The sequence below is a fragment of the Rhizobium sp. NZLR1b genome (assembly GCF_019685155.1).
GTDB lineage: Bacteria > Pseudomonadota > Alphaproteobacteria > Rhizobiales > Rhizobiaceae > Rhizobium.
On sequence record NZ_JABDWC010000020.1, the window covers coordinates 1 to 110,516 of the forward strand.

Annotated in this window: 110 protein-coding genes and 2 pseudogenes (1 of these 112 running past the window's edge); 50 read left to right on the forward strand and 62 right to left on the reverse strand. The window is 61.2% G+C overall.

What is annotated here, in order from left to right:
- From HJB84_RS24145 to HJB84_RS24165, 5 genes and pseudogenes are all read left to right on the forward strand, one after another.
- A pseudogene (locus HJB84_RS24145) lies at positions 1-107 on the forward strand (IS110 family transposase); the annotation flags it as partial.
- Positions 108-370: 263 nt separating this feature from the next.
- Positions 371-1,780, forward strand: coding sequence for an MFS transporter (locus HJB84_RS24150; RefSeq protein ID WP_405049004.1), 1,410 nt, complete (start codon positions 371-373; stop codon positions 1,778-1,780).
- A 223-nt stretch (positions 1,781-2,003) separates the two neighbouring features.
- Entirely contained in the window at positions 2,004-3,896 is a 1,893-nt protein-coding gene (locus HJB84_RS24155; protein ID WP_221117120.1) for a HAMP domain-containing methyl-accepting chemotaxis protein, read from the forward strand.
- A 61-nt stretch (positions 3,897-3,957) separates the two neighbouring features.
- Positions 3,958-4,539 (forward strand): hypothetical protein, encoded by a 582-nt coding sequence (locus HJB84_RS24160; RefSeq protein ID WP_207580687.1) that lies wholly within the window; start codon positions 3,958-3,960, stop codon positions 4,537-4,539.
- A 343-nt stretch (positions 4,540-4,882) separates the two neighbouring features.
- The gene (locus tag HJB84_RS24165) at positions 4,883-5,944 is read left to right on the forward strand and encodes a 3-deoxy-7-phosphoheptulonate synthase (RefSeq protein WP_207580688.1); all 1,062 of its coding nucleotides are present in this window, start codon (positions 4,883-4,885) and stop codon (positions 5,942-5,944) included.
- Here the strand turns inward: HJB84_RS24165 and HJB84_RS24170 are convergent.
- Both HJB84_RS24170 and HJB84_RS24175 read right to left on the reverse strand, forming a co-directional pair.
- Positions 5,941-6,768: a hypothetical protein gene (locus tag HJB84_RS24170; RefSeq protein WP_221117121.1), complete on the reverse strand. Its 828-nt coding sequence runs from the start codon at positions 6,766-6,768 to the stop codon at positions 5,941-5,943. The two genes, HJB84_RS24165 and HJB84_RS24170, sit on opposite strands and share 4 nt — an antisense overlap.
- Positions 6,769-6,818: 50 nt before the next feature.
- Positions 6,819-8,498, reverse strand: coding sequence for an NAD+ synthase (locus HJB84_RS24175; RefSeq protein ID WP_207580690.1), 1,680 nt, complete (start codon positions 8,496-8,498; stop codon positions 6,819-6,821).
- Positions 8,499-8,688: 190 nt separating this feature from the next.
- Here HJB84_RS24175 and HJB84_RS24180 point away from each other — a divergent pair, with 190 nt between their 5' ends.
- Complete coding sequence (locus HJB84_RS24180) at positions 8,689-9,219, forward strand: DUF1003 domain-containing protein (protein WP_207580691.1); 531 nt, start codon at positions 8,689-8,691, stop codon at positions 9,217-9,219.
- A 97-nt stretch (positions 9,220-9,316) separates the two neighbouring features.
- Here the strand turns inward: HJB84_RS24180 and HJB84_RS24185 are convergent, their stop codons facing one another.
- Positions 9,317-9,715: a GFA family protein gene (locus HJB84_RS24185; protein WP_221117122.1), complete on the reverse strand. Its 399-nt coding sequence runs from the start codon at positions 9,713-9,715 to the stop codon at positions 9,317-9,319.
- A 295-nt stretch (positions 9,716-10,010) separates the two neighbouring features.
- Here HJB84_RS24185 and HJB84_RS24190 point away from each other — a divergent pair, with 295 nt between their 5' ends.
- Positions 10,011-11,843 (forward strand): ABC transporter ATP-binding protein, encoded by a 1,833-nt coding sequence (locus HJB84_RS24190; RefSeq protein WP_221117123.1) that lies wholly within the window; start codon positions 10,011-10,013, stop codon positions 11,841-11,843.
- Between the two features lie 72 nt (positions 11,844-11,915).
- Here the strand turns inward: HJB84_RS24190 and HJB84_RS24195 are convergent, their stop codons facing one another.
- Positions 11,916-13,289, reverse strand: coding sequence for a class II 3-deoxy-7-phosphoheptulonate synthase (locus HJB84_RS24195; RefSeq protein WP_207580694.1), 1,374 nt, complete (start codon positions 13,287-13,289; stop codon positions 11,916-11,918).
- A 14-nt stretch (positions 13,290-13,303) separates the two neighbouring features.
- Positions 13,304-13,477 (reverse strand): hypothetical protein, encoded by a 174-nt coding sequence (locus HJB84_RS24200; RefSeq protein ID WP_246762666.1) that lies wholly within the window; start codon positions 13,475-13,477, stop codon positions 13,304-13,306.
- Between the two features lie 67 nt (positions 13,478-13,544).
- On the opposite strand from HJB84_RS24200, the gene HJB84_RS24205 reads away from it, so the two are divergent.
- Entirely contained in the window at positions 13,545-14,834 is a 1,290-nt protein-coding gene (locus HJB84_RS24205; protein ID WP_207580695.1) for a vWA domain-containing protein, read from the forward strand.
- Positions 14,835-14,846: 12 nt separating this feature from the next.
- Here HJB84_RS24205 and gor read toward each other — a convergent pair whose 3' ends face one another.
- On the reverse strand, positions 14,847-16,232 hold the full coding sequence (gene gor, locus HJB84_RS24210) for a glutathione-disulfide reductase (protein ID WP_221117124.1): 1,386 nt from the start codon (positions 16,230-16,232) through the stop codon (positions 14,847-14,849).
- Between the two features lie 182 nt (positions 16,233-16,414).
- Here gor and HJB84_RS24215 point away from each other — a divergent pair, with 182 nt between their 5' ends.
- Positions 16,415-16,627: a hypothetical protein gene (locus HJB84_RS24215; RefSeq protein WP_246762667.1), complete on the forward strand. Its 213-nt coding sequence runs from the start codon at positions 16,415-16,417 to the stop codon at positions 16,625-16,627.
- 99 nt (positions 16,628-16,726) lie between these two features.
- Here the strand turns inward: HJB84_RS24215 and HJB84_RS24220 are convergent, their stop codons facing one another.
- From HJB84_RS24220 to rpiA, 3 genes are all read right to left on the reverse strand, one after another.
- Positions 16,727-17,044 carry an acylphosphatase gene (locus tag HJB84_RS24220; protein ID WP_221117125.1) on the reverse strand — a complete coding sequence of 106 codons (318 nt, stop codon included), beginning with the start codon at positions 17,042-17,044 and terminating at the stop codon, positions 16,727-16,729.
- Positions 17,045-17,107: 63 nt separating this feature from the next.
- Positions 17,108-17,683, reverse strand: a complete 576-nt coding sequence (locus HJB84_RS24225) for a DUF2059 domain-containing protein (RefSeq protein WP_207580699.1) — start codon at positions 17,681-17,683, stop codon at positions 17,108-17,110.
- 15 nt (positions 17,684-17,698) lie between these two features.
- Positions 17,699-18,397: a ribose-5-phosphate isomerase RpiA gene (rpiA, locus tag HJB84_RS24230; protein WP_164015129.1), complete on the reverse strand. Its 699-nt coding sequence runs from the start codon at positions 18,395-18,397 to the stop codon at positions 17,699-17,701.
- Positions 18,398-18,692: 295 nt separating this feature from the next.
- On the opposite strand from rpiA, the gene HJB84_RS24235 reads away from it, so the two are divergent.
- Entirely contained in the window at positions 18,693-19,403 is a 711-nt protein-coding gene (locus tag HJB84_RS24235) for an HAD family hydrolase (RefSeq protein WP_221117126.1), read from the forward strand.
- A gap of 168 nt (positions 19,404-19,571) precedes the next feature.
- On the opposite strand, the gene HJB84_RS24240 is transcribed toward HJB84_RS24235, so the two are convergent.
- The gene (locus tag HJB84_RS24240; RefSeq protein ID WP_207580701.1) at positions 19,572-21,482 is read right to left on the reverse strand and encodes a murein L,D-transpeptidase; all 1,911 of its coding nucleotides are present in this window, start codon (positions 21,480-21,482) and stop codon (positions 19,572-19,574) included.
- 94 nt (positions 21,483-21,576) lie between these two features.
- A complete protein-coding gene (locus HJB84_RS24245) occupies positions 21,577-21,813 on the reverse strand; it encodes a hypothetical protein (protein WP_207584404.1) in 237 nt (78 codons plus the stop codon).
- Positions 21,814-21,904: 91 nt separating this feature from the next.
- Between HJB84_RS24245 and fumC the strand changes: the two genes are divergently transcribed.
- Positions 21,905-23,296: a class II fumarate hydratase gene (fumC, locus tag HJB84_RS24250; protein WP_221117127.1), complete on the forward strand. Its 1,392-nt coding sequence runs from the start codon at positions 21,905-21,907 to the stop codon at positions 23,294-23,296.
- Positions 23,297-23,356: 60 nt separating this feature from the next.
- Here fumC and HJB84_RS24255 read toward each other — a convergent pair whose 3' ends face one another.
- Positions 23,357-24,184, reverse strand: a complete 828-nt coding sequence (locus HJB84_RS24255) for an Ig-like domain-containing protein (protein WP_221117128.1) — start codon at positions 24,182-24,184, stop codon at positions 23,357-23,359.
- 182 nt (positions 24,185-24,366) lie between these two features.
- Between HJB84_RS24255 and HJB84_RS24260 the strand changes: the two genes are divergently transcribed.
- Together HJB84_RS24260 and HJB84_RS24265 are read left to right on the forward strand one after the other, a co-directional pair.
- On the forward strand, positions 24,367-25,974 hold the full coding sequence (locus tag HJB84_RS24260) for a fumarate hydratase (RefSeq protein ID WP_221117129.1): 1,608 nt from the start codon (positions 24,367-24,369) through the stop codon (positions 25,972-25,974).
- Positions 25,975-26,367: 393 nt separating this feature from the next.
- The gene (locus HJB84_RS24265) at positions 26,368-27,435 is read left to right on the forward strand and encodes a GGDEF domain-containing protein (RefSeq protein ID WP_221117130.1); all 1,068 of its coding nucleotides are present in this window, start codon (positions 26,368-26,370) and stop codon (positions 27,433-27,435) included.
- A gap of 50 nt (positions 27,436-27,485) precedes the next feature.
- On the opposite strand, the gene HJB84_RS24270 is transcribed toward HJB84_RS24265, so the two are convergent.
- Together HJB84_RS24270 and HJB84_RS24275 are read right to left on the reverse strand one after the other, a co-directional pair.
- Positions 27,486-28,097 carry a pyridoxamine 5'-phosphate oxidase family protein gene (locus tag HJB84_RS24270; protein ID WP_207580705.1) on the reverse strand — a complete coding sequence of 204 codons (612 nt, stop codon included), beginning with the start codon at positions 28,095-28,097 and terminating at the stop codon, positions 27,486-27,488.
- 36 nt (positions 28,098-28,133) lie between these two features.
- The gene (locus tag HJB84_RS24275) at positions 28,134-29,114 is read right to left on the reverse strand and encodes an alpha/beta hydrolase (protein ID WP_207580706.1); all 981 of its coding nucleotides are present in this window, start codon (positions 29,112-29,114) and stop codon (positions 28,134-28,136) included.
- 47 nt (positions 29,115-29,161) lie between these two features.
- Between HJB84_RS24275 and HJB84_RS24280 the strand changes: the two genes are divergently transcribed.
- On the forward strand, positions 29,162-29,629 hold the full coding sequence (locus HJB84_RS24280) for a MarR family winged helix-turn-helix transcriptional regulator (protein ID WP_221117131.1): 468 nt from the start codon (positions 29,162-29,164) through the stop codon (positions 29,627-29,629).
- 3 nt (positions 29,630-29,632) lie between these two features.
- Here HJB84_RS24280 and HJB84_RS24285 read toward each other — a convergent pair whose 3' ends face one another.
- Positions 29,633-30,823 carry a low temperature requirement protein A gene (locus HJB84_RS24285; protein WP_221117132.1) on the reverse strand — a complete coding sequence of 397 codons (1,191 nt, stop codon included), beginning with the start codon at positions 30,821-30,823 and terminating at the stop codon, positions 29,633-29,635.
- Positions 30,824-30,845: 22 nt separating this feature from the next.
- Positions 30,846-31,220 (reverse strand): gamma-butyrobetaine hydroxylase-like domain-containing protein, encoded by a 375-nt coding sequence (locus HJB84_RS24290; RefSeq protein ID WP_221117133.1) that lies wholly within the window; start codon positions 31,218-31,220, stop codon positions 30,846-30,848.
- 183 nt (positions 31,221-31,403) lie between these two features.
- On the opposite strand from HJB84_RS24290, the gene moaA reads away from it, so the two are divergent.
- On the forward strand, positions 31,404-32,450 hold the full coding sequence (moaA, locus tag HJB84_RS24295; RefSeq protein ID WP_221117134.1) for a GTP 3',8-cyclase MoaA: 1,047 nt from the start codon (positions 31,404-31,406) through the stop codon (positions 32,448-32,450).
- A gap of 268 nt (positions 32,451-32,718) precedes the next feature.
- Here the strand turns inward: moaA and HJB84_RS24300 are convergent, their stop codons facing one another.
- Complete coding sequence (locus HJB84_RS24300) at positions 32,719-33,495, reverse strand: class I SAM-dependent methyltransferase (RefSeq protein WP_221117135.1); 777 nt, start codon at positions 33,493-33,495, stop codon at positions 32,719-32,721.
- Between the two features lie 124 nt (positions 33,496-33,619).
- On the opposite strand from HJB84_RS24300, the gene HJB84_RS24305 reads away from it, so the two are divergent.
- The 3 genes from HJB84_RS24305 to HJB84_RS24315 are packed head-to-tail and all read left to right on the forward strand — an operon-like array spanning position 33,620 to position 36,579.
- The gene (locus tag HJB84_RS24305) at positions 33,620-34,756 is read left to right on the forward strand and encodes an ABC transporter substrate-binding protein (protein ID WP_221117136.1); all 1,137 of its coding nucleotides are present in this window, start codon (positions 33,620-33,622) and stop codon (positions 34,754-34,756) included.
- Positions 34,757-34,762: 6 nt separating this feature from the next.
- Positions 34,763-35,833, forward strand: a complete 1,071-nt coding sequence (locus HJB84_RS24310) for an iron ABC transporter permease (RefSeq protein ID WP_207580713.1) — start codon at positions 34,763-34,765, stop codon at positions 35,831-35,833.
- On the forward strand, positions 35,827-36,579 hold the full coding sequence (locus HJB84_RS24315; RefSeq protein WP_207580714.1) for an ABC transporter ATP-binding protein: 753 nt from the start codon (positions 35,827-35,829) through the stop codon (positions 36,577-36,579). The genes HJB84_RS24310 and HJB84_RS24315 overlap by 7 nt, the downstream gene beginning before the upstream one ends.
- Positions 36,580-36,601: 22 nt before the next feature.
- Here HJB84_RS24315 and HJB84_RS24320 read toward each other — a convergent pair whose 3' ends face one another.
- From HJB84_RS24320 to HJB84_RS24335, 4 genes are all read right to left on the reverse strand, one after another.
- Positions 36,602-37,552: a sugar-binding transcriptional regulator gene (locus tag HJB84_RS24320; RefSeq protein ID WP_207580715.1), complete on the reverse strand. Its 951-nt coding sequence runs from the start codon at positions 37,550-37,552 to the stop codon at positions 36,602-36,604.
- A 21-nt stretch (positions 37,553-37,573) separates the two neighbouring features.
- Positions 37,574-39,040 carry an FGGY family carbohydrate kinase gene (locus HJB84_RS24325; RefSeq protein ID WP_221117137.1) on the reverse strand — a complete coding sequence of 489 codons (1,467 nt, stop codon included), beginning with the start codon at positions 39,038-39,040 and terminating at the stop codon, positions 37,574-37,576.
- A gap of 67 nt (positions 39,041-39,107) precedes the next feature.
- Positions 39,108-40,064 carry a transketolase family protein gene (locus tag HJB84_RS24330; RefSeq protein ID WP_221117138.1) on the reverse strand — a complete coding sequence of 319 codons (957 nt, stop codon included), beginning with the start codon at positions 40,062-40,064 and terminating at the stop codon, positions 39,108-39,110.
- Positions 40,064-40,873, reverse strand: a complete 810-nt coding sequence (locus tag HJB84_RS24335; protein WP_221117139.1) for a transketolase — start codon at positions 40,871-40,873, stop codon at positions 40,064-40,066. Before HJB84_RS24335 ends, HJB84_RS24330 begins: the two co-directional genes overlap by 1 nt.
- Before the next feature lie 203 nt (positions 40,874-41,076).
- Here HJB84_RS24335 and HJB84_RS24340 point away from each other — a divergent pair, with 203 nt between their 5' ends.
- From HJB84_RS24340 to HJB84_RS24360, 5 genes are all read left to right on the forward strand, one after another.
- The gene (locus HJB84_RS24340) at positions 41,077-42,057 is read left to right on the forward strand and encodes an ABC transporter permease (protein WP_221117140.1); all 981 of its coding nucleotides are present in this window, start codon (positions 41,077-41,079) and stop codon (positions 42,055-42,057) included.
- Positions 42,058-42,175: 118 nt separating this feature from the next.
- A complete protein-coding gene (locus tag HJB84_RS24345; protein ID WP_020050236.1) occupies positions 42,176-43,105 on the forward strand; it encodes a sugar ABC transporter substrate-binding protein in 930 nt (309 codons plus the stop codon).
- Positions 43,106-43,236: 131 nt separating this feature from the next.
- Positions 43,237-44,715: a sugar ABC transporter ATP-binding protein gene (locus tag HJB84_RS24350; RefSeq protein WP_221117141.1), complete on the forward strand. Its 1,479-nt coding sequence runs from the start codon at positions 43,237-43,239 to the stop codon at positions 44,713-44,715.
- Between the two features lie 78 nt (positions 44,716-44,793).
- A complete protein-coding gene (locus HJB84_RS24355) occupies positions 44,794-45,582 on the forward strand; it encodes an SDR family oxidoreductase (protein ID WP_221117142.1) in 789 nt (262 codons plus the stop codon).
- 290 nt (positions 45,583-45,872) lie between these two features.
- The gene (locus tag HJB84_RS24360; protein ID WP_221117143.1) at positions 45,873-46,655 is read left to right on the forward strand and encodes a glucose 1-dehydrogenase; all 783 of its coding nucleotides are present in this window, start codon (positions 45,873-45,875) and stop codon (positions 46,653-46,655) included.
- Positions 46,656-47,034: 379 nt separating this feature from the next.
- Here HJB84_RS24360 and HJB84_RS24365 read toward each other — a convergent pair whose 3' ends face one another.
- Positions 47,035-47,802 carry an SDR family oxidoreductase gene (locus HJB84_RS24365; RefSeq protein ID WP_207580724.1) on the reverse strand — a complete coding sequence of 256 codons (768 nt, stop codon included), beginning with the start codon at positions 47,800-47,802 and terminating at the stop codon, positions 47,035-47,037.
- 337 nt (positions 47,803-48,139) lie between these two features.
- On the opposite strand from HJB84_RS24365, the gene HJB84_RS24370 reads away from it, so the two are divergent.
- The 3 genes from HJB84_RS24370 to mobB are packed head-to-tail and all read left to right on the forward strand — an operon-like array spanning position 48,140 to position 50,214.
- Positions 48,140-49,048 (forward strand): DMT family transporter, encoded by a 909-nt coding sequence (locus HJB84_RS24370; RefSeq protein WP_221117144.1) that lies wholly within the window; start codon positions 48,140-48,142, stop codon positions 49,046-49,048.
- Positions 49,049-49,069: 21 nt separating this feature from the next.
- A complete protein-coding gene (mobA, locus tag HJB84_RS24375; RefSeq protein ID WP_221117145.1) occupies positions 49,070-49,699 on the forward strand; it encodes a molybdenum cofactor guanylyltransferase MobA in 630 nt (209 codons plus the stop codon).
- Complete coding sequence (mobB, locus tag HJB84_RS24380) at positions 49,696-50,214, forward strand: molybdopterin-guanine dinucleotide biosynthesis protein B (protein WP_207580727.1); 519 nt, start codon at positions 49,696-49,698, stop codon at positions 50,212-50,214. The genes mobA and mobB overlap by 4 nt, the downstream gene beginning before the upstream one ends.
- On the opposite strand, the gene HJB84_RS24385 is transcribed toward mobB, so the two are convergent.
- The 3 genes from HJB84_RS24385 to HJB84_RS24395 form a co-directional block, all read right to left on the reverse strand.
- Complete coding sequence (locus HJB84_RS24385; protein WP_311045001.1) at positions 50,149-52,290, reverse strand: ATP-binding protein; 2,142 nt, start codon at positions 52,288-52,290, stop codon at positions 50,149-50,151. The genes mobB and HJB84_RS24385 overlap by 66 nt on opposite strands.
- Positions 52,283-53,794 carry an ATPase domain-containing protein gene (locus HJB84_RS24390; protein WP_207580728.1) on the reverse strand — a complete coding sequence of 504 codons (1,512 nt, stop codon included), beginning with the start codon at positions 53,792-53,794 and terminating at the stop codon, positions 52,283-52,285. Before HJB84_RS24390 ends, HJB84_RS24385 begins: the two co-directional genes overlap by 8 nt.
- Positions 53,795-53,955: 161 nt before the next feature.
- Positions 53,956-54,849, reverse strand: coding sequence for a LysR family transcriptional regulator (locus HJB84_RS24395; protein WP_221117146.1), 894 nt, complete (start codon positions 54,847-54,849; stop codon positions 53,956-53,958).
- 139 nt (positions 54,850-54,988) lie between these two features.
- Here HJB84_RS24395 and HJB84_RS24400 point away from each other — a divergent pair, with 139 nt between their 5' ends.
- Positions 54,989-55,384, forward strand: a complete 396-nt coding sequence (locus tag HJB84_RS24400) for a cupin domain-containing protein (RefSeq protein ID WP_207580730.1) — start codon at positions 54,989-54,991, stop codon at positions 55,382-55,384.
- 14 nt (positions 55,385-55,398) lie between these two features.
- Positions 55,399-56,388, forward strand: coding sequence for an aldo/keto reductase (locus tag HJB84_RS24405; RefSeq protein WP_221117147.1), 990 nt, complete (start codon positions 55,399-55,401; stop codon positions 56,386-56,388).
- A gap of 207 nt (positions 56,389-56,595) precedes the next feature.
- Here the strand turns inward: HJB84_RS24405 and maiA are convergent, their stop codons facing one another.
- The 6 genes from maiA to HJB84_RS24435 form a co-directional block, all read right to left on the reverse strand.
- Positions 56,596-57,231: a maleylacetoacetate isomerase gene (gene maiA, locus HJB84_RS24410; protein WP_207580732.1), complete on the reverse strand. Its 636-nt coding sequence runs from the start codon at positions 57,229-57,231 to the stop codon at positions 56,596-56,598.
- Entirely contained in the window at positions 57,228-57,380 is a 153-nt protein-coding gene (locus HJB84_RS24415) for a hypothetical protein (protein ID WP_207580733.1), read from the reverse strand. The genes maiA and HJB84_RS24415 overlap by 4 nt, the downstream gene beginning before the upstream one ends.
- 99 nt (positions 57,381-57,479) lie before the next feature.
- Positions 57,480-57,896 (reverse strand): organic hydroperoxide resistance protein, encoded by a 417-nt coding sequence (locus HJB84_RS24420; protein WP_207580734.1) that lies wholly within the window; start codon positions 57,894-57,896, stop codon positions 57,480-57,482.
- Positions 57,897-58,087: 191 nt separating this feature from the next.
- Positions 58,088-59,410, reverse strand: coding sequence for a HAMP domain-containing sensor histidine kinase (locus tag HJB84_RS24425; protein ID WP_221117148.1), 1,323 nt, complete (start codon positions 59,408-59,410; stop codon positions 58,088-58,090).
- Positions 59,407-60,147, reverse strand: coding sequence for a response regulator (locus HJB84_RS24430; protein ID WP_221117149.1), 741 nt, complete (start codon positions 60,145-60,147; stop codon positions 59,407-59,409). The genes HJB84_RS24425 and HJB84_RS24430 overlap by 4 nt, the downstream gene beginning before the upstream one ends.
- A gap of 115 nt (positions 60,148-60,262) precedes the next feature.
- Positions 60,263-61,306 carry an alpha/beta fold hydrolase gene (locus HJB84_RS24435; protein WP_207580736.1) on the reverse strand — a complete coding sequence of 348 codons (1,044 nt, stop codon included), beginning with the start codon at positions 61,304-61,306 and terminating at the stop codon, positions 60,263-60,265.
- Positions 61,307-61,648: 342 nt separating this feature from the next.
- Here HJB84_RS24435 and HJB84_RS24440 point away from each other — a divergent pair, with 342 nt between their 5' ends.
- Positions 61,649-63,421 (forward strand): cytochrome c biogenesis protein DipZ, encoded by a 1,773-nt coding sequence (locus HJB84_RS24440; protein WP_207580737.1) that lies wholly within the window; start codon positions 61,649-61,651, stop codon positions 63,419-63,421.
- Positions 63,422-63,456: 35 nt separating this feature from the next.
- A complete protein-coding gene (locus HJB84_RS24445; RefSeq protein WP_207580738.1) occupies positions 63,457-64,215 on the forward strand; it encodes an alpha/beta hydrolase in 759 nt (252 codons plus the stop codon).
- A 101-nt stretch (positions 64,216-64,316) separates the two neighbouring features.
- Here the strand turns inward: HJB84_RS24445 and HJB84_RS24450 are convergent, their stop codons facing one another.
- Positions 64,317-66,533 carry an OmpA family protein gene (locus tag HJB84_RS24450; protein ID WP_221117150.1) on the reverse strand — a complete coding sequence of 739 codons (2,217 nt, stop codon included), beginning with the start codon at positions 66,531-66,533 and terminating at the stop codon, positions 64,317-64,319.
- A gap of 330 nt (positions 66,534-66,863) precedes the next feature.
- Here HJB84_RS24450 and HJB84_RS24455 point away from each other — a divergent pair, with 330 nt between their 5' ends.
- The 4 genes from HJB84_RS24455 to HJB84_RS24470 all read left to right on the forward strand — a co-directional run bounded on the left by HJB84_RS24455 (position 66,864) and on the right by HJB84_RS24470 (position 69,870).
- Positions 66,864-67,637 (forward strand): transporter substrate-binding domain-containing protein, encoded by a 774-nt coding sequence (locus HJB84_RS24455; protein WP_207580740.1) that lies wholly within the window; start codon positions 66,864-66,866, stop codon positions 67,635-67,637.
- Between the two features lie 113 nt (positions 67,638-67,750).
- The gene (locus HJB84_RS24460; RefSeq protein WP_221117151.1) at positions 67,751-68,557 is read left to right on the forward strand and encodes an ABC transporter permease; all 807 of its coding nucleotides are present in this window, start codon (positions 67,751-67,753) and stop codon (positions 68,555-68,557) included.
- Positions 68,554-69,384 carry an ABC transporter permease gene (locus HJB84_RS24465; protein ID WP_207580742.1) on the forward strand — a complete coding sequence of 277 codons (831 nt, stop codon included), beginning with the start codon at positions 68,554-68,556 and terminating at the stop codon, positions 69,382-69,384. The genes HJB84_RS24460 and HJB84_RS24465 overlap by 4 nt, the downstream gene beginning before the upstream one ends.
- Positions 69,385-69,603: 219 nt before the next feature.
- Positions 69,604-69,870, forward strand: a complete 267-nt coding sequence (locus HJB84_RS24470; RefSeq protein ID WP_164015171.1) for an usg protein — start codon at positions 69,604-69,606, stop codon at positions 69,868-69,870.
- A gap of 18 nt (positions 69,871-69,888) precedes the next feature.
- On the opposite strand, the gene HJB84_RS24475 is transcribed toward HJB84_RS24470, so the two are convergent.
- The gene (locus HJB84_RS24475; protein WP_207580743.1) at positions 69,889-70,614 is read right to left on the reverse strand and encodes a DUF2270 domain-containing protein; all 726 of its coding nucleotides are present in this window, start codon (positions 70,612-70,614) and stop codon (positions 69,889-69,891) included.
- A 114-nt stretch (positions 70,615-70,728) separates the two neighbouring features.
- Here HJB84_RS24475 and HJB84_RS24480 point away from each other — a divergent pair, with 114 nt between their 5' ends.
- The 4 genes from HJB84_RS24480 to HJB84_RS24495 all read left to right on the forward strand — a co-directional run bounded on the left by HJB84_RS24480 (position 70,729) and on the right by HJB84_RS24495 (position 73,146).
- Entirely contained in the window at positions 70,729-71,547 is an 819-nt protein-coding gene (locus HJB84_RS24480) for a class I SAM-dependent methyltransferase (RefSeq protein WP_207580744.1), read from the forward strand.
- A 101-nt stretch (positions 71,548-71,648) separates the two neighbouring features.
- A complete protein-coding gene (locus HJB84_RS24485; RefSeq protein WP_207580745.1) occupies positions 71,649-72,335 on the forward strand; it encodes a glutathione S-transferase family protein in 687 nt (228 codons plus the stop codon).
- Positions 72,332-72,673, forward strand: a complete 342-nt coding sequence (locus HJB84_RS24490) for a helix-turn-helix transcriptional regulator (protein ID WP_007629523.1) — start codon at positions 72,332-72,334, stop codon at positions 72,671-72,673. Before HJB84_RS24485 ends, HJB84_RS24490 begins: the two co-directional genes overlap by 4 nt.
- Positions 72,670-73,146, forward strand: a complete 477-nt coding sequence (locus HJB84_RS24495; RefSeq protein ID WP_221117152.1) for an SRPBCC family protein — start codon at positions 72,670-72,672, stop codon at positions 73,144-73,146. The genes HJB84_RS24490 and HJB84_RS24495 overlap by 4 nt, the downstream gene beginning before the upstream one ends.
- Before the next feature lie 110 nt (positions 73,147-73,256).
- Here the strand turns inward: HJB84_RS24495 and HJB84_RS24500 are convergent, their stop codons facing one another.
- From HJB84_RS24500 to HJB84_RS24530, 7 genes and pseudogenes are all read right to left on the reverse strand, one after another.
- Positions 73,257-73,712, reverse strand: coding sequence for a DUF1801 domain-containing protein (locus HJB84_RS24500; RefSeq protein ID WP_207580747.1), 456 nt, complete (start codon positions 73,710-73,712; stop codon positions 73,257-73,259).
- A gap of 34 nt (positions 73,713-73,746) precedes the next feature.
- The gene (locus HJB84_RS24505; RefSeq protein ID WP_221117153.1) at positions 73,747-74,217 is read right to left on the reverse strand and encodes a DUF1801 domain-containing protein; all 471 of its coding nucleotides are present in this window, start codon (positions 74,215-74,217) and stop codon (positions 73,747-73,749) included.
- A 1-nt stretch (position 74,218) separates the two neighbouring features.
- Positions 74,219-74,435, reverse strand: a pseudogene (locus tag HJB84_RS24510) (hypothetical protein); the annotation flags it as partial.
- 43 nt (positions 74,436-74,478) lie between these two features.
- Positions 74,479-74,889 (reverse strand): SRPBCC domain-containing protein, encoded by a 411-nt coding sequence (locus tag HJB84_RS24515; RefSeq protein ID WP_207580750.1) that lies wholly within the window; start codon positions 74,887-74,889, stop codon positions 74,479-74,481.
- Positions 74,886-75,209, reverse strand: a complete 324-nt coding sequence (locus HJB84_RS24520) for a helix-turn-helix transcriptional regulator (protein ID WP_207580751.1) — start codon at positions 75,207-75,209, stop codon at positions 74,886-74,888. The genes HJB84_RS24515 and HJB84_RS24520 overlap by 4 nt, the downstream gene beginning before the upstream one ends.
- Positions 75,210-75,575: 366 nt before the next feature.
- Positions 75,576-76,751: an FMNH2-dependent alkanesulfonate monooxygenase gene (ssuD, locus tag HJB84_RS24525; RefSeq protein ID WP_207580752.1), complete on the reverse strand. Its 1,176-nt coding sequence runs from the start codon at positions 76,749-76,751 to the stop codon at positions 75,576-75,578.
- A gap of 351 nt (positions 76,752-77,102) precedes the next feature.
- Positions 77,103-77,474: a hypothetical protein gene (locus HJB84_RS24530; protein WP_207580753.1), complete on the reverse strand. Its 372-nt coding sequence runs from the start codon at positions 77,472-77,474 to the stop codon at positions 77,103-77,105.
- A 163-nt stretch (positions 77,475-77,637) separates the two neighbouring features.
- Between HJB84_RS24530 and HJB84_RS24535 the strand changes: the two genes are divergently transcribed.
- Together HJB84_RS24535 and HJB84_RS24540 are read left to right on the forward strand one after the other, a co-directional pair.
- Positions 77,638-78,537 carry an NAD(P)-dependent oxidoreductase gene (locus tag HJB84_RS24535; RefSeq protein ID WP_207580754.1) on the forward strand — a complete coding sequence of 300 codons (900 nt, stop codon included), beginning with the start codon at positions 77,638-77,640 and terminating at the stop codon, positions 78,535-78,537.
- A 76-nt stretch (positions 78,538-78,613) separates the two neighbouring features.
- Positions 78,614-79,297: a DNA alkylation repair protein gene (locus tag HJB84_RS24540; protein ID WP_207580755.1), complete on the forward strand. Its 684-nt coding sequence runs from the start codon at positions 78,614-78,616 to the stop codon at positions 79,295-79,297.
- Between the two features lie 51 nt (positions 79,298-79,348).
- Here HJB84_RS24540 and HJB84_RS24545 read toward each other — a convergent pair whose 3' ends face one another.
- The 5 genes from HJB84_RS24545 to HJB84_RS24565 form a co-directional block, all read right to left on the reverse strand.
- Entirely contained in the window at positions 79,349-80,245 is an 897-nt protein-coding gene (locus tag HJB84_RS24545) for a LysR substrate-binding domain-containing protein (RefSeq protein ID WP_207580756.1), read from the reverse strand.
- A 448-nt stretch (positions 80,246-80,693) separates the two neighbouring features.
- Positions 80,694-81,716: a porin gene (locus HJB84_RS24550; protein WP_221117154.1), complete on the reverse strand. Its 1,023-nt coding sequence runs from the start codon at positions 81,714-81,716 to the stop codon at positions 80,694-80,696.
- A 771-nt stretch (positions 81,717-82,487) separates the two neighbouring features.
- On the reverse strand, positions 82,488-82,976 hold the full coding sequence (locus tag HJB84_RS24555; RefSeq protein ID WP_007629545.1) for an Lrp/AsnC family transcriptional regulator: 489 nt from the start codon (positions 82,974-82,976) through the stop codon (positions 82,488-82,490).
- Positions 82,977-83,045: 69 nt separating this feature from the next.
- Complete coding sequence (locus HJB84_RS24560) at positions 83,046-83,678, reverse strand: uracil-DNA glycosylase family protein (RefSeq protein WP_207580758.1); 633 nt, start codon at positions 83,676-83,678, stop codon at positions 83,046-83,048.
- A 4-nt stretch (positions 83,679-83,682) separates the two neighbouring features.
- Positions 83,683-84,240, reverse strand: a complete 558-nt coding sequence (locus HJB84_RS24565) for a thermonuclease family protein (RefSeq protein ID WP_207580759.1) — start codon at positions 84,238-84,240, stop codon at positions 83,683-83,685.
- A gap of 106 nt (positions 84,241-84,346) precedes the next feature.
- On the opposite strand from HJB84_RS24565, the gene HJB84_RS24570 reads away from it, so the two are divergent.
- Positions 84,347-85,882 (forward strand): HAMP domain-containing sensor histidine kinase, encoded by a 1,536-nt coding sequence (locus HJB84_RS24570; RefSeq protein WP_221117155.1) that lies wholly within the window; start codon positions 84,347-84,349, stop codon positions 85,880-85,882.
- A gap of 50 nt (positions 85,883-85,932) precedes the next feature.
- Here the strand turns inward: HJB84_RS24570 and HJB84_RS24575 are convergent, their stop codons facing one another.
- Positions 85,933-86,322, reverse strand: a complete 390-nt coding sequence (locus HJB84_RS24575; RefSeq protein ID WP_221117156.1) for a diacylglycerol kinase — start codon at positions 86,320-86,322, stop codon at positions 85,933-85,935.
- Positions 86,323-86,547: 225 nt separating this feature from the next.
- The gene (cobT, locus tag HJB84_RS24580) at positions 86,548-87,564 is read right to left on the reverse strand and encodes a nicotinate-nucleotide--dimethylbenzimidazole phosphoribosyltransferase (RefSeq protein WP_164011876.1); all 1,017 of its coding nucleotides are present in this window, start codon (positions 87,562-87,564) and stop codon (positions 86,548-86,550) included.
- A gap of 156 nt (positions 87,565-87,720) precedes the next feature.
- Between cobT and HJB84_RS24585 the strand changes: the two genes are divergently transcribed.
- The 5 genes from HJB84_RS24585 to HJB84_RS24605 all read left to right on the forward strand — a co-directional run bounded on the left by HJB84_RS24585 (position 87,721) and on the right by HJB84_RS24605 (position 90,609).
- Complete coding sequence (locus tag HJB84_RS24585; RefSeq protein WP_221117157.1) at positions 87,721-88,503, forward strand: adenosylcobinamide-GDP ribazoletransferase; 783 nt, start codon at positions 87,721-87,723, stop codon at positions 88,501-88,503.
- A gap of 18 nt (positions 88,504-88,521) precedes the next feature.
- On the forward strand, positions 88,522-88,740 hold the full coding sequence (locus tag HJB84_RS24590; RefSeq protein ID WP_207580763.1) for a DUF1289 domain-containing protein: 219 nt from the start codon (positions 88,522-88,524) through the stop codon (positions 88,738-88,740).
- Positions 88,737-89,438, forward strand: coding sequence for a TIGR02281 family clan AA aspartic protease (locus HJB84_RS24595; RefSeq protein WP_207580764.1), 702 nt, complete (start codon positions 88,737-88,739; stop codon positions 89,436-89,438). The genes HJB84_RS24590 and HJB84_RS24595 overlap by 4 nt, the downstream gene beginning before the upstream one ends.
- A 66-nt stretch (positions 89,439-89,504) precedes the next feature.
- On the forward strand, positions 89,505-89,684 hold the full coding sequence (locus HJB84_RS24600) for a hypothetical protein (protein WP_221117158.1): 180 nt from the start codon (positions 89,505-89,507) through the stop codon (positions 89,682-89,684).
- Between the two features lies 1 nt (position 89,685).
- Entirely contained in the window at positions 89,686-90,609 is a 924-nt protein-coding gene (locus HJB84_RS24605) for a LysR family transcriptional regulator (RefSeq protein WP_221117159.1), read from the forward strand.
- Here HJB84_RS24605 and HJB84_RS24610 read toward each other — a convergent pair.
- The 8 genes from HJB84_RS24610 to HJB84_RS24645 all read right to left on the reverse strand — a co-directional run bounded on the left by HJB84_RS24610 (position 90,572) and on the right by HJB84_RS24645 (position 101,112).
- On the reverse strand, positions 90,572-91,309 hold the full coding sequence (locus tag HJB84_RS24610; protein WP_207580768.1) for an SDR family oxidoreductase: 738 nt from the start codon (positions 91,307-91,309) through the stop codon (positions 90,572-90,574). The genes HJB84_RS24605 and HJB84_RS24610 overlap by 38 nt on opposite strands.
- Before the next feature lie 110 nt (positions 91,310-91,419).
- Positions 91,420-92,181: an ABC transporter permease gene (locus HJB84_RS24615; RefSeq protein WP_207580769.1), complete on the reverse strand. Its 762-nt coding sequence runs from the start codon at positions 92,179-92,181 to the stop codon at positions 91,420-91,422.
- A complete protein-coding gene (locus tag HJB84_RS24620) occupies positions 92,178-93,104 on the reverse strand; it encodes an ABC transporter ATP-binding protein (RefSeq protein WP_207580770.1) in 927 nt (308 codons plus the stop codon). Before HJB84_RS24620 ends, HJB84_RS24615 begins: the two co-directional genes overlap by 4 nt.
- Before the next feature lie 503 nt (positions 93,105-93,607).
- A complete protein-coding gene (locus tag HJB84_RS24625; protein ID WP_207580771.1) occupies positions 93,608-95,221 on the reverse strand; it encodes a glycoside hydrolase family 43 protein in 1,614 nt (537 codons plus the stop codon).
- Between the two features lie 255 nt (positions 95,222-95,476).
- On the reverse strand, positions 95,477-96,508 hold the full coding sequence (gene mgrA / locus HJB84_RS24630; protein WP_207580772.1) for an L-glyceraldehyde 3-phosphate reductase: 1,032 nt from the start codon (positions 96,506-96,508) through the stop codon (positions 95,477-95,479).
- A gap of 202 nt (positions 96,509-96,710) precedes the next feature.
- Positions 96,711-97,844 carry a Gfo/Idh/MocA family protein gene (locus tag HJB84_RS24635; protein ID WP_207580773.1) on the reverse strand — a complete coding sequence of 378 codons (1,134 nt, stop codon included), beginning with the start codon at positions 97,842-97,844 and terminating at the stop codon, positions 96,711-96,713.
- An 8-nt stretch (positions 97,845-97,852) separates the two neighbouring features.
- Positions 97,853-98,614, reverse strand: coding sequence for a sugar phosphate isomerase/epimerase (locus HJB84_RS24640; protein ID WP_221117160.1), 762 nt, complete (start codon positions 98,612-98,614; stop codon positions 97,853-97,855).
- Positions 98,615-98,652: 38 nt separating this feature from the next.
- Complete coding sequence (locus HJB84_RS24645; protein WP_221117161.1) at positions 98,653-101,112, reverse strand: glycosyl hydrolase 2 galactose-binding domain-containing protein; 2,460 nt, start codon at positions 101,110-101,112, stop codon at positions 98,653-98,655.
- 69 nt (positions 101,113-101,181) lie between these two features.
- On the opposite strand from HJB84_RS24645, the gene HJB84_RS24650 reads away from it, so the two are divergent.
- Positions 101,182-101,334, forward strand: coding sequence for a hypothetical protein (locus tag HJB84_RS24650; protein ID WP_207580776.1), 153 nt, complete (start codon positions 101,182-101,184; stop codon positions 101,332-101,334).
- Between the two features lie 83 nt (positions 101,335-101,417).
- Here the strand turns inward: HJB84_RS24650 and HJB84_RS24655 are convergent, their stop codons facing one another.
- From HJB84_RS24655 to HJB84_RS24670, 4 genes are all read right to left on the reverse strand, one after another.
- Positions 101,418-102,524, reverse strand: coding sequence for an ABC transporter ATP-binding protein (locus tag HJB84_RS24655; RefSeq protein WP_207580777.1), 1,107 nt, complete (start codon positions 102,522-102,524; stop codon positions 101,418-101,420).
- A 4-nt stretch (positions 102,525-102,528) separates the two neighbouring features.
- Positions 102,529-103,473 carry a carbohydrate ABC transporter permease gene (locus HJB84_RS24660; RefSeq protein WP_207580778.1) on the reverse strand — a complete coding sequence of 315 codons (945 nt, stop codon included), beginning with the start codon at positions 103,471-103,473 and terminating at the stop codon, positions 102,529-102,531.
- A complete protein-coding gene (locus HJB84_RS24665; protein WP_007629571.1) occupies positions 103,466-104,371 on the reverse strand; it encodes a carbohydrate ABC transporter permease in 906 nt (301 codons plus the stop codon). The genes HJB84_RS24660 and HJB84_RS24665 overlap by 8 nt, the downstream gene beginning before the upstream one ends.
- A 177-nt stretch (positions 104,372-104,548) precedes the next feature.
- Positions 104,549-105,784, reverse strand: coding sequence for an ABC transporter substrate-binding protein (locus HJB84_RS24670; protein ID WP_207580779.1), 1,236 nt, complete (start codon positions 105,782-105,784; stop codon positions 104,549-104,551).
- 453 nt (positions 105,785-106,237) lie between these two features.
- Here HJB84_RS24670 and HJB84_RS24675 point away from each other — a divergent pair, with 453 nt between their 5' ends.
- From HJB84_RS24675 to HJB84_RS24685, 3 genes are all read left to right on the forward strand, one after another.
- Positions 106,238-107,281, forward strand: coding sequence for a LacI family transcriptional regulator (locus HJB84_RS24675; RefSeq protein ID WP_221117162.1), 1,044 nt, complete (start codon positions 106,238-106,240; stop codon positions 107,279-107,281).
- A 198-nt stretch (positions 107,282-107,479) separates the two neighbouring features.
- Entirely contained in the window at positions 107,480-108,094 is a 615-nt protein-coding gene (locus tag HJB84_RS24680) for a C39 family peptidase (protein ID WP_207580781.1), read from the forward strand.
- 33 nt (positions 108,095-108,127) lie between these two features.
- The gene (locus HJB84_RS24685; RefSeq protein ID WP_221117163.1) at positions 108,128-109,204 is read left to right on the forward strand and encodes a D-alanine--D-alanine ligase family protein; all 1,077 of its coding nucleotides are present in this window, start codon (positions 108,128-108,130) and stop codon (positions 109,202-109,204) included.
- A gap of 36 nt (positions 109,205-109,240) precedes the next feature.
- Here the strand turns inward: HJB84_RS24685 and HJB84_RS24690 are convergent, their stop codons facing one another.
- The 3 genes from HJB84_RS24690 to HJB84_RS24700 all read right to left on the reverse strand — a co-directional run.
- Entirely contained in the window at positions 109,241-109,858 is a 618-nt protein-coding gene (locus HJB84_RS24690) for a class I SAM-dependent methyltransferase (protein WP_207580783.1), read from the reverse strand.
- Between the two features lie 96 nt (positions 109,859-109,954).
- Entirely contained in the window at positions 109,955-110,446 is a 492-nt protein-coding gene (locus HJB84_RS24695; protein WP_221117164.1) for a GNAT family N-acetyltransferase, read from the reverse strand.
- Between the two features lie 52 nt (positions 110,447-110,498).
- Positions 110,499-110,516, reverse strand: the 3' end of a protein-coding gene (locus tag HJB84_RS24700) for a GNAT family N-acetyltransferase (protein ID WP_221117174.1). The gene runs 477 nt beyond the window's last position; only the last 18 of its 495 coding nucleotides appear in the window; its start codon lies off the right edge, out of view; it ends in the stop codon at positions 110,499-110,501.

The following is a 110,516-nucleotide window of genomic DNA, read 5'->3' on the forward strand; positions in this document are numbered from 1 at the left end:
AGGGCAAACCGAAAATGGTCATCCGCATCGCGCTCGCCCGAAAACTCCTGGTCATTCTCAATGCAAAAGCACGAGATGCGCGAAGAGAATTCGAACATGCAACTTGACAGCCCAGATAGTCGCTCATCCGACCCTGCGGGCCACCTTCTCCCCGCCGGGGAGAAGAGGGAGATGACCAAGTCTCGATCCGACCTCAACCCTCTCCTAAACAGCAAGAAACGGACACCCATCTGATTTGATCACCCGCGTCGGTTTGAAGCGGCTCGGCAGGCCGCAGCGTCGATTGTTTCTATATCCTAGCCGCTGGCGAAGGCGTATGGCTGAACAATCCACACCAGCATCCCGGTTGCCCGTGCCCCGCTTCAGCCCGATGATCCTTGCGGTCGCCCTGTTCATGGAACAGATGGATTCGACCGTCATAGCCACCAGCCTGCCGGCGATCGCGGCCGATATCGGCACCTCGCCGATTGCGCTGAAGCTCGCCGTCACCAGCTATCTCGTGGCGCTGGCGATCTTCATCCCGATCAGCGGCTGGATGTCGGATCGGTTCGGCGCGCGTAACATCTTCCGTTTGGCGATCTTCGTTTTCATGATCGGCTCGGTCGCCTGCGCCTTTTCAAACTCGATCGCGGCCTTCGTCGTCGCGCGGCTGATCCAGGGCGCCGGCGGCTCGATGATGACGCCGGTCAGCCGCCTGCTGCTGGTCAGGGGAACGCCGCGCCACGAACTCGTCGATGCCATGGCCTGGCTGACCATTCCCGCGCTGATCGGCCCGATGATGGGCCCGCCGATCGGCGGTTTCCTCACCACCTATCTCAGCTGGCACTGGATCTTCTGGATCAACGTGCCGATCGGCGTGCTCGGCATCATCCTCGTCACGCGTTTCCTGCCGGCGGTCGGGCGGCGCAGCCCGCGGCCGATGGATTTTCCGGGCTTCTTCCTCTGCGGCATCGGCTTTTCCGGCTTCGTCTTCGGCCTGTCGGTGATCAGCCTGCCGGCCGTGCCCGTGATCTACGGGTATGTCACGGTGGCTATTGGCATCCTTGCCGGCCTCCTCTATCTCCTCCATGCCCGCCGCGCGCCCTATCCGCTTCTCGATCCGAAGATGTTCCGCTACCCGATGTTCCGAGCAGCGATCCTCGGCGCCTCGAATTTCCGCATGGGGCTCGGCGCTCTGCCTTTCCTGATGCCGCTGATGCTGCAGCTCGGCTTCGGCCTGACGCCGCTGCAATCAGGCTCGGTCACTTTCGTCAGCGCGCTCGGCTCCATGGGCTCGAAATTCGCCGCTTCGCGCACCTTCAATGCCTTCGGCTTCCGCACCGTGATATCGATCACCACCTTGCTGGCGGCGATCTTCCTCGGCATCAACGGCCTCTTTACCGTCGAAACGCCGCTGTATTTGATCATGGCCTGTCTGCTGATCGGCGGCCTGTTCCGCTCGATGGCCTTCTCGGGCGTCAACGCCATGGCCTTCGGCGATGTCGATGACGCCGACAGCAGCCAGGCAACCGCAATCAACGCCGTTGCCCAGCGGATCTCCATGGCCATGGGTGTGGCGATTGCCGGAGGCATCCTCGAAATTTCGAGCAGCTTCCACGGCGGCAGGCTGCTGGTATCGGATTTCCACATCGCCTTTTTCAGCGTCTCGGCGATTTCGGCGCTGGCCTGCATCACCTTCCTGCGCCTGCCGCGCGATGCCGGCGCCGAACTGACGACGCGCCGCCGCAAACGCCGCCAGCCCGAGCCCGAGCCCGAAGAGGCAATCGCGGAAAACAGCTGAGCAAGCCAAATCCCCGGCGGGCGCAATGGCGGATACGTGTGCTCCGGCATCCCTTTCCACTTTATGATTTATTCACACATCAAAGACACACTGCGTTTGCGCGTTTTGGGTTGCTATCAGACATGGGCATGAGTGCTCGTGATGTAACCGTCAGCGGCGATGCCCGTGTTGATACGCCGGTCGGGAACATCGCCGACCGAGCCGCAATTCCAGGCCCCGCGGAATGTTCCAATTTTTGAAAACGATGCCTCTGACAGCCAAGCTGGCGGCGATTATCGTTGCCGTCAATCTTTGCGGCATTTCCGCCTTCGCCACCTACACCTGGATGTACGAAACCAAGGCGTTAATCGACGGCGCCAAGGCAAACTGGTCCAAGGATGCGGAGCAGTTTGCGTCGCTGGCCGCGGGCGGCGTGAAATGGGGCAAGGCCAACGCCGTGCGTGAGGCCTATTCGCTTTACCGCGACGATCCATCACTCGATCTTGTGCAGTTTGCCGCCTTCAACGCCGAACCTTCGGCCGTCGATACCTGGACACGCGACGGCATCAGCGGCTTGCCCGCACCGGCCGATCTGGCAAAGAGCCTGAGCGCGAAGCCTGAGAAAACCACGATCGACGACAGCGGAATATCTGCCGGCGTTGTGACGATCATCGCGCCGCTTCCGTTGGATAAATCGGGCAAGGCGACCGGTTATGTCGTTACGAACTGGTCTGTCGAAAAAATCGCTGCCGAAGTCAGGCAGAAGGTTCTGATTTCGCTGCTGACGCAGTTCATGATCACCGCCATGGCCGTTGTCGCTTTCCTTCTCGCTATGCGCAGCCTCGTCGGCCGGCCGATCCGGATCATCAGCGAACGGATCAGCGCCTTGCAGAAAGGCGATCTGGCCTCTCCCGTCACCTACAGGGAAAATGGCGATGAGATCGGGTTCCTGGCACGTGCCTTGGAAGTCTTCCGTAACGAGGCAATTGCCAAGGTCGAGAGAGAGCAAGCCGCTGCCGAGCAGAGCGCCTCGTTCGATGTCGAACGGGCACGCAACGCATCGTTGACGGAAGAGGCCAACAACGCTCAGCGGCTGGTCATGAACGCGCTCGCCAATGAATTGGAAAAGCTTGCCGCCGGTGACTTCTCGATACACTTGGCCGATCTCGGCCCCGAATTCGATAAACTGCGGCAGGATTTCAACCGCATGGTCGAAGCGGTCGCGGCAGCACTGACCGAGATCAAGACCGCTTCCGTTGCGGTTGAAGGTGGGTCAAGCGAAATAGCCTTCTCCGCCGATCAGCTCGCCAAGCGAACCGAGCAACAGGCCGCAGCCTTGGAACAGACCGCCGCCGCACTGGATGAGGTGACCACCACGGTCAGAGCATCGTCGCAACGGGCCGAAAATGCCGGAAAGCTTGTCGAGGAGACAAAGCGCAGCGCTCATGTCTCAGCGACCGTGGTTCGTGACGCGATCGGAGCGATGGACCGGATTCAGACCTCGTCGAGCCAGATCGGCCGGATCATCGGCGTCATCGATGAAATCGCCTTCCAGACGAACCTGCTGGCGCTGAATGCCGGCGTCGAGGCGGCGCGCGCCGGCGAAGCCGGCAAAGGGTTTGCGGTCGTGGCGCAGGAAGTGCGGGAACTCGCCCAACGGTCTGCCAATGCGGCAAAGGAAATCAAGAACCTCATCAATGTCTCCGGTCAGGAGGTTGCAGCAGGCGTCGGGCTGGTGAATGAAACCGGCGATGCCCTGTTGAAGATCGAGGAGCAGATCAACCGCATCAGCGACAGTATCGCTTCCATCGTTCAGTCCTATCGCGAACAGGCGACGGGTCTGCAGGAAATCAACGGCGCGATCAACCAGATGGATCAGGCGACACAGCAGAACGCGGCGATGGTCGAGGAAACCAACGCGGCCTGCCAGGAGCTGCTGACCCAGGGACGCCTTCTGCAGGACTCAGCCGGCAGGTTCACTGTTGGCACCTCTGCCGCCAGCCCGCCCAAAACCGCTCAGCCGAGCATTCGTCAATCTCGCCCCGAGCTCAGGGCCCCCGAGCCCAGGGCCTTTGTGCAGCGGCACGCAGGAAATGCCGCCGTCGCCGCTGCTCCCGGTGCCTGGGAAGAGTTCTGACCTCACCTTCGTTCAATGCGCTTTTATTCCACAGCATCCCATAATCAGGAAGGGAACAGTTATGAAGAAAGTCGTCTCCGCATTTCTTTTGGCCTGCACCGCAATTGCAGCGTCGACCGGCGTATCCATGGCGCTGGATGCGAAGCTCGCCCCGATCTCCGACTACGTGACGAGTGACGTAAAGCCCTGGCTGAACGATCCGGTCGTCATCGAGGCTATCAAGGCGCAGAACGCCGCAAACGCCAGTTTGGGCCAGGGCGATATCGACGCCCTCGACAAGAAGTGGCGCGCCGAGGTCGATGGCTCAGACCATTCGATGATCGACGGCGTGCTCGGCAATGCGCTGTCAAAATTCCTTCAGGAGAAGAAGGCTGCTTCAAACGGCAAGATTGCCGAGGTCTTCGTCATGGATGCAAAGGGGCTGAATGTCGGTCAAAGCGATCCCACGTCGGATTACTGGCAGGGTGACGAGGGCAAGTTCCAGAAGTCCTTCGGAGCCGGCAAGGACGCTGTTTTCGTCGACGATATCGAAAAGGACGAATCGACCCAGGCACTGCAGTCGCAGGCAAGCGTCACGATTTCCGACGACAAGGGAACGCCGATCGGCGCCATCACCGTCGGCGTGAACGTTGACGCCCTATGATCTCGGGATCTGCATTTAATTTGTCACCGTAATCCAGACCCAACATCGCCCAGCAGCATGCGCTGTTGGGCGATTGTTTAAGCCTCCTGCAGCGGCAATTGTGCCACAGCTGAGCGCCCGGCTTTTGCGCCGCAAATTCTGCGTGACAACGCACGGCCGCGACGCTACATACGCCTTATGTCGACCACTTCGATCTACGCCTCGCGATTTTATTGGTACCGCTGCTCCCAGCGGACGCGGGTCCATGCGTAACTGAAATCGACGCAACGACAACCCGAACAGCCGCTAGTCTACCTGGCGGCTTTTTTTGTTCCGCACGGTATGACCAAACAGGAGCCTTGCCGTGTCTGATACCATTGATGATCTGCGAATCCTCGAGATCACCCCACTGACCAAACCCGCCGATATCATCGCCGAAATCCACCGCAATGCCGCCGTCACGGCAACCGTGACCAGCAATCGTGATGCGATCCATAAGATTCTACATGGCGACGACGATCGCCTGATTGTCGTGATCGGCCCCTGCTCGATCCACGACCCCATTGCCGCCCGGGAATATGCCGCGCGGCTGGAGGAGCAGCGACGGCGCTTCACCGGCGATCTCGAGATCGTCATGCGCGTCTATTTCGAAAAACCCCGCACCACCGTCGGCTGGAAGGGCCTGATCAACGACCCGCATCTCGACGGCAGCTACCGCATCGAGGAAGGGCTGAGGATCGCCAGACGACTGTTGCTCGATATCAATGCGACAGGGCTTCCCGCCGGCGTCGAATTCCTCGACACGATCACGCCGCAATACATTGCCGACCTAGTCAGCTGGGGGGCGATCGGCGCGCGCACGACCGAAAGCCAGATCCACCGGCAGCTTGCCTCCGGCCTTTCCTGTCCGATCGGTTTCAAGAACGGCACCGACGGCGGCGCACGTGTGGCGCTCGACGCCATCCTTGCCGCTTCGCAGCCGCATCACTTCCCTGCCGTCACCAAGGACGGACAGGCTGGCATCGCCTCGACGACCGGCAATGAGGACTGCCACATCATTCTGCGCGGCGGCAAACAGCCGAACTACGAAGCGACCGATGTCGAAGCGGTCACGGCCGAGGCCGTCAAGCTCGGCCTGACCCCGCGCATCCTCATCGACGCCAGCCATGCCAATAGCGGCAAGGATCCGATGAACCAGCCGCGCGTCGTCAGATCCGTGGCCGCGCAGATCGCCGCCGGAAACCGCCACATCAAGGGCATGATGATCGAGAGCAACCTCGTCGCCGGCCGCCAGGATCTCGTTCCCGGCAAGCCGCTGGTCTACGGCCAGTCCATCACCGATGGCTGCATCGACTGGGATATGTCGGTGACGACGCTGGAAGACCTGGCGCAATCCGCCCGCGTCCGGCGCAAGGCCGCTGTTTAAGCTTCCGGAAAATAACGCACATAGGCGAACTCTTCGCCATCAGGAGACCAGCAGGGCACGTTGATCGTGCCCTGCCCGCCGAAGAGCTCGAACAGCGTCTTCAGATTGCCGCCATCCATGTCCATCAACCGCAGCCGCACGTCGAGATCCCGTGGGTGATCGAATACCGAGGGGTCGTAGGACAGGATCAACACCTTGTCATTCTTAGGCGACGGATGGGCGAACCAGTTGCCCTGATTGTCCGAGGTCACCTGCTCCAGCCCGGTGCCGTCGGGATGGATGCGCCAGATCTGCATCAGCCCGGTGCGGCTGGAGTTGAAGTAGATCCATTGCCCGTCGGCGGAATAATCCGGTCCGTCATTGCGGCCCTCGCCATGCGTCAGTCGCGTCTCGGCGCCGCCTTCGACCGAGATCGTATAGATGTCGAAGAGGTCGTCGCGGATGCCGCAATAGGCGAGTTCGCGGCCATCAGGCGACCAGCCGTGCCAGTAGGACGGCGCGTTCTGGGTGACGAGCCGCGGCGCGCCGCCCCCGATCGGCAGGACATAGATCGTCGACTTGCCGAATTCGGTCTTGTCGGAAATGACGATCTCAGTGCCGTCGGGCGAGATGCCGTGATCATTGTTGCAGTTGACGGCAAAGCCGGTATCGAGCTTGGTGACTTCACCGCGACCGAGCGGCAGCCGGTAGAGCCGCCCGTCGCCGTTCAGCAGCAGGTAGGAACCGTCAGGCGAGAAGTTCGGAGCCTCCACCAGTCTGTCCGTCTGCCAGACTTCGCGAGCCCTGCCCGTCCTGACATTATAGATCTCGACCGAGCTGCGCATGCTTCCTCCCCCGCATTTCTATAACAACTGCGCCAGCGATCTCGATCGCGCTAGCGATCCCGGAACCGGTTGGTGATGGGATACCGCCGGTCGCGTCCGAAATTCTTCTTGGTAATCTTCACGCCCGGCGCCGATTGCCGGCGCTTATATTCGGCGAGATAGAGCAGGTGCTCGATGCGATGGACGGTCGCCACGTCATGGCCGCGCGCGACGATCTCCTCGACCGCCATCTCCTTCTCCACCAGGCATTCGAGAATATCGTCGAGGGCGGGATAAGGCGGCAGCGAATCCTGGTCCTTCTGGTCGGGACGCAGTTCGGCCGAGGGCGCCTTGTCGATGATATTTTTCGGGATCACCTCGCCTGACGGCCCCAGCGCACCCGGCGGCACATTCTCGTTGCGCCAGCGGGCCAACGCATAGACCTGCATCTTGTAGAGGTCCTTGATCGGATTGAAGCCGCCGTTCATGTCGCCGTAGAGCGTGGCGTAACCGACCGACATTTCCGACTTGTTGCCCGTCGTCACCACCATTGAGCCGAACTTGTTGGAGATCGCCATCAGGATGACGCCGCGCGCCCGGCTCTGCAGGTTTTCCTCGGTGATACCACTGTTCGTTCCCGCGAAGAGATCAGACAGCGCGCTGCTGAAGCCCGTCACCGGTTGCTCGATCGGCACGATGTCGTAGCGGCAGCCGAGCGCCTTGGCGCAATCGGCCGCATCCTTCAAAGAATCTTCCGATGTGTAGCGGTAGGGCAGCATGACGGTGCGCACCCGCTCCTCGCCCAGCGCATCGACGGCGATTGCCGTGCAGATCGCCGAGTCGATGCCGCCGGAAAGGCCGAGCACCACCGTCTTGAAGCCGTTCTTGTTGACGTAGTCGCGAAAGCCGAGCAGGCAGGCGCGGTAGTCGGCTTCCTCGCCTTCGGGAATATGGGCCATCGGTCCTTCGGCGCAGTGCCAGCCAGACCCACCGCGCTTCCACGTCGTCACCGCCAGCGCCGTCTCGAACTGGCTCATCTGGAAGGCGAGCGATTTGTCGGCATTGAAAGCGAAGCTGGCGCCGTCGAAGACCAGTTCGTCCTGGCCGCCGAGTTGTGCGGCATAGACCAGCGGCAGACCGGTCTCGATCACCTGCTTCAGCACCACCTGATGGCGGATATCGACCTTGCCACGATAATAGGGCGAGCCGTTCGGCGACAGTAGAATCTCGGCCCCGCTTTCGGCCAACGTCTCACAGACGCCAAGATCGCCCCAGATGTCTTCGCAGATCGGAATGCCGATGCGCACGCCGCGGAAATTCACCGGACCCGGCATGGAGCCCTGGTCGAAGACACGCTTCTCGTCGAATTCGCCATAGTTTGGCAGATCGATCTTGTCGCGCACCGCAATCACCTTGCCGCCGTCGAGCACGGCGACGGAATTATAGCGCCCCGTTTCGTCCTGCCGGGGAAAACCGATGACGACACCCGGCCCGCCATCGGCGGTATCGGCAGCCAGGCTCTCCACCGCTTTCCAGCAGGCGCGAATGAAGGCCGGCTTCAATACCAGATCTTCAGGCGGATAACCGGAAATGAAAAGTTCGGTCAGGACGAGCAGATGCGCGCCTTCCCGAGCCGCATCGGCGCGCGCTTCGCGTGCCTTGGCGAGATTGCCGGCGACATCGCCGACTGTCGGATTGAGCTGACCGATGGCGATGCGGAAGATATCAGAAAGAGCGTTTTCCTGTGTCATGTCATTTATTTAGCCTGCACCTTCCGGGACCGCAACATGTCCGCAGCAAAAGCCGCACCTTGCTGTGACGAAATTTTTGTGAACGGACGCGCCGCGACCTCGCGGCATAGACACGCATTGCAATTTGCCGGCGGACCGGAATACTGGCGCGCAAATCAACAGCGTCGATAACGGGCACCGGAAACAGGCCATGTCTAATCTTTCGAACTTCATGCACCATCATTTCGACAAGCCGGCCGACGAACTCGGCGATATCGAAAAACGCGTGCTGGCGAAGGCGCACGAGCGCAAGGTCATCTCGACCGATGTCAACGCCGCTCTTTCCGCCGAGGCCTCGTTCGGCGAGCGCATCGCCGACAGCATCGCCCGCATCGGCGGTTCCTGGTCGTTCATCATCGCCTTCTTCGTTTTCCTCCTCGCCTGGACGGTGATCAACACCATCATTCTGGTGAGCGGTGCCTTCGACCCCTATCCCTTCGTCTTCCTGAACCTGATCCTGTCGATGCTCGCCGCCATCCAGGCGCCGATCATCATGATGTCGCAGAACCGCCAGGCCGAGCGCGACCGCTTCGAGGCCGCCAAAGACTACGAAGTCAATCTCAAGGCCGAACTCGAAGTGCTCTCCCTGCACCAGAAGATCGATATGCGCGTGCTGACCGAATTGACGGCGTTGCGCGAGGACGTGGCGCGTCTCACCGCCGAGCTTTCCGCTAAGGGTTAATGCATGTCGCCCGGAAGTGCAGCGGTTCCGGGACAACGACATGCATAAAACAAAGGGCTAAAGTGCGTCGCATGCATCAAATGTGATGCGACGCGCTTTAGACAGGGTTCACCGCATATTGCGGCAGGCCATCCGATATGTCGTAGAAATCGCCCTTGTCGGCGCAATAAATGTGATGGCCAAAGGCCAGGCCGCTCGGCTCGTCGAAGGACCCGGCCAAAACCGAAATCTCCAGCGATTGGTCGCCCTGCCAGAACAGCGCGGAGCCGCAAGTCGAACAGAACCCGCGCTGCGCTTGTTCGCTCGACCGGTACCAGCGGACCGCTTCCGTGTCTTCCACCGAAAGAGCCGCCCGCGGCACGTTGACGGCCGCATAGTAAAACCCCGTCTGCCGGCGGCATTGCGAGCAATGACAGCCAACAACAGGTCCGGGCTTCGCCGCAATTGAAAATCGCACGGCGCCGCAAAGACAGCCGCCTGTATGTCGTTCAGTCATGGTCATCCCCTGTTCCTAAGAGACGTTGCCGCCGATCTTGTCCGGCGTCAAATCCGGTTTTCTGAATGAGCCATCAGGAATCTTGAAAGCCGCCTGGCCTTGTGCGCTCTCGGCTGACGCGTTATCGCTGTTGCATCTCGACAACATCCGCCAACCTCATCCCGTCCCGGCATTGAATCGGCCGCTATTGTCGGCGATACTCAAGGTCAAATTTCATTTAATCCCCGGGAGACTGACATGAGAACGACCCTGTCCAAACAGAAAGGAAACATGGCCCACAAGGACATTCTGCCTCATGAACATTCGGTTCTCCCGCGCGAGGAAAAGCTCGCGACGCCATAACGGCTTCCCCAAATTTTTCCAGAACGATCCCGCCGACCGCGGCCGACGCTGGTCGCGCATGCGAAAATTCGTTTCCTACTATCGCCCGCACCTGCCTTTGCTGCTGGCGGATCTGTTGTGCGCCATGCTCGTCGCCGGCACGGCGCTCGCCCTGCCGCTCTGCGCCAATGTCGTCACCAGCCGGCTTCTGGTTCTGCCCGATGCCCCGCAGGCCTTCGCTCAAATCCTCGGCATGGGCGGCGTCATGCTGGCCGTTCTGGCGGTCCAGATCGCCGCGATCTTCTTCGTCGATTATCGCGGCCATGTGATGGGGGCTCGCATTGAGGCGACGGTCCGGCAGGAACTCTTCGAGCACTGCCAGAAACTCTCGTTCAGCTTCTACGACCGCCAGCGCACCGGCCAGCTGATGAGCCGCATCACCAATGACAGCCTGTGGCTGGGCGAACTCTTTCACCACGGTCCCGAGGATCTTTCCATCGCCCTGCTGAAATTTGGCGGCGCCATGCTGGTGCTGTTCTACATCGATCCGCCATTGGCAGGCCTCATCCTGCTGCTCACCCCTGTGGCGTTGGTTTATGCGCTGTATTTCAACCGGCGCATGAACCGCGCGCTCGAAGCCAGCAAGCACCAGATCGCCGCGGTTAACGAGCGCGTCGAGGATGCTCTGGCCGGCATCCGTGTCGTCCAGTCCTTCGCCAACGAGGCGCTGGAACGGGAGCGTTTCGCCGAGCAGAACCGACGCTTCCTTGAAAGCCGCGCCGACGGCTACCGCAGCGAGGCGTGGTTTTCGGTCGGCACCGAAACCTTCGCCCAGCTCGTCACCATATTGGTGATCATCGTCGGCGGCCTGCGTATCCTGGCAGCGGAACTGACCGTCCCGGATATGCTCACCTTCCTGCTTTGCGTTGCCGTGCTGGTCGATCCGGTGCAGCGGCTGGCCAATTTCGTGCGCCTCTGGCAGGAGGGCTACACCGGCTTCATCAGAGCCATGGAGATCCTGGAGATCGATCCCGATATCATCGACCGGCCGGCCGCTCATCCGATGCCGGCGCCAAGGGGCGAGATCAGTTTCTCCGACGTCGCCTTCGGCTACGAGGCCGATGGCCCGCGCGTGCTCGAGCGGCTGTCGCTCACCATCGCTCCCGGGGAGTTCGTTGCCCTGGTCGGTCCTTCCGGGGTCGGCAAGAGCACGCTTTGTGCGCTGATACCACGCTTCTACGATGTTGAGGCCGGGTCGATCCGCATCGACGGCACCGATATCCGCGACGTGACGCTGGCCTCGCTCCGGCGCCATGTGGGCGTGGTGCAGCAGGACGTCTATCTTTTTGCCGGCACCGTGGCGGAAAACCTGCGCTATGGCAGGCCCGGCGCCGGCGATGCCGAGCTGGAGGCAGCCGCCCGCGCCGCCAACGCGCACCATTTCATCATGGCCCTGCCCCAGGGTTATGACACCGATATCGGCCAGCGCGGCGTCAAACTCTCGGGCGGCCAGCGTCAGCGCATCACCATCGCCCGGGCCTTCCTCAAGAATCCGGAGATCCTGATCTTCGACGAAGCAACCAGCGCGCTCGACAACGAAAGCGAACGGGCGGTGCAGCAGGCGTTGCTCAGCCTGGCAAATGGCCGAACCACCCTGGTCATCGCCCATCGTCTCTCGACCGTCCGCCATGCCGACAGAATCCTGGTGCTGACGGCCGACGGCATCGTCGAACAGGGCACCCATGACGCGCTCATGGCGAAAGACGGCGTCTACGCCAACTTGCATAGCGTTCAGGCCAGCATCTGATCGCCTGCTCCATCCTGAGACAAAAAAACCCGGCATCAAGCCGGGTTTTTCCGCATCCGTCTGGGGCTGCTATCAGCCGTTGACGACCATGCGCTTCTCGTCGCGACCGCCCTTCATGCGCTCGGCAAGCAGGAAGGCGAGCTCCAGCGCCTGGTCGGAGTTGAGGCGCGGGTCGCAATGCGTGTGGTAGCGATCCTGCAGGTCGTCGGCGGTAACGGCGCGGGCGCCGCCGGTGCATTCCGTCACGTCCTTGCCGGTCATCTCGATATGGATGCCACCGGGATGCGTGCCTTCGGCGCGGTGGATCTGGAAGAAGCTTTCGACTTCCGACAGGATCCGCTCGAAGGGACGGGTCTTGTAGTTGTTGAGCGTGATCGTGTTGCCGTGCATCGGGTCGCAGGACCAGACAACCTTGCGGCCTTCACGCTCGACGGCACGAATAAGGCGCGGCAGGTTCTCTGCGACCTTGTCGTGGCCGAAGCGGCAGATCAGTGTCAGGCGCCCGGCTTCGTTGGCCGGGTTCAAGATGTCGATCAGCTGCAGCAGATCGTCGGCCTGCAGCGACGGGCCGCATTTCAGGCCGATCGGGTTCTTGATGCCGCGGCAATATTCGACATGCGCATGATCGACCTGGCGCGTGCGGTCGCCGATCCAGATCATGTGGCCTGAGGTGGCATACCAGTCGCCGGAAGTGGAATCGACGCGGGTCAGCGCCTCTTCGTAGCCAAGCAGCAGCGCCTCATGGCTGGTGAAGAAATCGGTTTCCCGCAAGGCCGGCTGGTTTTCCGAGGTGATGCCGATCGCCTTCATGAAATCCATGGTTTCGCTGATGCGGTCGGCCAGCTTGCGGTAGCGCTCGCCTTGCGGGCTGTCCTTGACGAAGCCCAGCATCCACTGGTGCACGTTTTCGAGATTGGCGTAACCGCCCATCGCGAAGGCGCGCAGAAGGTTCAGCGTCGCGGCCGACTGCCGGTAGGCCATCGCCTGACGTTCCGGGTTCGGAATGCGCGACTCCTCGGTGAACTCGATGCCGTTGATGATGTCGCCGCGATAAGCCGGCAGCGTCACGTCGCCCTGCTTCTCGACATTCGACGAACGCGGCTTAGCGAATTGGCCGGCGATGCGACCGACTTTAACGACCGGCAGCTGCGCGCCAAAAGTCAGCACGACCGCCATCTGCAGGAAGGCGCGGAAAAAGTCGCGGATATTGTCGGCGCCGTGTTCGGCGAAGCTCTCGGCACAGTCGCCGCCCTGCAGCAGGAAGCCATTGCCTTCGGCGACATTGGCGAGGTGCTTCTTCAGACGGCGCGCTTCGCCGGCGAAGACGAGGGGCGGATAGCTGGCGAGCTGAGCTTCCGTTGCAGCCAAAGCGGCTGCGTCGGGATAATCGGGAACCTGCAGGATCGGTTTTTGCCGCCAACTGCTCGGGGTCCAGTTCTCTGCCATCTCACTCACCTCACTCACACCCATCCCTGGGATGCCCGTATCTTTGATTGCGGCGGCTTATAGACCTTTAGATCGGGCTTGCAAAGACCAATCGCCCAAAGCTCGAATGCCGTACCGGCGCCATCGGGCAGAGCTCGCATATAGGTGGCAGAAATCTCGGATTCCATCGTTAAACCGGCATATACCATGTCAATTTCCCGATATTTTAGACTTCCAATGTAGAACCACGGATGATTTCAACATTGGGGACATGGCATGGCGATCCTTCCGCTCAGCTTCATATCGGATCGTTCGGGCAATTTCGGCATCATGACGGCGTTGCTGATGGTGCCGCTCCTCGGTACGGCAGGCATGGCGGTGGATTTCGGCCACGCGCTCAGCCTGAGGACGCAGCTTTACGCGGCAGCCGATGCCGCCGCCGTCGGCTCGATCGCCGAAAAATCCGGCGCAGTCGCAGCCGCCATGACGATGAGCGGCAACGGCACGATCTCGCTCGGCAAGACCGATGCCCGCAGCATCTTCATGTCTCAGATGTCCGGGGAGCTGGCCGACGTTCAGGTCGATCTCGGCATCGACGTCACCAAAGCCGCCAACAAACTGAACTCGCAAGTCTCTTTCAGCGCGACCGTGCCGACGACCTTTATGCGTGTTCTGGGGAAGGATTCGATCACAATCTCGGGCACGGCGACGGCCGAATATCAGACCGCCTCCTTCATGGATTTCTACATCCTGCTCGACAACACTCCTTCGATGGGCGTCGGCGCCACCGCGACCGACGTGGCGACGATGGAAAAGAACACCAGCGATACCTGCGCCTTCGCCTGCCACGAAACCCAGAACAACAACAACTACTACAATCTCGCCAAAAAGCTCGGCGTCAGCATGCGCATCGACGTCGTGCGCCAGGCGACCAAGGAGCTGACGCTGACCGCGAAGTCCACGCGTGTTTCCGATAATCAGTTCCGCATGGGCGTCTATACCTTCGGCACCAAGGCTGAGGATGCCAATCTGACCACTATATCCGACCCGACGGACGATCTCGATAAAGTACGCAGCTATACCGACGCCGTCGATCTGATGACCATCCCGTATCAGGGTTATAACAACGACCAGCAGACGAGCTTCGACAGCGCGCTGACACAGATGAAAACCATCATCACCACCCCCGGCGACGGCGGCACCGCTACCACCCCGCAAAAGATCCTGTTCTTCGTCTCGGACGGCGTCGGCGACAGTGCAAAACCGAAAGGCTGCACCAAGAAACTGACCGGCGACCGCTGCCAGGAGCCGATCGATACTTCTTTCTGCCAACCGCTGAAGGACAAGGGCATCAGGATCGCGGTGCTCTACACCACTTATCTGCCGCTGCCGAAAAACAACTGGTACAATACGTGGATCAAGCCCTTCCAGAGCGAAATCCCGACGAAAATGCAGGCATGCGCCTCGCCCGGCCTCTATTTCGAGGTGACGCCGACCGACGGTATCGCCGATGCGATGAAGGCGCTCTTCCTCAAGGTCATCCGCGCGCCGCGCATCACCAGCTGAGGATACCGCTGCTTAGATTCTTTTGCCGTCTCGGATCCGGTAGCTTGGCGCATACATGGTGACCAGCTCCTCGGCCGCTGTCGGATGCAGCGCCATCGTCCGGTCGAAATCGTCCTTGGTGCAGCCGGCCTTCAGCGTGATGCCGAGCAGCTGCGCCATCTCGCCGGCATCGTGGCCGAGAATATGGGCGCCCACCACCTTGCCGCTCGCGGCATCGACGATCAGCTTCATGATCATCCGCTCGGCCCGCCCGGAAAGCGTCGCCTTCAGCGGCCGGAATTGGGCGCGGTAGACTTCGAGCTCGCAGTAACGCTTGCCCGCCTCCTCTTCCGAGAGCCCGACGGTGCCGATCTCCGGCTGCGAGAAGACGGCGGTCGGGATCAGCTCGTAATCCGGCCGGGTTGGATTGTTCTTGTATTCGGTCTCGATGAAGCACATCGCCTCGTGGATCGCTGCCGGCGTCAGCTGTACCCGATTGGTGACATCGCCGAGCGCATAAATGTTTTCGACATTGGTGCGGGAATAATCGTCGACGATAATGGCGCCACGCTCATCGACGGCGACGCCCGCAGCCTCGAGGCCGAGACCTTCGGTGTTCGGATCGCGCCCGAGCGCCAGCATGACAACGCCGGCCTGCAGCGTGCCGCTGTTCAGCGTTTCCAGAACGAGGCAGTCATCGCCCTTCGAAACCTTTTGCAGCGTGTCGTGGCAAAGGATGCGGATGCCCTTGGCGACCATCGCCTCGTGCAGCCCGCGCCGCAGATCCTCGTCGAAGCGCGACAGGATCTCGGCGCCGCGATAGATCAGCGTCGTCTCGACGCCGAGGCCATGAAAGATATTGGCGAACTCGACGGCGATATAGCCACCGCCTGATATCACGATCGATTTCGGCAGCTCTTCGAGATGAAAAGCCTCGTTGGAGGAAATGCATAATTCATGGCCGGGAAGGGCTGCATGCGGGTTCGGCCGTCCGCCGGTGGCGATCACGATCGTCGTTGCCGTCACCGTCTGCCCCGTCTTCGTGAGCCGCACAGTATGAGCATCGACGAGTTCGGCGCGCGTTTCGAGGATCTCGGCATTGGCGCCGGCGAGCCCCTTCTTGTAGAGGCCTTCCAGCCGGGCGATCTCGGCATCCTTGGCGGCTACTAGCTTCTTCCAGTCGAAGCTGCTTTCGCCGACCGTCCAGCCGAAACCCGCCGCATCCTCGAAATGCTCGTGGAACTGCGAGGCATAGACGAAAAGCTTCTTCGGCACGCAACCGCGGATGACGCAGGTGCCGCCATAGCGGTACTCTTCGGCGATCGCCACCTTTTTGCCGAGCGAGGCGGCGACACGCGCACCGCGCACGCCTCCGGAACCACCGCCGATGACGAAGAGGTCGTAGTCGTAGGAAGACATGAGGAGCTCCGGAAGGGAATCGCAGGAAGGATGTTGCTGATATAGGGGCGATCGCCCTGAAAACAAAAGCCCGCTCCTGCATCATCCCGTACGCATCGCCGAATCTTCCCGGCAAACGGTTGACCCGGTCGCCTGAGGCTGGCAGGGCAATCCAGGGATAGAAAACGATGCCGGAGCAAAAGATGGATCAAACTCTCTTCGCCAATCTGTGCAAGGCTGGCAAATTCAAGGAAGCGCTCGGCCTCGCGACTGAGGGTCACGAGGACGAAAAATATACGCCGAGCCGCTTCTCGATCGACAAGAAGACGAGACTGCCGATCTTCTATCGCGGCAACAAGCGCGTGGAACCGGATGAGGAAGGTGTGTGGCAACTTGCAAAGAACCCGAACCCCTGATGCATGTCACCAGGAGGTGTGCAGCGGTCCCAGGAAACGACATGCATAAAAGCGAAGAGCTGGCTTCCCCGCATGTTCGATGCATAGTGATTGCTGCTGTCAGCGGGTGATCCCGAAATCCGTCGGCATTTTCTCAAGCTGGGCTGCTTCCGTCTCGACGCCCGCAACCGACGACCCCGCAGGCCCGCGGCTGAAACGTTCGATCATTATCGAGATGGCGGTATCGGTTCCTGCGATCAAAGCGACGACGGCCCCGTCCCTTTCATTGCGAACCCAGCCCGTCAAACCGAGCCGTACCGCCTCATTGCGCGTCCACATGCGAAAGCCGACACCCTGGACCTTGCCTGATATCCGCACTCGGACAGCGTTGTAACGATCGGGTATATCTGCAGTCACCTGAAGCCTCGCCGGCGGCATTTGCCGCATCATAACAAAAAAGCCCGGACGATGCCGGGCTTTCGCAATTTGATGGTGGAGGCCTTACTGCTGGGTAGCCGGAGCGGGAGCGGGAGCGGCAGCCGGAGCAGCCGGGCTTTCGGTTGCCGGCGGCGGCGCCTTGATGACCTTGGAAAGCTCGGTATTGCTCTGCTTTTCCAGGTCGCGGGAAATGCCCTGCGCCCAGATGTCGGCAGCCTTCGCCGTCTCGCGAGAGGCGACCGGGCCGTCGCGCAGCAGCTTCTTGCCGACGTCGGAATTATAGAAGTCGGCGATCGCCTTCAGTTCCGCGGCGGTGAAGGTCTTGGCATAGGTGAGTGCCGCCTCCTTCTCGAGATCGCCGCGGCGCGGCGCCAGCGCTAGCGCCTGCGCGTCGACCGTCGACGAAATGATGTCCTGGTAGTTTGGCGAATCCTGGATCAGGCCGGCCTTCAGGCGCTCGGCGAGACCGGGCAGGATGTTGTCGAACTGGGCAGTGGCGCCGATGGCGTCGATCGCGGCGCGAGACGCCTTCAACTGGTCCTCGGAGACCTCCTGCGCCTTGACGGCGGAGCCGAAGGCAAGCCCGGAAAGAACGACGGTCGCAGCGGCGAGACGGCCAAGACCTGCAATGTTCATCATGAGTGTATGCTCCTGTTATCTGTTTGTCTGCAGTGTGCGCACACCCGCAGGACCGGCAATGATCGCAAGTGCCGCCATATTGATAAAGAGCCCGTGTTCGACGACGCCGGGTATGGAATTCAGCTCGCTCGAAAGCGCCTCTGCATCAGGAATGCGGCCAAAAGATGCATCGATAATGTGATGACCGCCATCCGTGGTAAACTCTCCGTCACCGGACTGGCGCAAAGCCAGTTCACCGGAAAGACCGAGCCGGGCCGCGACCTTCTCGATCGCGATCCGTGTCGAGACGAGCCCGAACGGATTGACTTCGATCGGCAGCGCGAAGGCGCCGAGCATATCGACCAGCTTGCTCTCGTCTGCAATGACGATCATTCGTTCGGAGGCGGCCGCGACGATCTTTTCGCGCAGCAGCGCACCGCCGCCGCCCTTGATCAGCCGGAGCCCAGCATCGAGTTCGTCGGCGCCATCGATCGTCAGATCGAGTGCCGGCAGCTCGTCCAGCGATTTCAGCGGCACACCGAGTTCGACGCAAAGCCGCGCCGTTCTTTCAGACGTAGGAACGCCTTCGACCCTGAAGCCGCCAGCGACCTTCTCGGCCAACAGGCGAACGAATTCTTCCGCCGTGCTGCCGGTGCCAATCCCGAGACGCATCCCGCTTTCGACATGGGCGAGTGCGGCCGCGGCGGCCTTGATCTTCATTTCGCGGGCATCCATGCGCCGCCAGCTCCAATTATTGCGTTGGATGTGCTGTTTACACGGCTCGCCTGGCAAACGAAAGTCAAAATCATCACGGAAAATGAAAAGCCGAAACAGATGCCTGCGGCCTCCCCCGGCGATCTTCAGGCCGTTGCTTTCCGCGGCATGATCGCCTACCTCAGAGGCGATCCATCGTCCTCAGGGGCGATCCCTCGTCCCCAGGGGACGATCCGTCATTCCCAGAGGCGATCTGTCGTTCGCGGAGGCGGCTCGTCACCTCAAAGGACGATCCATCGCTTAAAGAGGCAAGCCCTTGATCCCCTCCTCCGTCCGCCCGGCGCTCGTCGTCTTCGATCTCGATGGCACCCTTCTCGACACCCATACGGACTTGGTCGAGAGCCTGAACCATACGATTGCGGCCCTTAGCCTCGAACCGGTCAGCTATGACGACCTCACCCATCTCGTCGGCCACGGCGCCCGCGTGATGATCGAACGCGCCTGCCGGCTGCGCGGCCATCTGCTTACTCAGGAAGCCCTGCCGCCCCTGGTCGAGCGTTTCATCGCCCATTATGCCGGCAACATGCCCGGCCGCACCGAGCCCTATCCCGGCCTGGTCGCCGCGATGGATCGGCTAAAATCACAGGGTTACCGCCTCGCCGTCTGCACCAACAAGATGGAAAGCCTGGCGCTCGGCCTGCTGGACAAGCTCGATCTCGCCAGCTATTTCGCCGCCATCACCGGCGGCGACACCTTCGACGTGCGCAAGCCCGACGCCCGCCACCTCACCGGCACCATCGAACGCGCCGGCGGCGACCGGTCCCGCACCGTGATGATCGGCGACAGCATCAACGACATCGCCGTCGCCAGGAATGCCGGCGTCCCGTCGATCGCCGTGCCCTTTGGTTATTCCGACGTGCCAGTCTCAAGCCTCGATCCGGATGTGATCATCACCCATTACGATGAGCTGACCCCGGAACTGGTGGAGAGGCTGTTGCGGGAGTTTGCAGCGAAGGTCGCCGTCTGAGGCTCTCGCCCAGTTCTGATCCTTCCTTTGCCGGCGTACCGTGTGAGCCGCCCTCTCCTTCGTATTTCCTACCTTGGACTAAGCCCAGAACGAAGGCGTTCGAATCCCGCACAAAAACAAAACGGGCGGCCCAAAGACCGCCCGCTCCGTAATCTAATAAAATCAGCGTCAGATCTGCGCCCCACGCGCCTTGGTCGTCGCGTCGAATGCCTTGTCGACATAGCCGTCGCGGCCATAAACGTCGTCGAAATATTCCACCACGCCGTCCTTGTTCGGCCAGGCTGTGAAATAGGACACGTAAACGGGAATCCTCTGCGGCACCTTGACCGCATGGTTCTGCCCCGTGGCGATCTGCTTGGCAACGTCGTCGACCGTCGTTCCGAGCACTGCAGCTGCCATCGCACGCGGATCGGCAAGGCGCACGCAACCGTGGCTCAGCGCCCGCATGTCGCGCTTGAAGAAGCTCTTCGACGGCGTGTCGTGCATATAGATCGCGTGGCTGTTCGGGAACAGGATCTTCAGTTCGCCGAGCGCATTGTCACTGCTTGGCGGCTGGCGCACCGAGACGTTGTCGGTCGAGCCGTACCAGTCGACGCTCGACGAGGCGACCGCGTGGCCGTTCACCTCAACCTCATAACCGAGCTGGTCGAGATAGTTCGGATCCGAGCGCAGCTTCGGCAACATCTCGTTGATGATGATCGACTGCGGCACGCCCCAGAAAGGGTTGAACTCCACCGTCTCGATCTCGTCGTCGAAGAAATAGGTCTGGTTGTTCTTGCCGCCGACCACAACGCGCATCGACAGCTGTTCCTTGCCGCCATTGTGGTAATAGACCATGAAGGCCGGCTGGTTGATCATCACGTAACGGGAACCGAGATCTTCGGGCAGCCAGCGCGCCTGTTCCATGGCGACGACGAGCTTGTCGATCTTCGAGGCATTGCTATCGCCGCCGGTCATGGCGCGCACCGTAGCCTGGCCGATGACGCCATCGGCCTTCAGTCCGCGCTCCTTCTGGAAATCCTCGACCAGCGAGACGATCTCAGGCGAATAGTCGCTGCTGCCTGCGTAAGCAGCAAGCGTTGCCGCGTGATCGGTCCTCAGCGTTTCGGAACCGTGCTTGCCGATCGCCTTGACGATATTGGCGATCTCGGGCGAGCTTTCGCCGGGCTTCAGCAGCGTATCGAGCGAAACGACGATTCGCTCCTCATTGCCGCCGTCGGCTGCGCGAAGCTTGGCGAGTTCCGCCTTCAACGCCTGGAACTGTGGACTATCGGGTGAGCGGTTGGCGATGTAAGCGCCGACATCGGGGCTCATGCGGGCAAGCTTCAGCACCGGCGCCAGATTGACCACCTTGCGCTGGAAGTCGTGATAGCCGGAGATCTTGTTCGGATCGATGCGACCGCGCGCGGTGTCCTGCACGAAGGCCAGCACCTTGGCGGAGAGTTCGAGCTCGAATTGCGTCAGCGCCCGATCGCGGAAGGCTGGATCGGGATTGGCCGGGTCGATATCAGGCGTCTGGATGGCGTAATCTGCCGGGTCGAGGCCGACGGAGGCCGCATCGGCAAGCACCAGCATCGCCGACTTGGCACCATCGTTGATCTGATTGCCATCGACCCAGACGAGCGGGTTGCGGCTATCGCCATAATAGGCTTCGAGCGCCTTTGCGACGTCGGCATTGGCACGCACCTTGGCCTGCGCCAGGAAACGGCGCTGCACGGCGGGTTCGGCGCTGGCATCGCCGCTCGCCGATACATCGGCGACCGCGCCGGTGACGACAGGATCGGCAAACTTGCCGGTATCGACCAACTGCAGCGTTTCGGTTTTATAGGTGTAGTAACGCGGGCCGCTCACCTTCGGCAACGGCGCTTCCGGATCAAGCCCGCCGAGCGAGCCGCCGACGGCGCCGCGCGGCACCGGACGGCCCGGCGCCTGATCCATGAAGATGGTGCTCTGGTTCCGCTGCCTGTCGCCGCGCAGCATCTCCATCAATGTATAAGCATGCGCAGGTGCGGCATTCATAACCGCTACGCCGCAGGAAATTGCCAATGCGGATGCCGCGCTTTTCAAAACGAACGTCATATATCTTCCAGTCCCGGTGTCATGCTGTTCTTGTCACGAGCGCAAGGCTCAATATCTTATCCCGCGAAACTCATGCAGCGTAAGGCCTCATTGATCAGAAACCGGCCTGCGCCGCCAGCGCCGGCGGACTCAATTTTGTGTGACGGAGATCCTGCACGGCGCCGCGCAGAAGTTCACACAAAATTATGAAATTATTAGTTAATTTTTTACCCAATTTTTGCCGCCAGACCAATGTGGCGAAAACGCCCAGACGCATAAAATTTCGAAAGTGGCCTAAAAGGCACGCCGCACAAGCCTCGCAAACATGACTTCCGACTTCAATATTTCGCATGGCGTCCGGTTTTCTTGTCGAACGTTCCCACCTATAAGACCTGATCTTTCGAAGACGACCGAAAACAGCATTTAAAGGGAAGGCAAGGCTGATGACCGCAACCCGTACCGAAACCGATACTTTTGGGCCCATCGACGTTGCCGCCGACCGATATTGGGGCGCCCAGGCCGAGCGTTCGCTCGGCAATTTCAAGATCGGCTGGGAAAAGCAGCCGCTGTCGATCGTGCGTGCGCTCGGCATCGTCAAGCAGGCGGCGGCCCGCGCCAACATGTCGCTCGGCCAGCTTGATCCTGGCCTCGGACAGGCCATCGTCGATGCCGCCCAGGAAGTGGTCGAGGGCAAACTCGACGACCATTTTCCGCTGGTCGTCTGGCAGACCGGTTCAGGCACGCAGTCCAACATGAATGCCAATGAAGTGATCTCCAATCGTGCTATAGAAATGCTCGGCGGCGTCATGGGTTCCAAGAAGCCGGTGCATCCGAACGATCACGTCAATATGAGCCAGTCGTCGAACGACACCTACCCGACGGCGATGCACATCGCCTGCGCCGAACGGATCGCCCATCACCTGCTGCCGTCCCTGAAGCACCTCCATGCCGCCCTCGACATGAAGGTCACCGAATTCAGCCACATCATCAAGATCGGCCGCACCCACACCCAGGATGCGACGCCGCTGACGCTCGGCCAGGAATTTTCGGGTTATGCCGCCCAGGTCGGCTCCGCCATCAAGCGTATCGAAATGACACTGCCCGGCCTCTGCGAACTCGCCCAGGGTGGGACGGCCGTCGGTACCGGCCTCAATGCGCCGGTGGGCTTCGCCGAAAAGGTCGCCGAAGAGATCGCCGCCATAACAGCCATGCCCTTCGTCACCGCGCCGAACAAGTTCGAGGCGCTCGCCTCGCATGACGGCATGGTCTTTTCCCATGGCGCCATCAATGCGGCCGCTGCCGCCCTCTTCAAGATCGCCAACGATATCCGCCTGCTCGGCTCCGGCCCGCGCGCCGGTCTCGGCGAACTGGCGCTGCCGGAAAACGAGCCAGGCTCCTCGATCATGCCCGGCAAGGTCAACCCGACCCAGTGCGAGGCGCTGACGCAGGTCTGCATCCACATCTTCGGCAATCACGCCGCGCTGACCTTTGCCGACAGCCAGGGTCATTTCGAGCTCAATGTCTACAATCCGATGATGGCCTATAACTTCCTGCAATCGGCGCAGCTGCTGGCGGATGCCGCCATCTCGTTCACCGACAATTGTGTCGTCGGCATCGAGGCGCGCGAGGACAACATCAAGGCCGGCCTCGAACGCTCGCTGATGCTGGTGACCGCGCTTGCCCCGAAGATCGGTTACGACGCAGCCGCCAAGATCGCCAAGACCGCCCACAAAAATGGCACGACGCTGAAGGAAGAAGCCCTCGCCAGCGGCCTGGTCTCGGCAAAAGACTACGATACGATCGTCCGCCCTGAAACAATGATCGGCCCAAAGTAGTAACGCCATGAAGCTTCAGCCTTCTCCCCCGCTTGCGGCGGAGAAGGCGATCGGTTGCGATCAGACCAACAGCGAAAAATTGTCCATCACGACCGAATTGCCCATGAAATCGAAACTGATTTCATCGATGTCTTCAATCTCGACCAGAAGATCGGGATCGGCGACCTCAAGTTCCTGCTGATAGACGATCTGGCCGTCGTTCATCGCCGTCAGCGTCAGATGAAAGGGCGAGGCCGACAATTCGGCAATCGAAACGCCCTGAAAGGTGAAGTCGCCGCCATCGACCATTTTCAGGGTCACCGGCGCCGAACCCGGCGATAGAACCGTATCGCTGAAACCGTCCTCGGTGATGGCGTCGACGCCCGGCACCGTGTCATAGACAATACCGTTCAGGAGCGTCAGGTCGTGACTGCCGTTCACGGAAAGCGCGAAGCCCCGGTAATTCGGCAGAGAAAAGTCATCCGCGCGCGATGTGACACCCAGGTCGTCGAAATCCAGGACTTCATGATACTTGTCCTCTTCATTGACGCCGTCGATCGCCAGCGTCAGAACCCCGACATCCGTTCCCCCCACGCCATCGGAGATCTTGTAGCGGATCTCTTCGATCAACTGGTCGTGCGCCCGCAAGTTCTTCACCACGTCGAGCGAGTAATCCAGCTCGTAGGTGAAGTGACCATCGGGCCGCACGGTGAAGGTCCCATAATCGCCTTTGATGATCGTTTCCTGTGTCAGTCCCTGTTTCGCATCGACCCTGACACCGTCGAAAGAGCGAAGATAGGTGGTCGATCCCTCGGGATCGCTGTCATTGGACAGCAAATCCCCTCTGATCCAGTCGTGCTCGAAGAAAATGAGAAGATCGTCGTTAGCAGTCGGTTTTGCGTTCGTCATCGGAAGCCCCCGCAAGTTAACGTCGCGGGAATATGAACCGGCCTCCGGCGAAAGGCAACCTGAAGTCGTCTTTCCCGTCGAATGCGGATTTCCCGGCTCGCCTATCCAGATTGCATTTGCAGCGCCGCGGATTTAGACCGGTTCCAATTTAGCGACCCACGCCCACCAGAAAGGTCACTTCGATGGCTGACGATCTCTTCCCGCTCGGCAAGGATACCACCCCCTACCGCAAGATCAGCGGCGACCATGTCTCGGTCGACAGCTTTAAGGGCCAGGAAATATTGACCGTCGAGCCGGAAGCCATCCGCCTGCTTGCCGAAACCGCCTTCGCCGATATCAACCATCTGTTGCGCCCCGGCCACCTGAAGCAGCTCGCCTCGATCCTCGATGACCCCGAGGCGACCGACAATGACCGCTTCGTCGCCTACGACCTTTTGAAGAACGCCAATATTGCCGCCGGCGGCGTGCTGCCGATGTGCCAGGATACCGGCACGGCAATCATCATGGGCAAGAAGGGCCGCAGGGTCTGGACCGAGGGCGGGGATATCGCGGCACTCGCCCGCGGCGTCATGGATGCCTATGAGAAGAAGAACCTGCGTTATTCGCAGCTCGCGCCGGTCAAGATGTTCGAGGAGAAGAACACCAAGAACAACCTGCCGGCACAGATCGACATCTACGAGGAAGGCACCGACGCCTACGAATTCCTCTTCGTCGCCAAGGGCGGCGGCTCGGCCAACAAGACCTTCCTCTACCAGGGCACACCCTCGCTCTTGACGCACGACCGGATGATCGACTTCCTCAAGGAGAAGATCCTGACGTTAGGGACGGCAGCCTGTCCGCCTTACCATCTGGCCATCGTCATCGGCGGCACTTCGGCCGAGATGAACCTGAAAACCGTCAAGCTCGCCTCGACCCGCTATCTCGACGAGCTGCCGACCGAAGGCTCCGAGAGCGGCCACGCCTTCCGCGATCTCGAGATGGAAAAGGAAATCCACCGACTGACGCAGCAGATGGGTGTCGGCGCCCAGTTCGGCGGCAAGTATTTCTGTCATGACGTGCGTGTCATCCGCCTGCCCCGCCACGGCGCCTCGCTGCCGATCGGCCTCGGCGTCTCCTGTTCCGCCGACCGTCAGGCCAAGGGCCGCATCACCCGCGACGGCATCTTCGTCGAGCAGCTCGAAACCGATCCGTCGAAATACATGCCCGAGATCGACGAAGCGAAACTGTCGGAATCGACCGTCCGTATCGATCTCAACCGGCCGATGGCGGAAGTGCTGGCCGAACTCTCCAGGCATCCCGTCAAGGCGCGCCTGTCGCTGTCGGGCACGATCATTGTCGCCCGCGACCTTGCCCATGCCAAGATCCGCGAGCGGCTGGAGAAAGGCGAAGGCATGCCCGAATACCTGAAAAACCACCCGGTCTATTATGCCGGCCCGGCCAAGACGCCTGTCGGTTACGCCTCCGGCTCCTTCGGCCCGACGACGGCCGGGCGCATGGACAGTTACGTCGACCAGTTCCAGTCCTTCGGCGGATCGATGGTGATGCTTGCCAAGGGCAACCGCTCGCGCGCCGTGCGCGAGGCCTGCAAGAAACATGGCGGCTTTTATCTCGGATCGATCGGCGGCCCCGCCGCCCGTCTTGCTCAGGACTGCATCCGCAAGGTCGAAGTCTACGAATATCCCGAACTCGGCATGGAAGCGGTCTGGAAGATCGAAGTCGAAGACTTTCCGGCCTTCATCGTCATCGACGACAAGGGCAATGACTTCTTCCAGGAATTGAACCTGGGGTGACGCTCTCGGATGCGGGACGGGCAGCCATCGGGGCCCGTCCCGTTCTTGAATGTGCGGGCTGCGGCAAAGTCCGCCGCCAGCAAACAGCCTTGGAAATATCATTCCAACCCATTTCCAATGAAATACCGGGCTGCCGAACAACTATCGATATGATGAATACGTGCGAAATGCAGAGAAGAACTGCAAGTTTTTCAGATATCGCTCCCGTCTAGCGAGCATCCGCTTTCTCACCAAAGCTAGATATTTTCTTTGAGAATCATGGGGCTACTTGAAGTATTGGCCAGTCATGGACTTATCGTATGTAATCTTTGGTATATATCGCTTTAATCTTTTCCCAAGAAATTTAAGCTACCAAATAGATTATTGCCTTCGAATATATGAGGAGTTCGCCGGATGAACACGGCTGTCGCGCCCAAGGTGCAGGTTCCCGACGTAGCGGGCCAGATCACCTATGCCATGCGCTCGATGGGCGTTGCGCCAATACCGCGCAACTACGAACTCTTCTACGAAGCCTATATCGGCTCCAACCCCGCGCTCACCCGGGACCTTGCAGCCCTCGGCGGCCAGGCGACGCAGGCCGAGCTCGACGAGCTAGGCGCGCAGTATTTCACCAGCAGCCCGGCCCGCGTCTTCGACGACGCCCATACCCGCATTTCAGGCGAACTCGATGGACTGCTGCGGGTTCTGAGACAGGAGCAAAACTCGCTGGAAAGCTATACAAGGCTACTCGGCGAGACCCATAAGCGCATCACCTCCAAAAGCAATGCCAGCGTCGAACTGATCGAAAACGCCATCGAACTTTTGAGCCAGGCGACCGGCGACACCATGGCGCACGGCGAACGCACCGTCGGCGACGTCGTCCAGCGCTCGCAGGAGATGGATCAGGTCCGCAAGGAACTCGATGAATATAAACGCATCGCCAACACCGATTCGTTGACGCGCCTTTCCAACCGCCGCGCCTTCGACGAGCGCCTCGCCGCCGTCTTCAACAATCCCGGCATGCGGCCGGTGACGGCCCTGCTGCTGGCCGATATCGACAACTTCAAGAAGATCAACGACACCTACGGCCATCCCGTCGGCGACAAGATTCTCGCCACCGTCGCCTCCGTCATCCGCAGCAATGTCCGGCGTGATGTCTTTGTTGCCCGCGCCGGCGGCGAGGAGTTCGCGCTGATCATCGACGGCAACACGCCCGAAGGGATCACGGCGATCGCCGAGCGCATCCGCCGCACGCTGGAAACCACCCCGTTCAAGAATTCCCGCACGCGGGTCAATTACGGCCCGATCACCGTCTCGATCGGCATCTGCATGGCCTCCAGCGCCGAAGATGCCGGCGAACTCTACAGCAAGACCGACATCGCCCTTTACGGCGCCAAGAATGCCGGCCGCAACTGCACCATCCTCTATCAGGACGGCATGCAGAAGGATTTCACCAAGAGCTGGCTGATCTACAAGAGCTGACGGCAAGTCCGCGCCACTGGCACGCTGTCACCCCACAGGTGACGGCGGTTTTACCACATCGTCTTCGCCGCGCGTCCCGGCCATTCCCGGTCGTAGGTTTCCTGGTCGAAATCACCGACCGCGGCCTTCAGCATCTGGCCGGGTGTCGGCAGGCCCGCCGGATCGGCGAAATGTTGGCCATTCCAGAGTTCGGCCCGCATCACGGCGCGGGCGCATTGGAAATAGACCTCGTCGATCGAAATCACCACGACGGTGCGGGGATGTATGCCGTCCATCTCGAAGCTCGAAAGCACTGCCTCGTCATCCGAGACGACGCCGCGGCCGTTGATGCGCATCGTCGTGTTCGAGCCGGGGATCAGGAACATCAGCGCCAGCCGGGGATCGCGCACGATATTGGAGAGCGAGTCGACGCGGTTGTTGCCGCGCCAGTCCGGCAGATGCAGCGTCTCGTCGTCGACGACGCGCACCACGCCGCCGAGATCGCCGCGCGGCGAACAGTCGAGCCCTTCGGGCCCGACGGTGGCAAGCGCTGCGAACGGCGAAAGCGCGATCATCTGCCGATAGAGCGGCGTCAACCGCTTCGTCACCTTGTCGACCGAGGCCTGCGAAAGCCCGGCGCCGTAGATCGTGTTGAGCTCATCGATGCTGCTGATGATTTTCATGAGGCGTCCCGCCGCGGCTTGATATCGGGACGGACGCTACAATGCCGCGCGCTTTACCGGAAGCTCAAAAAACGGAATGATCTCAGCAGCGTTTTTGATGCCTTCGTCGGCCATGTCCTCCTCGCCTTGGACAGCTCCGAGAAACGCAGCGATTGCGGCAAGAACCGGAGCGGCGGCGAGGATGCGCCGGTGCCCGAAACCGTTCGCCCAGAACAGCCGGACGCCCTCGCCGGCTGCCTGATAGCGCTTGGCATGGGCTGGCGGCACTTCCTTGTCGTCCTCGGCATGGATGACGAGCACCGGCCGGCCGATCGCACTCGCCGCATCGCCAGCATCGAAATCCTCAAGTCTCCGTCCGGTGACGTGACGAACCTCATTCTCCAGCGCCGCTTGCGCGGCCGGGCGAAGGCCGATCATCCGGCCGAAATCGGTAAACAGCCAGGCCATTTCGCTTGGCGCACCGATCAGCACCAGCCGCTCAGCCGTGACAGGAGCGACATCGGGCAGCAGACCCGCCACCGATACCACCAGCGCCGCGCCGCCGAAGGAATGGCCGATGACCGCATCGAAGGCGCCGAAGCGTGCCTCGATCGCGGCAATCGCCTTGACCGCAAGCCCCATGTGCAGGAAGCGCCGGCTGGCACGTCCGTGGCCGGGAAAATCGAGGGCCACCACCTCCGCGCCCGTTGCCGAAAGCATCGAAACGAGCTCGGCCATGTATTCGGTGCTCGAGCCCCAGCCATGCGTCACCAGATAGCGCTTGCGTCTTCCTCTCGCCCCGCCGTTCAGCCGATAGGCATGCGTTTTCGCCCCGCCGGCAAGTCTGAGGGTGAAACGTTCGGCGCCGTCAAGCCGGGCCGCGCCCGCCGCATGCGCCGCCTTGGCTTTTGCTCCCTTCGGCCGCGGCGACGGCGTCCTGCAGAACAGCAGGAACGCCGCCCTGCCCGCCAGATCCGGCGAAACCGCCTGTAGCAGGGAGAACCCGAGGCGGGTGACCTTGCGCGCAAAATTTGCCATAGTGAGAATCCAAAAGACTGTTCAACACTGAACAATAAAGTACAACGATGAACAAAAATCAATCCCTTCCCTGGGATCATCCGCGTTTTCGCAGCTGGATCGCGGTGGCGCGCGCCTGCCAGCTGATGCAGCAATCGCTGACCCGCTCGCTGGCCAATCTCGACATCAAGCCGCCGCACCTCGACATCCTGGTCAATCTCTATCGTTTCGAAGCCATCTCGCAGCAGGAGCTGGCCCGCAAGCTGCTGGTCGGCCGCTCCAACATGAGCATGCTCCTGCCACAGATGGAAAAGCGCGGCTTGATCGAACGACGCGGCGATGCGCGCGACAAACGCGTGCTGCGCCTCTATCTCACACCGGAGGGCCGCACGTTGACCGAGGCGGCGATGGTGATCCAGACCGATCTGATCGAACGCTCGCTTTCGCAAGAGCCGATCGAGCAATGCATGGCGACCACCACCTCGATGGAGCGCATCATCACCGTGCTTCTCAGCGATCTCAGCGACGAGGATTGATGGTCAATGCAGCGTCGGCGCTGCCGCCGTGCCGGTCAGCGAGCGGTATTCCCAGGCGGCGACGATAATCAGCACCAGCGTCGCCAGAATGCCCATCAGATAGATCTCGATGAAGGGTGCAGCGAAGGCCAGCAGGATCAGCAACACCAGGCCGGCCAGATGCGACAGCGGCAGCTGCCCGCTGGTGGCCCCCTTGAACCAGAGATTGCCGATCAGGAACAGGCCGGAGCCGCCGAGCACCGCCGCAGTGATGCCGAGATCGCCGGTCTCGTGCGGATGCGAGAACATGAATTCGACTGCCACCGCATGGACGATGATGCCGGCCAGGATCGGGATATGCCCATAGGTGAAGGCGAGCCGCGCCAAGGCCCCCGGCGTCGCCTCATGCTCGATGCGGTGGGCGGCGCGCCCGTGGCCGAAGCGGAAATAAAGCCACCACATGGTGACGGTGCCGATGAAACCGGTGACGAAGACGATGCCGGTCAATCCCGAAAACGGCAGCTCGGAAAAGGTGCGGCCGGAAACCAGGATTGCTTCGCCGAGGCAGATTATGACGAAGAGCGCGCAGCGCTCGGCCATATGGGCGCCGGAAACGTCCCAGTCGCCCGCCGTCGAGCGGCCGAGGCCAGGCACGGCAAAGCCCGCGGCCGGACCGGCATATTCGATTGCCAGCGCGATCACCCAGACGATCAGCCGCGCCTCGTGATCGAGCAGCCCGCCGGCAATCCAGAAGACGGCGGCGACCACGAGCCAGGTGGTGATGCGGATGAAATTCAGCGTATTGGCGCGGTCGACGCGTGTCATCGCATAGGTGGTAAACAGCGAGCGCCCGACCTGCATCGCCACATAGGCACCGGCGAACAGCAGCCCCTTGTCGCCGAAGGCCTCGGGGATAGAAGCTGACAGCAGCAGCCCGAGCATCATCAGCGCCACCAGCATGCCGCGCACCGGCGTCTTGTCGGGGTCGAGCCAGTTGGTCACCCAGGCGGTGAATATCCACACCCACCAGACGGCAAAGGTCATCAGCGCCGCCTCGGCGGCACCGAGCGGCGTATAATGGGCGGCGAGCGCATGCGAAAGCTGCGAGATCGAAAAGACGAAGACCAGATCGAAGAACAGTTCGAGGAAGGTCACCTTGCTGCCGCTGGCGCTGCCCTTGGCGCGCAGCCAGTTCCTTCCGTTCGTCTTCGCCATGTATCCCCCGATACCCATTATTTCAGCGCGGCTTTTGCGCCGTATCGCGGTCCAAGCCCTTTTCCCTGAGCTCGTCCTCATAGGCCGAAAACAGCTCAGCACCTCGTTGGCCGAGCTCGCGCAGATAGGTCCAGGTGTAGATGCCAGTGTCATGCATGTCGTCGAAACCGATCCGGACGGCGTAATTGCCGGTCGGCATCATCGAGATGATCGCGACATTGCGCTTGCCCGGCACCGTCACCTTTTGCCCCGGCCCGTGGCCCTGCACCTCGGCAGACGGCGACAGCACGCGCAACAGCTCTGCCGACAGGTCGAAACTCTGGCCGTCGTCGAAGGTTATCGCCAGCCTCTGACGATCTTTCGAAACGCGGAGTTCGCTCGGCCAGATATCGCTCATCTCTATCACCCTCTTTCCCCTGGAGAAGTAGGCGTTCGCCTTTTTCGAGGCAAGAGCAAATTAACGTGTGCGAAATCCGTTTCCCTTGACGGCGCAATCACATATGCACAAATAGAAAGATATCGCTTGAAAACAGGCAGGCATCCCGTCTGGCGTGCTTCAGATCCCGTTGCGGAGGAATTGGTGAATACGAGAGTAGGAACGATAGGCAACGCATCGCCGCTGGTGGCGGATGCACATCCGATGATCGACCCCTTCGGGCGGGCGGTCACCTATCTCCGCGTCTCCGTCACCGACCGCTGCGATTTCCGCTGCACCTATTGCATGTCGGAAAATATGACCTTCCTTCCGAAGAAGGACCTGTTGACGCTGGAGGAGCTCGACCGGCTCTGTTCCGCCTTCATCGACAAGGGCGTGACGAAGATCAGGCTGACCGGCGGCGAGCCGCTGGTGCGCAAGAACATCATGTATCTGGTCCGCCAGCTCGGTGAGAAGATCGGCTCCGGCCTCGACGAGCTGACGCTGACGACCAACGGATCGCAGCTGGCCCGCCATGCCGAAGAGCTTTATGATTGCGGCGTGCGCCGCATCAACGTCTCACTCGACACGCTCAACCCCGACAAATTCCGCAAGATCACCCGCTGGGGCGATTTCGACAAGGTCATGGAAGGCGTCGATGCGGCGGAGAAAGCCGGGTTGAAGATCAAGCTCAACGCCGTGGCGCTGAAGGATTTCAACGACGCCGAGATGCCCGATCTCCTGCGTTTCGCCCATGGCCGCGGCATGGACCTGACCGTCATCGAAACCATGCCGATGGGCGAAATCGAAGAAGACCGGACCGACCAATACCTGCCGCTCTCCAAACTGCGTGCCGATCTCGAAGACCAGTTCACCCTGACCGACATCGACTACCAGACCGGCGGCCCGGCGCGTTACGTCAGGGTCGCCGAAACCGGCGGCCGCCTCGGCTTCATCACCCCGATGACCCATAATTTCTGCGAGAGCTGCAACCGCGTCCGCCTCACCTGCACCGGCACGCTCTATATGTGCCTCGGCCAGAACGACGCCGCCGATCTTCGTTCGGCCCTGCGCGCCAGCAAAGACGACGCCCTCCTCTGCACCGCCATCGACGAGGCCATCACCCGCAAGCCCAAAGGCCACGACTTCATCATCGACCGCACGCACAATCGTCCGGCGGTAGCCAGGCATATGAGTGTTACGGGGGGGTGAGGCCCGGTTCCCGCGAAGCGGGGAGCGATCGATCCAGTGAATCGATCGCAGGGCCGAACGCCCTGAGCCATGCGAAGGGCCGGGATACGGTGCGGCATGTCCCTTCTCCCCAGCGGGGAGAAGATGCCGGCAGGCAGATGAGGGGGTGAGCGGCAAAGCCGCGAATGCACTGAGCGGAAGCGAAGGGCAATATGAACGGCATGCCGTGCGCCCCCCTCATCCGACCCTGCGGGCCACCTTCTCTCCGCCGGGGAGAAGGGAGATCACATCACCCAGGCTTACGCGCACAAATCGCAAACCGCTCCTGCACCATACGCTCAAGCCCGCGCAGAAACGGCATCTTGCGCGCCTGCGCCCAATGAATGTCGCCAAGCTTGCGATCGACGACGATATCGACGAAGCCGGCCTTGCGCAGAAGATCGACCACCGCTTCCGCCGGCATTTCATGGGAAAAATGCACGCGTGAGCGGATCTTCTGATGCCGCGCCATCATTTCCGGCGACATGTGGCTTGCCGCAGGCCTGCCGGAGATTTTCGTCCAGAGCTTCTGCAGGCCCTTGACCCAGGTTTCCCGACCCATGTTGCCGTCGACGATCAGCACCTTGCCGCCCGGCTTCAGCACCGCGAACCATTCTGCGAAGGCCGACGCCGGGTCCACCAGCGTCCAGATGAGATGCCGGTTGGTGATGACGTCGTAGCTACCCCGTGGCTCCATCGTGTTTTCGGCGTCGCCGGAAACGAAGCGGATATCGGTGCCGCGCTTCTTCGCCTTGGCGCGTGCCTGCGCCAGCATCGCATCCGACCAGTCGAGCCCGGTGACCGCAAAGCCGACATCATGCATCAGATGCGAAATGACAGCGGTGCCGCAGGCAAGATCGAGCGCTGCCCGCCCCTGCCCGTCGCCGAGATGTTTTCGGATCAGCCGCTGCCAGCCCTTCCGCTCCCCTTCCGAAAAGATTTCATGGCCGACGCTCTGGTCGAAGGTTTCAGCCCTTTCCGACCAGAAATCGCGGATTTCATCGCGGATCGAGTAGTTTGTATTCATCGAATTCACCTTGAGTGCCCCGGCAGTGCATCAGTTTGGAAATGCTCTAAAACATATAACTTGATTCACAAAGTCATATTTCTTATGGCTGCGGACATTATTCAGACGTCAGGGGAATTTCCAGATGAATTTCGTGAAAATGCTCGCAGTCTCCGCAGCTGCGATTGCCGGCCTGATGCCGCTATCGGCCTGGGCGCAGTCCTTCACCATCAAGGATGTCGCTGGCCGCGAAGTCAGCTTCGACAAGCCGGTCGAGCGGGTGATCCTCGGCGAAGGCCGCATGCTCTACGCCGTCGCGCCGATCGAGAAGGAAGATCCCTTTGCCAAGATCGTCGGCTGGCGCAACGACCTCTGGACCACCGACAAGGACGGCTTCAACGCCTATGTCGAAAAATTCCCCAAAGGCAAGGACCTGCCCTTCCTCGGCAATCTCACCGACGGCACGCTGCAGACCGAGACGGTGGTCAAGCTTCATCCGGATGTGCTGCTGCTCCCGATCGGCAACAAGACGGCAGCGGACGAGGTGAAACTCGAAGAGATACTCGCCGGCATCGGCGTCAAGATCGTCTATATCGATTTTCGCGAGCACATCCTCGCCAACACCGAACCGAGCCTGAAGATCCTCGGCCAGCTCTTCGGCCATGAGGACCGCGCCGAAGCCGTCGCCAGCTTCTGGAAAGAGCAGATGGCACGCGTCACCGACAGGCTGAAAGCGGCCAATCCGCCGAAGCCGAACGTGTTCATGTATCGCGCCGCGGGCTTGGTCGAGTGCTGCGGTACCTTCGGTCCCGATAATTTCGGCCTGATGGTCGATTGGGCCGGCGGCCACAATCTCGGCTCCGATTTCCTGCCCGGTTATACCGGCTCGATCAATGCCGAGCAGGTCGTCGCCTCCAATCCCGATGTCGTCGTCGTCACCGGCTCCAACTGGAGCCAGACCAAGAATGCCAAGGACTTTGTCAATGTCGGCCCGAACGCCGCTTCCACCTTCGGCGACAGCCGCAAGGCGCTGAACACGCTGATGGAAAACCCGGCCTTCACCGGCTCCAAGGCGGTCGCCGGCGGCAATGTCCATGCGATCTGGCACCAATTTTATACCAGCCCCTACCAGTTCGTCGCCGTCCAGCAGCTGGCGAAGTGGTTCCACCCGAACCTCTTTGCCGATCTCGATCCGGATGCCACCTTCAAGGAATTCCACGAAAAATTCCTGCCGGTCGCCTATCAGCCGGGTTACTGGGTCGACGCCAAGGCGGCTGAGTAACCCGCGATGGCCGAGGTCGCCGCCATATCGATCGAAGCCGAAGCCGGGAGAGAGCGCTACCGCGCCCTTGCCCGGCGCAAGCTTTTGATCCTGGCCGCCATGACGGCGGCGCTCTGCCTGTCCTTTGCCGTCGATCTCGCCTGGGGCCCGGCCCGCTACAGCCTCGGTGAGGTCGTCGCCGCCCTCCTCGACCCGTCTTCCGTTTCCGATCAGGTGCGGGCCGTCGTCTGGAATATCCGCATGCCGGTCGCCGTCATGGCCATCGTCGTCGGCGCCTCGCTTTCGGTCGCCGGCGCGCAGATGCAGACGATCCTCGCCAATCCGCTCGCCAGCCCCTTCACACTCGGCATCTCGGCAGCGGCAAGCTTTGGCGCCGCGCTTGCAATCGTCACCAGCGTTCCGCTTCTGCCTGTGGCAGCCGGCCTGCTGGTGCCCGTCAATGCCTTCATCATGGCGCTGATCGCCACGCTCTTTATCCATTTCGTCTCGCAGGCCCGCGGCGTCTCGGTGCAGACGGTGGTGCTGCTCGGCATCGCCCTGGTCTTCACCTTCAACGCGGCTCTCGCCTTCCTGCAATATCTCGCCTCCGAACAGGCGCTGTCTGCAGTCGTCTTTTGGACGATGGGCAGCCTCACCAAGGCCACCTGGCCGAAAATCTGGGTGACACTTGCCGTGCTGCTGCTGGCCCTGCCGCTCTTTGCCCGCAACGCCTGGGCGCTGACGGCGATCCGCCTCGGCGAGGACAAGGCCGCAAGCTTCGGCGTCAATGTCCGCCGCATCCGGCTGGAAACCATGCTGGTTGTCTCGCTGCTTGCCGCCGTACCCGTCAGCTTTGTTGGCACCATCGGTTTCGTCGGCCTCGTCGGGCCGCATATCGCCCGTATGATTCTCGGCGAGGATCAGCGCTTCTTCCTGCCGGGCTCGATCCTCTCCGGCGCGCTGCTCCTGTCGCTGACCTCGATCGTCTCGAAGTCGATCATCCCCGGCGTCGTCTTCCCGATCGGCATCATCACCGCGCTGGTCGGCGTGCCCTTCTTCTTCTCGCTCATCCTCTCGAACAGGAGCCGGTCGTGGTAGCGCTTCAATTGCAGTCGGTCGGCGCCTATCACGGCCGCAACCTCTTCGTCGAAGACGTCACGACGCCGGTGATGAAATCGGGCGAGTTGATTGCGGTGATCGGCCCGAACGCCGCCGGCAAATCCACCCTCTTCAAGCGCATCACCGGCCTGCTCAAGGGGCCGGGTCACGTCGTCGTCGAAGGCTCGAAGACGAAAAATGCCATCAGCTACATGCCGCAGGATACCTCGGCCAATGCCGTGCTGACCGTCTACGAATCCATTCTGCTCGCCCGCAAGCAGGGCGAGTCCTGGGCCGTCGGCGACGGCGACCTGCGCTTCATCGACGAGATCATGGCAGCCCTCGATATCAGCGCCCTGGCCTTCCGCGATCTCGGCGCGCTCTCCGGCGGCCAGCGCCAGCTCGTCTCGATCGCCCAGGCGCTAGTGCGTGAGCCCGAAATCATGCTGATGGACGAGCCCACAAGCGCGCTCGACCTCCACCGCCAGGTCGAGGTCCTCGACTTCATGCGCCGCCGGGCCCGTGCTAAAGGCATGATCGTCCTGGTCGCCATCCACGACCTCAACCAGGCGCTCCGCTTCGCCGACAAAGTCCTCGTCATCGCCAATGGCCGCATGCGTGCCTGCGGCACCCCAAGCGACGTCGTCACCGCCGAGATGCTGCGGGAGATTTATAAGGTCGAGGCCCGGGTGGAAAAATGCTCGCTGGACCACGACCATGTGATCGTTGATGGGAAGGCTCATTGAGCTTAGCCAAAATCGGCCGGCCTCAGTCGATCAATCGCTGCGCGGTAAACTTGTCCGTGACAAGCATGTCGATCACCCCCACGCGGAGTGCGCCTGCGATAGCGTCCGTCTTTTTGGACCCGCCGGCGAGTGCAATCACCCGGTCCACGCGTTCAAGCTCCTCGAGCGGAAGTCCAATGACCCGGTCGTCCAGCGGCGTCTTGACCGGCTTGCCATTCTTGTCGAAGAAGCGAAGCGAGATGTCGCCGACGGCTCCCGCTTCCGCGAGATCAGACAGTTCGCGCGATGAAAAGATGTTGCCGGACCGCGCGAGAAGTTCGGACGGTTCGACGGCTCCGATTCCGACGATCGCCAGCGTGATGCTGCCGAACAGGTCCATCGTCTCCCGGACGTACGGATCGGCCTGCATAAGAAGTTTTGCCTCTCTGGACGTCGTAACGCCCTGCACGGCAAGCAGTTTCGGCTCAGCGCCGGTCAGCCGGGCAAGCCGCGTGGTAAGCTGCGTCGCATGCGTCTGTACGGAAGGATCGCCCATGCCGCCAAGGGTTTGGACGACGAACTTCGCCTGAGCGCTCTTCTGCGGATGAATGTTCTCCACCATCTTGAAGATGGTCTGGCTCCAACTCGAAACGCCGATGATCTCCCCCGGCGCAAGCGTCACCTCCAGGAGGTGGGCCGCCGCCTCTCCGATACGGGCCATGATGGCGCCGTCCCGGTCTTCCGTGCACTCCACGACGATCGCCTCCGGCAGATCATATTTCTCGCGAAGCGCGCGCTCAAGCTCGCTGTAGGTGCCGACGGGGGGAGTGACGCTGGTTCGCACGATATCTTCAGCCTCGGCACGCTTGAGCATGCGCGACACCGTCGCCTGCGACAGGCGAAGGTGCTGTGCGATCTCCGCCTGTCGCCGTCCCTCCAAGTGGTACATCTGGGCGACCCTTGATATGAGGCGGAGTTCGTTGAGGCGAGTCATCGCTAATCCCAGTGTGAATTTTTATTCATCATTAGCGGTTGTATCGCGTGACGTCGAGCGGGCAAGTGCATCATTCCATGTATCCAGAAGCACCGCGCGATCCACCGGTTCCGGGTCAATGATCTGCGAGCTCCGAGGCAGCTCTGCGATAACATTAAGATCGCTCCACAAACCAAGTGAGAGACCTGCGAGATAGGCGGCCCCCAAAGCCGACGCCTCGGGTGCTTCGCATTGGATCACGGGATGTTCGATGAGGTTGGAGACACACTGCATCAGGAAACGGTTCTGGCTCGGGCCGCCATCGACATAGAGCGCTCCGAGTTCGCCGCCGCTTTGTGCTCGCATGGCGGCGATCACGTCGTGCACCTGGAAGGCGATCGAATCGGTGACCGACCGCGCCATTTGCGCACGGGTCGTATTGAAATTGATCTGGGAAAACAGGGCACGGGCGTCGGAGTTCCAATAGGGTGCGCCCAGTCCCACGAATGCGGGCACGAAACCCGGTCCGCCGGGTTCGGCGCTCGCCGCAAGTTCGACAAGGGCTGCCACATCGGAAAGGCCGAGAATATCAGCCATCCAAGGCAGGCTGGCGGCGCAAACGAGAATATTGCCTTCGAAAGCGAAAGTCGGCTTTCCCCCGAGACGCCAGGCGACGGTCGTTGTGACGCCGTTGCGTGGCGGAATAAATCGCGCAAGCGTCGTCATGATGGAAGAACCGGTTCCAAAGGTTACCTTGCCATCACCCGGCTTGAATGCGCCATGACCGAACAGCGCCGCATGGCTGTCTCCGATCGCGGCCATTACAGGCGTTCCATCCGGCACGCCTGGCAAGCCTTGCGTCCTGCCGAAGTCGGCAGAGCTGTCGAGCACCTCTGGCAGCAGCGCGATATCGACGCCGAAAATCTCGCCGAGTTCCTCACTCCATCTCTGCTCCTTCAGATCGAACAACTGGCTCCTGGCGGCGTTGGAAGCATCGCAGACATGCCGGCGCCCGCCTGTCAGGCAGTGGACGAGCCAGCTGTCGACCGTTCCCAACCGGGCCGATCGCCCAGCCGGTATACGGTCGAGCAGCCATCGGAATTTCGAACCCGGAAACATCGGATCGAGTGGCAGGCCTGTCAGCGCCTGCACACGGTCAAGATGGCCTTCGGCAATGAGACGCTCGCAATCTGGTGCCGTTCGACGGCACTGCCAGCTGACCAGCGGTCCAAGTGCCTCTCCCGTTTCGGCGTCCCAGGCAGTGACCGACTCGCGCTGATTGGAAATCGCCACCGCCGCGATAGTCACGTCGGGCGTGGCCTTCAGGCAGGCGTCGATCGCCTCGCAAACGGATGCATAGAGCCGGCGTGGGTCCTGTTCGACCCAGCCTGGTTTTGGATAGGTAATGCCGACCGGCGCCGAACCTCTGCCGACAATGTCTCCCTTCTCGGAAACGAGAACGGCCTTTGAATTGGTCGTGCCCTGGTCGATTGCCAAAATTGCCCGCATTCCATCCTCCCCGGATCAGGTGGCGGCCGGGGTGAAAATGCGCCCCGGCCGGTCCACGCGATCCTAATTACTTGCGCCTGATCAGCGACTGTGCGGCGTCGGCGATTGCCGACGGCGCCATCCCGAATTCGTCGAGCAGGAACTCTGCCGAACCGGTTGGAGCGTAGACGCCGGGAACGCCGAGACGTTTCATCGGCACTGGAGCATTGTCGACCACCACTTCGGCGACCGCGGAGCCGAGCCCGCCGAAGATCGAATGCTCTTCGGCCGTGACGATCGCTCCGGTTTCCCTAGCCGCAGCGATGATGGCGTCCTCGTCGATCGGACGAACCGTTGCTAGGTTGAGCACTCTGGCATTTATGCCGCGTTCTGCGAGGATCTCAGCGGCCTTCAAAATTCGATGGGTCAAAGTGCCGTTGGCGATAAGGGTGACGTCGGAACCCTGGCGAAGCAGGTTTGCCTTGCCAAGTTCGAACTTGTGACCCTCCGGAAGTAGATCCGGCACACCGACGCGAGAGAGACGCAGGAAACAGGGCCCGTTATAGGCCGCGGCCCACTCGACCGCAGCAGCTGTTTCGATGCGGTCACAAGGCGCGATGACCGGAAGATTGGGCAGAACCCGCGTCCAGGCGAAGTCTTCGATCGAGTGATGGGTCGGACCGAGTTCGCCATATGCCATTCCCGAAGAAATACCCACAAGCTTGACGTTGGCATTCGAATACGAAATGTCGGCCTTGATCTGCTCCAGCGACCGTCCCGTTAGAAACGGCGCGGCGGCGCACACGAACGGAAGGCGCCCGCCATTGGCGAGGCCTGCTGCAACCCCCACCATATTCTGCTCGGCGATACCGACATTGACGAGGCGCTCTCCAAACCTAGCCTTGAAACCGCCGAGCTTGGAGGAACCGACGGAGTCGTTGCAGACGGCAACGATCGTTTCGTTTTCGGCGGCCAGCCGTTCAAGTGTCGAGGCGAATGCGTCGCGGCAATCGTAGAGCTTGGCTGCGTTTACTGGCGCGTTCATTAGTGTGCCTCCGACAATTCTGCCACTGCGATGTCGTATTGTTCCTTGCTCGGTACCTTGTGGTGCCAGTCGACCCGGTCCTGCATGAACGAGATTCCATGGCCCTTGTTGGTATGGGCCACGATGCAATGCGGTCTCGATCCCTTATGTTCGAGGGCCGAAACGACTTCGCTCATCGTGTTCCCGTTGATCTCGGTGACCTCCCAATCGAAAGCTTCAAGCTTCGGACGAAGCGGGGCGAGATCGTTGGTTTCCGAAAGGGCGGCGCCCTGCTGAAACCTGTTATGGTCGATGACCAGCGTCAAATTGTCGAGCTTGAACTGCGCGGCGGCCATGATCGCTTCCCAGTTGGAGCCCTCCTGCATCTCACCGTCGCCGGTGACGACATAGGTGTGATATTTTGCACCCGAGAGCTTGGCGGCTTTCGCCATTCCGACTGCGACCGGAAGACCGTGGCCGAGCGGCCCGGTATTCGTTTCGACGCCAGGAACCTTGTTGCAATTTGGATGCCCGTTCAGCCTCGAATGCGGCTTCAAAAAGGTGGAAATCTCCTCCTCCGGGATGAAGCCGCGTTTTGCGAGCGTCACGTACAGGGCGCAGGCCGTATGCCCCTTCGAAAGAACGAACCTGTCGCGGTCGGGATGTCCAGGCTGATCGGGCCAAACATTCAGGACACGAAAATAGAGGGCAGCCAAAATGTCGATGACCGACATTTCGCCGCCAATATGGCCGGCGCCCGCTTCGAAGACCGCCTGCAGATCGCGCAATCGGATCTCGCGAGCGACCCGCTCGAGTTCTCTCGTATTCATGGGTTCCTCTTGTGAATAAATATTCATTAATCAATATTCTTGCACTGCAGCGCGATTGTCAAGCCCTTTAAGCCGTTGTCCGGCGACCGCAGGACCAGAAAACCCTATTGACAGCCGGAAGGCAAATTGTTAATGAATTTTCCAGCATTAGTGAATATTTATTCTTAGAACGCTTAGCGGTCAGCCTGGCATGAGGAGGAACAATGGTGGCGCTCGATATCAATGAAAACGGGCTTTCGTCCGGCGCCTGGTTGAGCAAGCTCAAGGGAGCCACCGGCCCACTCGTCGGGCTGCTTGTGCTTTGCGTCTTTCTGAGCGTCAGCACCGACACGTTTCTTTCGGTTCGCAACGGCCTCAACATCCTCGATCAGATCACCGTCCTTGGCATCATGGCCGTCGGAATGACCTTTGTCATTCTGATCGGCGGCATCGATCTCTCGGTCGGCTCGGCACTCGCTCTGGCGATGATGGTCATGGGCTGGACTGCGAATGTCGCCGGTCTGCCGCTGCCGGTCGCGATCGTTTTTGCCCTGGTCGCATCCGGGGTTTCGGGGCTGATCGTCGGACTTCTGGTGACGCAGTTCAGGGTTCCGGCCTTTATTGCCACTCTGGCGATGATGTCGGCTGCCCGCGGCGTCGCCAATATGATCACGGACGGCCAGCAGATCGTCGGGTTCCCCGACTGGTTTATGATGCTGGCAATCGATCGCCATTTCGGCGTGTTGACCGCCACCGTGTTTCTCATGCTTGCCGTGGTTCTTGTGGCGTGGCTTTTCCTGCACTTCCGGTCCGAAGGTCGCATGCTCTACGCGGTCGGCGGAAATCCGGAAGTCGCGCGCCTTGCGGGTATCAACGTCCCACTCGTGACGATTGGCGTCTACGTCGTAAGTTCCGTCCTTGCCGGGCTCGCAGGCATCGTACTCGCCGCCAGGCTGGACTCCGTCCAACCATCAAGCGGTCTCGGCTATGAGTTGGATACCATCGCTGCGGTCGTCATCGGCGGAACGTCGCTCTCCGGCGGCGCCGGCGGGATCGGAGGAACACTGATCGGTGTTCTTATCATCGGCGTCCTTCGCAACGGCCTCAATCTTTTGAACGTTTCGCCGTTCCTGCAGCAGGTGATCATCGGCATCGTCATCGTGCTCGCGGTCGGCGCGGAGACTATTCGTCGGCGTCGCGCTTGACGAACGGGGTTCGCCGGGTCGGCGGGCCGGAAAATTCCGCTCCAAGGGTTTGGGGCGGATCAATACCCCGAGGGGGAGGACATACCCGAGGGTTCCATCAAACAACGGAGGAAATACAATGAAAATTGCGCGCACCATGCTCGCGTCCGCTGCACTGCTCGGCCTCACGCTCGGCCCCGTACACGCAGCCGAACTGAAGAAGCTCGGCTTGGCCGTTGCCAACCTTCAGGCAAACTTCTTCAACCAGATCAAGCAATCGGTCGAAGCCGAAGCCAAGAAGCGCGGCATCGAAGTCATCACGGTCGACGCAAAGGGCGACGGGCCGACACAGGTCAATCAGATCCAGGACCTGCTGACCCAGAAAATCGATGCGCTGATCTACATTCCGGCAGGTGCGGCCGCTGCGACCGTTCCGGTCAAGCTTGCCAAGAGCGCTGGTATTCCGGTCGTGAACGTTGACCGCAATGCCGAGGGAGCACCCGGCGATACCTTCCTTGCAACGGATTCTGTCGCCTCTGCCAAGGCGGTGTGCGACTACATTCTGAAGGAAGCCGGCGGCAAGGGGAAGATGGTCATCATCCACGGCCAGAAGGGCACGACGCCGGAAGTCGATCGTTCGAAGGGCTGCGCTGAATCGCTCAAGGCATATCCGGATGTGAAGGTTGTCGCCGAGCAGTTCTCGAACATTTGGAGCCAGGACGAAGGATTCCAGATCATGCAGAATATGCTGCAGGCAAATCCGGACGTTTCGATCGTCTTCGCCCAGGCCGACGGCCTCGCTCTTGGCGCCGCGCAGGCGATCAAGGTCGCCAATCCTTCCCAGAAGATCGTAGTCGGCGGCTTCGATGGTGACACCGCCGCGCTCGAAGCGCTCAGCAAGGGCGTCTTCAACGTAACGGCGACCCAGCAGACGCAGAAGATGGGCCGCGACGCGGTTGAAAATGCCGCCAAGCTTGTTGCCGGAGAGAAGGTGCCGCCGGTCCAGCTCATGGATGCCACGCTGACAACCAAGGAAAACGTCGCAGGCTTCATCGCCAACCATCCCTAAAGCATGTCCCGCAAAAGTGTGCCGCGGTTTTGCGGCAACGACATGCGTAGATTCAAAGTGTTAGAGCGCCCTTTGTGCGTCCGAATGGACGCACGGCGCTCTAATGAACCGACGTCTTGAGGAGGTGTGCCGTGACTGATCCAGTTCTTTCCCTGAGGGGCATATCCAAGTGGTATGGGCCGCTCCAGGTTCTGAAGAATGTCAGCTTGGACGTTTATCCGGGCGAAGTGGTAGCACTTCTCGGTGAAAACGGAGCCGGCAAGTCGACGCTATCTGGCATCATCGCCGGGTCACGCACGCCGTCCGAAGGATCAATGACTTGGCTGGGGCAGTCTTATGCCCCAGCCTCCCCAAGGGAAGCGATCGACAAGGGCGTCGTCCTTATCCATCAGGAACTGCAGCTGCTGCCACAGCTGTCGATCGCGGAAAACGTCTTCATCGGGCGCTGGCCGATGAAGAACGGCGTCATCGACCGTGCTCAAATGGTTCGCCGCGCCCAGGAGCAGCTTGCTCGCCTCAATCTTCACATACCCGCCACCCGCAAGGTCGCCGGCCTTTCCACCGCAAATCAGCAACTCATCGAAATCGCCAAGGCGCTGGCTCTGAATGCCAAGCTCCTGATCCTCGACGAACCGACCGCGGCCCTTGGTGGTGCCGAGACGGAAGCTCTTTTCGAACAGGTTCGAAAGCTTCGGTCAGAGGGTGTCGGCATCGTCTACATTTCCCACCGCATGGAAGAGATCAAGCGAATAACCGACCGGGTCGTCGTTCTTCGCGATGGCGAACGCGTGCAGGAATTCTCCGACAGCGCGACACCGGTGCGAACGATCGTCGAAAGCATGGTCGGACGCCCGCTTGACCGCTTGTTCCCGGCCCTGCCGGTTCCGACAGACCATCCGGTGCTCCAGGTGTCGGGGCTGAGCTCGCCGGACAACTCGTTCCGTGACGTTACCTTCGATGTGCACGCCGGCGAAATTCTCGGAATCGCCGGACTGGTCGGCGCTGGCCGCACCGAACTTGTCCGCGCGATTTCGGGCGCGGACCCGATCAGTGCAGGTTCGATCAAGCTGGAAGGTGAAGAACTCAGGCTGCGCGCTCCGGCAGACGCGATCGCCAAAGGCATCGTCATGGTCCCGGAAGACCGCAAGGAGCAAGGCCTGGTTGTCGGGCACCGGATCGGCGAGAACATTATCTACGCCAATCTTGACAAGCTGGGCGGGCGTTGGATTACCCCGCGCGTCAAGCGCGCGTTTGCGGAGAAGGCAGTTGCCAAGTTCGGCGTAAAGGGCCGCGCGGAGCAAAATGCCTCGGACCTGTCCGGCGGCAACCAGCAGAAGGTCGTCATCGCGAAATGGCTGATGCGCGATCCCAAGGTCGTCGTACTCGACGAACCGACGAGAGGCATCGACGTCGGCGCCCGCGCCGGCATCTACGACATCATCGTCAATCTTGCCAAACGGGGCGTGGCGGTCATCGTCGTCAGCTCGGACCTCGAGGAAGTTCTCGGAGTTTCCAATCGCATTCTCGTGCTTGCCCAAGGCAAACAGGCAGGCATTCTCAACCGTGACGAGGCGAATGACGTTTCGGTCATGGAGCTAGCCACCATCTAAAGCAATTCCAGCAAAAGTGTGCAGCGGTTTTGCGCCAGGAATTGCATGAAAACAAAACAGACACAGAAAGGAAGAGCGGTGTCCGACATCACTCTGAACGCCCCGAAGCTTTTCGACCTCAGCGGCCAGGTTGCCATCGTGACCGGAGCCGGGAGCGGCATTGGGCAACGTATTGCCATCGGCCTTGCACAGTGCGGCGCCGACGTGGCGCTGCTCGACCGTCGAACTGACGACGGGCTGGCGAGGACCGCCGAACATATCCACACCGCCGGCCGCCGTTCGATCCAGATCGCGGCGGATGTCACCAGCAAGTCTTCCCTTGCAGAGGCAATAGCACGGACCGAGACAGATCTCGGCGCATTGACGCTTGCAGTCAACGCTGCCGGCATCGCCAACGCCAACGCGGCTGAGGAGATGGAAGAGGACCAATATCAGACGTTGATGGATATCAACCTGAAAGGCGTCTTCCTTTCCTGCCAGGCCGAGGCGCGTGCCATGCTGAAGAATGGACGCGGCGCCATCGTCAACATCGCTTCCATGTCCGGTGTGATCGTCAACCGGGGGCTGAGCCAAGCGCATTACAACGCCTCGAAGGCGGGCGTGATCCATATGTCGAAGTCTATGGCAATGGAATGGGTCGGCCGCGGCATTCGCGTCAACACCATCTCCCCCGGATACACGGCAACGCCGATGAACACTCGTCCGGAGATGGTTCATCAGACCAAGCTCTTCGAAGAGCAGACGCCAATGCAGCGAATGGCAGCGGTGGACGAGATGGTCGGCCCGGCGGTGTTTTTGCTGTCGAATGCAGCAAGCTTCGTGACCGGCGTCGATCTTCTCGTCGACGGCGGTTTCTGCTGCTGGTGATGCGAAACGCGCATTGCCGGCAACTCGAAAACGATCTCGCTTCCTCCCTGGCAGAGATCGAGGCGCTGAAGGGGATAACGGGTAGACGGCGTGCGATATCGTCGTCTGCCCGCCCCTCACGCCGATCGAAAGGGTCCGTGGAACGGACAGAGGGTACGGTCTCCACGGATTGCTGAAGGCTTCGGAATTCACCGAGATTATTTTAGCACCCGCTTGAGTTCCAAAAATGATCGCAGACTGCGTCGCGCGCCCCAGATCGCTATCTATCCACGCTACCGGAAGGAAAGAGCATGAAACGCTTTGAGCAAAAGACCGTCGTCATTACCGGGGGCAGCCGCGGCATTGGAGCGGCCATCGCCAGGCGCTTTGCCCGCGAAGGCGCCAATCTCGTCGTCTCCGCCAACGAAGACCTGGTTCACGGCGTTGCCGAGCAAATCCGGGCCGAAGGCGGCAAGGCGATTTCCTTCATCGGCGACGTCACCGACAAGGCGAGCGTCATTGCCCTCTACGATGCAGCCGAGAAGGAATTCGGCTCTGTCGACGTCTCGATCCAGAATGCCGGCGTCATCACCATCGCCCGCGTCGAGGACCTCTCCGAAAACGAGTGGGACAAGGTCATGGCCGTCAACACCAAAGGTGTCTTCCTCTGCGCCCAGGAGGCGATTTCCAGAATGCGCAAGCACAAGCGCGGCGGCCGCATCATCAACACCGCCTCCGGCCAGGCTCGCGACGGCTTCATCTACACCCCGCACTACGCCGCCTCGAAAATGGGCGTCGTCGGCATCACCCAGAGCCTCGCCAAGGAAGTCGCCACCGAAAAGATCACCGTCAACGCCTTCTGCCCCGGCATTATCGAGACAGACATGTGGGCCTATAACGACCAGGCCTGGGGCAAACTGCTGGGCAACTACGCCCCGGGCGAGTTGATGAAAGAATGGGTCGAAGGCATCCCGATGAAACGCGCCGGCTCCGGCGAAGACGTCGCCGGCCTGGTCACCTTCCTCGCCAGCGACGACGCCGCTTACATCACCGGCCAGACGATCAATGTCGATGGCGGGTTGATCATGTCGTAGGTGAGATTCTGGCTTTACCTGCCATATGCCTTTCGCTTGCCGCTCAAGCGTTCGTCGCTGACGCTCCTCACCCCCCTCATCTGCCCTGGCGGGCATCTTCTCCCCGCTGGGGAGAAGGGGGAGCAAGCCGCTTCTCCCGTTTCCATAAACGATGCCTTCAGGAAGGGCGGGACGCCCCCACGAGTCCCTTCTCCCCAGCGGGGAGAAGATGCCGGCGGGCAGATGAGGGGGGTGAGCGGCAAAGCCGCGAAGGCGAAGGGCTGCGACTGAGCACCACGATCAGCCCTCATCCTGAGGCGCGTAGGCCATCGGCCGAAGCCTCGAAGGACGAGGGCGGGTGGCTCGACCTCCGACATACACCGTACGCCCCTCACCTCACTTACGTCCGACTAATCGAAACCCCACCATCGGCCAGCATCGCCGTCCCCGTCACGAAGCTCGACATATCAGACGCCAGGAACAGCGCCGCATTGGCGATCTCTTCCGGTTGCGCCATGCGTTTCAGCGCGTGCAGTCCCTCCACGAAGGCGAGCAGGTCGGGAGTGGCATCCGGCGCGTTGGTGATGCTGGCAGGCGTGTCGGTGCCGCCTGGAAGCAGGGCGTTGACGCGGATCTTTTGTCGCCCGAGTTCGGCGGCAAGCACCTGCACGAAGCCGATCAGCCCCGCTTTGCTCGCCGCATAGGCGGCCATCCCAGGCATGCCGACGGTATGGCCGACGAAAGTCGAAGTGAAGATCAGCGATCCACCACGCTCACCCATCGCCGCGGACTGGTATTTGGCGCCGAGGAAGGCGGCGGTGAGATTGGTCTCGATCGTCTCGCGCCAGCCCTCCGACGACAGCCCGGCGACCGGTCCCATCTCGCCGAGAATACCGGCATTGTTGAAGCCGATGTCGAGCCCGCCGAAGCGTGAGATTGCCGTCTCGACGAGCCTTTCCTGCAACGCCTCGTCCTTGACATCACCCGATATGGCGACAGCATGCCCGCCCTCCGCCTCGATCTCGGCGACCACGGCGCCGAGTGCGTCCTGTCGCCGTCCGGTGACCACGAGCTTGGCACCCTCCCGCGCAAAAAGTTTCGCCGCCGCGCGGCCGATGCCGGAACTGGCGCCGGTGATGATCGCGACCTTGTCGTTCAAAAGTGTCATGTCCGTTTCTCCTCAGTTGTCGAGACACCTGAGATCTCAAAGATCAGCCGATGCAGCCACCCGTTTCCCGCGCGGGAAAAGAAAACGGCTTGAGGCCGATGATTTCAGTCGGAGCGACGGCCCCTTTGGAGCATGTTTGAAGCGCTGATCGCCGCGCCGGAAGGATTGATTTTCCTCGATGAAACAGGATCTGCCACGTATCCCGCTCACACCCCGGCCTTGACGTCTACGCCATTGTGCACCGCATCATCGATTTATCCCGGGTGTGACATTCATCCGATTCCCATCATCTATCTTCCCGACTAAGAAGGGGCGCACAGGTAACGGGAATCTCTTCATGCCGCGGTCACGCAATACTGAGGGCGCCATCTATATGAGCATGGCGATGGCCGGCTTTTCCGCAAGCGACGCTCTCTCCAAATCGGTGATCGCCTATATGAACGCCGGTGAGATCATGTTCCTGCGCGGCCTTTTCACCAGCCTGCTGGTCTATCTGATCGCCTGGAAAATGGGCGCTCTGCGCTCCTGGCGCACCGTGCTTAAGCCGATCATCATCCTCAGGATCATCTGCGAGATGATCGCCGCCGTCACCTATATTACCGCGCTCGGCATGATGCCGATCGCCAATGCCTCGGCGATCCTGCAGTCACTGCCGCTGGTTGTCACCTTCGGCGCTGCGCTCTTCTTTGGCGAGCCTGTCGGCTGGCGGCGCTGGTCGGCAATCCTCGTCGGTCTTGTCGGCGTGATGATCATTATCCGCCCCGGCCCCGAAGGCTTCACCGCCGCCGCCCTCCTCTGCGTCGGCTCGGTGCTGTCGACGGCCAGCCGTGATCTCGCGACACGGTCGATCGACCCGGAGATTCCCTCGCTGATGATCACCGTCATCACCGCCATCTCTGTTTCCTTCTTCGGCGCACTGCTCATTCCCGTGCTCGGCGGCTGGCAGCCGGTCAGCGCCACCTCGCTCGGGCACCTCCTGCTCGCCTCGGTGCTGGTGCTCGTCGGCTACCAGTCGGTCATCCTCGCGATGCGCACCGGCGAAATTTCCTTCGTCGCGCCGTTCCGCTATACAAGCCTGATCTTCTCATCGCTGCTCGGCTTCTTCTTCTTCGCCGAAGTGCCAGACAGCTGGATGCTGGTGGGGGCTGCGATCGTCATCGCCTCCGGCCTCTATACGTTCTATCGTGAGGCCAAGCGCCGCGTATCGCCGATCGCGCAGGAATCTGCGCCGCGCGCACCGGTGTGACGAAGGTTCTGGGGCAGGATGATGGCTGAATTCTCGCTGGAAAAGTCCGATATAGCAGGCGTCGTGCTGGCCGGCGGCCGCTCGCAGCGCATGGGCCGTGACAAGGCGGGCGTGATGCTTGGGGACGAGAGCATGCTGCGCCATGTGCTGACCCGCCTCTCGCAGCAGGTCTCCCCGGTTGCCGTCAATGCCGATGCCGCCGCCGAGGACGTAATCGTCGTCCCTGACCGTTTTCCCGGCAAGGCCGGGCCGATGGCCGGCATCCATGCAGCGATGGTCTATGCCGCCGGCCTGCCCTCGATCAGCCATGTCGTCACCGTCTCGGTCGATTGCCCGTTCTTCCCAGCCGATCTCGTCGCCCGGCTGGCGGCAGCGGTCGAACGCCCGTCGCAGATTGCCATCGCCGCCTCCGAGGGCCGCAGCCATCCTGTCTTCGGGCTCTGGCCGGTGACGTTGGCCGCCGATCTCGAAGCCTGGATCGCCACCGACGACAAGCGCCGCGTGCGCGACTTCCTGTTGCGGCATGACGTTACGGAAGTGACGTTTCCGCTGCATCCGACCCGCGCCAGCCTGCTCGATCCCTTCTTCAACATCAACACGCCGGATGATCTCGTCGAGGCGGAACGCTGGCTGGAGGCCCTGCGCGCATGACCGCACCGAAGATCTTCGGCATTGCTGGCTGGAAGAATTCCGGCAAGACCGGGCTCGCCGTCCGGCTGGTCACCGAATTCACCCGCCGCGGCTACAGGATCTCGACGATCAAGCACGCTCATCATGATTTCGATATCGACAAGGTCGGGGCTGACAGCTACCGCCACCGCCAGGCCGGCGCCCATGAGGTCACCATCGTCTCCGGCACCCGCTACGCCATCATGCACGAGCTGCGCGGAGCACCCGAACCTGAGTTCGAGGAGATCCTCGCCCGGCTCGCCCCCTGCGATCTCGTTCTGATCGAAGGCTATAAGCGCGAACCGATCCCGAAGATCGAGGCCCGCCGCCTGGAGGCAGCCAATCGCCAACCGCTGGCACCGAGCGATGCCCATATCTGTGCCATCGCCGCCGATCATGCCGTCACGGATTCGGCGCTGCCGGTTTTCGATCTAGACGACACAGGCGCCATCGCCGATTTCATCGCAGCAATCGTCGGCCTTGAACAGCGCCCCTGAACCACGCGCGCTGATGGAGCCGATAACCGGAGCCGTCTCGCGGGCCAGCGCCTTGGCGATTTCCTTGGCAAGCTGGGCTTGATTATAGGGTTTACCCAATCTCGGAATATCGATGTCGGTGCCGGCGGGAAGATCGGCATACCCTGTCGCCAGCACGATCGGCAGCGTCGGGTGAATATCCCGCACAGCCTGGGTGAGCTGTGCGCCGGTCATACCCGGCATCGAATAGTCGGTGATCATCAGATCGAAATGCTGACCGCTCCTGATCAGCTCCAGCGCATCCGCGCCGGAATTTGTCTCGACGACCTCATGGCCGAGATCTTCGAGCATGTCGACCGAACTCATGGCGATCAAGGCATCGTCATCGACCAGAAGGATCTTCAGTCCGGAGGCAGATTGCGGGATGGGCAGCTCCATCTCGGCCGGCCGCTCCGGCCGCCGTTCGGTCGCCGGTAGCCACAACTCCGCAGTCGTTCCGACCCCAGGCTCGCTTGTCAGAAACAGTGCGCCATTGAGCTGAACGGCAAGCCCGTGGATCATCGACAAGCCGAGACCCGTGCCTTTCCCGAGTTCCTTGGTGGAGAAAAACGGATCGACGGCCTTCTTCAGCGTCTCCGCGTCCATGCCGGTGCCGCTGTCAGCCACCGCCAACACAAGATAGGCTCCGTCGCCCAGATCGCCGCCAGCGCCGACAACCTGTTCTTCGCGCAGCGATATGGACAGCGTCCCCCCATCCGGCATCGCATCGCGGGCATTGACCGCAAGGTTGAGCAGCGCCAATTCGAGCTGGTTCGCATCGATCAGCGCCGGCCGCAGTCTCGCCGGGAGATTGGTCTCGATGCTGATCGAGGATCCGACCGAGCGCCGCAGCAAGTCGTTCATGCCGGAGACAAGATCGGCCAGATCGACGGGCTTGACCTGCAGATCCTGCTGTCTGGCAAAAGCCAGCAAACGCTGGGTCAGCGCCGCTCCGCGTCGCGCGCCCTGAAGCGCCCCGTCGACCAGACGCGTTGCCTTGGCATCTCCGGCCACGTGTTTGCCGAGCAGTTCCAGATTTCCGAGAACGACCATCAGCAGATTGTTGAAGTCATGGGCAACACCGCCAGTGAGTTGGCCGATCGCTTCCATTTTCTGGGATTGGCGAAGCTGCTCCTCGGCTCTCTCACGCTGGGCGACCTCTTCGAGCAGTGTCTGGTGAGCGGCATTGACCTCCCGGGTCCGTTCCCGGACACGCACTTCGAGGGTTTCATTGAGCCGCCTCAGATTCTCCTCGATGGTCTTGCGGATGGTGGTATCGGAGCAGACCCCGACAAGCTTCCTGGCTGATCCATATCTGTCTGCATAAAGCTGGGCATGGACCTCGGTCCAATGCAGTGATCCATCCGGCCAGATCGTCCTGTGCTCGATCGAATAGTCGCGTCCGGTATCGACCGTCTCGCGCAGGCGTGCCAGCACAAGGTCGCGATCATCGGGGTGGATGCTGGCGATCAGATCATCGCGCGTCACCTCATCATCCGGCCCTCGACCGAAAACCGCTTTGCAGGTCGCCGAGGCCGACAAAGCCATTGTGGACAGTTCCAGCTCCCACGCGCCAAGGCGGCCGGCGGCGAGCGCCGTCTGCAACCGCCGCTCTCCCTCGCCCAGAGCCTCGAGCCGAGCGCGCGCTTCATACTGGCGCAGCCGTCCTTTCAGTGCGGTCCGCGCAACGCTGATGAAGGACGTGGCATGAAACGGCCTCTCCAGAAAAGTCACATTGCCGAGAACCTCGGAAAGCCTGGCGGCGGCGGGATTTCGTTCAGGCCCCCCGCCGCGTTGGGTCAGGACGATGAACGGCAGATCAGACCAGCTCGGCTGGGCGGCGACCCAGGCAGCAATTGGTTTCAGGTCACTTCCGCGGACGGCCTCTTCCGTCAGAACACCGACCGCTATTTCGTCATCGAGTGACGACGCGAAAAGATTGAGATCGGCAACCGTTATCGAGGATAATCCAGTCTCGGCGGTCAACGATGCTGCGACCTCGGCGTCGCGTCCGGCCGGTGCATAAATCAGGGCCTTCGGGTTGTGGAAATTAGGAATTGCCGCAGCCCTCGCTGTCGGTTGGCAAAAGCGGAGCGGACGTCGAGACGAATTCCGGAACGCCGCGAAGCACTCCCTGGAAACCGACGATGGGCTCTCCGAATGTCAGGCCGCCAGCATCGATCTGATACTCCCGGATGGTGTCCTCGTGGTGGCCGGTCCTCTTCTTGATGACGGAGACCGCCCGCCGCACACGTCCCACCGCCTCGAAGTAGCGCAGCAGGATGACGGTGTCGGCGAGATAGGTCACGTCGACGGGTGCCTTCATGTCGCCGAGCAGTCCGTGCTGGGCGACGGTGAGGAAGGTGTTTGCGCCTTGCCTGTTCAGATATTGCAGCAATTCGTGCATATGCAATATCAGCGAATTCTCATCCGGCATCGAGGCCTGATAGCCGTTGATGCTGTCGATGACCACGGTTTTCGCTCCCGATCTGTCAACGGAAGCACATACGCGGTGAGCGAATTCACCGGGCGACAACTCCGCGGCATCGAGCTGCTCGATATGCAGCAGACCCTCATCCCTCAGGGCCTCGAGATCCATGCCGAGCTGTTTCAGGCGCGCGAATAGCAAGCCCAACTCCTCGTCAAAAATGAAAACAGCCACCTTTTCGCGGCGTGCTATGGCCGCCATCACAAATTGAAAAGAGAAAGTGCTCTTGCCGGTGCCGGCAGGACCGAGAATCAGCGTGCTCGATCCTCGTTCGAGCCCACCGCCCAGAAGCAGGTCCAGCCCGGCAATACCGCTGGAAAGCTGATCGCGAACATAACTCGTCCTGTGTTCGGCGGCGACCAGGCGCGGAAACACGACGACACCGCCGGTCTGGATGGTGAAATCGTGATAGCCACCGCGGAAAGCCTGTCCGCGGTATTTCGTCACCCTTAAGCGTCGCCGTTCAGCGCCGTAATTCGGCGCCAGCTCATCGAGATGGATGACCCCGTGCACAACGCTATGCACCGTCTTGTCGAGCGTGTCGGAGGTCATGTCGTCAAGGAGAAGGACGGTCGCCCCCTGTCGGGCGAAATAATGTTTGAGCGCAAGGATCTGCCGGCGGTAGCGCAGCGAGCTTTGCGCAAGCAGCCTTATTTCGGACAGGCTGTCGAGAACCACCCGGCTCGGTCTGACCCGCTCGAAAGCTGCGAAGATTTCTCGTGTCGACTCGCCGAGTTCAAGATCGGATGAATAAAGCAGGCTTTGCTGCTGGTCGGCATCGAGCAGGCTTTCCGGAGGCACGAGCTCGACGACCTCGATTTTGCCGTCGATCACCATGCCGTGCGACGCAGCACCGGCCCGCAGTTCGCTGTCGGTTTCCGAAAGGGTGATGTAGAGCCCCTGCTCGCCGAGCCGAGCCCCTTCGATCAGAAACTGCAGCGCAATAGTCGTCTTGCCCGCTCCCGGATTTCCCTCAAGGAGAAACACGTGGCCGATGGAAAGACCGCCTGCCAGAATTGTGTCCAAACCGGACACACCGGTCCGGGCTTTCGTGGCAAGTGCCGCAGTATTCATTCATTGTTTCCTTCAGTTTCAAATGTGAATTAGTGGCGAGTGAAGGAATGTCAAATTGCCGGCGCAGCATGCTTTCGCTCCCGGCAGAGAGCTTGTCGCGCGTTGCAAGAGGGGCTGGCACGGATAGCTGCTCGCTGTCAGCGACCTGAAAATATCGGTCTCTACCCGCGATAGCGTAGTGCATCGACGACAAGGGCAAATGCCGGCGACGCATGCCGGCGGCTCGGATAATAGAGATGATAGCCGGGAAACGGCGGGCACCAGTCCTCCAGCACACGCACCAGCCGCCCATCGGCAAAATGCGCCTGCACGGCATCCTCCGGCAGATATGCCAGCCCCAACCCTGCCAGCACTGCGTTCAGCCGCAGCGCGATATTGTTGAAGACCAACTGTCCCTCGACCCGAACCCTGAGCGCGTGCCCGTCCTTCTCGAACTCCCAGGCATAGACGCCGCCATAGGTCGGCAGGCGCAGATTGATGCAATTGTGATCGGTCAGCTCCTGCGGCGTCAGCGGCGTCGCCCTGTTGTCGAAATAGGCGGGAGCGCCGACCACAGCCATGCTCATATCGGGGCCGATGCGCACCGCGATCATGTCTTTCGCGACTTGTTCTCCCAGCCGCACCCCCGCATCGTAACGTTCCGCCACGATGTCGGTCAGTCCGTAGTCGACAATGATCTCGACATGGATATCGGGATAATCAGGCAGAAGTTTTTCGAGGGCAGGCCAGAGAACCGCATTGGCCGCATGTTCGCCGGCATTGATGCGGATTGTGCCTGCCGGCTTCTCGCGGAACGCGCTCAAGGCAGCGAGCTCGCTCTCGATCTCATCGAGCCGTGGACCGATGGAGGCGAGCAGGCGTTCGCCCGCCTCCGTCGGCGAGACGCTGCGCGTCGTCCGTGTTAGCAATCGCAGCCCAAGCCGCTCCTCAAGCCCGCGAATGGTGTGGCTGAGCGCCGACTGCGAAACACCGAGCTTGCCCGCCGCCTTGGTAAAGCTCTGGGCGCGCGCAACGGCGAGGAAGGCGATCAGGTCGTTCACGGCAGGGCGCGGCATTTATGAAACTTTCTCATGGGTCCATGCCGTTTATAGCATCTAATCGCCATCCGGCCCACGCGTTAAATACTTTGCATCCCAGGCGGACGCCCGGCCGGCCCACCGGCCTGTCCACTCCAGATGTTGAAAGGAACGTGAGATGGACATCAAACGAAGCGGTTCGCAGCCTTCGGCCAAGGGACCGGCCGACTGGTTTACCGGCAGCGTGCGCGTCGACCCGCTGTTTGCAGTGACCAGCCCCGCCCGCACCGCCGGCGCCAGCGTCACTTTCGAACCCGGCGCCCGCACCGCCTGGCACACCCATCCGCTCGGCCAGACGCTGATCGTCACCTCCGGCTGCGGCCGCGTGCAGCGGGAAGGCGGCCTCATCGAAGAGATCCGTGCCGGCGACGTCGTCTGGTTCTCACCGGGTGAACGCCATTGGCACGGCGCATCGCCGACGACCGCGATGACCCATATCGCCATCCAGGAACAGCTCGACGGCAAGGTGGTCGACTGGATGGAGCAGGTCACCGACGCGCAATATCAAGATTAAGAAAGGAAACGGCTATGCAGAAGCGCGAACTCGGAAACAGCGGACTTCAAGTCTCGGCCATCGGTCTCGGCTGCATGGGATTGAGTTATGGTTATGGCCCAGCGACAGATATCCAGCAGGCGACCGCGCTGATCCGGCAGGCTGTCGAACGCGGCGTGACCTTCTTCGACACGGCCGAGGCCTATGGCCCCTATAAAAACGAAGAGCTTCTGGGAGAGGCGCTCGCCCCCTTCCGGAGCGAGGTCGTGATCGCCACGAAATTTGGTTTCAACTTCGATGCCAATGGCGGCCAGAGCGGCATGAACAGCCGTCCGGAGCAGATCCGCGCGGTGGCCGACCAGGCGCTGAAGCGCCTGAAGACCGACGTCATCGATCTGTTCTATCAGCATCGCGTCGATCCCGATGTCCCGATCGAGGATGTCGCGGGCACTGTCAAGATGCTGATTTCAGAAGGCAAGGTCCGGCATTTCGGTCTCTCTGAAGCCGGCGCCGAGACGATCCGCCGTGCCCATGCCGTCCAGCCGGTAACGGCGCTACAGAGCGAATATTCGCTGTGGTGGCGCGAACCCGAGCAGGAAATCCTGCCGACGCTCGAAGAACTCGGCATCGGTTTCGTTCCATTCAGCCCGCTGGGCAAGGGTTTCCTCACCGGCTCCATCAACGAGACGACCACCTTCGATAGCAAGGATTTCCGCAACGTCGTGCCGCGTTTTTCTCAAGAGGCGCGCAAAGCCAACCAAGCGCTCGTCGATCTTCTCGCCGAGATCGCCGCGAACAAAAAGGCCAGCCCCGCCCAGGTGGCTCTCGCCTGGCTCCTGGCGCAAAAACCCTGGATCGTGCCGATCCCCGGCACCACCAAGCTGCATCGCCTCCAGGAAAACATCCAGGCCGCCGGGGTCGAACTGACGGCGGACGATCTTGTCAGCATCGAACGCGCGCTCGCCACGATCAAGGTGGAAGGCGATCGTTATCCCGCCCATCTGCAGGCAAGGGTCAACCGCTGAGAAGCGATGTCATTCGCCGGATTTCAACACCGTAAGAGAAACAGCCAACCACCCTTTTCGTCATGCTCGGGATTGTCCCGAGCATCTGCAGCCGGTCAATAGGTAGCAGATCCTCGGCACAAGGCCGAGGATGACGAAGAGTAACGAGCGAAGATAACAAACTGAAAGCAACTGCTGTTATTTGTGACCGCTTCTTCACCAATCGCATCATCGTCTCGGCGCCGGCGCATTCTCCTGGAAAGCCGGTATCGCCTCAAGCCTTGCGACAATCTCTGCGATATGCGGCCATTGGGCGAGGTCGAAGCCCATCCGCCGGGCGCTGATTGCCTGCGGGAAGAGAAAAATATCGGCAACTCCGGGCCGATCTCCGACCGCGAAGGTCCCCTGTCTGCGGCCGGCGATCATCTTCTCCACGGCGGCCATTCCCTCGCCGACCCAATGACGGCTCCAGGCGGCAATCGCATCGGCGTCGGCCTGGAACGCCGATTTGAGATGGAGGCCGATCCGCGGCGGCAACAGCGCATGGATCTCGGCTGCGATCGCCAGCGCGATCGACCGCGCCAGCGCCCTGCCCTCCGCCGTGTCGGGCAGCAGCGGCGGTTGCGGCTGAAGCTCGTCGAGATATTCGATGATCGCCAGCGATTGGGTGATGAGGACACCGTTATCCGTCAGCAAGGCCGGCACCAGCCCCTGCGGGTTGACGCTGCGATATCCGGCCTGCCGGCTCTCTGCCTCTTCGCCAAGGATGGTCACCGGCAGCGCTTCCGCCGTCAGTCCCTTCAGGGCGAGCGCGATCCGGACTCTCGATGTCGCCGAGGAAATTTCATTCTGATAGAGTTTCACAGTCTTTCTCCCTGGTGGCCTGAAAGGGAAACCGCGGATGCCGCCGTCACCAGGCCCGTGAGCGGCGATGGCTCCTGCGAGCTTATGTCGTAGATGCAGGGCGCGGCGAAGACCACCGCTCCCAGAATGCAGATGATCATCAATCTCATCAAATCCTCCAATCGGCGAGGCCCGATCGGCCTCGTCCCGTTTGCTTTCGGCTCCTCTGCCCGCCGCCGCCAATAGCCTTTTGGCGGGCAATCGATCCGTCAGGCAATGGTCAATTCGACATGGATATTGCCGCGCGTCGCCTTCGAATAGGGGCAAGTCCGGTGCGCCTCATCCACCAATGCCTTCGCGACGTCCACTTCGATACCAGGCAGGCTGACCTTGAGGCGGGCCTGCAGGAAATAGTCGCCCTCGGTCGCCCCGAGATCGACCTCGGCATTCACGGCGGTCTCTGCCGGAAGCCTGACCTTCAGCTTGCCCGCAGCAATGCCGATCGCGCCGATGAAGCAGGCCGACCAACCGGCTGCGAAAAGCTGTTCGGGATTGGTGCCGGGCCGCGCGCTGCCGGGCGGCGAGAGCTTGATATCGAGCTGACCGTCGTCGCTCTGCGACGCGCCGTCGCGCCCACCGGTGGTGCGGGTCTTGCCGGTATAGAGAACCTTGTCGAACTTGGTCATGGGAACACTCCTGTTTGCGTCGCTTTACGCGAGTGGTCGCTACTCGCGACCGGGTTGACGGAGTGTGGTTTGACCGGCCGATATATCCGCCATGTTTCAGGAATCGGTCGAAATGTCACAAAACGTAGCATCCGCTGTCCACGACATCTTCCCGTACAAAACCGTCGAAAAACTTCCGCCGGCTGCAGTCATCACCGGAGGGTGACTTCCGCTGCCAACCCGCCGCCGGCGCGATTGTAGAGCGTCAGCGATCCGCCGATCTTCGCCGTTAGTTGCTGGGCGATCGCAAGACCGAGACCGGTGCCGCCGGTCTCCCGGTTGCGGGATTGCTCCAGCCGGAAGAAAGGCTGCATGGCGGCTTCGAGCATATCGTTGGGAATGCCGGGACCGCGATCCAGTACGGTGATGACGATTTCGTTCTCAGTGCTGCGCCCGACGCTGATCTCGGCGGCCCCGGCAAACTTCAACGCATTGTCGATGAAGTTCGACAGGATGCGGCGAAGGGCGTGCGGCTTGGTGAAGGCGGCGCCCTGAACCAGGCCGACGACCGTCACCGCCTTTCCGGTGTCCTGATAGTCGTAGGCGATGCTGTCGATGAACGAGGCGAGATCGATGCGGGCATTCTTCTCGCCGCTGCCGTGAGCGCTGCGCGCATAGGCAATACCGTCCTGGACAAGGCGCTGGATCTCGCCGAGATCGTGCACCAGCTTGTCCTTCTCAGGCGAATCCTCCGCCATGTCGGCGCGCAGCCGCATGCGGGTGATCGGCGTCTGCAGGTCATGCGCGATGGCCGCCAATATCTGCACCCGCTCTTCGAGGTAATGGGCGATCCTCTCCCGCATCGCGTTGAAGGCGCGTGCTGCGTACGCTACCTCGCTCGGCCCCGCTTCGCTCAAGGCCGGGCCATCCTTATTGGGATCGAGAGCATCGGCGGCAGCGGCCAGCTCGCCGAGCGGCCGGATCGCCTGGCGGACTGCAAACCACGTACAGAGGATGAGCAGCGCCATCTGGACGGCGAAGACATAGGGCAGCCATGCGGCGATCGGCATGACACCCTTGGGCGTGACGTCGATCGTCAGCGGGCTTCCGTCGCTCAGCGTCAGATGCGCCTGCAACCGGTTGACCTCGCCCGGAATCCGTTCGATCCGGATCGGAAAGCGATGCCCGATCGCCTCCTCTATCTTGCCTGCGATCTCCGCCCCCTTGCTTGATGTATCCGGCACGCCCGGAAGCCCGGGTCCGAGCACGAAGCGGTAGTTGCCGCGGCCGAGCCGATCCAGCAGATCGCCGCGTTCGCCGGGGGGAAGTCGGTCGAGAACAGCAATCGAGGTCGCAACATCGTTCTCCAGCGTGCCGAGCATCACGGCTTTGGCCGACATGGTGCGCTCCATATAGAGCACGCTGAACGACAGCCCGTAGGCAAGAGCGAGACCGATCAGCAGGATGAGGAAGATCCGTGATCGCAACGTGCTCGGCCACATCGAGCCCGAAATCAAAGGGATCGCCGCCCTCATTGACGCGGCTCCGAGATTTCCACCGGAACCGAAAACACATAACCTTCACTGCGCACCGTCTTGATGTAGATCGGTTCGCGTGCATCGTCGCCGAGCCGCTGCCGCAGGCGGCTGACAAGCAGATCGATCGAACGATCGAACAGATCGGCGTCGCGGCCCTGCGTCAGGCTGAGAAGCTGGTCGCGATTGAGGACCCGCTGCGGATGATCGATGAAGACGCGAAGCAGACGGTATTCGGCGCCGCTGAGCGCAATCGCCGTTCCTTCCTTGTCGAGAAGATGCCGGCCGACCGTATCGAGCCGCCAGTCGCCGAAGCTCAGCAGTTGCCCCGCCTCGCTGATCTGCAGGTTGGGCGGCAGCATCCGCGTCCGTCGCAGCACCGCCTTGATGCGGGCAAGCAGTTCGCGCGCGGCAAAGGGCTTGGCAAGATAGTCGTCGGCGCCCATTTCCAGCCCGAGAACCCTGTCCATCTCGTCGGTGCGCGCCGTCAGCATCAGGATCGGGATCGCCTTGTGCCGCCCGCCCCGCAGTTCGCGGCAGAGCACCAGCCCGTCGTCGCCGGGCATCATCACGTCGAGCACGATCAGGTCGACAGCATTGCCTTCGAGAAAGCTGCGCATCTGCCGCCCGTCTGCGGCCACACTTGTCCTCAGGCCATTCTTCTGCAGATAGCCGGATACCAGCTCGCGGATTTCACGATCGTCGTCGACGACCAGAATGTGATCGACATGATCCATTTTTCCCTATCCTTACCGATGCAAGCGGCCGCGCCCTCCGCCTCGATGATCGAGGCGGCTGACGCGACCTACGCATATTGCGCTGGCCGGAGCAACGAGTGAACGGCGGCGTCGATCAAAAGCGGTCGACGTCGATGACCGCCTGGGCGAAGGCCTGCGGGGCTTCCTGGGGCAGGTTGTGGCCGATGCCGCCGGCGATCGTGCGATGCTCGTATTTGCCGGAAAACTTTCCGGCATAGGCAGAAGGCTGCGGATGCGGCGCGCCGTTTGCATCCCCCTCCATGGTGATCGTCGGCACCGAAATCGTCGGCAGTGCGGCAAGCCTCGTCTCGTAGTCATCATACTTGGCCTCGCCTTCGACAAGCCCGAGGCGCCAGCGGTAATTGTGAATGACGATTTCGACATGGTCGGGATTGTCGAAGGCGGCGGCCGATCTGTCGAAGGTCGCATCGTCGAAATTCCACTTCGGCGACGCGGTCTGCCAGATGAGCTTTGCGAAATCATGGGTGTTGCTTTCGTAACCCTCACGACCACGCTCGGTTGCAAAATAAAACTGGTACCACCATGCAAGTTCGGCCTTCGGGGGCAGCGGCTTCTTGTTGGCCTCCTGGCTGCCGATCAGGTAGCCGCTCACCGACACCATCGCCTTGCAGCGCTCCGGCCACAATGCCGCCATAATGTTGGCGGTCCGCCCACCCCAGTCATAGCCGGCAACCACCGCCTTCTCGATATCGAGCGCATCGAGCAGCGCAATCATATCGGCAGCCAGCGCCGCCGGCTGGCCGTTGCGCGCTGTTGCCTGGTCCAGAAACCTTGTCGTGCCGTACCCGCGCAGATAAGGCACGATCACCCTGTAGCCTGCCGAGGCCAGCAGCGGCGCGACGTCGACAAAACTATAGATGTCGTAAGGCCAGCCGTGCAGCAGCAGCACGACCGGGCCATCCGCCTTGCCCGCCTCGGCATAACCGATATCAAGCACCCCGGCATTCACCTGCTTCAGGGCTTCGAAGGACGTGTTGGTTCCGGCCTTCACCGCAGGTAGGGATACGGCGGGCGACTGCGCGGCGGCCGTTCCGGCCACGCCGAATTCGACCGCCGCAAGGGCGACTGCCGTCATGCCGAAGAAACGGCGGCGGTGATGGTTGATTTGCTCTGACATCGGTCTCTCCTGTCGAATGTTCATGCTCTCAAAAGACATTCCGCTTGTATCACCGGTATGTCGCAAGCCGCCGGCTTTTGAAAGCTGATGTAGTTTCCGGCCGCCGCGATACAATCTGATACAATCGCAGCCTCCGGGTAAAGCATGCAGCGGCGACGACCGGTCGCCGCGACGTCAGTTTGTGTCGCTCTGTATCGCCATCACCTGTCGGCAACACTTCGGTACATTTCCCCGCAAAACCGGACACATCCGGGATACCTCCGCCCGGCCATATCGCAGCCGTTGCTGGTTCAGGCCCATCGCCGTCCAGAGCCCGATCAATCGGTTTCAAAGGAAACGATGATGACACTTCTGATCATTGCCTATCTCGGAGGCGCGCTGACGATCCTCAGCCCGTGCATCCTCCCCGTCCTCCCTTTCGTCTTCGCCCGTGCCGGACAGCCTTTCGTCAGGAGCACGCTGCCGATGCTGGCCGGCATGGCCACCACCTTCGCGCTGGTCGCCACGCTGGCGGCCGTCGGCGGCAGCTGGGCCATCCGCGCCAATGAATATGGCCGCCTGGCCGCGATCGTCCTACTGGCGCTCTTTGGCGCAAGTCTGCTGTCGCCGCGTTTTGCCAGCACCCTTGCCCGGCCGATCGTCGATCTCGGCAACAATCTGGTGAATGCCAGCCGCAGTGGCCGCACCGCGCCGACGGTGAAGAGCGCCCTCCTCCTCGGCGTCGCCACCGGTCTGCTTTGGGCGCCTTGCGCCGGCCCGATCCTCGGCCTTGTTCTGACCGGCGCCGCCTTGCAGGGCGCCAACCTGCAAACGACCTTCCTGCTGGCAGCCTATGCCGCCGGCGCCGCAAGCTCGCTTGCCGTCGCCCTGCTTGTCGGCGGCAAGATATTCGCTGCCATGAAGCGTTCGCTCGGCGTCGGCGACCGGATTCGCCAAGTGCTCGGCGCTGCGGTACTCGCTGGCGTCGCCGTCATCGCCTTTGGCCTCGACACCAGCCTGCTGGCGCGGCTGTCCTATGCCAGCACCGCATCGCTGGAACAGGCCGTGCTCGACAGGCTGCATGCAAAGCCGTTTGGTGCAGCCTCCGAAGTGGCGAGCAACGACGTGACGATCCCTGCTGCCGATGTGAAGAAGCCCTTCCGCAGCGATCTGCCGGTCGAAGGTCATGCACCGTCGTTCGGCGGCGCGGTCGAATGGCTGAATTCCGAGCCTCTGACCACCGAACAGCTGCGGGGCAAAGTCGTGCTCGTCGATTTTTGGACCTATTCCTGCATCAATTGCATTCGTACCATCCCCTATGTCAGGGCCTGGGCGGAAAAATATGTGGACCAGGGCCTCGTGGTGATCGGCGTCCATGCCCCGGAATTTGCCTTCGAGAAGAAGATCGACAACGTCAAGAAGGCGGTCGCCGACTTCAAGATCGGCTATCCCGTCGCCATCGACAATGACTACAAGATCTGGCGCGCCTTCGAAAACAGCTACTGGCCCGCCGCCTATCTGATCGATGCCAAGGGTCAGATCCGCTACCACCATTTCGGCGAAGGCAATTATGGCACGACCGAGAAGGCCATTCAGGACCTGTTGCGCGAGGCCGGCAGCCAGACGGCGGCAAGCGCTGCGGTCGCGCCGGATGCCACGGGCGCGGAAGCAGGTCCTGACCTTGGCAATATCCGCTCCGGCGAAACCTATATCGGCTACGCACAGGCAGCAAATTTCGCCTCTCCGGAAGGGCTGCAGGCCGACGCCGCACAAAATTATTCGATCGCCGAACCCGGCCTCAACGGCTGGGGCCTGTCCGGAACCTGGACTGTCGGCAAAGATCAGGCGACGCTTGATCAGCCGGGCGGCGGCATTGCCTATCGTTTCAGCGCCCGCGACCTGCATCTCGTACTAGGGCCCGGCGCCGACGCCAAACCGATCCGCTTCCAGGTGACGGTCGACGGCAAGGCGCCGGGAGCGGACCACGGCTCCGACATCGATGCCGAAGGCAACGGCGTGGTGAGCGCGACCAAGCTTTACCAACTTGTCCGCCAGTCCGGCCCCGTCGTCGCCCGCAACTTCGAGATCCGTTTCCTCGACCCCGGCGTCCAGGCCTACGCCTTCACCTTCGGCTGAATCCGGAACGTAACATCACCCAAGGAGTAACACCCATGAATAGACGCCTCATTTTCACGGCCGCCCTTGCTTTCGCCACCACCGGCATCGCCTTCGCGGCGGAAGCTGCCGCGGTCAAGAACATCGTGATCGTCCACGGCGCGCTCGCCGACGGTTCGGGATGGCGCAAGGCGACCGAGATTCTCGAAAAACGCGGCTTCAACGTCACCATCGTCCAGGAGCCGATCACCTCGCTCGAAGACGATGTGGCGGCGACGAAGCGGGTTCTCGACCTGCAGGAGGGACCGAGCCTGCTTGTCGGTCACAGCTATGGCGGCATGGTCATCACGCAAGCTGGCAACGATCCCAGTGTCGCAGGCCTCGTCTATGTCGCAGCGTTCCAGCCCGACAAGGGTGAAAGCCTGCTGAGCCTCGCCAGTTCGAAGCCCGCCGGCAGCATGGATATAAGGGAAACCAAGGACGGCAAATATCTCTATCTCGATCCGGGTGCCTTTGCTGCGGATTTCGCAGCCGACCTTCCGCAAGCCGAGGCTGATTTCATGGCCAGGGCGCAGGTCTTCGCCGCCAAGCAGGCCTTCTCCGCCAAGGTCTCAGACCCGGCATGGCGCACGAAACCGAGTTGGTCGATCGTCGCCACGCAGGATCGCTCTATCAATCCCGAGCTGGAGCGCGACATGGCAAAACGCGCCGGCAGCGATGTGACCGAGATCAAAGCAAGCCACGCCGTCTTCGCATCCCAGCCGGAGAAGGTCGCCGACACCATCGAAAAGGCTGCCAGGAAAGCCGGCGAGTAAAACCGGCAGGATGGCAGCAGCTTCCCTTGCCCGGTCCGCCGAGGAGAAAAAAGACAGACAACTGAATGCCCCTCTCCGGTTCTGGAGAGGGGCAACAGCATTTACTTGGCAGCGACAGGCCGAACCAGCGCCGTGACGCGGCGGATGGTCACGCGGCGGTTTTCCTGTTCAGGGTCTGTTGTGTTGACCTTCAGATATTGTTCGCCGTAACCCTGGGTCGCCAGGTTCTCCGGCGGGATGCCGTAAACGTCGGAGAGTACGTTGGCGACCGATTCCGCCCGTTGGTCGGAGAGGATGAGGTTGCTCTGGTCGGAGCCGACCGCATCAGTATGACCTTCGATCAGGAAGGTCTCGCTCGGATCCCTCTTGAGCACCTGGCTGATTGCGTCGGCGACCTTGCGCAACGTCCGCGCCTGGGTCATCGGGATATCGGCACTGCCGGTCGCGAAGGTGATCGTGTCGAGGTCGATGCGGCGCACCTTGTCACGGATACGCGCCGAATATTTCACCTCGTCGAGCGAATAGACACGCTCGACCGGCTCGACCGGCGGCTCGCTCAGGAACTCGTAATAGTCCCGATTCGGATCGCTGCGGGTGTCGATGATATAGTCGTCGAGCGGCACACGCAGCCGCATCGGCGGCAGGTCGGCGCCCGGATCCTCGAAATAATCGCGGTCCGGATCGTCATAGAGTTCCTGGGAGTAGTAGAGCACATTCTCGCGTCCCCGGGCATCGACACGCGACCGCTGGATGATGTCGCCATAGCGGTTGCGGATCGTCACGATGCGATAGCCTTCCGGCCGTGTGATCGTCTCGCGGTAGCGATCACCAGACAGCTCCTCGTAGTTCGGCCGTTCGCCGTCACGCAGGAACCGCCTGTCGTCGTCGCTACGCACGATGACCTGGTTATTGTATTGAATGATCACGCGGTTTTGGTCGCTGCGGTCGTCGATGCGCGCGCCATCAGGACGGATGAATTGCGGCCGCTCGTCGAGCCTCGTGCCCTTCTCGCGGGTCACCGCCTCGATCTTGACGGAGGGCTGCGCCACGCCGCCAGTGGCGGCTTGCGCTTCGGCATCCGAGGTCGGCACCTTGAAGTCCTTGCTGTCGGCGCGCTGCTTGTCGCGATCGCGGCGGCCTTCCCGGCCCTTGCTGCGGTCGGCATCCTTGTCGCTGTCGAGCACGGCCGCGCCGTTCTCGACCGGCAGCACGACGGTTTCGTTGCTTTTGGCTGGGTCCGCGGCGATCTTCTTGCGGCGCTCCAGCTCTTCGGGCGAAGCCTTTTCCGGCGCCGGAATGGCCTGCTTAACCTGCTGGCCGCCGCTGGCATCCGGCAGCGGCTGGGCAGTGCCGGTCGCGGGCGCGGCCGGCTGCTCGCCGGCGGGCTGTTCACCGGCAGGCTTGGCTGCGGTGCCGTCCTTCGGCTTTTCGGCGGGTGCGGCCTCCGGAGCCGCCGCCTTGTCTTCGGGCGCTTTCACTTCGCCAGGCTTGTCTCCAGGCGCTTTCTCTTGGCCCGCCTTGTCTGCATTCGACTTGTCTGCGGGCGCAGCCGTCTCGCCCTTTGTCGGCTTCTTCTCGGCCGGCGCCTCGGCGGCAGGTTTTGCCTCCGGCTTGACTTCGGGTTTGGCTTGTTCCTCGGTCGGCGTCACAGCTTCGGGCGCAGCCGTCTCGGCCTTGCCCTTGGCTTTATCTTTGCCTTGGCCCTTGTCCTGTCCTTTAGCCCGCTTGCCGCCGTCCGGCTTGGCTTCCGGCTGCGCCTGCTCCGTCTCCGGCTGCACTTCCTTTGCGGCCGGCTGCTGTTCGGGCTGCGGTTGAGCCTCCGGCTCGGCCTGCTTCTTCGGCTTCTTCGGCTTTTCCTGCGTTACCGGCTGCTCCTGCTGCGGCTCGGCCTCCGGTTTTGCCTCGGGCTGGGCTTCCTGCTTGGACTTTCGCTCTGGCTTGCTTTCGGCCTGCGGCGCGGGCTCTGCCTTCGGCGCGGCTTCGGCCTTCGGCGGTTCCGGCTGTGCCTTGGGTTCGGGCGCCGGCGCCTCCTTCCGCTCAGCCTTCGGCTTTTCGGCCGGCGCCTCCTTCGGTTGCTCGGCGGCCGGCGCCTGTTCGGCCGGAGCTTGCTCCTTCTGTTTGTGCTTCTTCTTCAGCAATTCCTCTTCGGAAGGCGCGTCCTGCGCCACCTCGAAGCTGCCTTGTTCGACTTGCCGCACGGCTGGCGCCTGCGGCGCGACGTCGCGCACGGCAGCCATTGCCGATGCCGGCTGGAACGCCAGCGAAAGGGTAAGCAACGGAAAAGCCGCGCTTGCGAACAATCTTGATTTCATGCCCATCGGGTTTCCTCGATCCTGGTTGAGCTTCTTAAAGGCCGATAGGCCCCGGTTCCGCCCCTAGCTTTGCATTGAGGCGAAACGGCGGAATGGCAATCGCCGAACCGCCGATTTGTTCCGGTTCTAGGAAGCCGCGGATTAACCTCGCGTGAATGTTGCAGTCTGCCGGCGTTCATCTCGCCTGCTATTTGCACCGCCCAATTGCGATGGGATTTGTGTTGCAATTCCATCAAAAAAAGTCTGATTATCGCCGCAAGGCGGTCTAGGTACCGTTGAATTGCGGCCGTCAGCCCACGAGAAAAACAGCGGCGGCTACCAACAGAGAGGATCCTCATGCATATCTCCACCCGTATTTTCGCGGCAGCCTCGATCGCGGCGATGTCCCTTTTCGCTGGCTCGGCCATGGCCGATGGCGAAAAGTATGTGATCGGCACCGATTCGACCTATCCGCCCTTCGAGTTCGTCGATGCCAGCGGCACGATCCAGGGCTTCGACATCGACATCACCAAGGCGCTCTGCGCTGAGATGAAGGCTGAATGCTCCTTCGTCAGCACCGACTGGGACGGCATCATCCCGGCGCTCAACGCCAAGAAGTTCGACATGATCGTTTCCTCCATGTCGATCACCCCGGAGCGTCTGAAGCTCGTCGATTTCTCCAACAAGTACTACAACACCCCGCCAGCCATCGCCGTGCCGAAGGATTCGACGATTACTGACGTTGCCGGGCTCAAGGGCAAGGTGATCGGCGCGCAGACCTCCACGACGCACGCCAACTATGCCGAGAAGCATCTGGCCGACACCGAACTGAAGCTCTACCCCACCGCTGACGAATACAAGCTCGACGTCTCCAGCGGCCGTGTCGACGCCGTCATCGACGACGTCGTGGTTCTCTCCGAATGGGTCAAATCCGACGCCGGCGCCTGCTGCAAGATCTTGACGACTCTGCCGGTCGACAAGGAAATCAACGGCAACGGCGCCGGCATTGCCATCCGCAAGGGCGATCCGCTCAAGGAAAAACTGAACACGGCGATCGCTGCGATCCGCGCCAGCGGTGAGTACAAGAAGATCCAGGACAAGTACTTCGACTTCGACGTTTACGGCGAATAAGAAATTCGCTATCTGGCCAATCAAGGTAATGGCGGAAGGCTTGCTCTTCCGCCATTTTTGTTTGACAAAGATAGCAAGATCAAAACGGCAAAAGCCGTGAGGGGAATTATCGCATGGGCGGATTATTTTCCGCGCTCGGCTCCTTCTGGAGCTCACTTGTGCACATTTTCGATCCGTTATGCGGACCCGTTGGCATCTTCACCTGGCTAGGTCAGTCGACGATTCTTGCCTGTGGCGATACCGGCTGGGGCGACGAGATCGCGCTTGGCCTGCAGGTGACCGTTTCGGTGGCAATCGTCACCCTACCGATCGGCCTCGTCATCGGCTTCCTAGTGGCGCTCGGCCAGCAGTCGGAAGAAAAATCGCTTCGGCTGGCGGCCGGCATCTACACGACGATCTTCCGAGGCCTGCCGGAGCTTCTGACGCTCTTCATCATCTATTACGGCATGCAGATGCTGATCCAGTCTCTGCTGACCTTCGTCGGTTATGACGGGCCGCCGGTCGAGATCAACGCCTTCCTCGCCGGCGTCATCGCGCTTTCGGTGGTCTTCTCCGCCTACTGTTCGGAAGTATTGCTCTCAGCCTTTCGCGCCATTCCCAAGGGGCAGTATGAGGCAGGCGATGCGCTTGGACTGCATAGCGGTCGCACGCTGCGCCTGATCATCCTGCCGCAGCTCGTGCGCATCGCGCTGCCGGGCCTGACGAACCTCTGGATGGTGCTCCTGAAGGACACCTCCTACGTCTCAATCATCAGTCTTGCCGATATCCTGCGCCAGACAAGTGTCGCCGTGCGCGTGACCAAAGAACCCTTCTTCTTTTATGGCCTGGCCTGCTGTCTCTATCTGGTGCTCGCCATTCTCTCCTCCTTTCTGCTCGCCTATGTCGAGCGGTGGGCCAGACGTTCGGAGATCCGCCGATGAGCTACGCCGAAACGCTGATCCCGCCGCAGCCCGCACCTCGCGAAGTGATGAAGCCGATGACGCCGGCGCGTATGGCCGGCTATATTTTTGTCGCCGTCTGGGCAGTATTCGGCGCGCTGCTGGTGATCTCCGTCGTCAACGGCTGGGATCCGGAAAAATTCACCCGCTACGGACCGCGCTATCTCCACGGTCTCGGGGTCACACTCAGCCTCGTTTTCATTTCCGTGATCTGCGGCGCAGTTCTGTCGCTGCCGCTTGCCGCAGCGCGCATGTCGAAGAACCGGTTGCTGAATGCGCTCGCCTACGGCTACATCTATTTCTTCCGCGGCACGCCGCTGCTTGCCCAGTTGTTCCTGGTTTATTACGGCCTCGGCGTTTTCCGGCCGCAGCTTGAAACCGTCGGTATCTGGTGGTTCTTCCGCGAAGCTTGGTATTGCGGCCTTTTTGCCATGACCATCAATACCGCGGCCTACCAGGCGGAAATCCTGCGCGGCGCCATCGAAAGCGTATCGCATGGCCAGCACGAGGCGGCCGCGGCCCTCGGCATCCACCGGTTCATCGCTTTCCGCAAGATCATTCTGCCGCAGGCTCTCATCGTCGCACTCCGCCCTTATGGCAACGAAATCATCCTGCTGATCAAGGGCTCGGCGGTCGTCGCCATCATCACCGTGCTCGACCTGATGGGCGAAACCCGCTACGCCTTCTCCCGCACCTTTGACTACCAGACCTATCTCTGGGCAGCGATCTTTTACCTCGTCATCGTCGAGGCGCTGCGCCATCTCTGGGCTTGGATCGAACGCCGCTTGACCCGGCATCTCAAGCGCTGATGCATGCCGCCCGAAGGTGTCTCACGGTTTTCAGACAACAGCGTGCATCAATGAGAACCGACGTGGCAGCACTCCCCACTATATGCTGCTAATCTATTGATATTAAAAATCAATTGTCCTTTTATGAAGTATCTGTAAAGCTTCCGTTAACCACTCGCATGTTTCCATATCACGTAGCGCTAATAAGCGCGCGAGTGGGAACGAGAAGAAGTGAACACGATGCACAAGGACATGGAAAAACAACTGAAGGGCTATGGTCTGACGACCGCCCAGATCCTCTACCACCTGCCGGATCATCCGGCGATCCTACAGACTTATGTCTGGCAGGATTATGATCTCGCCCCCGATTTTCCTGAAATGCGCGGCTTTCTGAAATTTTGGGAAGAAAAGCTCGACGGACCGCTGCATTCGGTGCGCTATGTCCACCGCAAGCTGATCTCGCCAACCGAGTGGCGGGCGCTGAAAGGAGAGTTCATCCTGCACTGATCCGGCCCCTACCCACCATCAGACATGTGCCTCGCCATGGCCGAATTCACCTTGGTCACGGACCGGGCGGAGCGCAAAGCAGAGGATGCTGAGGTAGAAGACGATGACGATGATGATGACCGCAAGGCCGGGAATAGGCCCCAGCACCGCATTATCGATGACATAGGTCCAGGACTGCGCCTGTAGCGCCGGCATGCCCTCCGTTTGCAATTTCGGCGTCGAGATCTTCAGGCACCAGGCGAGAAACAGGATAGAATACATCCAACCATAGTTCCGTTTGAGCCGGCGGTGCATCGCGTCCCAGTAGCTGAGCAGGAAACGCGGCTTGCGCAGGCTGCTGGCGATCACCGAGGCCCATTCTCTGCCGACCCCCGCCTCCGGCGCCAAAATCTGCGCGAAATAGCAGCGCTCGATCTGGCGAATGCGGGCTCGGTAGATGTCGAAGAAGCGGTAGCGCCGCGCTTCGATGATCAGAAGCAGCGTCACCAGCATCATCCCGAACAGCAGCACGCCGTGATGCGAGGTCGGCGTCGACAGCGACACCGAAAGCAGCGCCGCGACCACGGTGATCGCCCAGTTGGACGTTCGGTCGATACGGTCGCGCCAACTCGTCATCCGCCCGAGTTCACCGCGGTAATAATGGCTAAGCGTGTTGGTGATCTCGCCTGGCGTGCCAGGCAGCAGCAATGCCCGTGCAGCCTCCCCTTCAGGTAGCAATGACGGCCGTTCTTGCTCCGATTTCATCGGTATTCCTCCCTTCGTCTTCTTTGCGCCCATTCTGCGCTCGCAGCAGCGCCATTGCAAAACTTCGAAAGCCGCCTTAGACGCATGCCTGAAACAAAAGGACGATGGACCACGATGGCAAAGAAGATCGACGAAGAAGCCCTTGGCGAGGCCTATAACCGCGCTCTGGCGCTGGAAAAGGCCGGCGATGTCGACGCGGCGGTGGCAGCCTATGAGGAAGTCCTGGCAATCGATCCCGACGATCACGGCGGTGCCGCCGTGCGCATCGCCGCCATGGGCCGCGGCGAAACTCCTGCCAGGGCGCCTGACGCCTATGTCGAAACCCTGTTCGACCAGCATGCCGAGGTTTTCGAGGACGTACTTGTCGAGCAGCTCGGCTATCACGTGCCGATGCTGGTGCGCCAGCGCCTGCAGGCGCTGAAGCTCGGACCGTTCAAGCGGCTGCTCGATCTCGGCTGCGGCACGGGCCTGACCGGCGGCGCACTGCGCGACCTCTGTGCCGACATGACCGGCATCGACCTATCGGAGAAGATGGTCGAGATTGCCCATGAGAAGGATCTCTACGAAACCCTCTTCGTCGCCGAGGTCGAAGATTTCCTCGACGACAACGACGAGGACGCCTTCGACATCATCACAGCCACCGACGTACTGCCCTATCTCGGCGCACTCGAACCGCTGTTCTTCGGCGCCGCCGAGAACCTGACGTCGGGCGGCCTGTTCATCTTCTCCTCGGAAACCGTGCCGGACGCCACTCTCGCTGGCCGCGCCTACATGGTCGGTCCGCATCAGCGCTTCGCCCATGCCGACGCCTATGTGAAAGAACGCCTGGCGGCCACCGGTTTCGAACTCGTCGAGATATCGGATATCAACGTGCGCATGGAAGACGGCCAGCCGACACCCGGCCATTTGGTGGTCGCAAGATATATTGGCTGATGGCGATACTTGCGCGATTGGCAAACTATCTGTTGTGCTATGCCGGCCGACCTGATACTTAGTCGAACGGTAAAGTTTATCACAACAGGAAAGGTCGCCGCATGTCGCTCGTGTTCTATGGGCATCCGCTCGCCTCCTTCTGCCACAAGGTGCTGATCGCGCTTTACGAAAACGGCACACCCTTCGAAAATCGTCTCGTCGATCTGTCCGACGAGAGCTCGCGTTCCGATCTCTTCCGCTTCTGGCCGATCGGCAAGATGCCGCTGCTGCGGGACGAGGCGCGCGACAGCACCATTCCCGAGACGTCGATCATCATCGAATATCTCGAGCACTACTATCCTGGCCCCGTTCGCCTGCTGCCGCTTGAGATCGACCGGGCGCTGCAGGTCCGCCTCTGGGATCGATTCTTCGACCATTATGTCCAGGCGCCGATGCAGGCGCTCGTCAGCAATCGCCGGCGCCCCGAGGGCACGGCTGATGAAATCGAGGTGACCGCCGCCAAGGCGACACTCGCCACTGCCTATGCGATGATCGAAAAGCAGCTCGCCGACAAACAATGGATAGCGGGCGACGGCTTCACCATGGCCGATTGCGCCGCAGCCCCGTCGCTCTTCTATGCCGAGACGCTGGTTCCGTTTTCAGCGGAGCAGCCGAACCTTCGCGCCTATTACGATCGGCTGCTGACGCGCCCCTCCTTTGCACGGGCACTGGACGAGGCCCGCCCCTACTTCAAGTTCTACCCCTATAAAGAGCGGTTGCCCGCCCGCTTCCGGGATGCCGCTGGATGATCGAAAGCCAGGCCGATCTCGACCGCATGTTCCACGCGCTATCCGACCGCAGCCGGCGCGGCATGATCGATCGCCTCGGCCGTGGCCCGGCTTCGGTCACCGAGCTGGCCGCGCCGCTCGCGGTGGCCTTGCCGACGGTAATGAAACATCTGCAGGTGCTGGAGCATAGTGGCCTCGTGCTCTCGGAGAAATCCGGCCGGGTTCGAACCTACCGCCTGCAGCAGGATGCGCTTGCCACCGTCGAGCGCTGGGTGGAACAGCGAAAGAGCCGCTGGACGACTACCTTCGATAGGCTGGATCAATTTCTCGCCGAAGAACCGGAGAGCTTTTCCGAATGACGACACGATCTGCCGAACATGCCACCCTCGTCATCGAGCGCCGCCTGAAAGCACCGGTCGGCCGTGTCTTCCGCGCCTGGTCGACGCCGGAGGCAAAGCGTCAATGGTTCGCCTGCCACGGCGAATGGGTTCCGCTGGATTACAGGCTCGATTTCCGTCCCGGCGGTACCGAGCGAAACCATGTCGCCGATACGGACGGGCTCCTGCACGCTTTTGACGCCCATTACATCGATATCGTGCCTGACACCCGTATCATCTATGCCTATGAGATGAAGCTCGGCGAAAGGCGCATCTCCGCCTCGCTCGCCACAATCACCTTCGAAGCTGAACCCCACGGCACGAAAATGGTCTTCACCGAGCAGGTAGTCTTCCTCGACGGCTACGCCGACAACGGCGCCCGCCTCCAGGGCACGGAGATCGGCCTCGACAATCTCGAACTCTTTCTCGAGCGCGAGGCGAACCCGATCCATTAAAGCGCGTCGCGATCTTTCAGATTCGCTCTTCGCGCTTTAGGTCTTTGTTTTTACGCTGTCGCTATCGCTAAACTGCTGCACACTTTTGCGCGAAATGCTTTAGCGAAACCTCATGTTCCGCTTGATTTCTTCCGCGACACGGCAGTCTTTGATAACGTGTTCAGCGCTGCGGCGGCACGAACGAGCGCCTTCAGCGCCTCCTCGTCGATCGTGTCGCCTTGATGGAAATCGATGGCGCGCCGGGTGTTGCCTTCGAGGCTGGAGTTGAACAGTCCCGTGGGATCCTCCAGCGAGGCGCCCTTGGCGAAGGTCAGTTTCACCACGCTCTTGTAAGTTTCGCCGGTGCAGATGATCCCGGCGCGCTCCCATACCGGAACTCCTCGCCACTTCCATTCCTCAAGCACCTCGGGCACGGCCTGCTTGATCAGCATTCGGACCTGGGCAAGCTTCTCGCCCCGCCAGTCTCCCAGTTCCTCGATCCTCGCATCGATCAACTGAGAGGGGGACGTTTCCTCGCTTGCTTCCCCGGAATCGCTTTTCTTCATGGTTGCTGACGCTTTCTTCATGGTTCCTCCCACCCGTCGTTCGAGTGCTATTTGTTTACATCCGTTCGCCGGGCAAGCGGCTGGCCTGCTCCACCCAGGCGGCAAGCTGGGCTTCGTCGATTTCGTCCTCCTCGCGGATATCGAGGTAGCGCACTTCCTTCTGCTTGGAATGGCCGGGCGGCAGAGGATGCAGCGACGTACCCCGGAAAAAGGCCACCTTGACGTATTTGGCGAAGCAGTGAACGCTGAGAAACCAGCCCCGCTCTTCGATGCCATAGAGAGGCGAGTTCCATTTGACCGCCTTGTTCACACCCGGCACAGTGTGCGTGATCAGCGCGTCGAGACGGCGTCCGACGGCGCTTTTCCAGTCCGGAATGGCAGCGATATAGGCCTGCACAGGAGCATCGCCGTAACCCTTGGCGATCTGCGGGTTGCCTCCCGAGAGGAGCTTCGGCTCCGCCGCAGCCGGCTGAGTGGCTGTCTTCTTTCTGATCTTCGCTGCGGTATTGGAAGTCTTGCCGGCCATTGCCTTCACTCCTACCTGCCGCGCCATCTGGCAGCATAAGGCAGCATGAACAGGTAAAGACCGGTCAGCAATAGCAGGCCAAGCGGCAGCAGCGCCAAGAGGCCTACCCAGACGATCGATTTCTCCTGGACCATCGCGACGATATTGAGAATGACCGCCATGGTAAAGGCAACGGACAGCCAGCGGTGGGTCTGCCGCAACCAGTTGTTCCATTTCAATGGCACCTCCCGCGTTTAAGATCAGCCCCGGCGATGAGCGGCCTTACTCCGTCCGCGCCAGCACCTGCTCCAGATTTGCGAAGAACTGTGTCCACCCGCTCCTGGCGCCCTGAAAAGCCTGCCGCTGATCCGGCCGGAACCCCGACTGCTCCATGCGCAGGTGCGTGCCCGTGCCGGTCGGAGTGAGAGTCCAGGTAACGGTGCTTTCGAGACCATAGGCATCCCAGCTGTAGGACAGGGTCTTGTTCGGCTCGACTTCCAGGACCTTACAGTCGACGGAACCCCAATCTGCGCTGAACTTGAAGCGGTGGTCGGCGACCGGCTTGAAGTCGCTCTTCATCAGCCATTCCTGGATCAGGTGCGGCTGGGTCAGCGCCCGCCAGATCTTCTCCGAGGGAAATGGGATTTCCCTTTCGATGACGACTGCGCGTGTTTCGGTCGATGTGTCGGTCATTGATCCATCCTTTTCAGCAAATCTTCGAGATCATTGAAGCGGCTTTGCCAGAACCCGGCCATCTCACTCGTCCAGTCGACCAGTGGTGCCAGCGCGCCCAGCTGCGCGCTGTAATGCGTCTGGCGCCCTTCGTGGCGGTCGCGCACCAATCCAGCCTGCTTTAGTATGCCGAGATGTTTTGAGACGACCGGCTGAGAAACCCCGGCCCGAGCCGTCAGAGCCCCGACCGTCTTCTCTCCTTCGCGGCACAGCCGCTCGAAAAGAGCCCGCCGTGTCGGATCAGCGAGCGTTTTGAAGAGCGCGTCTTGAGCATCGGACATTCGAATTCATACCTATTCAGCTATGGATTCATTCATAGCCAATGAGGCATGCGTGAGTCAAGAGGCAAACGAAGAGCGAAAAGAATTAGCAGGCCTAGCCGATGTGGATAAGCCGGCGGACACGACGTTCGGGAAGACTGTGAGGAAATGAAGCATATCTCACTGGCTATAAATCAACGCGTTTCGCTGGATTATGCGCCCCAGGACAATTTCGGCAGGATGGCGCCAAGGTCTCAAACAATGACAATCATCAATACCGAGGATTACGCGATCTGCCGCTCCGAACCGGGCATGGCCGCGCTCAACAAAACGCCGAAAGCCACGGGGCGGCTTCCGGCGATATCCTGTTCGGCGTCGCGTCGGAACTCAGGAACCGGAGACGACCTTCAGGTTGCCGCCGTGGCTGCCGCCTGTAAAGACCTGCTTGCCGCCGAATTCGTTATTGAACGCCAGGCGCTGCTGCGCGCGGGTGATGCCGAGCTCGGGGAAGAGCAGCTCGGCGACACGATAGGCTTCCTCCAGATGCGGGTAACCGGAGCCGATCACCGTATCGATGCCGATCTCCTGATATTCGGCAAGGCGCGCGGCAACCGTCTTCGGCGACCCCACAAGCGCGGTGCCGGCACCAGCCCGCACCAGGCCGACACCGGCCCAGAGGTTCGGCGAGACCTCGAGCTTGTCGCGCCGGCCGCTGTGAAGGGCGGCCATACGCTTCTGACCGACCGAGTCGGACTCGTGAACGAAGCGCTCCTGCGCCTCGCGGATCGTATCGTCGTCGAGATGGCGGATCAGCCGCTCCGCCGCCTCCCATGCCTCCTCGTCGGTCTCGCGCACGATGAAGTGCAGGCGGATGCCGAAGGTCACCTCGCGGCCGCGCTCGGCGGCGGCCTTGCGCACCTTGGCGATCTTTTCGGCCACCTGTGCCGGCGGCTCGCCCCAGGTCAGATATTTGTCGACGCGGCCGACCGAGAAATCGATGCCGGCATCCGATGAACCGCCAAAATAAAGCGGCGGACGCGGGTTCTGCACTGAGGGAAAGCCGAGGCGCGCATTTGTCGCCTTAATGTATTTGCCGTCAAAGCTCGCCGTGCCCTTATCCAGCAGTTCCTCGAAGACCGTGAAGAACTCCTCCGCATGGGCATAACGCTCGTCATGTTCGAGATGGATGCCGTCACCGGCAAGCTCGGCCGGACTGCCGCCCACGACGATGTTGAGCAGCAGGCGGCCGTTGGAGATGCGATCGAGCGTCGTCGCAAGTCGCGCGTAATAAGCGGGCGATGCCGTGCCGGGGCGGACCGCCACCAGGAACTGCAGCTTCTCGGTCTTGGCCGCGAGAGCCGCCGCCGTCACGAAGGATTCTTCGCAGGCAACGCCTGTCGGCAGCAGCACGCCGGAATAGCCGAGCCGGTCGACAGCCTGGGCGATCTGCGTGAGATAGCCGATCTCGGGCGCGCGGTTGAGATCGGAGGAACCGAGATAGGTGCCGTCGCCCGATGTCGGGATGAACCAAAGGAAATTGATGGGATCGGATGTGGCGGTCATGGAAACAATCCTTTGCTGCTAAATTCGAAAATCAGCTCGCGCGGTCAAGCTGGGCCCTGGCAGGCGACGACATACGGACGTGCCTGCGCATCGCAGCCGCACGGATGCTTGGGAGGATCATGGCGGCGGGAAGAATTCCGGGGCTTCGTCTGCGCGTGAACATCTGAATATCCTGTCGATCGATGGCGGCCGGCCGGATGCCGTCAATGGTCGCCGTCGATCGCCAGGATACTGGCATAGACTACAAATTATATCGACAATATCAATTTCGCATTGTCATCCGCTTCGGGGAATAATTTTTCCCGTTCAGGCGCTCGTCGACACGGGCCTGCTGATACCGGCCTTCTTCCGCTACCCCTCCCGACGTTCGGCGGCCAGCCGCTCGCGGAGAAAACCGGCCCCACCTGCAAGGCGCGTCGCCAGCAGGCTAGCCGGATCGACCATGCGCCAATAGGGCGTGACCGTCGAAACCGCCTCGCCCTTTTGCAGCGCGTGGAAAGACAGATCGGCGATCGCGCGCAGATGCCGCTGAACGGTGACCGGACAACAGGCGTCCGCCCCGTATTGGGTAGCGAGACGGCGGCGAAGGACGCCAAGCTCGGTGAAAACACCTTCCTGTGCCAACCGAATTTGCGCTGCGACCATCTGCTGCGATGGAATCAGCGTCGCCTGCATTCCACTGCGGCCTTTGCGCCGCGGCTTGATCGTCGGAATTTCGCTCATGTCACCCCCCCGGAACATTTTGCCTGATCCCCATCTAGGGCCTAGGCGAGCGGCGACCAGCCTCCTATGCGTCTATCGGAAGGAACTCCGTCTTCACGGCTTTTCTGCTCCCCCCGTTTCGGTTAATCCTCGGGGCCTCGCACACCCGATAAGGACAGGACATATGGCTAAAGTCGCATTCATCGGTCTCGGCGTCATGGGCTTTCCCATGGCAGGGCATCTGAAGACGAAGGGCGGCCACGATGTCACCGTCTACAATCGAACAGTCGAAAAGGCCGTCGCCTGGGCCGAGAAATTCTCCGGCAAATCCGCTCCCACCCCGGCTGAGGCTGCAGCAGGCGCCGATTTCGTCTTCGTCTGCGTCGGCAATGACGAAGATCTCCGATCGGTGACATCTGGCGAAAACGGCGCCCTGCACGGCATGAAGCCGGGTTCGGTGCTGATCGACAACACCACCGCCAGCGCCGAAGTCGCTCGCGAACTTTATGCCGTGGCAAAGGAAAAAGGCGTCGATTTCATCGACGCTCCCGTCTCCGGCGGCCAGGCCGGCGCTGAAAACGGCGCCCTCACCGTCATGTGCGGTGGCGACGAGGCCGTCTTCGAACGCGCCAGGCCCGTCATCGACGCCTATGCCCGCATGGTCGGTCTGATGGGGCCGGCAGGTTCAGGCCAACTGACCAAGATGGTCAACCAGATCTGCATCGCCGGCCTCGTCCAGGGACTTGCCGAAGCACTGCATTTCGGCAAGCGCGCCGGCCTTGATATTGAAAAGGTCGTCGAGGTTATCTCCAAGGGGGCGGCCGGCTCCTGGCAGATGGAAAACCGCCACAAGACCATGAACGCAGGCAAATATGATTTCGGCTTCGCGGTCGACTGGATGCGCAAGGATCTCGGCATCGTGCTCACCGAAGCGCGCCGCAACGGCGCCAAGCTGCCTGTCACTGCCGTGGTCGACCAATTCTACGGCGACGTACAGGCGATGGGCGGCAATCGCTGGGATACATCCTCGTTGCTCGCCCGCCTGGAACAGGATGATTTTAGTCCCGGTCGGACTAAAATCTGAATCTCGTTCTAAATTGAAGGGACAGGTGCATGATGCCGAAAACCGCTCACACTTTTCGGCATCATCCTGTAGAAAAATGATCACGCCCGCCTCCGACGCAGCCGAACTGATCGCGCATCTCGAAAAGCTGCGTTCGGAGGAAAATATCGCCGGCATGGCGCGCTTCGGCATTGTCACGAACCGCGCCCTCGGCATATCCAATCCCGATATCAAGGTGGTCGCCAGACTGGCGAAGAAGGATCAAGTCCGGGCAGTTCAGCTCTGGCGAAGCGATATCCGTGAAGCCCGCCTGCTCGCCCTGTACACCGCCGAGCCGAAGCGGCTGACGGCAAACAAAGCCCGGAATTGGGCCAATGATTTCAATTCCTGGGAGATCGTCGATTGCCCCGCCGATCTCTTCATCGAGGCCGCGCTGGACGAGCTCATCCCAGAATTCGCCGACGACGAGCGCGAATTTGTCAAGCGCACTGCCTTCGCCATGATTGCCGGCGCAGCCGTCCATTGCAAAAAGGAGCCCGACGCCACCATCCTTGCCTGGCTGCCGCTGATCAAGGCTCATTCCGGCGACCCTCGAAACTTCGTCCGCAAGGCGGTCAACTGGGCGCTTCGCAGCATCGGAAAGCGCAATCTCGCCTGCCATGCACCGGCGCTGGCCCTCGCAAGAGCCTTGGCCGAAAGCTCTGATAAAACCGCTCGCTGGATCGGCAAGGATGCCAACAGGGAACTGGCCGGCGAAAAGCTGCTGGCACGGCTGCGATAAAGCGGATGCCGGCTTCAAACCTGAAGCCCCTTCTTGGTCAATGCTGCTTCATCAATGCTGCCGGGATTTTTCGACCAGGAAATCGATCAGCACCCGCACAGCCGGCGGCATGCCCTTGGCGGTCGTGAAGACGATATAGAACTGGCTCTCCTCCGACTGCCATTCCGGCAGCACTCGCACCAGCTTGCCAGCCTGGAGATCGGCCTCGCAGGCACTTTCGAGCAAAAGCCCGAAGCCGAGGCCGGCACGGGCCGCGTCGAGGATGGCGGTCATGCTCCGACAGGTCAGCCGCGGCTGATGCCGAATCACCTGTCTGGCGTCATCTGGACCGATCAATTCCCAGGTGTGGAACGACACCCATGACGTCATTGCCAGCGTCGGAAGCTCGGCGAGCTCGTCCACACAATTCAAGCAGCCGGTGCGCTCGACCAGCGAGGGACTTGCGACGAGAATACGCCGCGCCCGGTCAAGCTTGCGCATCGTCAGGCTCGTCTGCGTCTCCGGCTCGTTGGTCGCCCTCACCTCAAGATCGATCCGTTCGTTGATGAGGTCAGCGCGCCGGTCGGAGCCGATGATCTGCAGCTTGATCTTCGGATAGCGCTCCAGGAATTCAGGCAGGATTCCGCCGACCGAAATGTCGACGAGACCGAGAGGGCAGCCCATCCGCACCACGCCTTGCGGGTCGGATTGAGCCTCGCTGACGATTGATTTGGCGCGGTCGGCCTCCTGCAAGATGGTCTGGCATCTTTCGTAGAAAGCCTGGCCGATCTCTGTCACCCGGAAGTGACGAGTCGAGCGTTCTATAAGCCTTGCGCCAAGCCCGTCCTCAAGGCGGCTGACCCGCCTGCTCAACTTCGATCGCGGTATCTTCAGATCGCGACTTGCAGAAGCGAAGCCGCCGCTGGAGACGACAGCGGCGAAATAATAGTAGTCGTTGAGATCGTCCATACAAGCTGCCCGAGAGAAGGAAATGAATGCCAGCCCCCTGCAAGGGGTTGTATCGTCTCTCCAACAAAGCTGTAATCACATTGTCGGCATTGGACTTTCTTTTCACGACCTGTTGCGGCCAAGCCTGGCGAGGCCGACTACGAGAAAGGACCAATAGCTCCCTTACGGTGATGCTATCGATCAATCCAGCTCGCTTGAAAATTGAAAAAGGGAGTGCCTCGAGAGACGGTCCACGCAAGAAGCCGGCGTGCAATACGCAACATCCGCTCCGGTTCACCTGAAAAGGCTGTGCTGAAAGACTGCCTTGAAGACTGCACGTCAAAAACGCTGCAAGGACGGCCCGGCAGGGAAGACCGGACCCGTCCCCGTAGCTGATCGGAGGTCACTCGGATCAGAAACTGATTTGAAGTGCCCCCGGCCCGAAGGCCGGGAGCATTCACTAAGTTGATTAGAACGAACGCTGCAGACGGAAGTAGCCCGTCGTGGAGTCGTCGCCATCATCCGGATCGAGGTACTGAACCGAAGCCTTGGCGTAGAAGTTGTCGACGATCTGGTAATCAACTGTCAGACCGACTTTCCAAGCATCGCCGAGACCGTCGAAGTCATCCGGAACGGCCTTGTCGCCACCGAAGTAGTTGCCGTAGTACTGAACGGCCGGGGTGATCTTCAGCTTGTCGGTTGCCTTGATGGCGTATTCGGCTGCAATAGCCCATTCAGCCGAGGAGTAGTAGGAGTTTGGTCCGGAAGAGTATACGCCAGCGAGGCCGAGCGTGCCGGGGCCGATTTCAACCGTACCCATAGCGCGGATTGCGCCGTCTTCGTTGTCGAAGTCCCAGCCGCCAGTGACCTGGTAGCTGAAGGCACCAGCCGTGCCGCCGACGCCGAAGGCAACGCCAACGTTGTTTGCTTCTTCGTCGCCCTTGTAAACGCCGTCTTCCAGTTCGTCGACGCTGAGGCCAGCGTAGAAGGTGCCGCTTTCATACTGATAGCGCATGGAGTTGTGGAGCGTTACAACCGAACCGATGTCGTCGGTTTCGCCGGAGAGGCCATCGTCCCACCAGCTGTAGAACAGACCGGCGCGGAAGCCGGCGATGTCGAGGTAAGCGGAGTCGAGCTTGGCTTCCTGATCGGTGGCGTTGTCAGCATTGAACTGCATGACGATGACGCCGGTCAGCGGACCATACTCGGTATCGCTCTTGGCCGTGAACTGAACCTGACCGCGGGTAACCGCATCCCAGTCAGAATCGCCGCCGACATCTTCGCCAACGTTGACCTGGAAACGGATGTAGCCTTCGATCTTGAGGCAGGTTTCGGTGCCCGGGATGTAGAAGTAGCCGGTGCCGTAAGCGTCGCAGACGCGAACGTATTCAACCGGTTCCGGCTCAGCAGCAACGATAGCGTCAGCTGCAAGAACCGGCGTCGATGCAGCAAATGCTGCTGCTGATGCAAGCAAAACCATTCTGATGTTCATTTACCAATCCATTCCTTTGTCGATCGGGGCTGGCTTCCAATCGGATAGTCGATTTGAAGCCGGCCCAGTTTGAACAGCCATCTCGGCGTGCGGATCGATCGAACCGCCAAACCGTCATCACATACAAGGCCCTATCAAGCAATTCTCGATACATGCAGGATGGGGCCCCGACAGTAACTTTCACCGGCGACGTGATTTTTATACAACAATTTCAATTATTTAGACCAAACACACGCCAAACGGCTCCGCGACGGAAATCCTCCATCGCAAGCCGCAAACACTACGCCCCATTTTGTCAAATTCTCCACCATCCGACCCCCGTCGAACATACTGGTGAAGCGCACAAACTCTACCGCCGGCTAATGGACACATACAAGGCAGCGGTTTAGAACATGGTGTCCTGAATTCGATTCCAATGAGACAAAATGATGACATGGCGCTCATTGGTTCCATGCAACATACCCCCGTATTCCTTACCAGGCTATGTATTTCGAGAACCTTGGCGCAATTCGAGCGTTTTTTCGCTATTTTCGGGATTTTCTGCAATCGGGTCACAATCTGCTGAGAGCTTTGCCTTTCGGCTCAGTCACTCTTTTCGTGGTCGGATTGTCTCTGCAGCCTCAATCCAAGGGGAATGGGGCTCACGTGCGGCCGCAGTCTGCAAACCATCTTAGTGGGTTTAGATGATTGCCTCGGGCGCCCGCAGGCCACATCTCGAATCAACCTTATTGGGTAGTCTCCCGTGCGATCGCAGATCACACGGGGAGAGCTTCAATCCTCGTTGGATTTGGCATTATCGAGAAGCATATAGTCGAGCGGCAACTGCGTCGAATACTTGATCTGCTCCATCGCGAAGGCGGAGGAGACGTCGCGAATCTCGATCTTGGCGATCATCCGCTTATAAAAAGCGTCATAGGCTGCGATATCGGGCACGACGACTCGCAAGAGATAGTCGACATCGCCGCTCATCCGGTAGAATTCGACTACTTCGGGGAACTCGGCGACCACCTCGGAAAAGCGCCGCAGCCATTCGATCGAATGGGTGGCGGTGCGAATCGACACGAAGACGGTGACCTTGGTGTTGACCTTCTCCGGATCAAGGATGGCGACCCGGCGCTTGATGACGCCGTCTTCTTCCATTTTCTGAATGCGCCGCCAGCATGGGGTCGTCGAAAGCCCGACTTTTTTGGCGAGATCGGCCACGGCAAGCGTCGAATCTTCTTGCAGCAGACGCAGTATTTTTCGGTCGAGGCGGTCCATGCGCACAACAGTCCTTTCGAATTATTTTCTTTGTATAACTCGATTCCGCGCGACGAAAAGAATTTTGTTTCAGGAAAGCAGCATTTTCGTTCGATCCTGTAGGATCGGGAGCAATTCTTTCTCGAACCACGGATTGCGCTTCAGCCAGCCGCTGTTGCGCCAGCTGGGATGTGGCAACGGCAGCACCGCCGGCAACCGGTTGGACAGAAGACTGTTACGCCACGCCCGCACCGTCTCGGTCATATTGCCCTGTCTTTCGCCGGCCATATGCCAAGCCTGGGCATATTGGCCGATGACCAGCACCAGTTCGATCTGCGGCATCGCCGAAATCACCCTTCGCCGCCAGAACGGCGCGCATTCGCGACGCGGCGGCAGATCCCCGCCTTTGTCGTCATAGCCGGGAAAGCAGAAGCCCATGGGCACGATGGCGAATCGGTCTCGGTCGTAGAAGCTTGCCCTGTCAACGCCGAGCCATGAACGCAACCGGTCGCCCGAAGCATCGTCGAACGGCAAGCCGCTCTCATGGACCCGAAGCCCGGGCGCCTGCCCGGCGATCAGGATTCGCGCGCTCGATGAGATCACCGCCACCGGCCGCGGCTCGTGCGGCAGCCGATATTCGAGGCCTTTCGCCGGCGTGTCACGACAGATGCGGCAGGAAGCTATCTCCCGCCGCAATGTCTCCAGCTCGGCTTCGTCGGTCATGGCTTCACTCCCATCCGACGATCCGCCTGATAAAGCGCAGCGGGCCATCGAAACCGGAACTCTGGCGCGCATGATCACGCACGTCGCGCGGCCGCTCGAAAGTGCCGGCCCAGAGGCCCGCCTTCGCAGCCTTCGCCTCGGTCTCTTCCCTGGCATAACCGCCATAGGAGATGGCCATGCCCCGGCGCACCATGGCGGCATTGATGTCGCCGCCCGCCCCGCTCCGGCAGATGACAAGCAGCCTGTCATAACGGTCGCGCCGGCTGCCCTGGCAAAGCGTTCCCGATGCCAGGACCAGGCCTTGCAGCGCCTCGCGCGCCGCCCGGCCGCAGGCCCAGGACTCGCCCGCCCGGATACAGCTCTGGTTGAGTTCCGGTGCATCGATGCCTTCCAAGCGCAAACGTTCGTCTCCTAATGTCAGACTGTCGCCGTCGGCAGCATGGAAAGCGCCCGCATGCTCAATTTTTGCTGCATCGTTGAGTTTGGCGGCGATCAGCGCCACGAGCGCCAGCAGGGCAAAAGCGGTCACGCCGTCACGAATCAGGCGCAGGCTCCGTGTCACGCTTTTGCCTCCTTAAAAAACAAATCCTTGGCAAAGATGGCAAACATCTTCTTAAGAATTGTCGGTTAAGCTCTTATCCACCCTGGGATGAAGTTTCAACGTGCACATGAGTACCGGCGTAAGCACATCGACCGACAAGATCATCGTCGACAGGTCGCGCAGCCACCGCAACAAGGCCGTTTCCAAGGCCGTGCGGCAGACGCGCGAACGTCTTCAGTCCGGTCATGCGTCCAATTCCTCCTTCGACCGTGACGTGCTCAAGATGTATGTGGCGTCGATGCTGCAGGGCGCGACGATCATGCCGCTCTTCGTCGTCATCATCACCGCACTTGGCGTTTATTTCACCCAAGATACGCAATTGCTCTTCTGGGCGCTGCTGACGCTCACCTGTCACACCGGCAATATCCTGCTTGCGCGGCGTGCGCGCCAGCAGGAAATCACCCCGGAGAGCGCCCGCAAATGGCACCGCCTGCTGTTGTTCGGCCAATTCCTGCTCGGCTGCTGCTGGGCCATATTCGCGCTGCAGGGTTGCGATATCTGCGAGCCGTCCAGCTTCATTCTTTATAAGGGCGCGACGCTGCTGATCGCACTCTCCGTCACGGCGATGTCAAACTTTATGCTGACGCCGACGGTGCTCGTCTCCTTCGCGCCAGCGGTCCTGGCGCTCGCCGCCAAGAGCGGCCTGTCGCGCGACCTCCTTGAAATCAGCCTGACGGTGCTCTTCACCACCACCCTCGTCTTCTTCAACTATATCAGCGACCGGCTCTTCAAGTCGAGCCTCAGGATCCTCTCCTACCAGTCGGAGAAGGATGACCTCATTGCCGAGCTTGAAGTGGCGAAATCGATGTCGGATGAGGCTCGCCGCCGAGCTGAAGAGGCAAACCTCGCCAAGTCCCGCTTCCTTGCCTCCATGTCACACGAGCTCAGGACCCCGCTCAATGCCATCCTTGGTTTCTCCGAGGTGATGTCGGCCGAAGTCATGGGACCGCTCGCCAATCCGACCTACAAGGAATATGCCGGCGATATCCACCGGTCCGGCCAACATCTGCTTGATCTCATCAACGAGATTCTCGACCTCTCCCGCATCGAAGCCGGCAAGTACGAGCTGAGCGAGGAGGCGATCTCGCTGCTCGATATCACCGAGGATTGCATCGGCATGGTCCAGCTGCGCGCCCGCGCCAAGAACATCGCCATTTCGGATCAATTCGAACGGCAGCTGCCAGCCATCTGGGCAGACGAGAAGTCGATGCGCCAGGTGGTGCTCAACCTTCTCTCCAACGCCGTCAAGTTCACCCCACAGGGCGGCGAAATCCACGTCAAGGTCGGCTGGACGGCCGGCGGCGGGCAGTACATCTCGATCAAGGACAACGGGCCCGGCATTCCGGAGGAAGAGATCCCCGTTGTCCTTTCGGCCTTCGGTCAGGGCTCGATCGCCATTAAGAGCGCCGAACAGGGCACCGGCCTCGGCCTGCCGATCGTCCAGGCGATCCTTGCCAAGCATGACGGACAGTTCCTGCTGAAATCGAAGCTGCGCGAGGGAACCGAAGTGATCGCCATCCTGCCCGCCAGGCGCGTGCTTCAGAGCCTGCCGGCTGTGGAAGAGGCTCAGGCGGTCGCGCGCAAGCGCAAGAGTTTTGCCTGATCAAGCTGGGCACGATGTTCTGATTCAGCCCCGTAGGATTATCGGCCTGATCACGCCGGGCTGAAGAACAGGTGCCTGCCGAGGACGAAGGCGAGATAGAGGCAGCAGGCGGCGATCATGCAGGTCACCGCGAAGGAACCGAGATCCTTGGCATGTTTGCCGACGATCGAAATCTCCGGCGAAATCCGGTCGATCACCTCCTCGACGGCGGTATTCATCGCCTCCATCGAAAAGAGCCCGAGAAACAGAAGCACCGCAACGACGATCTCCCCGGCAGTTGCCCCCACCAATGCCAGCGTCGCGATCGAAACGACGAAAAAACCGAGTTCCTGGCGGAAGGCTGCCTCTTTCATCACGCGCAGGAAGCCCGCCCAGGAATAGCCGGCGGCGGCGGTGAAATGTCGAAATCCAGTCTCTTTCGTCACCGCAGGCTTCGTCAAGACGCCTCTCTCCTCTTGCAGACTGGGAAAGACTTTGCCTTCCCTTGATGACTCGCAGGTACCCAATCCATTTGATCGGCGCAAGCCAACCCGAGAGCGGATCGGCGACCGACCACTCGCACCAAAGCGCGTCGCGATCTTTCAGATTCGCTTCTCGCGCTTTAGGTCTTTGTTTTTACGCATGTCGCTATCGCAAAACCGCGGCACACTTTTGCGCGACATTCTTTAATGCTTATTCGTGACACCCGCCTGGGCGAAGGTCGCCATGCCGGAATGGCAGGCGGCAGCGGCCTTGACGATCCCTGCGGCAAGCGCTGCCCCGGTGCCTTCGCCGAGCCGCATGCCGAGCGCCAGAAGCGGCGTCTTGCCGAGCATCTCGATCGAGCGCAGATGTCCGGGTTCGCCGGAGACATGGCCGATCAGGCAATGATCGAGCGCGGACGGATTGGCAGCTTTCAGGATTGCCGCCGCCGCGGTCGCAACATAACCGTCGATCAGCACAGGAATGCGTTCCATGCGGGCGGCGAGAATGGCCCCGGCCATCGCCGCGATCTCGCGGCCGCCAAGCCGCCGCATGATCTCGAGCGGATCATCGAGGTGATCGCCATGCAACGCCACTGCCTTTTCCACCGCCGCGATCTTGCGCTCCAGCATCTCGCCTGCGGAACCGGTGCCGGGCCCAACCCAGTCTCGCGCCGAACCACCGTAGAGCGCATAGTTGATGGCCGCCGCGATCGTCGTATTGCCGATGCCCATTTCGCCGATGCACAGCAGGTCGGTGCCGCCGGCGATCGCCTCCATGCCGAAGGCCATCGTCGCGGCGCAATCGCGCTCGGAAAGCGCTGCCTCTTCGGTGATGTCGCCGGTGGGATAATCCAGCGCCAGGTCGAAGACTTTCAACCCGAGATCATAGGCGACACAGATCTGATTGATCGCAGCCCCCCCGGCCGCAAAGTTCTCGACCATCTGCTGCGTCACTGCCGGCGGAAACGGCGTGATTCCCTGCCTGGTGACGCCGTGATTACCGGCAAAGATCGCCACCAGCGGCCGGTTGACGGCAGGGGTTCGGCCCGTCCAGGCGGCAAGCCAGAAGGCGATTTCCTCGAGCCGTCCGAGCGCGCCCGGCGGCTTGGTCAGTTGCGCGTCACGTTCGCGCGCCGCCACCAGCGCACGGGCATCCGGCCCCGGCAGGTCACGAAGCAGGGTACGGAAATCGTCGAACGGCAGGCCTGAAACGCTCATCTGTGCGGTTTTCCTATGAATCCGGGTATTCTTGTTTTTTTCACGCAAATCAGCTTCTTTGCGGGTCGCAACTCTCTTAAAGCGGGCCGACGAGGCGAACAACTCCAAAAGCGCGCCCGCGACCATACGCCGAAACCTACGGCAGAACGAAGCAGAATGAAGATCAAGGACCTTGCGGTCGATACCGCCCGCGCCGTCGCCTTCCTCAGCCGCATTCCCATGCCGCAATCGCTGTTCAAAGGCTATGACGGCAGGCTCGGCAGACTGGTGCGCGCTTTTCCCTTCGCCGGCATCGTCATCGGCTTCGTCCCCGCGCTTGCCCTCCTCTTGGCTTTGGGGCTGCATGCCGATCCGCTGATGGCGGCCCTGATCGCGCTTTCGATCCAGGTTCTCGCCACCGGCGCGCTGCACGAGGACGGGCTGGCCGATACGGCCGATGGCATTGGCGGCGGCAAGAGCCGCGAGCACAGCCTCGTCATCATGAAGGACAGCCGGATCGGCACCTATGGAGCGATAGTGCTGATCCTCTCCTTCGCGATCCGCGCCGCAGCACTTGCCGCCATCGCCCGCCACGCCTCGCCGCTCACATCGGCCCTTGCCATTCCCGCCGTCGCGGCGCTCAGCCGCGGGGCCATCGCCTGGCACTGGCAGCGGCTGCCGCCGGCAAAGGCCGATGGCGTCGCCGCCTCGACCGGCCAGCCGGACGAGGCGGCGATGCAGTTTGCGCTCGCTTCGGCCGGCTTCGTTGCAGCACTTCTGATCTGGCCTGCCTTCGGCTTGCGGCCGCTGGTCGCAAGCCTGCTTGCCACGGGCATCGCAGGGCTTGCCTTCACCGCATTCATCCGCCGCAGGCTTGCAGGCCACACCGGCGACACGCTGGGCGCGACGCAGCAAATTTGCGAGATCGCCAGCCTTTGCGCCCTTGCCACGGCTCTTTGAAACTCCGATATATCGCTCATGCAAACACCCTGCATTCACCTCTGCTCCCTGGAGCCCGCCACCGGATTTTGCGCCGGATGCGGCCGGACTCTTCAGGAAATCGGCAGCTGGGTGAGCTACTCCGACACCGAGCGAAGAGGGATCATGGCGCTGCTGCCGGCAAGGCTTGCAGGCGCCGCCGCGGTATCGAACCACAGGAAAACGGGCCTTTCCAGCCGGCCGGAGCGGCCTTTATGATCCGTTTGACCGTCTTTCTCGTCGTCATCGGCCTCGGCCTTGCCGTGCTGATCGTCAGCAATGACAGCAGCCGGATCCTCGGCCTGCAGAGCGATGATTTCGGCCGTGTCGTCTATCTGCTGCCGATCGCACTGATGTTGTCGGCCGGCATTTGGGCGAGCCGGCGCAGCATTGGCGAAACAGTGCGCCAGATGATGATCTGGCTGGTCATCATCCTGACGCTCGCGACCGTCTATCTCTATCGCCAGGAAGCACTCGGCGTCGGCAACAGGCTGCTCGCCGGCCTCGTTCCCGGCCGCGCCGTCGTCGTCACCACCAGCGAGGGCGGCCAGGAGATCATTCTGCACAAGCTGCTGAACGGCCATTTCGAAGCCGATGTCGCTGTCAACGGCCAAACGATCCAGATGCTCGTCGATACCGGCGCCAGCATGGTGGCGCTGTCGCGCGAAGATGCCGAGCGGATCGGGATCGATCTCTCCCGCCTCACCTATTCCATGACCATCATGACCGCCAACGGTCGTGGCCGCGCAGCACCCCTCACGCTCGATCAGGTGGCAATCGGCCCGATCGTCCGCGACAATGTCGCAGCCAGCGTCGCCGAGGACGGCCGGCTCGACCAGAGCCTGCTCGGCATGAGCTTTCTGGAAACGCTGGGTTCCCTGCAGATGCAGACCGACGAACTGCGCATGCGCGACTGAGGTCTGGCTTTGACGGGCGCTGCGGCCTCGTGCGACCGATTTTCTTGTGGGTTTAAGCAGAGAAGCGTGGCAATCGCGAAGAATTCAAACACGCTGCTGGTGATCATCCCCTTGCCCCCGCGACCGGTGACAGCAACGCTGGATATTTTTCGTGTTAAAATTGCGGCGCTTCTTAGCCAAACGCTGCTCCATTGCCGGCCGGTCCTCTTTGCTGATATTCTGCGCCTGCGCAATGCCGGAACCTGACATGACTCCACGACAACTGAAGACGTTCCTTGCGGTCATCCACCACGGAAACCTCACCCGCGCCGCCGCCGAGGTCAATCTCGCCCAATCGAGCCTCAGCGATCAGATACAGGCGCTGGAAGAGGAATTGGGCGCCGAGCTCTTTCTCCGATCCCGGCAAGGCGTCATCCCCACGCCGGCAGCAGCAGCCTTGAAGGCCTATGCGGAAGAGATCTTGGCGCTGAATAGCGAGGCGAAGGACGCCGTCCGCTCTGCCGCCGGCAATGCCGAACAATCTGTCATACTGGGCACGCTCGAAACCATCGCCACTGAAAGGCTGGCGCACTGGCTCTCCCTCTTCGGTAGGCAGAACCCCGGCCTTGCTCTCAAACTCAAGGTTGGCGGCAGTAGCGAATTGCATGCGCAATTGCAGCACGGCTCGATCGACGTCGCCTTCACCTTCGATCGCGGCCAGCAGAACGAGCGCTTCGCGACGCGCCGCATCTCCAGCGAGCCGCTGGTGTTGATCGCCGGCCGCAACTCGCAAGCCCAGCCGCCGGCAAGCCTCTTAGCGCTGCGCACCGCCCCGTTCATCGCGACCGCAGCCGGCTGCATCTATCGCCACCTGTTCGATACCGCCTTTGCAGAAGCAGGCTTGAATGCGCCGGCCATTGTCGCGGAAGCCGACAGCGTCGCAACGATCATCCGCCTCGTTGCATCAGGCGCCGGCTACGGCCTAGTCCCGTGTCTCGCGGTCGGGGCGTCCGCTTCGCGCGACGATGTCGTCGAACTGCCTTGGCCGGGCCAACCGCTGGCCGCCTCGCTGGTGATGATGTGGCGGCGCAGGCGGGTTCAGCCGCCGGCGCTCACCCTCCTGCTGCAATCGGCCAGCGAAGAGCTTTCACCGGTCAGACCAGCCGATGCCCGCCTTCGACATGCAGAATAGTGCCTGTGGTGAAACCGTTGCCGATCAGGAAGCGGATCGCATCGGCGATATCTTCCGGCTGGCCGACACGCCCGGCCGGCAGGCGCTGCGCCATCGCCTCGAGCGTTGCCTGCTTGGCGTCACCCGCAACGACGCTCCAGATCGGCGTATCCACCCATCCCGGCGACACGGCATTGATACGGAGCGGTGCCAGTTCGACGGCGAGCGCCCTGACCAGACCTTCGAGTGCCGCATTGACGGCGGCGACCACAGATCCGCGCGCCGCCGGTCGATAGGCCGCGATACCTGACGTAAAGGTGATCGATCCTGACGGCGGCAGATGGGCGGCGCCATATTTCGCCAGCAGCAGCGGCCCGTAGAACTTGCTCTCGACCACCCGTTGCGCTGCGGCAAGCTCGATCGACGGCAGCAACTGATAGGCGCCTTCAATATCGGCGGCCGTGCTGACGATATGGTCGACCGGTCCGCTATCCCGAAACAGCGCCGCGACCTCCTCCTCCCGCGATATATCGACAGCGCACGCCCCGAGTTTCGGATGGTCGCCGAGCTGGCGGCAAGCCGCCGCAAGCCTCTCTTTATTGCGCCCGGCGATCGTCACCGACGCCCCCTCATCGAGCAGGCGCCTAGCAAGCGCCAATCCCATGCCCGAGCTGCCGCCGACGATCAACACCTTCGCACCTTCGATCCTGATTTTAGTCATCTCGCATCTCCATTTGAATGAGAGAGCAGATGCCTCGGGTCGAAGCGGAAGAAAAACGGAAGAAACCGATAGCATCATCGGCTTTCCCGATGATGCTATTCAGGAAGCGATCAATTGCGCAGCCGGTAGCCGGTCTTGAAGATCCAGCCGAGTGTTCCCAGGCAGATCATCAGGAATACCGTGATCATCGCCAGGCTGATCGCCGGGTTGACATCGGCGATCCCGTAAAAACTCCAGCGGAAGCCGCTGACGAGATAGAGCACCGGATTGAGGTGGCTGACCGCCTGCCAGAACGGCGGCAGCATATTGACCGAATAGAAGCTGCCGCCAAGGAAGGTCAGCGGCGGCACGACCAGCATGGGAATGAGGTTCAGCTGTTCAAAATTGCCGGCCCAGATGCCGATCATGAAGCCGAACAGGCTGAAGGTGATTGCCGTCAGCAGGAAGAACAGGATCATCATGAAGGGATGTTCGATCCTGACATCGACGAAGAGATTGGCTGTCAGGAGGATGATGAAGCCGATGAGCATCCCCTTGGTTGCCGCCGCCCCGACATAACCGAGCAGAATCTCCGTCATCGCCACCGGCGCCGACAGCACCTCATAGATCGTGCCGGTGAATTTCGGGAAATAGATCCCGAAGGAGCCGTTGCTGATGCATTGGCCGAGCAGCGTCAGCATGATGAGGCCCGGCGTGATGAAGGCGCCGTAGGATACGCCCTCCACCTCCTGGATGCGCGAGCCGACCGCGGCGCCAAAGACGATGAAATAGAGCGAGGTCGAAATGACGGGCGAGATGACGCTTTGCAGCAGCGTGCGGCGCGTGCGCGCCATCTCGAAGAAATAGATCGATTTGATCGCCTCGACGTTCATTTGTCTGCTCCTACCAGCGCCACGAAGATGTCTTCCAGCGTGCTCTGCCGCGTCGAGAGATCCTTGAAATGGATATTGTTTTCACCCAGCCGGGTCAGCAGCGTCGCGATGCTCTCCTGCTCGTTGTCGGCGTCGAAATCGTAAGTCAGCCGGCTGCCGCCGACTTCCAGTGTCAGTCCGTTGCCGGCAAAACAATCCGGAAGCCGCTCGAGCGGCTCGGTGAGATCGAGAATCAGCTGCTTGCGGCCGAGCTTGGCCATCAGCGCCACCTTGTCTTCGACGAGCAGCAATTGGCCGCCATTGATCACACCGACGCGGTCGGCGATCTCCTCGGCCTCCTCGATATAATGGGTGGTCAGGATGATGGTGACGCCCGAGGCCCGAAGCTCCTGAACGACATTCCACATGTCCTTGCGCAGCGTCACGTCGACGCCGGCGGTCGGCTCGTCGAGGAAAAGGATATCCGGCTCATGCGAGAGCGCCTTGGCGATCAACACTCGCCGCTTCATGCCGCCCGACAGCTGGCGCAGCATATTGTCCTTCTTGTCCCAGAGCGAAAGTGCGCGCAGCACCTTCTCGATATGGGCGGGATTGGCTTTCTTGCCGTGCAGCCCGCGCGAGAAACTGACTGTATTGAACACCGTCTCGAACTGATCGGTGGTCAGCTCCTGCGGCACCAGCCCGATCATTCCGCGGGTGGCGCGGAAATCCTTCACGACATCGTGGCCGGCGACCAGCACCTGGCCGCCGCTCGGATTGGCGATGCCGCAGATGATCGAAATCAACGTCGTCTTGCCCGCACCGTTCGGCCCGAGCAGCGCCAGGATCTCGCCCTTCTCGACGTCGAGGTTGATGCCTTTCAGGGCCTCGAACCCATTGGCGTAGGTCTTGGTGAGATTCTGAACGGATATGATGGGGGCCATGCGATACTCTTGCGGATTCTCAGATGTTACTTTTGGCCCGCTATATAGGCCCTTCATGACGCTTTGACATCCTTGGAGACGTGAACACAGCATTCGCGCCCTGCTAACACCATGGCCGTTAACGCAGCCGGCCCGCCGACATAGCCGGCATCGGATCTTTGAAACGAGCTGATCCCTTCGGCGAAAAGAAAGACAGCAGCCGGTTTCGGATGTCATCATCCGGTGATCTTGATGTCCGATAAGAAAGCCGAGGCCAGCACGGCATCCGCCCCGCCGCCCACCCTTTTGCGGAGCCGTCTCCGGTGTTCTCGTTGCACCCTTTTTCGCTGCCTCGGCATGTAGTGAAAGTTATTGTTCAGTCACGAAGTGCTTGGAACCGGCCAGCATCCCCTGTTCAGCCGCGTTCGTCTTAGCCGGCCTTGCGCCGGCTTTCTTTTTGCGTGCGGGGCGTAGGCCAAAGGCCGGAGCCTCGAAGGACGAGGGCGGGTGGCAGGAAGTGCCCCTCACAACTCGTCATAATTGAACCAGTCGAAATCCGCGACCTTCCCTCGCCCCGACGTATCGAAGGCAAACACACCGGCAAAGGCGCCGGTGAAGGAGCCGTGTTCGCCGCGTCCGCCTTCGTCGGAAATCATGCCGGCGTCGAGGACCGGACCGATCGGCTGCCAGGCGCCCTTGCCTTCGGTCTGCCAGAAGAATTGCAGGTCGTTCTCGCGGATTTCCATGGCGAGCTGCACGCGGCCCTCGGCAGCGATCGCCACACCGCTTTCGGCCGGAAAGCTCAAGCGGCCGTTCGGATAGTCGCCGTTGCAGGAGAGGATTGTCACGCAACGGCCGAGTGTTTCGTGCAGCGTTACCGCGACGGCGTGAAATTTATGGCGGTTATAGTAGTGCGTCAGCCCTGCCACTTGCTGATAGGTGTCGGGCGAGAACTCGACCACGGTTTCGGCGCGGAAGCTGTGATGTTCCTGTCGACGGGCGACCAGCGACTGCTCGAACCAGGAGCCGATGCTTTCGCGCGCAATCAGCCTGAGATGGCCCGGGCGGTCCGTCAGGTTGAAGATGCGCGCGGGCTCGGGCGTGCGCAGCCATTGGAAATCGGCAGGCAGCGCGCCGCCGTCGAAGCTGTATTCGCTGCGCATCGGCCTTTCCGCAGGCACGGCATTAAAAAGGCCCGGCACATCGACATCGGGCACTGAGGTGCCATTTTCGAGATAGAGCCAGTCGTCGTCGCGCCAGACGCATTTCTGTAAGGATGTCTCTCGCCCCAGCGTGCAGCGCCGCTTCGGCGGCAGCGGCCGGCCGCAAAGATGGGTGTGATAGGCCTCACCGTCTGATGTTTCGACATATTGGCCGTGCCCTGCCCGCTGCAGCACCGCGCCCGGATGGTCCTTGGAGGTGATAAGATGCATGTTCGGATGCATCTCATAGGGTCCGTCGATGTTGCGCGAGCGCGCCATGGTGACGGCGTGGTCGTAACCGGTGCCACCCTCGGCGGTGGTCAGATAATACCAGCCGTTCTTCTTGAAGAGATGAGGGCCCTCGACGAGGCCGAGCGGGCTGCCGGCGAAGATATTCTTGATCGGCCCCGTCAGCGCCTTCGTCGCCGGGTCCCATTCCTGCAGCAGGATGCCATCGAAGGCCGGCGATTTTGGCGAGCCGCCATAGCTCTCGGTGCGGTGGTTCCATTGCATGTTGAGGAACCACTTGCGGCCGTCATCGTCGTGGAACAGCGAGGGATCGAAGCCGGAGGAGTTGACATAGACGGGATCCGACCATTCGGCCTCGATCGAGGGCGCCGTCACGATGTAGTTCGGCGCATCCTTGAAACTGCCGTCGAAACGCTTGACATCGGTATAGACCAGCCAGAACTGCCCGTCGGCATAGGAAAGACACGGCGCCCAGATGCCGCAGCTGTCGGGATTGCCGCGCATGTCGAGCTGTGATCGGCGCTCCAGCGGCCGGCGCACCAGCGTCCAGTTCACCAGGTCGCGCGAATGGTGGATCTGCACGCCGGGATACCATTCGAATGTCGAGGTGGCGATGTAGTAATCCGCGCCGACGCGGCAGATCGACGGATCGGGGTTGAACCCCGGCAGGATGGGATTGCGGATCATGGGCGGCTCCTCCGAGGTTATTGTTGTGGTACGTACGTCAGAAGTGGGCCGGGATATGTCACCAATTCGTCCTCCACCCTCATCTCTGTGCTCGTTACAGAGATCCAGCCAGCCCAAGTTCTTGGGCTGAAAGAACTCTCTTCGCCGCGCCGACGCGCGGCGGCTGGATTTCTGTGACATCCCTCGGGCAAAGCCCTGAGGTCACAGGAATGAGGGAGTTGGCGGAAGTGTCCTGCAAACTCCGGCTCGACCTTCCTATTCCCGTTCCGCCGACTTCGCCCAAAGATTGATATCCGCCTCACGGGCATAGACGTCGATCTCGGCAAGCTCCTCGGCCGCGAATTCAAGATTATCCAGCGCCTTGACGCAATCGACGATCTGCGACGAGCGGCTGGCGCCGATCAGCGCTGAGGTCACGCGTCCGCCGCGCAGCACCCAGGCGATCGCCATCTGCGCCAGGGTCTGGCCGCGTCTTTCGGCGATCTCGTTGAGCTTGCGGATATTGTCGATGATCGAAGGACGGATGTAGTCCCTCTTGAGAAAATGGTTCTGCGCCGCACGGCTATCTTCGGGAATGCCGCCGAGATATTTCGTCGTCAGCATGCCCTGGGCAAGCGGCGAGAACACGATCGAGCCCATGCCGACCTCATCGAGCGTATCGAGCAGCCGGTCGTTCTCGACCCAGCGGTTGAGCATCGAATAGCTCGGCTGATGGATCAGACACGGCGTGCCGAGATCCTTGAGGATCGCGGCGGCTTCGCGCGTCCGCTGCGAATTATAGGAGGAGATGCCGACATAGAGCGCCCGGCCGGAACGGACGATATAGTCGAGCGCGCCGCAGGTTTCTTCGAGCGGCGTGTCCGGGTCGAAACGGTGTGAATAGAAAATATCGACATAGTCGAGGCCCATGCGCTTCAGGCTCTGGTCGCAGGAGGCGATCAGGTATTTTCGGCTGCCCCACTCGCCATAGGGTCCCGGCCACATGTCGTAACCGGCCTTGGACGAGATGATCAGCTCGTCGCGAAGCCCGGAAAATTCGGTGCGCAGGATCTCGCCGAAGGCGGTCTCGGCGCTGCCGGGAGGCGGACCGTAATTGTTGGCGAGGTCGAAATGGGTAATGCCGAGATCGAAGGCGGTGCGGCACATGTCGATCTTGCGGTCATGCGACGTGTCGCCGCCGAAATTGTGCCAGAGGCCGAGCGAGACGGCCGGCAGCTTCAGGCCGGAGCGGCCCGTGCGGTTGTATTTCATTTTCGAATAACGGTCTGCGGCTGGTTGCCAGCTCATGAGACTCTCCTTGCTAAAATATCGGTCTTGATGGTCCGCGAGTGCCTGCTTCATACACCACAAGCGATTTTGGCGAACACCCTGTACTTTCGTCACGCTCGGCCTCGTGCCGAACATCTGCCGCGCTGTTTGCAGATCCTCGGCACAAGGCCGAGGATGACGAGTTGGACGGGTGCCGGGCAGACCCCCGGGCATCACCCTATCACTTCAACAGCGCCTGCGCCTCTTCGATGCCAAGCGCGGCCGGCTGGGTGCAGGTCGTGCTCAGGTCGATGAAACGGCCTTCCTCGCCCGATTTCAGGATCGAGGTCATGACGTCGACGCCGTGCAGGGTGCGGTCGAGTGAGCAGCGCGCGTCGCGGCCCTCGATCAGTGCCATCGCCATGTCGGCAAGACCGGCGGTGCGGTAATTGGCGCGCGATCCGTTCGGGCTTTCCTGGTTGATCTTGCCGAACGGATGCTCCCAGGCGTCGAGCGGCTTGATCTCCTTGTCGCGGCCGCTTGCCTCGACAACACCACCGAAGAAGTTCGGATCCGGCACGTAGAGCGAGCCGTCGGTGCCGTAGAGCTCCATGTTGGCATGACGATGCGACCAGACGTCCCAGCTCGCCGTCAGCGTCACGGTGGCGCCGTTGACGAATTCGAGCAGCGCCTGGATCGTCGTCGGCGTCTTGACCGGGATAAGCTCGCCGTTGCGCGGCTGGCTGGTGATCGTCCGGGTCGGCGACGCCATCGAGGTCATGCCGCCGACACGTTTGACCGGGCCGATCAGGTTGATCAGGTTGGCGATGTAATAAGGGCCGAGATCGAGGATCGGGCCGCCCCCCGGCAGGAAGAAGAAATCCGGGTTCGGATGCCACATTTCCATGCCGGGGCTCATCACGTAGCAGGCGCCCGACGTCACCCGGCCGATGCCGCCGTCGTCGATGAACTTGCGGGCGAGCTGATGGGCGCCGCCGAGGAAAGTGTCCGGCGCGCAGCCGACGGCAAGGTTCTTTGCCTTGGCGATGCGGCGAAGCTCCTCGCCCTCTTCGAGTGAAAGCACCAGCGGCTTTTCGGAATAGACGTGTTTTCCGGCCTCGAGGATCGCCTTCGACACGCGGAAATGCGCATCCGGGATCGTCAGGTTGACGACGACGTCGATCTCGTCATTGGCGAGAAGCGCGTCGATCGTCTGCGCTTTGACGCCATATTCCTTGGCGCGCGCCTCGGCCGCCTGGACGTTGATATCGGCGCAGGCCAGCACCTTCAGCCCTCTGAAGAGCGGTGCCAGCGAAAAGTAGGTGGTGGAGATGTTGCCGCATCCGATGATGCCGACGCCAAGTTCCCTGGTCATGATGTGCCTCAATAAGTCTGGAAGGATGCAATCGAGCGGCTGATATTGCGGTCGATATCTTTAGGGTTGTCATGTTCGACGACGAAGTGTTTGGCCTTGGTGGCGCGTAGCGCCGCCATCAGCTTCGCCCACTCGACCTTGCCGTGGCCGACATCGGCCCAGCCGTCCTCATCCGTCGCTTCGCCGGCCGGCGCGATGTCCTTGACGTGCACGGCGGTGATGCGCGGTCCGAGCTTTTCGACCCAGGCGAAGGGATCGCCGCCGCCGCGGATGACCCAAGCGATGTCGGCTTCCCAGGAAATGTCAGGCGCGCCTTCGAAGATGCGCTCGATCGGCCGCGAGCCGTCCTGCAGCTTGAAGAATTCGAAGTCATGATTGTGCCAGCCGAATTCGTAGCCGGCATCCTTATAGGGCTTGCTCATCTCCTGCAGGCGCTTGCCGAAGGCGACCCAGCCGGCGGCGTCGGAGGGGCGCTGGTCGGCGGCCAGATGCGGCGCATAGATCGAATCCATGCCGAGAATCTTGGCAATGTTCAGCGACTTCTGCACGTCCTTCTCCAGGAAATCAGGGCTGAAATGACCGGTCGCCATGAGCAGGCCGTTCTTGTCGAGATCGGCGCGAAGGCTGTTCAGGCCGGCATCGTCGAGATCGGCATAGATGCCGCCGAAGCCCTCGACCTCGGCATAACCTGCCTTGCCAAGCTTTTCGAAAATCGCCGAATAGGGCTGGAAGTTGCGGGCGCTATAAAGCTGGTAGCTGAGTTTCGTCATCATGTTCTCCTTGGGCCTCGTGCCCATTCTTGCAAAGATCAATCCGCCGACTGGCAGGAATGCAGGTCATAGAACCGGAACTCCGGAAGCGCGCCGCGATCGAGCGGCCGTGCCGGAGTAAAGGTGATGCAGCGGCTTTCGCCGGCCGCAAGATCGAAGGCGTTGTCGGAATATTTGCCGTCCGTCTCGGTCTCGATCATCACGAAGAGCGCAAGCCCCCTCGCGGTGACATTGATATCGATCGCGCCGCTCTCCTCGACATATTCGTGGGTAACGGTCAGGCCCGAAGGCTCCAATTCCAATGCCTTATAGGTGCCGTGGATATAGTGCCCCTCGCCGCCCATGCCGTTCGACGCGGTGAAATTCCAGGCCAACAGCGTGCCCTCGGGAATATCGGCGATGTCGACGCTCGCCGCCGTCACTGCCGCATCCGGCGAGCACATGGCCTGCACGTCCTTGAGATGCCGACGCTCGCCCTTCATCGTCAGGATCGAGATCGAAAGATCGACGTTGACATCGGCAAGCGTGTCGTTGACCAGCGAGAAGCGGATCGTCTTTCCGTCGTCGGAAGGAATGGCGGCGACCGCGACCGGCTGGAAGAAGCGCTTGACGAGATAATGCATCGCCTTCCAGCGGCCGCCATAGTCGAGGCTCGACCACGAGGCGACCGGCCAGGTGTCGTTCAGCTGCCAGTAGATCGTACCCATGCAATGGGGTTTGAGCGACCGCCAGTATTCCACCGCCGTCTTGATCGCCAGCCCCTGCTGGATCTGCGAGAGATAGACGAAGTTCGGAAAATCCTTGGGGAAGCGGAAATAGCGGAACATCGTGCCGGCGATGCGCTCGTTGCCGCCAGCATTCTTCTGGTGCAGCTCCATGACCGGGGAAGCGACGTTCATGTCCTTCTCCTCGGCATAGGTCTTGATGACGGGCAGTGAGGTATAGGACTGGAAGCCGAATTCCGAGCAGAAGCGCGGGCGCACCGAACGATAATTGTCGAACGACTTGTTCTCGTGCCAGACCGACCAGTAATGCATGTCGCCGGAGCCGTCCGCATGCCAAGCATCGCCGAAATCGAGATAACCCGAAGCCGGGCTCGACGGCCACCAGAGCGCCCCGGGCAGCGCCTTTTTCACCGCCTGCTCGATCGTGCGGTTGAGCCGGTCGTAGGAGACGAGATAGCGGTCGCGGTCCTTGCGGGACTCTTCGAACCAGGTGAGTGCCCCGACCAGCTCGTTGTCGCCGCACCAAAGCACGATCGAAGGATGCGAGGAGAGCCGCCGCACCTGGTAACCGACCTCGATCGTCACATTGTCGAGGAAGTCTTCGGTCGAAGGGTAAAGGTTGCAGGCGAACATGAAGTCCTGCCAGACCATCAGGCCCAGCCGGTCGCAGAGATCGTAGAAATGATCCTGCTCGTAGAAGCCACCACCCCAGACGCGGATCATGTTCATGTTGGCGGCCTTGGCCGATTGCAGCAGGTCCTCGGTCTTTCCAGGCGAAGAGAGCGAAAACAGCGCGTCTGCCGGAATCCAGTTGGCGCCGCGGCAGAAGATTTCGCGGCCGTTGACCTTGAAGGCGAAGCGGCTGCCTGATGCATCCGGCGTGGTGATCAGCTCGATGGTGCGAAGACCGATCTGCTTCGTCACCTCATCGGTCGGCAATTCGACGGACAGCCTGTAGAGCGCCTGGTCGCCGCTGCCCGATGGCCACCATAGGCGCGGATTGTCGATATGAAAGAGATGGTTGACATGGGTCTCGCCATGGACCCCGACATCGAGCCGCACCCGCTCGCCGTCGAGATCGAAATAGACCTGGGCAACGCTTGGCCCCTTGGAAAACAGCGTCGCCGTCACCGTCAAATCGACTGAACCATCGAAATTATGGGTTTGGCGGGTGACCACATGCTCGATGCGCGCGGTCTCGAGTTTTTTCAGCGCGATCATGCCGTAGAGGCCGAACGGCGCGATGGCGATATTCCAGTCCCAGCCGAAATGGCATTGCGGCTTGCGCAGCATATTGCCGTCTGGAATCGGTGAATTGCCGGTACTGTAGGGAATGTAGAAGGGCTGCTTCTTCTGCCGCTCGGCCCCGATGGCGATGTTGGAGGCAAAGACGATGCGGATCGAGTTGTCGCCTGATTTCAGCATGCTGGAGACATCGGGCCGGTAGCGGCGGAAGCTGTTGTCGGCTTCCAGCGCCAGAAAGCCATTGACGTAGACGCTGGCGACCGTGTCGAGATAATCGATATCGAGATACCAGTCGCCGTCGACCTCCGGAAGCGTGAAGCTGCGCACGACCGCCCATTCGCGCTCGGCAACCCACTGCACCTTTTCCTCGTTGCGGCCGAAATAGGGGTCGGGGATCAGGCTTGCGCGGTGGAGCGCTGTGTGCACGTCGCCCGGCAGCATGATTGCGGTGCGAATTTCGCCGTCGACGGAGGCGAGCTGCCACGAACCGGAAAGATCGATGTTGGAGGTGGTCGATTGTTGCGTCACGATATCGTTTCCGAATTACGTTTTTGAAATGGACCGCGCATGGTCGCCGTCCGGTAATTGTCGTTCGTCATGACCCTTCCATCCGCCCCGCGCTCCGTCATTCTCGGGCTTGACCCGAGCATCCACACGGCATCCATCGGCAGTTGCGGCATGGATCCTCGGGTCAAGCCCGAGAATGACGAAGAGCGGAGCAAGCATCTTGCCAAGCTTGCCCCCGCCTGAGGAAGGGTTGAGCATCGGTCGAATTCATACAAACAGCCTTGCAGCAAGCAGGCGACACCATCCGGCCCCGCCCGCAAAAATCTCTAAAGTCGCAACTCGTTCTCGGCATCGAAGACCGAGGCGACCGTCATGTCGAAGTTCAGTTTCACCTTGGCTCCGACGTTGAAGCGGCGCGCGCCGTTGACCCGTACCGACATCGTGTGACCGGCATGTTTCAGCCACAGAAGGTTGTCCGCGCCCATCGGCTCCTCGATATCGACAGTGGCGTCATGTTCTTCGCCGCCGGCATTCTCGTTGACCTTGATGTGCTCGGGGCGAACGCCGAGCACCACCTTGCGGCCGGGTTGCAGCGTCTCGCTGGCGTCGTAGGCAGCGAGCGAGAAAATGACGCCGTTGGCAGAAAAGGCAATGCCGTCGCCTGTGCTGACCAACTCGCCGTGCAGGAAGTTCATCGACGGCGAGCCGATGAAGCCGGCGACGAAGAGATTGCGTGGTTTGTTGTAGATCGTCGTCGGATCGTCGAGTTGCTGGATGATACCGCTCTTCATGATGGCGATACGGTCGGCGAGCGTCAGCGCCTCGATCTGGTCGTGCGTCACGTAGATCATCGTGTTCTTCAGCGACTGGTGCAGGCGCTTGATTTCGACGCGCAATTCCGAGCGCAGCTTGGCGTCGAGGTTGGACAGCGGCTCGTCGAACAGGAAGACGTCGACATCGCGAACCAGCGCCCGGCCGATCGCCACGCGCTGGCGCTGGCCGCCGGAAAGCTCGGCCGGCTTGCGCTTCAAGAGCGGCTGAATCTGCAGGATCTCGGAGGCACGCGCCACGCGCTTGTCGATCTCGGCCTGCGGCACCTTGGCGACGCGAAGGCCGAAGGAGAGGTTCTTTTCAACCGTCATCTGCGGATAAAGCGCATAGGACTGGAAGACCATGCCGATGCCGCGGTCCTTCGGCTCTTCCCAGGTGACGTTTTTGCCTTTGATGAAGATCTGCCCTTCCGAGGCGTCGAGCAGGCCGGCAATGCAGTTCAGCAAGGTCGACTTGCCGCAGCCGGACGAACCGAGCAGCACCAGGAATTCGCCGTCGTTGATGTCGAGGTTCAGGTCCTTGAGGACGCTGACCGAGCCGAAATTCAGCGACAGATCCCTGATGGAGACACTTGAGTTGGAGACACTTGAATTCATGTTCATGGGATCAACCCTTCACTGCGCCGGCGGCGATGCCACGGACGAAAAGCCGTCCCGACACGAAATAGACGATCAACGGCACGAGACCCGTCAGGATCGTCGCGGCCATGTTGACGTTGTATTCCTTCACGCCCTGGACGGAATTGACGATGTTGTTGAGCTGCACGGTCATCGGATAGGTATCCGGCCGGGTGAAGACCACACCGAACAGGAAGTCGTTCCAGATACCGGTCACCTGCAAGATCATAGCGACGACGAAGATCGGCAGCGACATCGGCACCATGATCTTCAGGAAGATCTGCCAGAAACCCGCGCCGTCGACGCGTGCCGCCTTGAACAGCTCTTCCGGCAAGGACACGAAATAATTGCGAAACAGCAGCGTCAGGATCGGCATGCCGAAGATCGAATGCACGATGACGAGGCCGCTCAGCGTGCCGTAAAGGCCGATTTCGCGAAGGATGATGACGATCGGATAGATCATCACCTGATAGGGAATGAACGCCCCGACGATGAGGATCGAGAAGAACAGCTCGGACCCCTTGAAGCGCCAGTTTGCCAATGCATAGCCGTTCACCGAGGCGATGGCGATCGAGATGATGACCGACGGCACCGTGATGCGCACCGAATTCCAGAACCCGCGCGACAGTCCATCGCAATTGAGCCCGGTGCAGGCCTCCGCCCAGGCCTTCACCCAAGGTTCGAAGGTGATCTCCATCGGCGGCGAGAAAATGTTGCCGAGGCGGATTTCCGGCATGCCCTTCAGCGAAGTCACGACCATCACGTAGAGCGGCAGCAGATAATAGAGTGCCGCAACAGTCAGCGTGCCGTAGAGCATGATGTTGCGCGACGACAGCGCCCGGCGCGGCTTAGCGCCGCTCGGACCTTCGCCGAGTCTCGGTGCAACGGCGTCGATGCCAGCGGCAACGGTATTGAGAGTTCCTGTATCAGCCACGCTTGCGCCCTCCTCCGAATTCCAAATAGGCCCACGGGACGATAATGATCGCGACCGTCACCAGCATCATCGTCGAGGCGGCGAAGCCCTGCCCCAGGTTCTGTGCCTGGAACATGTAGTCGTAGACATATTTCGCTGGCACTTCCGAGGAGATGCCGGGACCGCCAGATGTCTGGGCGACGACAAGATCGTAGACCTTGACGATACCGGAAGCGATGATGACGATCGTCGTGATGAAGACCGGCCGCATCATCGGAATGACGATGAAGAGATAGGTCTTCCACATCGGAATGCCGTCGACGCGCGCCGCTTTCCAGATGTCCTCGTCGATGCCGCGCAAGCCGGCAAGCATCAGGCACATGACCAGACCCGTTCCCTGCCATAGCGCCGCGATCAGGATGCCGTAGATGACAATTTCGGGCGTATAGAGCGGATTGAAGGTGAAGCTCGTCCAGCCGAGCGAACGCACAACCGACTGAATGCCGAAATCGGGATTCAGAATCCACTGCCAGACGAGGCCCGTCACGATGAAGGACAGCGCGAAGGGGTAGAGGAAGATGGTGCGGAACGTATTTTCGAAACGGATCTTCTGATCCATCAGCGCAGCAAGCAGGAAACCGATGACCAGGCTGAAGATCAGCGAAAGAACGCCGTAGAGAGCCAGATTCTCGATCGCCGTTACCCAGCGCGGTGCGGCCCAAAGCCGCTCATACTGATCAATGCCGACGAAGCTCAATCGCGGAAGGAGCTTCGAATTCGTGAAGGAATAAAAGACGGTCCAGAGCGTGCCGCCGACAAAAATCACCAGCGCTGTCAGGATCATCGGAATGGACGCAATCTTGGCATTCAGATTGCGCAGTAACTTGATTGGCCGGCCTGCTTGCGCTTGACCTGTCATGAACACTTCTCCTCAAATCGCAACTGCGACCGGTGACAGAACAAGCCTGGCCCGTCTGCCCATCCCTGCCCCCGGGATTTGCCGGGGATGCCGGAAAGACGCCGCCAGCCGAACATCAGTCCGGGGACACGATCCGGCTCTTGAGAAGCCGGATCGCAAAGGCGGCGAATCTAGCGATCAATCAGCCGAAGCGATGATCCCAGCAAAACGCTTCTGAGCGTCCTCAGGCGTCATCGACGGATTGGCGAAGAATTCGGAGAAGAGGTCTTCCTTCTGCTTCTGGCTGTCTGCCGAAAGCAACTGGTCGGTGCCCTCGATCACGTTGCCCTTGGCCAGGATTTCGAGACCCTTCTTCATGCAATCGTTGGCGGCGGCGAGATCGACGTCGCCGCGAACCGGCAGCGAACCCTTCTTCAGGTTGAAGGCAACCTGGGTCTTGGGATCGAGCAAGGTCTTGGCAAGCACGGCCTGCGCCTTGGACTTTTCGGCGTCCTTCAGCAGCGGGAAATAGAAGGCGTCGCCGCCGGTCGAGATGATCTCGTTGACGCCGAGGCCCGGCAGGCAGGTATAATCGGTACCGGCCTTCTGACCGGCGAGCGCGAATTCACCCTGCGCCCAGTCGCCCATGATCTGACCGCCGGCCTTGCCTGTGATGACGAGGTTGGTGGCCTGGTTCCAGTCCTGGACGTTGCTGCCTTTGGCCATGCGCCGCGCATCGTCGGCCGCCTTGAAGACCTTGGCGATTTCAGGACCGGCAGCAACCTTCGCGTCCTTGTCCTTGAAGACCTTGTTGAAGGTATCCTTGCCGGCAACCGCAACCATCAGCACGTCGAACGCGCCTGTCGCCTGCCACGGCTGACCGCCGACGGCGAGCGGAATGATGCCGGCCTTTTCGAGAGCCGGAGCGGAAGCGACGAACTCGTCCCAGTTCTTCGGAACCTCGACGCCGGCCTTCTTGAAGGCGGCATTCGAAAGCCACAGCCACTGCCAGGAGTGGATGTTGACGGGCGCGCAATAGATCTTGCCGTCGATGGTGCAGGAATCGAGCAGGCTCGCCGGACGGATGATGTCCTTCCAGTGCTCTGCGGTCGCCACGTCGGTCAGGTCGCGCATCAGGCCGGCCTGGACGAGTTCCTCAGCCTGGCGGCCATGGTTGAACTGCGTGGCGCCCATCGGGTCGCCGCCGGTGATGCGGCTGATCATGATCGGACGGGCAGTGCCGCCGGAACCGGCGATTGCGCCGTCGACCCAGTGGTTGCCGGTGGCGTCGAATGCCTTAGCCAGCTCGGCGACGGCGGCCGATTCGCCACCTGATGTCCACCAATGCGTGACTTCGAGATCGGTGGCGTTGGCGGCTCCGAACGGAAGCGCGACCGAAGCGGCAAGCATTGCTGCCATAATACGGATTTTCATGAGTTTTCCTCCCTCACTGAAACGTTGCCGGAAAAACTTAGATCAATCGATTTCAGCACGCAACCGTCCGCCTGCAAATTTTTCCACGACAGGCGGAATTGCTACTTGTGCCTGTTTCTGGTCGGACGGTCATTAGCTTAAAGCCGGCATCTTGTCATGCGCCCTCGGAATCGAGCAGTCAGATTATCACAATGAAAACACAGAGAAAATTTTGCCAATCGGTTTTTCTTTCGCCTTATTCCTTTCGCAAGCGCAAAAAAACAAAGCTTGAGCGACGGATTCAACCTATGCGTACAATGCTGCAAAGCACACAAGAAAAAGCCCTCGACATTTCTACTGTATCGTTACAGATTGCATTCCTTAGGGAGGCGCGATTTTGGCAGGCGGCGGGCTTACGGCGCTTGAAAAAGCCTCTATAAGCGACACCAATTCGCGCGAGGCAGGCCTACAGGGATGGAAAACAAGGGAAATTTCGGGCAAGCGGTATCGACGCCGACGGCGCGCGAGCGCCCGACGTTGAAGACGATCGCCTTCATGACCGGTCTCGGCGTGACGACGGTATCGCGCGCCCTGAAGGATGCGCCTGACATCGGAGGGGAGACCAAGGAGCGGGTGCGCATGGTCGCCCGCCAACTCGGCTACCAGCCGAACAGGGCCGGTGTGCGCCTGCGCACTGGCAAGACCAACGTCATCGCCCTCGTCCTCAGCATTGATGAAGAGATCATGGGCTTTTCGAGCCAGATGGTCTTCGGCATTTCCGAGGTCCTGTCCGGCACACCCTATCATATCGTTGTCACGCCGCATTCCCACAGCAAGGATCCGATGCTGCCGGTGCGCTACATCCTCGATACCGGTTCGGCCGACGGCGTCATCATCTCGCGCATCGAGCCGGACGATCCGCGCGTGCGTCTGCTGACCGAGCGCGGCATGCCCTTCGCCACGCATGGGCGCACCGATGCGGGTCTCACCCACCCCTTCCACGATTTCAACAACGAAGCCTTCGCCCACCAGGCGGTGGAACGGCTCGTCAAGCGCGGCCGACGCCGCATCGCCCTGTTGCAGCCGCCAAGCAAGCTCACCTATTACGCCCACATCCGCATCGGCTTCCAGACCGGCCTGCACGATTACGGCGCCGAGGAAGTGCCGCTGCGTATCAACAGCGATGCGCCGCTTGCCGATATCCGCGACGTCGTCGAAGTGATGATGCGCTCGGAAAACGCCCCTGACGGCATCGTCTGTTCGGCCGGCAGCGCGGCGATTGCCGTCAATGCCGGCATCGAGGCTGCCGGCAAGGCGCTCGGCCGCGATCTCGACATGGTGTCGAAGCAATCGGTGCCGATCCTGAACTGGATCCGCCCCGAGATCATCACTGTACAGGAAGACGTGCGCCAGGCTGGCCGCGAAATGGCCAAAGCCGTCATCGCCCGCATCGACGGCGTCGAACCGGAACTGCTGCAGAGCATCAGCCAGCCGATCTGGCCGGAAAGCGGGAAATAGCACGGATTGAGAAGCGCGACCCGTCGGACTTCCCGGCTGACGCCGGAAAACTCATCTTCGGCGGTCCAAATCGGTTCCAGCCGCGCAATGATCTCAGCTCTCCCACGGACTTCACCGCGCTGATCGCAAGCGCGGCATCGCCTCGAAAAAAGCCAAGATTGCCTGCCATCTCACCAGCGTGTCAGGGAGATCGACAGAATGCAGCCGAGCGGCGTGCCCTATTTCAGCCAATGGGAAACACCTGGCATGACGCTGCCGGTGCTTGCTGAGGGATCGCAGGCCCTGTTGCGTGATCCGCTCTGGCGCCGTTCGGGCGCCGGCACGATCGAGGAATATGCGCGCTGGGCGGTCAATGTCTGCGGCATGGCCTGCCTGAAGATGATGCTTGCCGCCCGCGGCGAGATCCATCCGACCCTCGAGCTTGCCCGCGCCTGCACGGCCTATGGCGGTTATGTCGTCAACGAGATCGATGCCTCGATCAAGGGGCTGATCTACGCACCCTTCGTCCGCTTCGCCGCTGACCGATTCGCGCTGAGTGCGGAGACGATGACAGGCGTCGAGACACCGGCCATTCCGGAGCTTCTATCGAAACGGCGCTTCTTCATCGCCTCGGTGCATTCGGGCATCCGCTGGCCGGAGCGTCAGCCACCATCGAAGGGCGGCCATCTGGTGCTGGTGACGTCAGCAAGCGACGAGACGATCCGCTTCCACAACCCGTCCGGCCATGACGAGGCGAGCCAGGCCGATGTGACGCTGCCGCTCGCCCTCTTCGACTGCTTCTTCGCCAATCGCGGCATATCTGTCGACGCCTGACCTTTTCAACACCAGATCGCTTCGGAGGCTTGCATGACCCCTTCCCCAAACAGGCTGCGCATCGCCGTGCTCTTCGGCGGCCGCTCGGCCGAGCATGAGGTTTCCATCCTTTCGGCAACCAACGTCATGGGCGCGCTCAAGCCCGAAAAATATGACGCCATCCCCGTTTTCATCACCCGGGAGGGACAATGGCTGATGAGCAATTTCGAGGGCGGCATACTAGCGACACCGTCATCAGGCGTCGAAATCTGCCTCGTTCCGGGCGGAAAGGGCCGGATGCTGGCAATCCCGGCCCATGGGGCGCCGCATGAATTGCCGGGGATCGACATCCTGTTTCCCGTGCTGCACGGCCTGCATGGCGAAGACGGATCGGTGCAGGGTCTGGCGGAGGTGGCGCGCGTTCCACTCGCCGGCTGCGGCATCCTCGGCTCGGCCGCAGCGCTAGACAAGGACATCGCCAAGCGTCTGCTGAAGGCGGCGGGTCTGCCGGTGGCGCGCGCGGTGGCGATCCGGGAGGACGCGGCTCCATCGCTTGCCGCGCTCGAAGGCGAATTGGGCCTGCCGCTGTTCATCAAGCCGGCGCGGCAGGGATCGTCGGTCGGCGTCGCCAAGGTTCATGCCAGCCAAGAATTCGCGGGCGCTCTTGCCGAGGCCTTCCGCCACGATCGGATACTGCTCGCCGAGGAGTTCGTTGCCGGCCGCGAGATCGAATTCAGCGTGCTGGAGGATGCGGCAGGCGAACTCTTCGTCTCCCGGCCGGGCGAGATCGTGCCGGCCGAAAGCCACGGCTTCTACAGCTACGAAGCCAAATATATCGACGAGAAGGGCGCGGCGCTGAAAGTCCCGGCCGAACTGCCTGAGGATGTCGAGGCTGCCATGCGCGACATGGCCGCAAGGGCCTTCCGGGCGGTCGGCTGCGACGGCATGGCCCGCGTCGACTTTTTCCTGACGGACGACATGCAGTTCCTCGTCAATGAGATCAACACCATCCCCGGCTTTACCAATATCAGCATGTATTCCAAGGCGATGGCGGCAAGCGGCGTCGGCTACGCCGAGATCATCGAGAGGCTCATCGATCACGGCCTGGCGCGCGCCGGTCGGGCTGCCTGACACAGCGCCGGACGCCAGCTATAGGCCAGTCAGAGCTCAGCGCCTGCGAAAGACGCACCACTGGAACGACTGCCAGCGGCCGCCGGGTGTCGTGTGCTCCTCGCGCCAGTCGCGCTGAGGCGCGAAGGCAGACGAGAATTCACCCGCAAGCGCGGCCGCGTCGTAACGTTGGACCGGCAAACCACTGCACCGTTCCGGCCCGTCCGGTGCGAAGGTGGCGATGATCACGGCGCTGCCCGACGCCGTGCCGATTTCGAGCGCGTGGCGATAAGCCAGCCGCTGCTCGGGCTCGGTGAGGAAGTGAAAGACGGCGCGGTCGTGCCACACGTCGTACTGGCGCTCCGGTCTCCATGCGGTGACATCATCAATCACCCAGGCGACGCGGGCGGTCTCGTCCCCCAGCCGTGCCTTGGCGAGGTCGAGCGCCGGCGCGGCGATATCGAGAACGGTGAGATCGGACCATCCGCGCTCGACAAGCCGGTCGACAAGGCTCGATGCACCGCCGCCCACATCGATCAGCGAGGCCGAAACCGGCAACCGCAACTCGTCAAGCGCCCGCAAGGAAGGCTCGGGCGTCGGCTGATACCAGCTGACGCTGTCGGCAGCTTTGGTGCGGTAGACCTCGTCCCAGTGCTCCCGCTTCGTCTCCGTCATCAGGCATCCCCATTGTCTTGCGGCACCGCTTGCTAACCGATCAACATGTAAGAACGGAGACGTCTGCCGCCAAGCGCCGTTCCTATGACCATTTTCTCAGGACGCGAGATGACGATAAACGAGGTCCGCGGGATCAGTCCGGGGTGCAGTCAGATCGAGACGCCCGCCCAGCCGCTCCGTAACGGCAATCGAAGCGGCATTGCCGGGAGCGATATAGCTGACGAGCGACGGCAGACCCAGGCTTGCAAAGGCCCAGTCCCGTAACGCCAGGGCCGCTTCGGTCGCATAGCCTCTGCCCTCATAGCCCTCATAGACGAACCATCCCAGTTCCCTTTCCGGAAAGAGCGGCCCATGATTGATCCCGACCTGCCCGACGCATTCGCCGGGCTCGGCAACGTCGATCATCAGCGCCCCGTGCCCGAAAAGCTGCCAGAGCGCCACGTCGTGACAGAACATTCCCCAGGCCGCGCGCAGATCAAACGGCCCGCCCATTCCAACCGATCGCGGCGAGGCCATCAGCCGCGCATAGGCGGCGAAATCGTCCCTGTCGGGCATGCGGAGCCTAAGACGCTCGGTCTGGATGATCATCACGCCCGTTTAGACATGTTGTCGCCGTCTGCTGGAAGTTGGAGCGGAGCCGCTAGCCTTCAAACGCCGC

What these genes read in the sequence shown, in the direction of transcription:
- HJB84_RS24150 (WP_405049004.1), top strand. Translation starts at nt 371, where the DNA reads ATGATCCTTGCGGTCGCCCTGTTCATGGAACAGATGGATTCGACCGTC.
- HJB84_RS24155 (WP_221117120.1), top strand. Translation starts at nt 2,004, where the DNA reads ATGTTCCAATTTTTGAAAACGATGCCTCTGACAGCCAAGCTGGCGGCG.
- HJB84_RS24160 (WP_207580687.1), top strand. Translation starts at nt 3,958, where the DNA reads ATGAAGAAAGTCGTCTCCGCATTTCTTTTGGCCTGCACCGCAATTGCA.
- HJB84_RS24170 (WP_221117121.1), bottom strand. Translation starts at nt 6,768, where the DNA reads ATGCGCAGCTCGGTCGAGATCTATAATGTCAGGACGGGCAGGGCTCGC.
- HJB84_RS24175 (WP_207580690.1), bottom strand. Translation starts at nt 8,498, where the DNA reads ATGACACAGGAAAACGCTCTTTCTGATATCTTCCGCATCGCCATCGGT.
- HJB84_RS24180 (WP_207580691.1), top strand. Translation starts at nt 8,689, where the DNA reads ATGTCTAATCTTTCGAACTTCATGCACCATCATTTCGACAAGCCGGCC.
- HJB84_RS24185 (WP_221117122.1), bottom strand. Translation starts at nt 9,715, where the DNA reads ATGACTGAACGACATACAGGCGGCTGTCTTTGCGGCGCCGTGCGATTT.
- HJB84_RS24190 (WP_221117123.1), top strand. Translation starts at nt 10,011, where the DNA reads ATGAACATTCGGTTCTCCCGCGCGAGGAAAAGCTCGCGACGCCATAAC.
- HJB84_RS24195 (WP_207580694.1), bottom strand. Translation starts at nt 13,289, where the DNA reads ATGGCAGAGAACTGGACCCCGAGCAGTTGGCGGCAAAAACCGATCCTG.
- HJB84_RS24200 (WP_246762666.1), bottom strand. Translation starts at nt 13,477, where the DNA reads ATGGTATATGCCGGTTTAACGATGGAATCCGAGATTTCTGCCACCTAT.
- HJB84_RS24205 (WP_207580695.1), top strand. Translation starts at nt 13,545, where the DNA reads ATGGCGATCCTTCCGCTCAGCTTCATATCGGATCGTTCGGGCAATTTC.
- gor (WP_221117124.1), bottom strand. Translation starts at nt 16,232, where the DNA reads ATGTCTTCCTACGACTACGACCTCTTCGTCATCGGCGGTGGTTCCGGA.
- HJB84_RS24215 (WP_246762667.1), top strand. Translation starts at nt 16,415, where the DNA reads ATGGATCAAACTCTCTTCGCCAATCTGTGCAAGGCTGGCAAATTCAAG.
- HJB84_RS24220 (WP_221117125.1), bottom strand. Translation starts at nt 17,044, where the DNA reads ATGCCGCCGGCGAGGCTTCAGGTGACTGCAGATATACCCGATCGTTAC.
- HJB84_RS24225 (WP_207580699.1), bottom strand. Translation starts at nt 17,683, where the DNA reads ATGATGAACATTGCAGGTCTTGGCCGTCTCGCCGCTGCGACCGTCGTT.
- rpiA (WP_164015129.1), bottom strand. Translation starts at nt 18,397, where the DNA reads ATGGATGCCCGCGAAATGAAGATCAAGGCCGCCGCGGCCGCACTCGCC.
- HJB84_RS24240 (WP_207580701.1), bottom strand. Translation starts at nt 21,482, where the DNA reads ATGACGTTCGTTTTGAAAAGCGCGGCATCCGCATTGGCAATTTCCTGC.
- HJB84_RS24245 (WP_207584404.1), bottom strand. Translation starts at nt 21,813, where the DNA reads ATGCGAAATATTGAAGTCGGAAGTCATGTTTGCGAGGCTTGTGCGGCG.
- fumC (WP_221117127.1), top strand. Translation starts at nt 21,905, where the DNA reads ATGACCGCAACCCGTACCGAAACCGATACTTTTGGGCCCATCGACGTT.
- HJB84_RS24255 (WP_221117128.1), bottom strand. Translation starts at nt 24,184, where the DNA reads ATGACGAACGCAAAACCGACTGCTAACGACGATCTTCTCATTTTCTTC.
- HJB84_RS24260 (WP_221117129.1), top strand. Translation starts at nt 24,367, where the DNA reads ATGGCTGACGATCTCTTCCCGCTCGGCAAGGATACCACCCCCTACCGC.
- HJB84_RS24265 (WP_221117130.1), top strand. Translation starts at nt 26,368, where the DNA reads ATGAACACGGCTGTCGCGCCCAAGGTGCAGGTTCCCGACGTAGCGGGC.
- HJB84_RS24270 (WP_207580705.1), bottom strand. Translation starts at nt 28,097, where the DNA reads ATGAAAATCATCAGCAGCATCGATGAGCTCAACACGATCTACGGCGCC.
- HJB84_RS24275 (WP_207580706.1), bottom strand. Translation starts at nt 29,114, where the DNA reads ATGGCAAATTTTGCGCGCAAGGTCACCCGCCTCGGGTTCTCCCTGCTA.
- HJB84_RS24280 (WP_221117131.1), top strand. Translation starts at nt 29,162, where the DNA reads ATGAACAAAAATCAATCCCTTCCCTGGGATCATCCGCGTTTTCGCAGC.
- HJB84_RS24285 (WP_221117132.1), bottom strand. Translation starts at nt 30,823, where the DNA reads ATGGCGAAGACGAACGGAAGGAACTGGCTGCGCGCCAAGGGCAGCGCC.
- HJB84_RS24290 (WP_221117133.1), bottom strand. Translation starts at nt 31,220, where the DNA reads ATGAGCGATATCTGGCCGAGCGAACTCCGCGTTTCGAAAGATCGTCAG.
- HJB84_RS24300 (WP_221117135.1), bottom strand. Translation starts at nt 33,495, where the DNA reads ATGAATACAAACTACTCGATCCGCGATGAAATCCGCGATTTCTGGTCG.
- HJB84_RS24305 (WP_221117136.1), top strand. Translation starts at nt 33,620, where the DNA reads ATGAATTTCGTGAAAATGCTCGCAGTCTCCGCAGCTGCGATTGCCGGC.
- HJB84_RS24310 (WP_207580713.1), top strand. Translation starts at nt 34,763, where the DNA reads ATGGCCGAGGTCGCCGCCATATCGATCGAAGCCGAAGCCGGGAGAGAG.
- HJB84_RS24320 (WP_207580715.1), bottom strand. Translation starts at nt 37,552, where the DNA reads ATGACTCGCCTCAACGAACTCCGCCTCATATCAAGGGTCGCCCAGATG.
- HJB84_RS24325 (WP_221117137.1), bottom strand. Translation starts at nt 39,040, where the DNA reads ATGCGGGCAATTTTGGCAATCGACCAGGGCACGACCAATTCAAAGGCC.
- HJB84_RS24330 (WP_221117138.1), bottom strand. Translation starts at nt 40,064, where the DNA reads ATGAACGCGCCAGTAAACGCAGCCAAGCTCTACGATTGCCGCGACGCA.
- HJB84_RS24335 (WP_221117139.1), bottom strand. Translation starts at nt 40,873, where the DNA reads ATGAATACGAGAGAACTCGAGCGGGTCGCTCGCGAGATCCGATTGCGC.
- HJB84_RS24340 (WP_221117140.1), top strand. Translation starts at nt 41,077, where the DNA reads ATGGTGGCGCTCGATATCAATGAAAACGGGCTTTCGTCCGGCGCCTGG.
- HJB84_RS24345 (WP_020050236.1), top strand. Translation starts at nt 42,176, where the DNA reads ATGAAAATTGCGCGCACCATGCTCGCGTCCGCTGCACTGCTCGGCCTC.
- HJB84_RS24360 (WP_221117143.1), top strand. Translation starts at nt 45,873, where the DNA reads ATGAAACGCTTTGAGCAAAAGACCGTCGTCATTACCGGGGGCAGCCGC.
- HJB84_RS24365 (WP_207580724.1), bottom strand. Translation starts at nt 47,802, where the DNA reads ATGACACTTTTGAACGACAAGGTCGCGATCATCACCGGCGCCAGTTCC.
- HJB84_RS24370 (WP_221117144.1), top strand. Translation starts at nt 48,140, where the DNA reads ATGCCGCGGTCACGCAATACTGAGGGCGCCATCTATATGAGCATGGCG.
- mobA (WP_221117145.1), top strand. Translation starts at nt 49,070, where the DNA reads ATGGCTGAATTCTCGCTGGAAAAGTCCGATATAGCAGGCGTCGTGCTG.
- mobB (WP_207580727.1), top strand. Translation starts at nt 49,696, where the DNA reads ATGACCGCACCGAAGATCTTCGGCATTGCTGGCTGGAAGAATTCCGGC.
- HJB84_RS24390 (WP_207580728.1), bottom strand. Translation starts at nt 53,794, where the DNA reads ATGAATACTGCGGCACTTGCCACGAAAGCCCGGACCGGTGTGTCCGGT.
- HJB84_RS24395 (WP_221117146.1), bottom strand. Translation starts at nt 54,849, where the DNA reads ATGCCGCGCCCTGCCGTGAACGACCTGATCGCCTTCCTCGCCGTTGCG.
- HJB84_RS24400 (WP_207580730.1), top strand. Translation starts at nt 54,989, where the DNA reads ATGGACATCAAACGAAGCGGTTCGCAGCCTTCGGCCAAGGGACCGGCC.
- HJB84_RS24405 (WP_221117147.1), top strand. Translation starts at nt 55,399, where the DNA reads ATGCAGAAGCGCGAACTCGGAAACAGCGGACTTCAAGTCTCGGCCATC.
- HJB84_RS24415 (WP_207580733.1), bottom strand. Translation starts at nt 57,380, where the DNA reads ATGAGATTGATGATCATCTGCATTCTGGGAGCGGTGGTCTTCGCCGCG.
- HJB84_RS24420 (WP_207580734.1), bottom strand. Translation starts at nt 57,896, where the DNA reads ATGACCAAGTTCGACAAGGTTCTCTATACCGGCAAGACCCGCACCACC.
- HJB84_RS24425 (WP_221117148.1), bottom strand. Translation starts at nt 59,410, where the DNA reads ATGAGGGCGGCGATCCCTTTGATTTCGGGCTCGATGTGGCCGAGCACG.
- HJB84_RS24430 (WP_221117149.1), bottom strand. Translation starts at nt 60,147, where the DNA reads ATGGATCATGTCGATCACATTCTGGTCGTCGACGACGATCGTGAAATC.
- HJB84_RS24435 (WP_207580736.1), bottom strand. Translation starts at nt 61,306, where the DNA reads ATGTCAGAGCAAATCAACCATCACCGCCGCCGTTTCTTCGGCATGACG.
- HJB84_RS24440 (WP_207580737.1), top strand. Translation starts at nt 61,649, where the DNA reads ATGACACTTCTGATCATTGCCTATCTCGGAGGCGCGCTGACGATCCTC.
- HJB84_RS24445 (WP_207580738.1), top strand. Translation starts at nt 63,457, where the DNA reads ATGAATAGACGCCTCATTTTCACGGCCGCCCTTGCTTTCGCCACCACC.
- HJB84_RS24450 (WP_221117150.1), bottom strand. Translation starts at nt 66,533, where the DNA reads ATGGGCATGAAATCAAGATTGTTCGCAAGCGCGGCTTTTCCGTTGCTT.
- HJB84_RS24455 (WP_207580740.1), top strand. Translation starts at nt 66,864, where the DNA reads ATGCATATCTCCACCCGTATTTTCGCGGCAGCCTCGATCGCGGCGATG.
- HJB84_RS24460 (WP_221117151.1), top strand. Translation starts at nt 67,751, where the DNA reads ATGGGCGGATTATTTTCCGCGCTCGGCTCCTTCTGGAGCTCACTTGTG.
- HJB84_RS24465 (WP_207580742.1), top strand. Translation starts at nt 68,554, where the DNA reads ATGAGCTACGCCGAAACGCTGATCCCGCCGCAGCCCGCACCTCGCGAA.
- HJB84_RS24470 (WP_164015171.1), top strand. Translation starts at nt 69,604, where the DNA reads ATGCACAAGGACATGGAAAAACAACTGAAGGGCTATGGTCTGACGACC.
- HJB84_RS24475 (WP_207580743.1), bottom strand. Translation starts at nt 70,614, where the DNA reads ATGAAATCGGAGCAAGAACGGCCGTCATTGCTACCTGAAGGGGAGGCT.
- HJB84_RS24480 (WP_207580744.1), top strand. Translation starts at nt 70,729, where the DNA reads ATGGCAAAGAAGATCGACGAAGAAGCCCTTGGCGAGGCCTATAACCGC.
- HJB84_RS24485 (WP_207580745.1), top strand. Translation starts at nt 71,649, where the DNA reads ATGTCGCTCGTGTTCTATGGGCATCCGCTCGCCTCCTTCTGCCACAAG.
- HJB84_RS24490 (WP_007629523.1), top strand. Translation starts at nt 72,332, where the DNA reads ATGATCGAAAGCCAGGCCGATCTCGACCGCATGTTCCACGCGCTATCC.
- HJB84_RS24495 (WP_221117152.1), top strand. Translation starts at nt 72,670, where the DNA reads ATGACGACACGATCTGCCGAACATGCCACCCTCGTCATCGAGCGCCGC.
- HJB84_RS24500 (WP_207580747.1), bottom strand. Translation starts at nt 73,712, where the DNA reads ATGAAGAAAGCGTCAGCAACCATGAAGAAAAGCGATTCCGGGGAAGCA.
- HJB84_RS24505 (WP_221117153.1), bottom strand. Translation starts at nt 74,217, where the DNA reads ATGGCCGGCAAGACTTCCAATACCGCAGCGAAGATCAGAAAGAAGACA.
- HJB84_RS24515 (WP_207580750.1), bottom strand. Translation starts at nt 74,889, where the DNA reads ATGACCGACACATCGACCGAAACACGCGCAGTCGTCATCGAAAGGGAA.
- HJB84_RS24520 (WP_207580751.1), bottom strand. Translation starts at nt 75,209, where the DNA reads ATGTCCGATGCTCAAGACGCGCTCTTCAAAACGCTCGCTGATCCGACA.
- ssuD (WP_207580752.1), bottom strand. Translation starts at nt 76,751, where the DNA reads ATGACCGCCACATCCGATCCCATCAATTTCCTTTGGTTCATCCCGACA.
- HJB84_RS24530 (WP_207580753.1), bottom strand. Translation starts at nt 77,474, where the DNA reads ATGAGCGAAATTCCGACGATCAAGCCGCGGCGCAAAGGCCGCAGTGGA.
- HJB84_RS24535 (WP_207580754.1), top strand. Translation starts at nt 77,638, where the DNA reads ATGGCTAAAGTCGCATTCATCGGTCTCGGCGTCATGGGCTTTCCCATG.
- HJB84_RS24540 (WP_207580755.1), top strand. Translation starts at nt 78,614, where the DNA reads ATGATCACGCCCGCCTCCGACGCAGCCGAACTGATCGCGCATCTCGAA.
- HJB84_RS24545 (WP_207580756.1), bottom strand. Translation starts at nt 80,245, where the DNA reads ATGGACGATCTCAACGACTACTATTATTTCGCCGCTGTCGTCTCCAGC.
- HJB84_RS24550 (WP_221117154.1), bottom strand. Translation starts at nt 81,716, where the DNA reads ATGAACATCAGAATGGTTTTGCTTGCATCAGCAGCAGCATTTGCTGCA.
- HJB84_RS24555 (WP_007629545.1), bottom strand. Translation starts at nt 82,976, where the DNA reads ATGGACCGCCTCGACCGAAAAATACTGCGTCTGCTGCAAGAAGATTCG.
- HJB84_RS24560 (WP_207580758.1), bottom strand. Translation starts at nt 83,678, where the DNA reads ATGACCGACGAAGCCGAGCTGGAGACATTGCGGCGGGAGATAGCTTCC.
- HJB84_RS24570 (WP_221117155.1), top strand. Translation starts at nt 84,347, where the DNA reads ATGAGTACCGGCGTAAGCACATCGACCGACAAGATCATCGTCGACAGG.
- cobT (WP_164011876.1), bottom strand. Translation starts at nt 87,564, where the DNA reads ATGAGCGTTTCAGGCCTGCCGTTCGACGATTTCCGTACCCTGCTTCGT.
- HJB84_RS24585 (WP_221117157.1), top strand. Translation starts at nt 87,721, where the DNA reads ATGAAGATCAAGGACCTTGCGGTCGATACCGCCCGCGCCGTCGCCTTC.
- HJB84_RS24590 (WP_207580763.1), top strand. Translation starts at nt 88,522, where the DNA reads ATGCAAACACCCTGCATTCACCTCTGCTCCCTGGAGCCCGCCACCGGA.
- HJB84_RS24595 (WP_207580764.1), top strand. Translation starts at nt 88,737, where the DNA reads ATGATCCGTTTGACCGTCTTTCTCGTCGTCATCGGCCTCGGCCTTGCC.
- HJB84_RS24605 (WP_221117159.1), top strand. Translation starts at nt 89,686, where the DNA reads ATGACTCCACGACAACTGAAGACGTTCCTTGCGGTCATCCACCACGGA.
- HJB84_RS24610 (WP_207580768.1), bottom strand. Translation starts at nt 91,309, where the DNA reads ATGACTAAAATCAGGATCGAAGGTGCGAAGGTGTTGATCGTCGGCGGC.
- HJB84_RS24615 (WP_207580769.1), bottom strand. Translation starts at nt 92,181, where the DNA reads ATGAACGTCGAGGCGATCAAATCGATCTATTTCTTCGAGATGGCGCGC.
- HJB84_RS24620 (WP_207580770.1), bottom strand. Translation starts at nt 93,104, where the DNA reads ATGGCCCCCATCATATCCGTTCAGAATCTCACCAAGACCTACGCCAAT.
- HJB84_RS24625 (WP_207580771.1), bottom strand. Translation starts at nt 95,221, where the DNA reads ATGATCCGCAATCCCATCCTGCCGGGGTTCAACCCCGATCCGTCGATC.
- mgrA (WP_207580772.1), bottom strand. Translation starts at nt 96,508, where the DNA reads ATGAGCTGGCAACCAGCCGCAGACCGTTATTCGAAAATGAAATACAAC.
- HJB84_RS24635 (WP_207580773.1), bottom strand. Translation starts at nt 97,844, where the DNA reads ATGACCAGGGAACTTGGCGTCGGCATCATCGGATGCGGCAACATCTCC.
- HJB84_RS24640 (WP_221117160.1), bottom strand. Translation starts at nt 98,614, where the DNA reads ATGACGAAACTCAGCTACCAGCTTTATAGCGCCCGCAACTTCCAGCCC.
- HJB84_RS24650 (WP_207580776.1), top strand. Translation starts at nt 101,182, where the DNA reads ATGACCCTTCCATCCGCCCCGCGCTCCGTCATTCTCGGGCTTGACCCG.
- HJB84_RS24655 (WP_207580777.1), bottom strand. Translation starts at nt 102,524, where the DNA reads ATGAACATGAATTCAAGTGTCTCCAACTCAAGTGTCTCCATCAGGGAT.
- HJB84_RS24665 (WP_007629571.1), bottom strand. Translation starts at nt 104,371, where the DNA reads ATGACAGGTCAAGCGCAAGCAGGCCGGCCAATCAAGTTACTGCGCAAT.
- HJB84_RS24670 (WP_207580779.1), bottom strand. Translation starts at nt 105,784, where the DNA reads ATGAAAATCCGTATTATGGCAGCAATGCTTGCCGCTTCGGTCGCGCTT.
- HJB84_RS24675 (WP_221117162.1), top strand. Translation starts at nt 106,238, where the DNA reads ATGGAAAACAAGGGAAATTTCGGGCAAGCGGTATCGACGCCGACGGCG.
- HJB84_RS24680 (WP_207580781.1), top strand. Translation starts at nt 107,480, where the DNA reads ATGCAGCCGAGCGGCGTGCCCTATTTCAGCCAATGGGAAACACCTGGC.
- HJB84_RS24685 (WP_221117163.1), top strand. Translation starts at nt 108,128, where the DNA reads ATGACCCCTTCCCCAAACAGGCTGCGCATCGCCGTGCTCTTCGGCGGC.
- HJB84_RS24690 (WP_207580783.1), bottom strand. Translation starts at nt 109,858, where the DNA reads ATGACGGAGACGAAGCGGGAGCACTGGGACGAGGTCTACCGCACCAAA.
- HJB84_RS24695 (WP_221117164.1), bottom strand. Translation starts at nt 110,446, where the DNA reads ATGATCATCCAGACCGAGCGTCTTAGGCTCCGCATGCCCGACAGGGAC.